Origin of the sequence: Kingella pumchi (genome assembly GCF_022288825.1) — a bacterium.
GTDB lineage: Bacteria > Pseudomonadota > Gammaproteobacteria > Burkholderiales > Neisseriaceae > Kingella_D > Kingella_D pumchi.
On record NZ_JAKOOW010000025.1, the window covers coordinates 13,690 to 102,142 of the forward strand.

89 protein-coding genes are annotated in these 88,453 nt (G+C 59.4%); 59 read left to right on the forward strand and 30 right to left on the reverse strand.

Annotation, left to right across the window (positions count from 1 at the left end; translation table 11 throughout):
- The first annotated feature begins 95 nt into the window (after positions 1-95).
- From MB824_RS07030 to MB824_RS07040, 3 genes are all read left to right on the forward strand, one after another.
- Complete coding sequence (locus MB824_RS07030; protein ID WP_238747550.1) at positions 96-788, forward strand: SAM-dependent methyltransferase; 693 nt, start codon at positions 96-98, stop codon at positions 786-788.
- The gene (locus MB824_RS07035) at positions 775-2,352 is read left to right on the forward strand and encodes an Eco57I restriction-modification methylase domain-containing protein (RefSeq protein ID WP_238747552.1); all 1,578 of its coding nucleotides are present in this window, start codon (positions 775-777) and stop codon (positions 2,350-2,352) included. The genes MB824_RS07030 and MB824_RS07035 overlap by 14 nt, the downstream gene beginning before the upstream one ends.
- Positions 2,353-2,443: 91 nt before the next feature.
- Positions 2,444-4,966: a GIY-YIG nuclease family protein gene (locus MB824_RS07040; protein WP_238747554.1), complete on the forward strand. Its 2,523-nt coding sequence runs from the start codon at positions 2,444-2,446 to the stop codon at positions 4,964-4,966.
- Positions 4,967-5,189: 223 nt separating this feature from the next.
- On the opposite strand, the gene miaB is transcribed toward MB824_RS07040, so the two are convergent.
- The gene (miaB, locus tag MB824_RS07045) at positions 5,190-6,512 is read right to left on the reverse strand and encodes a tRNA (N6-isopentenyl adenosine(37)-C2)-methylthiotransferase MiaB (protein ID WP_238747704.1); all 1,323 of its coding nucleotides are present in this window, start codon (positions 6,510-6,512) and stop codon (positions 5,190-5,192) included.
- 269 nt (positions 6,513-6,781) lie between these two features.
- On the opposite strand from miaB, the gene MB824_RS07050 reads away from it, so the two are divergent.
- The 27 genes from MB824_RS07050 to MB824_RS07180 all read left to right on the forward strand — a co-directional run bounded on the left by MB824_RS07050 (position 6,782) and on the right by MB824_RS07180 (position 32,974).
- Positions 6,782-7,270: a TlpA disulfide reductase family protein gene (locus MB824_RS07050; protein ID WP_238747556.1), complete on the forward strand. Its 489-nt coding sequence runs from the start codon at positions 6,782-6,784 to the stop codon at positions 7,268-7,270.
- A gap of 63 nt (positions 7,271-7,333) precedes the next feature.
- Positions 7,334-8,155 (forward strand): 2,3,4,5-tetrahydropyridine-2,6-dicarboxylate N-succinyltransferase, encoded by an 822-nt coding sequence (gene dapD, locus MB824_RS07055; RefSeq protein WP_238747558.1) that lies wholly within the window; start codon positions 7,334-7,336, stop codon positions 8,153-8,155.
- Between the two features lie 319 nt (positions 8,156-8,474).
- A complete protein-coding gene (locus tag MB824_RS07060) occupies positions 8,475-8,831 on the forward strand; it encodes an NADH-quinone oxidoreductase subunit A (RefSeq protein WP_238747560.1) in 357 nt (118 codons plus the stop codon).
- On the forward strand, positions 8,822-9,301 hold the full coding sequence (locus tag MB824_RS07065; RefSeq protein WP_009427104.1) for a NuoB/complex I 20 kDa subunit family protein: 480 nt from the start codon (positions 8,822-8,824) through the stop codon (positions 9,299-9,301). The genes MB824_RS07060 and MB824_RS07065 overlap by 10 nt, the downstream gene beginning before the upstream one ends.
- Before the next feature lie 9 nt (positions 9,302-9,310).
- Positions 9,311-9,901 (forward strand): NADH-quinone oxidoreductase subunit C, encoded by a 591-nt coding sequence (locus tag MB824_RS07070; RefSeq protein WP_238747562.1) that lies wholly within the window; start codon positions 9,311-9,313, stop codon positions 9,899-9,901.
- Complete coding sequence (gene nuoD / locus MB824_RS07075) at positions 9,891-11,147, forward strand: NADH dehydrogenase (quinone) subunit D (RefSeq protein WP_009427106.1); 1,257 nt, start codon at positions 9,891-9,893, stop codon at positions 11,145-11,147. The genes MB824_RS07070 and nuoD overlap by 11 nt, the downstream gene beginning before the upstream one ends.
- Positions 11,147-11,620, forward strand: a complete 474-nt coding sequence (gene nuoE, locus MB824_RS07080; RefSeq protein ID WP_238747564.1) for an NADH-quinone oxidoreductase subunit NuoE — start codon at positions 11,147-11,149, stop codon at positions 11,618-11,620. The genes nuoD and nuoE overlap by 1 nt, the downstream gene beginning before the upstream one ends.
- Before the next feature lie 337 nt (positions 11,621-11,957).
- Positions 11,958-13,253: an NADH-quinone oxidoreductase subunit NuoF gene (nuoF, locus tag MB824_RS07085; RefSeq protein ID WP_238747565.1), complete on the forward strand. Its 1,296-nt coding sequence runs from the start codon at positions 11,958-11,960 to the stop codon at positions 13,251-13,253.
- Between the two features lie 67 nt (positions 13,254-13,320).
- Positions 13,321-13,791: a hypothetical protein gene (locus tag MB824_RS07090; protein ID WP_238747567.1), complete on the forward strand. Its 471-nt coding sequence runs from the start codon at positions 13,321-13,323 to the stop codon at positions 13,789-13,791.
- A gap of 289 nt (positions 13,792-14,080) precedes the next feature.
- Entirely contained in the window at positions 14,081-16,339 is a 2,259-nt protein-coding gene (gene nuoG / locus MB824_RS07095) for an NADH-quinone oxidoreductase subunit NuoG (protein ID WP_238747569.1), read from the forward strand.
- Positions 16,340-16,342: 3 nt separating this feature from the next.
- The gene (gene nuoH, locus MB824_RS07100) at positions 16,343-17,413 is read left to right on the forward strand and encodes an NADH-quinone oxidoreductase subunit NuoH (protein WP_238747571.1); all 1,071 of its coding nucleotides are present in this window, start codon (positions 16,343-16,345) and stop codon (positions 17,411-17,413) included.
- A 56-nt stretch (positions 17,414-17,469) separates the two neighbouring features.
- Positions 17,470-17,865: a GNAT family N-acetyltransferase gene (locus MB824_RS07105; RefSeq protein ID WP_036496584.1), complete on the forward strand. Its 396-nt coding sequence runs from the start codon at positions 17,470-17,472 to the stop codon at positions 17,863-17,865.
- A gap of 104 nt (positions 17,866-17,969) precedes the next feature.
- Positions 17,970-18,449 (forward strand): NADH-quinone oxidoreductase subunit NuoI, encoded by a 480-nt coding sequence (nuoI, locus tag MB824_RS07110; protein WP_238747573.1) that lies wholly within the window; start codon positions 17,970-17,972, stop codon positions 18,447-18,449.
- A 426-nt stretch (positions 18,450-18,875) separates the two neighbouring features.
- Positions 18,876-19,541, forward strand: coding sequence for an NADH-quinone oxidoreductase subunit J (locus MB824_RS07115; RefSeq protein WP_238747575.1), 666 nt, complete (start codon positions 18,876-18,878; stop codon positions 19,539-19,541).
- Entirely contained in the window at positions 19,538-19,843 is a 306-nt protein-coding gene (gene nuoK / locus MB824_RS07120; protein WP_009427122.1) for an NADH-quinone oxidoreductase subunit NuoK, read from the forward strand. The genes MB824_RS07115 and nuoK overlap by 4 nt, the downstream gene beginning before the upstream one ends.
- 360 nt (positions 19,844-20,203) lie before the next feature.
- Entirely contained in the window at positions 20,204-20,620 is a 417-nt protein-coding gene (locus MB824_RS07125; protein WP_238747577.1) for a GFA family protein, read from the forward strand.
- A 32-nt stretch (positions 20,621-20,652) separates the two neighbouring features.
- Positions 20,653-21,180, forward strand: a complete 528-nt coding sequence (locus tag MB824_RS07130) for a DUF1697 domain-containing protein (protein ID WP_238747579.1) — start codon at positions 20,653-20,655, stop codon at positions 21,178-21,180.
- Between the two features lie 285 nt (positions 21,181-21,465).
- Positions 21,466-23,496, forward strand: coding sequence for an NADH-quinone oxidoreductase subunit L (gene nuoL, locus MB824_RS07135; protein WP_238747581.1), 2,031 nt, complete (start codon positions 21,466-21,468; stop codon positions 23,494-23,496).
- Between the two features lie 323 nt (positions 23,497-23,819).
- Positions 23,820-24,131, forward strand: a complete 312-nt coding sequence (locus MB824_RS07140) for a GIY-YIG nuclease family protein (RefSeq protein WP_238747583.1) — start codon at positions 23,820-23,822, stop codon at positions 24,129-24,131.
- 354 nt (positions 24,132-24,485) lie between these two features.
- Positions 24,486-25,985, forward strand: coding sequence for an NADH-quinone oxidoreductase subunit M (locus MB824_RS07145; RefSeq protein ID WP_238747585.1), 1,500 nt, complete (start codon positions 24,486-24,488; stop codon positions 25,983-25,985).
- A 10-nt stretch (positions 25,986-25,995) separates the two neighbouring features.
- Complete coding sequence (gene nuoN, locus MB824_RS07150) at positions 25,996-27,447, forward strand: NADH-quinone oxidoreductase subunit NuoN (protein ID WP_238747587.1); 1,452 nt, start codon at positions 25,996-25,998, stop codon at positions 27,445-27,447.
- Between the two features lie 254 nt (positions 27,448-27,701).
- Positions 27,702-28,001 carry a DUF2818 family protein gene (locus MB824_RS07155; RefSeq protein ID WP_238747589.1) on the forward strand — a complete coding sequence of 100 codons (300 nt, stop codon included), beginning with the start codon at positions 27,702-27,704 and terminating at the stop codon, positions 27,999-28,001.
- 34 nt (positions 28,002-28,035) lie between these two features.
- Positions 28,036-28,704, forward strand: coding sequence for a 7-cyano-7-deazaguanine synthase QueC (queC, locus tag MB824_RS07160; protein ID WP_238747591.1), 669 nt, complete (start codon positions 28,036-28,038; stop codon positions 28,702-28,704).
- A gap of 81 nt (positions 28,705-28,785) precedes the next feature.
- Positions 28,786-29,430 carry an endonuclease III gene (nth, locus tag MB824_RS07165; protein WP_238747593.1) on the forward strand — a complete coding sequence of 215 codons (645 nt, stop codon included), beginning with the start codon at positions 28,786-28,788 and terminating at the stop codon, positions 29,428-29,430.
- Between the two features lie 182 nt (positions 29,431-29,612).
- Positions 29,613-30,953 carry a phosphoglucosamine mutase gene (gene glmM / locus MB824_RS07170; protein ID WP_238747595.1) on the forward strand — a complete coding sequence of 447 codons (1,341 nt, stop codon included), beginning with the start codon at positions 29,613-29,615 and terminating at the stop codon, positions 30,951-30,953.
- 117 nt (positions 30,954-31,070) lie between these two features.
- Positions 31,071-31,742 (forward strand): DedA family protein, encoded by a 672-nt coding sequence (locus MB824_RS07175; protein WP_238747597.1) that lies wholly within the window; start codon positions 31,071-31,073, stop codon positions 31,740-31,742.
- Between the two features lie 101 nt (positions 31,743-31,843).
- Positions 31,844-32,974 (forward strand): anhydro-N-acetylmuramic acid kinase, encoded by a 1,131-nt coding sequence (locus tag MB824_RS07180; RefSeq protein WP_238747599.1) that lies wholly within the window; start codon positions 31,844-31,846, stop codon positions 32,972-32,974.
- A 439-nt stretch (positions 32,975-33,413) separates the two neighbouring features.
- Here MB824_RS07180 and rpmG read toward each other — a convergent pair whose 3' ends face one another.
- Positions 33,414-33,569, reverse strand: a complete 156-nt coding sequence (gene rpmG / locus MB824_RS07185; protein ID WP_009117634.1) for a 50S ribosomal protein L33 — start codon at positions 33,567-33,569, stop codon at positions 33,414-33,416.
- Between the two features lie 23 nt (positions 33,570-33,592).
- Positions 33,593-33,829: a 50S ribosomal protein L28 gene (gene rpmB / locus MB824_RS07190; protein WP_238747601.1), complete on the reverse strand. Its 237-nt coding sequence runs from the start codon at positions 33,827-33,829 to the stop codon at positions 33,593-33,595.
- A 263-nt stretch (positions 33,830-34,092) separates the two neighbouring features.
- On the opposite strand from rpmB, the gene MB824_RS07195 reads away from it, so the two are divergent.
- From MB824_RS07195 to MB824_RS07210, 4 genes are all read left to right on the forward strand, one after another.
- A complete protein-coding gene (locus tag MB824_RS07195) occupies positions 34,093-34,872 on the forward strand; it encodes a hypothetical protein (protein ID WP_238747603.1) in 780 nt (259 codons plus the stop codon).
- Between the two features lie 23 nt (positions 34,873-34,895).
- Positions 34,896-35,549 carry a vWA domain-containing protein gene (locus MB824_RS07200; protein ID WP_238747605.1) on the forward strand — a complete coding sequence of 218 codons (654 nt, stop codon included), beginning with the start codon at positions 34,896-34,898 and terminating at the stop codon, positions 35,547-35,549.
- Positions 35,550-35,615: 66 nt separating this feature from the next.
- Positions 35,616-36,791, forward strand: a complete 1,176-nt coding sequence (locus tag MB824_RS07205) for a TerD family protein (protein ID WP_238747607.1) — start codon at positions 35,616-35,618, stop codon at positions 36,789-36,791.
- Positions 36,792-36,947: 156 nt separating this feature from the next.
- Positions 36,948-37,601 (forward strand): TetR/AcrR family transcriptional regulator, encoded by a 654-nt coding sequence (locus MB824_RS07210; protein WP_238747609.1) that lies wholly within the window; start codon positions 36,948-36,950, stop codon positions 37,599-37,601.
- 290 nt (positions 37,602-37,891) lie between these two features.
- Here MB824_RS07210 and MB824_RS07215 read toward each other — a convergent pair whose 3' ends face one another.
- The 7 genes from MB824_RS07215 to MB824_RS07245 form a co-directional block, all read right to left on the reverse strand.
- Positions 37,892-38,644, reverse strand: a complete 753-nt coding sequence (locus tag MB824_RS07215) for a Nif3-like dinuclear metal center hexameric protein (protein ID WP_238747611.1) — start codon at positions 38,642-38,644, stop codon at positions 37,892-37,894.
- 31 nt (positions 38,645-38,675) lie between these two features.
- Positions 38,676-39,113: a TIGR01244 family sulfur transferase gene (locus MB824_RS07220; RefSeq protein ID WP_238747613.1), complete on the reverse strand. Its 438-nt coding sequence runs from the start codon at positions 39,111-39,113 to the stop codon at positions 38,676-38,678.
- A gap of 157 nt (positions 39,114-39,270) precedes the next feature.
- Complete coding sequence (locus MB824_RS07225; RefSeq protein ID WP_238747615.1) at positions 39,271-39,882, reverse strand: lytic transglycosylase domain-containing protein; 612 nt, start codon at positions 39,880-39,882, stop codon at positions 39,271-39,273.
- A complete protein-coding gene (tehB, locus tag MB824_RS07230; RefSeq protein WP_238747617.1) occupies positions 39,879-40,739 on the reverse strand; it encodes an SAM-dependent methyltransferase TehB in 861 nt (286 codons plus the stop codon). Before tehB ends, MB824_RS07225 begins: the two co-directional genes overlap by 4 nt.
- Positions 40,740-40,816: 77 nt before the next feature.
- Entirely contained in the window at positions 40,817-41,734 is a 918-nt protein-coding gene (gene rsgA, locus MB824_RS07235; protein ID WP_407659227.1) for a ribosome small subunit-dependent GTPase A, read from the reverse strand.
- The gene (gene lapB, locus MB824_RS07240; protein WP_238747621.1) at positions 41,735-42,910 is read right to left on the reverse strand and encodes a lipopolysaccharide assembly protein LapB; all 1,176 of its coding nucleotides are present in this window, start codon (positions 42,908-42,910) and stop codon (positions 41,735-41,737) included. It lies immediately after the preceding gene.
- Positions 42,911-42,922: 12 nt separating this feature from the next.
- Positions 42,923-43,234 carry a LapA family protein gene (locus MB824_RS07245; RefSeq protein ID WP_238747623.1) on the reverse strand — a complete coding sequence of 104 codons (312 nt, stop codon included), beginning with the start codon at positions 43,232-43,234 and terminating at the stop codon, positions 42,923-42,925.
- Between the two features lie 265 nt (positions 43,235-43,499).
- On the opposite strand from MB824_RS07245, the gene MB824_RS07250 reads away from it, so the two are divergent.
- The 3 genes from MB824_RS07250 to MB824_RS07260 all read left to right on the forward strand — a co-directional run bounded on the left by MB824_RS07250 (position 43,500) and on the right by MB824_RS07260 (position 46,989).
- Complete coding sequence (locus tag MB824_RS07250; protein ID WP_255778546.1) at positions 43,500-44,429, forward strand: branched-chain amino acid transaminase; 930 nt, start codon at positions 43,500-43,502, stop codon at positions 44,427-44,429.
- 210 nt (positions 44,430-44,639) lie between these two features.
- A complete protein-coding gene (locus MB824_RS07255; RefSeq protein ID WP_238747707.1) occupies positions 44,640-45,680 on the forward strand; it encodes a type IV pilus twitching motility protein PilT in 1,041 nt (346 codons plus the stop codon).
- A 142-nt stretch (positions 45,681-45,822) separates the two neighbouring features.
- Positions 45,823-46,989, forward strand: coding sequence for a PilT/PilU family type 4a pilus ATPase (locus tag MB824_RS07260; RefSeq protein ID WP_407659228.1), 1,167 nt, complete (start codon positions 45,823-45,825; stop codon positions 46,987-46,989).
- Positions 46,990-47,239: 250 nt separating this feature from the next.
- Here MB824_RS07260 and lpdA read toward each other — a convergent pair whose 3' ends face one another.
- On the reverse strand, positions 47,240-48,673 hold the full coding sequence (lpdA, locus tag MB824_RS07265) for a dihydrolipoyl dehydrogenase (RefSeq protein ID WP_238747627.1): 1,434 nt from the start codon (positions 48,671-48,673) through the stop codon (positions 47,240-47,242).
- Positions 48,674-48,940: 267 nt separating this feature from the next.
- Between lpdA and rraA the strand changes: the two genes are divergently transcribed.
- From rraA to MB824_RS07295, 6 genes are all read left to right on the forward strand, one after another.
- Positions 48,941-49,426 (forward strand): ribonuclease E activity regulator RraA, encoded by a 486-nt coding sequence (gene rraA / locus MB824_RS07270; protein ID WP_238747629.1) that lies wholly within the window; start codon positions 48,941-48,943, stop codon positions 49,424-49,426.
- Between the two features lie 47 nt (positions 49,427-49,473).
- A complete protein-coding gene (locus MB824_RS07275) occupies positions 49,474-49,902 on the forward strand; it encodes an OsmC family protein (RefSeq protein ID WP_238747709.1) in 429 nt (142 codons plus the stop codon).
- Positions 49,903-49,940: 38 nt separating this feature from the next.
- On the forward strand, positions 49,941-50,384 hold the full coding sequence (locus tag MB824_RS07280) for an NfeD family protein (RefSeq protein ID WP_238747631.1): 444 nt from the start codon (positions 49,941-49,943) through the stop codon (positions 50,382-50,384).
- A gap of 72 nt (positions 50,385-50,456) precedes the next feature.
- On the forward strand, positions 50,457-51,422 hold the full coding sequence (locus tag MB824_RS07285) for an SPFH domain-containing protein (protein ID WP_238747633.1): 966 nt from the start codon (positions 50,457-50,459) through the stop codon (positions 51,420-51,422).
- 45 nt (positions 51,423-51,467) lie between these two features.
- Positions 51,468-51,974, forward strand: coding sequence for a hypothetical protein (locus tag MB824_RS07290; RefSeq protein ID WP_238747635.1), 507 nt, complete (start codon positions 51,468-51,470; stop codon positions 51,972-51,974).
- An 82-nt stretch (positions 51,975-52,056) separates the two neighbouring features.
- Positions 52,057-52,569 carry a protein disulfide oxidoreductase gene (locus MB824_RS07295; RefSeq protein WP_238747637.1) on the forward strand — a complete coding sequence of 171 codons (513 nt, stop codon included), beginning with the start codon at positions 52,057-52,059 and terminating at the stop codon, positions 52,567-52,569.
- 156 nt (positions 52,570-52,725) lie between these two features.
- On the opposite strand, the gene MB824_RS07300 is transcribed toward MB824_RS07295, so the two are convergent.
- The 5 genes from MB824_RS07300 to MB824_RS07320 all read right to left on the reverse strand — a co-directional run bounded on the left by MB824_RS07300 (position 52,726) and on the right by MB824_RS07320 (position 56,189).
- Positions 52,726-53,871, reverse strand: a complete 1,146-nt coding sequence (locus MB824_RS07300; RefSeq protein WP_238747639.1) for a THUMP domain-containing class I SAM-dependent RNA methyltransferase — start codon at positions 53,869-53,871, stop codon at positions 52,726-52,728.
- A gap of 80 nt (positions 53,872-53,951) precedes the next feature.
- Positions 53,952-54,137 carry a methionine-binding protein gene (locus MB824_RS07305; RefSeq protein WP_238747711.1) on the reverse strand — a complete coding sequence of 62 codons (186 nt, stop codon included), beginning with the start codon at positions 54,135-54,137 and terminating at the stop codon, positions 53,952-53,954.
- A gap of 153 nt (positions 54,138-54,290) precedes the next feature.
- Positions 54,291-54,716 carry a VOC family protein gene (locus tag MB824_RS07310; RefSeq protein ID WP_238747641.1) on the reverse strand — a complete coding sequence of 142 codons (426 nt, stop codon included), beginning with the start codon at positions 54,714-54,716 and terminating at the stop codon, positions 54,291-54,293.
- A gap of 99 nt (positions 54,717-54,815) precedes the next feature.
- Positions 54,816-55,466, reverse strand: coding sequence for a protein-L-isoaspartate O-methyltransferase family protein (locus MB824_RS07315; RefSeq protein ID WP_238747643.1), 651 nt, complete (start codon positions 55,464-55,466; stop codon positions 54,816-54,818).
- A gap of 147 nt (positions 55,467-55,613) precedes the next feature.
- Positions 55,614-56,189 carry a TerD family protein gene (locus MB824_RS07320; protein WP_238747645.1) on the reverse strand — a complete coding sequence of 192 codons (576 nt, stop codon included), beginning with the start codon at positions 56,187-56,189 and terminating at the stop codon, positions 55,614-55,616.
- A gap of 274 nt (positions 56,190-56,463) precedes the next feature.
- On the opposite strand from MB824_RS07320, the gene dinG reads away from it, so the two are divergent.
- Positions 56,464-58,617, forward strand: a complete 2,154-nt coding sequence (dinG, locus tag MB824_RS07325; protein ID WP_238747647.1) for an ATP-dependent DNA helicase DinG — start codon at positions 56,464-56,466, stop codon at positions 58,615-58,617.
- 350 nt (positions 58,618-58,967) lie between these two features.
- Here the strand turns inward: dinG and rplI are convergent, their stop codons facing one another.
- From rplI to mutM, 5 genes are all read right to left on the reverse strand, one after another.
- Positions 58,968-59,420 carry a 50S ribosomal protein L9 gene (rplI, locus tag MB824_RS07330; protein WP_238747649.1) on the reverse strand — a complete coding sequence of 151 codons (453 nt, stop codon included), beginning with the start codon at positions 59,418-59,420 and terminating at the stop codon, positions 58,968-58,970.
- A 15-nt stretch (positions 59,421-59,435) separates the two neighbouring features.
- Positions 59,436-59,666 carry a 30S ribosomal protein S18 gene (gene rpsR, locus MB824_RS07335; RefSeq protein WP_238747650.1) on the reverse strand — a complete coding sequence of 77 codons (231 nt, stop codon included), beginning with the start codon at positions 59,664-59,666 and terminating at the stop codon, positions 59,436-59,438.
- A 5-nt stretch (positions 59,667-59,671) separates the two neighbouring features.
- Positions 59,672-59,968 (reverse strand): primosomal replication protein N, encoded by a 297-nt coding sequence (priB, locus tag MB824_RS07340; protein ID WP_238747652.1) that lies wholly within the window; start codon positions 59,966-59,968, stop codon positions 59,672-59,674.
- A gap of 1 nt (position 59,969) precedes the next feature.
- Positions 59,970-60,353 carry a 30S ribosomal protein S6 gene (gene rpsF, locus MB824_RS07345; protein WP_238747654.1) on the reverse strand — a complete coding sequence of 128 codons (384 nt, stop codon included), beginning with the start codon at positions 60,351-60,353 and terminating at the stop codon, positions 59,970-59,972.
- Between the two features lie 201 nt (positions 60,354-60,554).
- Positions 60,555-61,379 (reverse strand): bifunctional DNA-formamidopyrimidine glycosylase/DNA-(apurinic or apyrimidinic site) lyase, encoded by an 825-nt coding sequence (gene mutM / locus MB824_RS07350; protein ID WP_238747656.1) that lies wholly within the window; start codon positions 61,377-61,379, stop codon positions 60,555-60,557.
- A 299-nt stretch (positions 61,380-61,678) separates the two neighbouring features.
- On the opposite strand from mutM, the gene MB824_RS07355 reads away from it, so the two are divergent.
- Together MB824_RS07355 and MB824_RS07360 are read left to right on the forward strand one after the other, a co-directional pair.
- On the forward strand, positions 61,679-63,499 hold the full coding sequence (locus tag MB824_RS07355) for a tetratricopeptide repeat protein (RefSeq protein ID WP_238747658.1): 1,821 nt from the start codon (positions 61,679-61,681) through the stop codon (positions 63,497-63,499).
- Between the two features lie 169 nt (positions 63,500-63,668).
- Positions 63,669-64,118 (forward strand): hypothetical protein, encoded by a 450-nt coding sequence (locus MB824_RS07360; protein WP_238747660.1) that lies wholly within the window; start codon positions 63,669-63,671, stop codon positions 64,116-64,118.
- A gap of 557 nt (positions 64,119-64,675) precedes the next feature.
- Here the strand turns inward: MB824_RS07360 and MB824_RS07365 are convergent.
- From MB824_RS07365 to MB824_RS07375, 3 genes are all read right to left on the reverse strand, one after another.
- A complete protein-coding gene (locus MB824_RS07365; RefSeq protein ID WP_238747662.1) occupies positions 64,676-66,151 on the reverse strand; it encodes an aldehyde dehydrogenase family protein in 1,476 nt (491 codons plus the stop codon).
- Between the two features lie 239 nt (positions 66,152-66,390).
- Positions 66,391-67,572, reverse strand: coding sequence for an NnrS family protein (locus MB824_RS07370; RefSeq protein WP_238747664.1), 1,182 nt, complete (start codon positions 67,570-67,572; stop codon positions 66,391-66,393).
- 70 nt (positions 67,573-67,642) lie between these two features.
- A complete protein-coding gene (locus MB824_RS07375; protein ID WP_238747666.1) occupies positions 67,643-68,029 on the reverse strand; it encodes a hemerythrin domain-containing protein in 387 nt (128 codons plus the stop codon).
- Positions 68,030-68,112: 83 nt separating this feature from the next.
- Between MB824_RS07375 and MB824_RS07380 the strand changes: the two genes are divergently transcribed.
- The 6 genes from MB824_RS07380 to MB824_RS07405 all read left to right on the forward strand — a co-directional run bounded on the left by MB824_RS07380 (position 68,113) and on the right by MB824_RS07405 (position 73,486).
- Positions 68,113-68,565 (forward strand): RrF2 family transcriptional regulator, encoded by a 453-nt coding sequence (locus MB824_RS07380; RefSeq protein ID WP_238747668.1) that lies wholly within the window; start codon positions 68,113-68,115, stop codon positions 68,563-68,565.
- Between the two features lie 126 nt (positions 68,566-68,691).
- Complete coding sequence (gene hemC, locus MB824_RS07385; RefSeq protein WP_238747670.1) at positions 68,692-69,654, forward strand: hydroxymethylbilane synthase; 963 nt, start codon at positions 68,692-68,694, stop codon at positions 69,652-69,654.
- Complete coding sequence (locus tag MB824_RS07390; protein WP_238747672.1) at positions 69,651-70,034, forward strand: hypothetical protein; 384 nt, start codon at positions 69,651-69,653, stop codon at positions 70,032-70,034. Before hemC ends, MB824_RS07390 begins: the two co-directional genes overlap by 4 nt.
- A gap of 5 nt (positions 70,035-70,039) precedes the next feature.
- On the forward strand, positions 70,040-70,810 hold the full coding sequence (locus MB824_RS07395) for a uroporphyrinogen-III synthase (RefSeq protein WP_238747674.1): 771 nt from the start codon (positions 70,040-70,042) through the stop codon (positions 70,808-70,810).
- A gap of 124 nt (positions 70,811-70,934) precedes the next feature.
- On the forward strand, positions 70,935-72,296 hold the full coding sequence (locus MB824_RS07400) for a uroporphyrinogen-III C-methyltransferase (protein ID WP_238747676.1): 1,362 nt from the start codon (positions 70,935-70,937) through the stop codon (positions 72,294-72,296).
- The gene (locus MB824_RS07405; protein ID WP_238747678.1) at positions 72,293-73,486 is read left to right on the forward strand and encodes a heme biosynthesis HemY N-terminal domain-containing protein; all 1,194 of its coding nucleotides are present in this window, start codon (positions 72,293-72,295) and stop codon (positions 73,484-73,486) included. Before MB824_RS07400 ends, MB824_RS07405 begins: the two co-directional genes overlap by 4 nt.
- A 253-nt stretch (positions 73,487-73,739) precedes the next feature.
- On the opposite strand, the gene MB824_RS07410 is transcribed toward MB824_RS07405, so the two are convergent.
- From MB824_RS07410 to plsY, 6 genes are all read right to left on the reverse strand, one after another.
- Positions 73,740-74,966: an aspartate kinase gene (locus MB824_RS07410; RefSeq protein ID WP_238747680.1), complete on the reverse strand. Its 1,227-nt coding sequence runs from the start codon at positions 74,964-74,966 to the stop codon at positions 73,740-73,742.
- A 158-nt stretch (positions 74,967-75,124) separates the two neighbouring features.
- On the reverse strand, positions 75,125-76,657 hold the full coding sequence (gene purF, locus MB824_RS07415; protein ID WP_238747682.1) for an amidophosphoribosyltransferase: 1,533 nt from the start codon (positions 76,655-76,657) through the stop codon (positions 75,125-75,127).
- 7 nt (positions 76,658-76,664) lie between these two features.
- Complete coding sequence (locus tag MB824_RS07420) at positions 76,665-77,228, reverse strand: CvpA family protein (RefSeq protein WP_238747683.1); 564 nt, start codon at positions 77,226-77,228, stop codon at positions 76,665-76,667.
- Positions 77,229-77,306: 78 nt separating this feature from the next.
- Positions 77,307-78,563, reverse strand: a complete 1,257-nt coding sequence (locus tag MB824_RS07425; RefSeq protein WP_238747685.1) for an SPOR domain-containing protein — start codon at positions 78,561-78,563, stop codon at positions 77,307-77,309.
- Between the two features lie 64 nt (positions 78,564-78,627).
- Entirely contained in the window at positions 78,628-79,914 is a 1,287-nt protein-coding gene (folC, locus tag MB824_RS07430) for a bifunctional tetrahydrofolate synthase/dihydrofolate synthase (protein ID WP_238747687.1), read from the reverse strand.
- A gap of 88 nt (positions 79,915-80,002) precedes the next feature.
- Positions 80,003-80,668 (reverse strand): glycerol-3-phosphate 1-O-acyltransferase PlsY, encoded by a 666-nt coding sequence (plsY, locus tag MB824_RS07435; protein ID WP_407659229.1) that lies wholly within the window; start codon positions 80,666-80,668, stop codon positions 80,003-80,005.
- 64 nt (positions 80,669-80,732) lie between these two features.
- Here plsY and folB point away from each other — a divergent pair, with 64 nt between their 5' ends.
- The 7 genes from folB to glnD all read left to right on the forward strand — a co-directional run bounded on the left by folB (position 80,733) and on the right by glnD (position 88,377).
- Positions 80,733-81,086 carry a dihydroneopterin aldolase gene (gene folB / locus MB824_RS07440; protein WP_238747691.1) on the forward strand — a complete coding sequence of 118 codons (354 nt, stop codon included), beginning with the start codon at positions 80,733-80,735 and terminating at the stop codon, positions 81,084-81,086.
- 131 nt (positions 81,087-81,217) lie between these two features.
- Positions 81,218-82,258: a histone deacetylase family protein gene (locus tag MB824_RS07445; protein WP_238747693.1), complete on the forward strand. Its 1,041-nt coding sequence runs from the start codon at positions 81,218-81,220 to the stop codon at positions 82,256-82,258.
- 247 nt (positions 82,259-82,505) lie between these two features.
- Complete coding sequence (locus tag MB824_RS07450; RefSeq protein WP_238747695.1) at positions 82,506-83,882, forward strand: MFS transporter; 1,377 nt, start codon at positions 82,506-82,508, stop codon at positions 83,880-83,882.
- A gap of 1 nt (position 83,883) precedes the next feature.
- Positions 83,884-84,390 (forward strand): single-stranded DNA-binding protein, encoded by a 507-nt coding sequence (locus MB824_RS07455; protein WP_238747697.1) that lies wholly within the window; start codon positions 83,884-83,886, stop codon positions 84,388-84,390.
- Positions 84,391-84,456: 66 nt separating this feature from the next.
- The gene (locus tag MB824_RS07460) at positions 84,457-85,005 is read left to right on the forward strand and encodes a hypothetical protein (protein WP_238747698.1); all 549 of its coding nucleotides are present in this window, start codon (positions 84,457-84,459) and stop codon (positions 85,003-85,005) included.
- A 75-nt stretch (positions 85,006-85,080) separates the two neighbouring features.
- Positions 85,081-85,758 (forward strand): phosphoribosylanthranilate isomerase, encoded by a 678-nt coding sequence (locus tag MB824_RS07465; RefSeq protein ID WP_274070808.1) that lies wholly within the window; start codon positions 85,081-85,083, stop codon positions 85,756-85,758.
- Positions 85,759-85,851: 93 nt separating this feature from the next.
- On the forward strand, positions 85,852-88,377 hold the full coding sequence (glnD, locus tag MB824_RS07470; RefSeq protein WP_238747702.1) for a [protein-PII] uridylyltransferase: 2,526 nt from the start codon (positions 85,852-85,854) through the stop codon (positions 88,375-88,377).
- The last annotated feature ends 76 nt before the right edge of the window (positions 88,378-88,453 follow it).

Below are 88,453 nucleotides of genomic sequence, written 5' to 3' on the forward strand. Positions count from 1 at the left end.
TAGGCTGAATTTCGTCTGCGGTTTCCGCCGCCCCTCACTCCCGCGCATCTCTCCCCATTCCCGCGCCTTAGCCGCCTGCCGCATGGAGACCTTCCATGTCGGATAAACAGGTCAAATCCAAAGCGCGCGTCGCCAAACACGGCGAAGTCTTTACCAACCCCCGCGAAGTCAATGCCATGCTTGATTTGGTGCAAGACCAAATCACGCGCATCGATGCCACGTTTCTCGAACCCGCCTGCGGTTCGGGCAATTTCCTCGTGGAGATTCTGCGCCGCCGCATGGCGTATCTCAACCAAAAATACAAAACCAGCCTAATCCAATACCAGCCCGCCACGGTGCAAGCCGTGTGCGGGCTGTACGGCATCGAGCTTTTGAGCGACAACGCCGCCGAATGCCGCGAGCGGCTGTTGGCAACCTTCGCACAACACTATCTCCCCCCGTTTCAGGCTGCCGAAGACTATCCGCGCCTGCTTGATGCCGTGCGCCGCGTTTTGGCGAAAAACATTGTTTGCGGCGATGCGCTCAATTATCGCGATTCAGACGGCCTGCCGATTGTCTTTATCCAATGGCAGTTCAGCCCTAAGCCGGGCGGCATGATTCCGATTTTTGTGATGCCCAAGGCCTATGAATTTCAAGACACCGTGCAGACCAAAGGGGGCGAACACTCGGATGCCAACTTGTTTGCAGAACGGCAAACCGCCGACAACGGGCAGATTCCCCGCATCGTAAAACCATTAAAAACATTCCCTCGAACACACTACTTGGAGATAGGCAATGAAACCGTTTGACCACAATCCCGACGTACTGTCTTGCCTTGCCAATTTGAGCAACGACGAAGTCTTCACCCCGCCGCAAATCGCCCGCCAGATGCTTGATTTGTTGCCCGCAAGCCTGTGGCGCAACCCCGAAGCTAGATTTTTAGACCCCTGCACCAAATCCGGCGTATTCCTGCGCGAAATCGCCACCCGCCTGATAGACGGCTTGGCCGACTGGCAGCCCGATTTGCAAAAGCGCATCGACCATATCTTAGGCAAACAGCTTTACGGCATCGCCATTACCGAGCTGACCGCGCTCATTTCCCGACGCACGCTTTACTGCTGCAAAACCGCTGACAGCGAGCTTTCCATTGCCACCGTGTTTGACAACGCCGACGGCAATATCCGCTTCAACTGGCAATCGCAACACGAATGGGCAGGCGCGTGGAACGCCGAAAACCAAAAATGCCGCTACTGCGGCGCAAGCAAAAAACAATATGACAAAGGCGGCGAAGCGGAAAACCACGCCTACGAATTTATCCACACCGAACACCCCGAAAAGATTTGGAACAATATGAAATTTGACGTGATTATCGGCAACCCGCCGTATCAGATTGGCGACAAGAAAAATGACGAAACCGATGATGAGACAAATGAAGAAATTGGAAAGAAAAAACGTAAAAACAACGGAGGCAGCGCATCGCCGATTTACCATAAATTTATCCGACAAGCCCAAAAATTACAGCCGCATTATCTGGTGATGATTACTCCGAGCCGCTGGTTTGCAGGCGGCAAAGGCTTGGACGATTTTCGTGATGAAATGCTGGGCGACACACGCTTGCGCCAGATTCACGATTTCCCGAATGCAGCGGATTGTTTCCCCGGAATTGAGATTAAAGGCGGTGTCAATTATTTTCTTTGGGATAGAGATGATAGGGGCGATTGCCTGATACGGAACTACGAAGGCGGTGTATGTACATCGGAAAGTGTGCGCCCGCTCCGTGAAGACGGCATGAATACGCTGGTGCGTTACAACAATGCAATCAGTATTTTGAGGAAAGTAACCGCCAAAAAAGAAAAGAAATTTAGCGAATTGGTTAGTTCGCAAAAACCTTTTGGATTAAGAACTTTTGTAAAAGGGAAAAATAATCCGTTTCCTAACTCAATCAAACTATATCGGAATAATGGGGTTGGTTATATTGAACAGGATGATATCGCACAAGGATCTGAATGGTTAGATAAATATAAGGTACTGATTACGATGGCTTATGGCGCAGGTGAATCTTTCCCTCATCAGATTTTGAATACGCCTTTTATTGCTGAAAAAGGTGCTGCCTGCTCGGAAACTTATTTAGTTATTGCACCATCAACAAGTTTGTCCGAATGCCAAAACGTTATTTCTTATATTAAAACCAGATTTTTCCGTTTCTTAGTTTTATTAAATAAACCGACACAACACGCATCACAAAAAGTTTACCAATTCGTCCCCATCCAAGACTTCTCTCGCCCGTGGACAGACGCAGACCTGTACGCCAAATACGGTTTAACCGCAGACGAAATTGCCTTTATCGAAAAAATGGTGCGCCCGATGGATTAAGCCGTTCAGACGGCCTTTTCAACAAGCCTGAAAGGCCGTCTGAAACACTTTTCATCAGCACCGTTTCAAAAAATCATTACGGAGCAAGCTTATGGCCGATTTGAACATTCAACCGAAAAATATCCCTACCGTTTATGCTTATACCGACACGCGCTTTTCAGGCTGCCTGAAAATCGGCTACACCGAGCGCGATGCGGCGCAGCGTGTGGCGGAGCAATATCCCGTGAAGCTGCCGCAGCAGTCTTACGAAATTGTGTTCAACGAAACGGCGATGCGCGACAACGGCACATTTTTTGACGACCATGCCATCCACAAACGATTGGCAGCGCAGGGTTTTGTTCGCGAAAACGGCGAGTGGTTCCGATGCAGCCTGAAAGATGTTCAGGCTGCCTTTATCGCGGAAAAGCAGAGCAAACCGCTTTCAGACGGCCTTTCGCGCACGCACGATTTCCCGATGCGTCCCGAACAGCAGGCGGCGGTGGAGAAAACGGCGGCGTATTTCCGCGAGTTTCAGCGCGAAGAGGGCATCACGCCGCATTTTTTATGGAACGCGAAAATGCGCTTCGGTAAGACCTTTGCCGCGTATCAGTTGGCAAAAGAGATGGGCTGGAAGCGGGTGCTGGTGCTGACCTTCAAGCCCGCCGTGTTGTCGGCCTGGCGCGAGGATTTGCTGTCGCATACGGATTTTGCGGGTTGGCAGTTTGTGTCGAATTACGAAGAAGATTTGTCGTTTGATGCGGCGGACAAAACCCGCCCGCTGGTGTTTTTCGGTTCGTTTCAGGATTTGCTCGGCAAGGACAAAAGTGGCGGCATCAAGGCGAAAAACGAGCAGGTGCATACGGTTAATTGGGATTGCGTGATTTTCGACGAATACCACTACGGCGCGTGGCGCGAAAAATCCAAAGATTTGTTCGACAAGGAAGAGCAGGCGGCGATTAAAACCATCGAAGCCGAGCTGGCGGATATGGAGGCGGACAATCCCGATTATTTCGACGAAAAGCTGCTGCCGATTACCACGTCGCACTATCTCTATCTTTCCGGCACGCCGTTTCGCGCGATTTCGTCGGGCGAGTTTATCGAAGAGCAGATTTTTAACTGGACCTATCCCGACGAACAAAAAGCCAAACGCTCATGGCCATCTGAAAACGGCGCAAATCCGTATGCCGCGTTGCCGGGCATGAAGATGTTTACCTACACGCTGCCGGAAAGCATCCGCCACGTTGCGGAGCAGGGCGAGTTTGACGAGTTTGATTTGAACGCGTTTTTCGCTACCGAGGGCAGCGGCGAAGATGCACGTTTTAAAAACGAAGAATATGTGCAGAAATGGCTGGATTTGATACGCGGCAGCTACCGCGACACCATGGTTGACGATTTGAAGCTGGGCAAGGAAAAGCCACCGATGCCGTTTTCCGATGTGCGCCTGTTGGGCGTATTGCAGCATACGTTTTGGTTTCTGCCCAACATTGCCGCCTGCTTTGCGATGCGGAATTTAATCGCGCAAAAGCAAAACCGCTTCTACCACGATTACGAAATCATCGTTTGCGCGGGCATCGGCGCGGGCATCGGCGCGGAAGCCTTAAAGCCCGTTCAGGCTGCCATGAAAGGCGGGCTGGATACCAAAACCATCACGCTATCGTGCGGCAAGCTGACCACGGGCGTGTCGGTTGCGCCGTGGTCTGGCGTATTGATGCTGCGTAATCTTTCCAGCCCCGAAACTTATTTTCAGACGGCCTTCCGCGTGCAAACGCCGTGGGTGTTGAAAAACCCCGCCGCCGATGCCGCGCGGCGCGAAGAAATCGTCAAACACGAATGCTACATTTTCGATTTCGCCCCCAACCGCGCCTTGAAGCAGGTGCAGGAATACGCCTGTAAACTGGATAACGACCCGAATACCAGCCCCGAGCAGAAAGTGAAAGACTTCATCAGCGTACTGCCGATTTTTTCTTACGACGGCAGCGCGATGCGCGAAATCGACGCGGAAGGCGTGCTGGATTATGCGCTAAGCGGCACGACGGCAACGCTGCTTGCCAAACGCTGGGAAAGTGCGTTGCTCGTAAATGTGGACAACGTTACCCTGCAACGGCTGCTTAACAGCAAAGAGGCGATGGAAGCCTTAAGCCGCATTGAAAAATTCCGCTCGCTCAATCAGGATTTGGAAACCATCATCAATCAATCCGAAGCGGTAAAAAACGCCAAAAAACAGGCGGCCGAAGAGGGGCGCGAGTTGACCGCAAAAGAGAAAAAAGAGCTGAGCGACGCGGAAAAAGAATATAAAAGCAAACGCAAAGAAATTCAGGAAAAACTGATTGCTTTTGCCACGCGCGTACCTGTGTTTATGTATCTGAGCGACAAGCGCGAACATACCTTGCAGGATGTAATCACCCAGCTTGAACCCGAACTGTTCCGCAAGGTAACAGGGCTGTATGTGCGGGATTTCCATTTGCTGGAGCGGCTGAATATTTTCAACGGCGCGCTGATGAACGATGCGGTGTTCAAGTTCAAGCGGTATGAAGACAGTAGCCTAGACTATTCGGGGATTAACCGATACGACGGTGAACGGGTTGGTGGGTTCAATACCAGTCTGACGATAGGGGAGCATAGGCGGCATTATTAAGAGTTCTTGCCAGTAACGGCTGTATGGCGGTTATTTATGGAAGTTTACTTTATGTTTACAGAGAAACTGCACTGTTCAGTTTCGGCAAAATCCGTTTTGTCGCAGCTAAGTGCTGAGAGCCGCTCGCAGATACGGGCGAAGGTTTCCTGCATGGCGGGTTCCGGTTTGCCGAAGGCAGCCTGAAAGGGCTTTCAGGCTGCCTTCGGCTGTTTTTATCACACCATCACACCAGTTCGCCGCGCAGGCTGAAGGTGAAGGCTTCGGTGATTTTGAGATCGACCATTTGGTTGATCAGCGCGGCATCGCCGGTGAAGTTCACCACGCGGTTGTTGGCGGTGCGCGCTTGCAGCTGGTCGGGGTCTTTTTTGGAGATGCCTTCCACCAGGCAGCGTTGCACGGTGCCGAGCATGGTTTGGTTGATGCGGGCGGTTTCGGCTTCAATCACTTCGTTCAGCGCTTCCAGGCGGCGCACTTTTTCTTCGTGCGGCGTGTCGTCGGGCAGATTAGCGGCGGGGGTGCCGGGGCGCGGGCTGTAAATAAACACGAAGCTCAAATCAAAGGCGATGTCTTTCACCAGCTTTAAGGTTTGCTCAAATTCGTGCTCGGTTTCGCCGGGGAAGCCGACGATAAAGTCGCTGCTCAGGCACAAATCGGGGCGGATGGCGCGCAGTTTGCGGATAATGGATTTGTATTCCAGCGCGGTGTAGCCGCGTTTCATGGCAGACAATACGCGGTCGGAGCCGCTTTGGATAGGCAGGTGCAGGTGCGACACCAGCTTGGGCAGGTCGCGGTAGCATTCGATGATGGCGTCGGTGAATTCGCGCGGGTGGCTGGTGGTGAAGCGCAGGCGCTCGATGCCGGGGATTTCGTGGACGATGCGCAAAAGCGTAGCGAAGTCGCAGATGCCGCCGTCGTCCATTTCGCCGCGATAGGCGTTGACGTTTTGCCCCAACAGGTTGATTTCTTTTACGCCTTGTTGCGCCAAGCCGGCGATTTCGGTGAGCACGTCGTTCAGCGGGCGCGAGAACTCTTCGCCGCGTGTGTAGGGCACGACGCAGAAGGAGCAGTATTTGGAGCAGCCTTCCATAATGGAAATAAACGCGCTGCCGCCGTCCACGCGGGCGGGGGGCAGGTGGTCAAATTTTTCAATTTCGGGGAAGGAAATATCGACTTGCGCCATGCCGGTGGTTTCTTTATCCACAATCATTTTGGGCAGGCGGTGCAGGGTTTGCGGGCCGAATACCACGTCCACATAAGGCGCGCGTTTGACGATGTTTTCGCCTTCCTGCGATGCCACGCAGCCGGCCACGCCGATAATCACATTGGGGTTTTTCTCTTTGATGGGCTTGATGCGGCCGAGATCGGAAAACACTTTTTCCTGCGCTTTTTCACGCACCGAGCAGGTGTTAAAGAGAATGATGTCGGCGTTGTCGGGTTCGGCCACCTGCTCGATGCCGCCGTGTTCTTCTTCCAATACGGCGAGCATTTTTTCGCTGTCGTATTCGTTCATTTGGCAGCCGAAGGTGCGGATAAAGACTTTTTTCATGGTTTGGTGTTCTTTCAGGTTGCCCGTAATCGCGGGGCTGATGTTGGAAAATAAAGTTTCAGGCTGCCTGTTGTGATGTTTCGGATAGGCAGCCTGAAAACCTGTTGCGGACAAGGCGGCGGATTATACGGACAAGGGTAAGAGAATTAAAATCAACTGGCACAATCCCTTGCCGTGCAAGGCGCGCGCTTTCAGGCGGCCTGAAAACATCGGCGGTGGCATTCGCTATATAATGTCGCCGTCCCAATTCCAGCCCGAAGGAGGGTGCGATGAAAAAACTGTATCCTGCGCTGCTGGCCGCACTGCTGGCCGCTCCCCTGCACGCCGCCGACGAATTTACCGTTCACGGCAGCGGCGCCGCGCAGTCGCCGGAAAAACTCACCGCCGAAGTGCAGGTGCTGAATTTCTGGGCGACCTGGTGCAAGCCCTGCCGCAAGGAAATGCCGCAGATGAGCAAGTGGTACCGCGCCCAGCGCGCCCAAAAAGCATCGGTGGCGATGGTCGGCATCGCCGTGGACAGCGCGGACAACGTCGCCGCCTTTCTGAAAACCATGCCGGTTTCCTATCCGGTGTGGATTTATAACGGCAACAACAGCCGCGCGATGATGAAAGTCTATGGCAACCAAGTCGGCGGCCTGCCCTATACCGTGGTGCGGATGCCCAAATGCGGCCAGCAGCAGGCGCTGTTGGGCGAAGTGAACGGCGCCAAACTCGATCAGGCGGTTGCCGAGTTGCGCGGCCGCTGCAGCAAAAAATAAACGCTCTTTTCATCCCGCAGGCAGCCTGAAAACGCTGCCTGCCTGTTATTACAAGGAAAAACCATGTCTTTGCAAAACATCATCGAAACCGCCTTTGAAAACCGCGCCGACATCAGCCCCGCCAGCGTGTCTTCCGAAGTGAAGCAGGCCGTTGAAGAAACCCTGCGCCTGCTCGATTCGGGCGAGTTGCGCGTTGCCGAGCGCCTGGGTGTGGGCGAGTGGAAAGTGAACGAATGGGCGAAAAAAGCCGTGCTGCTCTCTTTCCGCATTGCCGACAACGAAGTGCTCAACGACGGCGTGAACAAGTATTTCGACAAAGTGCCGACCAAATTCGCCGATTGGAGCGAAGAAGAGTTCCGCGCCGCCGGTTTCCGTGCCGTGCCCGGCGCCGTTGCCCGCCGCGGCAGCTTCGTCGGTAAAAACGTGGTGCTGATGCCGTCTTATGTGAACATCGGCGCCTATGTCGATGAAGGCGCGATGGTCGATACCTGGGCAACCGTCGGCTCCTGCGCCCAAATCGGCAAAAATGTGCATTTGAGCGGCGGCGTCGGCATCGGCGGCGTGCTCGAACCCTTGCAGGCCAGCCCCACCATTATTGAAGACAACTGCTTTATCGGCGCGCGCAGCGAAATCGTTGAAGGTGTGATTGTTGAAGAAGGCAGCGTGATTTCGATGGGCGTGTTTATCGGCCAGTCCACTAAAATCTACGACCGCACCACCGGCGAAATCCACCAGGGCCGCGTGCCGGCCGGCTCGGTGGTGGTCTCCGGCTCGATGCCCGCCCAAGACGGCAGCCACAGCCTGTATTGCGCGGTGATTGTGAAGCGCGTCGATGCGCAAACCCGCGCCAAAACCAGTGTGAACGAGCTGCTGCGCGGGGTTTGAAGCAGCCTGAAAAGGCTTTGGCCGGCAAAAACGAAAAGGCAGCCTGAAAAATATTTTTCAGGCTGCCTTTGGCATGCGCCTAGATGGCTGGGACGGCGCCGGCTGCAAATGTTCAAAACCGTAAACTTTTTATCCGCCTGCCAAACGGCGAAACGCAATGCGGCAGGGTAGCTCTATTTTGATAATAGGAGTTATTATCAAAATCTCATTGAAAATATTGGACTTTCTTGGCTTTTTTGCGCATCAAAAACTTTCACGAGGCTATGAAATTGGGTAAAATGCCGCGTTACGAAAATTAACATTCAGTAAAGGTGGCACTATGCTGGCCAATTACTTTCCCGTTTTGGTTTTTATGCTGATCGGCCTGGCCGCCGGCATCCTGTTTCTGGCTTTGGGCACGCTGTTGGGGCCCAAGCGCCATTACGCCGAGAAAGACGCGCCTTTTGAGTGCGGCTTCGAGGCTTTTGAAAACGCAAGGATGAAGTTCGACGTGCGCTACTACCTGGTGGCGATACTCTTCATTCTCTTTGATTTGGAAGTGGCTTTTATGATCCCGTGGGCGGTGGTGTTTAAAGACTTGGGCATGGCCGGTTTCTGGCCGATGCTGGTGTTTATCGCCGTTTTGGGCATAGGCTTTGTTTACGAATGGAAAAAAGGTGCGCTGGAATGGGAATAGAAGGCGTTTTGAATAAAGGTTTCATCACCACCAGCGCGGATACCGTGCTCAACTATATGCGCACCGGCTCGCTGTGGCCGGTAACCTTCGGCCTGGCCTGCTGTGCGGTGGAGATGATGCACGCCGGTATGGCGCGCTACGACCTTGACCGCTTCGGCATTATCTTCCGCCCGTCGCCGCGCCAGTCCGACCTGATGATTGTTGCCGGTACGCTGTGCAACAAAATGGCGCCGGCGCTGCGCCGCGTGTACGACCAGATGGCCGAGCCGCGCTGGGTGCTGTCTATGGGTTCCTGCGCCAACGGCGGCGGCTACTACCATTATTCCTATTCCGTGGTGCGCGGTTGCGACCGCATCGTGCCGGTGGACGTGTACGTTCCCGGCTGCCCGCCCACCGCCGAAGCGCTGCTTTACGGCCTGATTCAGCTTCAGGGCAAAATCAAGCGCACCTACACCATCGCCCGCAACTAGGAGCACGCCATGCATGTAAACGATTTGCACGCCGCCGTGCAGCGGCTGTTGGGCGACAAGGCCAGCGCCGTGCTGCTGGCTTTCGGCGAAGTAACTGTTGAATGCCGCCCCGAGCACTACATCGACATTATGACTACCCTGCGCGACCACGAAGAGCTGCATTTCGAGCTGCTGGTGGATTTGTGCGGCGTCGATTACAGCACCTATAAAAACGAAGAATGGCAGGGCAAACGCTTTGCCGTCGTCAGCCAGTTGCTGTCGGTGAAAAATAACCAGCGCATCCGCGTGCGCGTATGGGCGGACAACGACGATTTCCCCGTCGTCCAAACCGTTACCCCGGTTTACAACAGCGCCGACTGGTACGAGCGCGAAGCCTTCGATCTCTACGGCATTATTTTCAATGACCACCCCGACCTGCGCCGCATCTTGACCGACTACGGCTTTGTCGGCCATCCTTTCCGCAAGGATTTCCCCATTTCCGGCTATGTGGAGATGCGTTACGACGAAAAAGAAAAACGCGTGATCTACCAGCCGGTTACCATCGAGCCGCGCGAGATTACCCCGCGCGTTGTCCGCGAGGAGAACTACGGTGGCCACTAAACTCAGAAACTACACCATCAACTTCGGCCCGCAGCACCCCGCCGCCCACGGCGTATTGCGCATGATTTTGGAATTGGACGGCGAAACCATCGTCCGCGCCGACCCCCATATCGGCCTGCTGCACCGCGGCACCGAAAAACTCGCCGAAACCCGCACCTTCCTGCAAACCCTGCCCTATATGGACCGCCTGGACTACGTTTCCATGATGGTCAACGAGCAGGCCTACTGCCTGGCGGTAGAAAAACTGCTTGGCATCGACATCCCCATCCGTGCCAAATACATCCGCACCATGTTTGCCGAGGTAACGCGCATCCTGAACCACCTGATGGGTGTCGGCTCGCACGCGCTCGACATCGGCGCCATGACCGCGATTCTCTACGCCTTCCGCGACCGCGAAGACCTGATGGACTTGTACGAAGCCGTCTCCGGCGCGCGCATGCACGCCGCCTATTTCCGTCCCGGCGGCGTTTATCGCGATTTGCCCGACTTTATGCCCAAATACGAGCCGAGCAAGTACCGCAGCGCCAAAGTATTGAAAGAACTCAACGCCTGGCGCGAAGGCAGCATGCTCGACTTTATCGATGCCTTCTGCGAGCGCTTTCCGTCGCGCATCGACGATTTGGAAACCCTGCTTACCGACAACCGCATCTGGAAGCAGCGTACCGTCGGCATCGGCGTGGTCTCGCCCGAGCGTGCCATGCAAAAAGGCTTTACCGGCGTGATGCTGCGCGGTTCCGGCGTCGAATGGGACGTACGCAAAACCCAGCCCTACGAAGTCTACGACCAAATGGACTTCGACATCCCCGTCGGCGTCAACGGCGACTGCTACGACCGCTACCTGTGCCGCATCAACGAAATGCGCCAGTCCACCCGCATCATCAAGCAATGCGCCGACTGGCTGCGCGTCAATCCCGGTCCGGTGATTACCGACGACCACAAAGTCGCCCCGCCCAAACGCACCGAAATGAAGCTCGGCATGGAAGATTTGATCCACCACTTCAAACTCTTCACCGAAGGTATGCACGTACCCGAGGGCGAAACCTATACCGCCGTCGAACATCCCAAAGGCGAATTCGGCATCTACCTGATTTCCGACGGCGCCAACAAACCCTACCGCCTGAAAATCCGCGCCCCCGGCTTCGCCCACCTGCAAGGCATGGACGAAATGGCCAAAGGCCACATGCTGGCCGACGTCGTGGCCATCATCGGCACCCAGGACATCGTATTCGGAGAGGTGGACAGATAATGTTATCCGCAGAATCCCTGAAACAAATTGACACCGAGCTGGCCAAATACCCCGCCGACCGCCGCCGATCCGCCATTATGGGCGCGCTGCGCATCGCCCAAACCGAAAAAGGCTGGCTCGCCCCCGAAACCATCGAGTTTGTCGCCGAATACGTCGGCATCAGCCCCGCGCAGGCCTACGAAGTCGCTACTTTCTACAATATGTACGACATCAAACCGGTGGGCAAATACAAACTCACCGTCTGCACCAACCTGCCCTGCGCCCTGCGCGGCGGCGTCGATGCCGGCGAGTACCTGAAGAAAAAACTCGGCATCGGCTACGGCGAAACCACCCCCGACGGCAAATTCACCTTGGTCGAAGGCGAATGCATGGGCGCCTGCGGCGACGCCCCGGTTATGCTGCTCAACAACCACAAAATGTGCAGCTTTATGACTGAAGAAGCCATCGAAGAAAAACTGGCCGAGCTGCAATAGGCAGCCTGAACACGCAGCCTGAAAACCCCAAAGGCCGTCTGAAACCCGCAGGTCGGATTCTCGAATCCGACAGCCGCCCCAAAGGCGGCATCAGGCAGCCTGAAAACCTAAACCACCCAACGGCCGTCATTCCCGCGCAGGCGGGAATCTTGGCAGCGCAACAGCAACAACTGTCAAACCCGCCTGCCGTCGAAACCCAAACAAGATTCCCGCCTACGCAGGAATGATTGAAGTAGGAAAACCTGTTTTCAGACGGCCTTAAAAGCAGCCTGAAAACCAAACAGGCCGTCTGAAAGGCTGTCCGAACCGAACAAACCAAACAAACCGAGCAAGCACCATGGCTATTTACCAAACAGGCGTGATTTTCGACAACGTGGACACCCGCGATCCCGAATGCTGGACGCTGGAAGCCTACCTCAAACGCGGCGGCTATCAGGCGCTGAAAAAAATCCTGTCCGAAAACCTGAGCCAAGACGACGTCATCGCCGAAGTCAAAGCCTCCGGCCTGCGCGGCCGCGGCGGCGCCGGCTTTCCCACCGGTCTCAAATGGAGCTTTATGCCCCGCTCCTTCCCCGGCACCAAATACGTCGTCTGCAATACCGACGAAGGCGAGCCCGGCACCTTCAAAGACCGCGACATCATCTTCTTCAACCCTCACGCCCTGATCGAAGGCATGATTATTGCCGGCTACGCCATGGGCGCGCCCGCCGGCTACAACTACATCCACGGCGAAATCTTCGAAGGCTACCAGCGCTTTGAAGCCGCGCTGGCGCAGGCGCGCGCGGCCGGCTATCTCGGCCAAAACATTCTCGGCAGCGAGTTCTCCTTTGAACTCTATGCCGCCCACGGCTACGGTGCCTATATCTGCGGCGAAGAAACCGCCCTGCTCGAATCGCTGGAAGGCAAAAAAGGCCAGCCGCGCTTCAAACCGCCGTTCCCCGCATCATTCGGCCTGTACGGCAAGCCCACCACCATCAACAACACCGAAACCTTTTCTTCTGTCCCCTTTATCATCCGCGACGGCGGTCAGACTTTTGCCGACAAAGGCATTGAAAACGCCGGCGGCACCAAGCTGTTTTCCATTTCCGGCCATATCGAGCGCCCGGGCAACTACGAAGTGCCGCTGGGTACCCCGTTCGCCAAAATCCTGGAAATGGCCGGCGGCATGAAAAACGGCAAAAAACTCAAAGCCGTGATCCCCGGCGGTTCGTCCGCGCCGGTGCTGCCCGCCGAAATTATGATGGGGCTGAATATGGATTACGACTCCATCGCCAAAGCCGGCTCCATGCTCGGCTCCGGCGCGATTATCGTGATGGACGAAGACGTGTGCATGGTCAAAGCGCTCGAGCGCCTGAGCTATTTCTACCACGAAGAATCCTGCGGCCAATGCACCCCCTGCCGCGAAGGCACCGGCTGGCTCTACCGCATCGTCCACCGCATCGCCAACGGCCAGGGTCGCATGGAAGACTTGGATCTGCTCGATTCCGTCGGCAACAATATGGCCGGACGCACCATCTGCGCCCTGGCCGACGCCGCCGTCTTCCCCGTGCGCAGCTTTACCAAGCACTTCCGCGACGAGTTCGTCCACTACATCGAACACGGCGGGCCGATAAAGCCCCATAAATGGTGTTAGCCATATAGTGCAGCCTGAAATTTTTGAGATGGCGCGAGTTATTTTTTGTTATAGCAAGGAAAGGCTGATGAAAAAAACAGCCGCATGGATTCTATTTACCGCATTTGCCGCATGGAACACGCCGCAGGCATTGGCTGGAAATCATGAAGATGCCCAAAAAATTGCAGTGGTCAAAGGATTTTTGGACTGCAACGCCAAAGGTGCGTGCCTTAATGAAAAAACCGCCGATACGGCGACCAAACGCTTCCTCAGCAGGACGGCAGTTGCGGTGCTGAATCAAGAGAAAGGGCGTTTTCAGGCGGATGATGATTGCAGCGCGGTGATTCCCAGATGTTACAGCGGCCTTTGGTCGGAACCCGGCAACGGCGGCTTTACGTGGCATACGCCCAAGTTTACGGTGCAGGGCAACACGGTATCCGCTGATTTCGGCAAGACGGACGGTGTAGCCCGTTTCAAGCTGGTCAGGGAAAACGGACAGTACAAAATAGACAATTCCATCCACGTGTTGCCTGCTTATTCAACACAATGGTGGCGGTAACACTGTGCAGGCTGCCTGAAACAGTAGTCAAGCAAGCGTAGGTTGGGTCTAGACCCAACAGAAACACAAAGGCAGCCTGAAACGTAAAAAAGCCACCCGAAACCCGTAGGTCGGATACCCGTATCCGACAAGCCGCTCCAAGCGGCTGTAAGGTAGCCTGAAAACCGGCAACGCAAGTTTCAGCGAAGTGAAAAAACACCCCGAGGCCGTCTGAACGCCGCAAACCGCGTTTTCAGGCCGCCGCAAACCATTACCCATTCAAATAAAACCCCGTAACTAGGAAACCACCATGTTACAAATCGAAATCGACGGTAAAGAAGTCTCGGTAGAGCAGGGTGCGACGGTGATCGAAGCCGCGCAGAAGCTCGGCACCTACATCCCGCACTTCTGCTACCACAAGAAACTTTCCATTGCTGCCAACTGCCGCATGTGCCTGGTGGAAGTGGAAAAAGCGCCCAAGCCGTTGCCCGCCTGCGCCACGCCGGTAACCGACGGCATGGTGGTGCGCACCCATTCCGAAAAAGCGCGTCAGGCGCAGGAAGGGGTGATGGAGTTTCTGCTGATCAACCACCCGCTCGATTGTCCGGTATGCGACAAGGGCGGCGAGTGCCAGTTGCAGGACTTGGCGATGGGCTACGGCAAAACCACCAGCCGCTACACCGAAGCCAAACGCGCCGTGGTCGGCAAAGACATGGGCCCCTTGATTTCCGCCGCCGAAATGAGCCGCTGCATCCACTGCACCCGCTGCGTGCGCTTTACCGAAGAAATCGCCGGCGAGCAGGAAATCGCCATGGCCTACCGCGGCGAGTTCTCCGAAATCATGCCCTTTGTCGGTAAAGTGGTGGAAACCGAATTGTCGGGCAACGTTATCGACCTGTGCCCCGTCGGCGCGCTCACCAGCAAACCCTTCCGCTTCAATGCCCGCACCTGGGAATTGAGCCGGCGCAAATCCGTTTCCGCCCACGACTCTTTGGGCAGCAACCTGATTGTGCAGGTGAAAGAACACACCGTGCGCCGCGTGCTGCCGCTGGAAAACGAAGCCATCAACGAATGCTGGCTGTCCGACCGCGACCGCTTCGCCTACGAAGGCCTGTACCACGACAGCCGCCTGAAAAACCCGAAAATCAAGCAGGGCGGTGAATGGATCGATGTTGATTGGAAAACCGCGCTCGAATATGTGCGCACTTCGCTGGACTGCGTCGGTAAAGACGGACAGCAGGATCAAATCGGCATCTGGGCCAACCCGATGAATACCGTCGAAGAGCTGTATCTGGCGAAAAAACTGGCGCAGGGTCTCGGCATCAAACATTTCGACACCCGCCTGCAAGCGCAGGATGCCCGTCTGCAAGGCAGCCTGAAAGGCGCGCAATGGCTCGGCCAGAGCATTGAAGACTTGGGCAATGCCGGTGCCATTCTGGTGCTCGGCGCCAACCTGCGCAAAGAGCAGCCGCTCCTGACCGCCCGCCTGCGCCGCGCCGCCAACAACGGCAGCCAGATCAGCGTGCTCGCCAGCAGCAAAGAAGCGCTGCATATGCCGCTTGCCGCGCAGCAAATCCTGCATCCGAACCAATGGGCAGGCTGCCTGAAAACCCTGGCGCAGGACTTGGAAAACGGTATCGGCGGCAGCCTGAAAGCCGCCGAGCAGGCCGCCATCGTGCTGGGCGCCGAAGCGCAGAACCATCCCGATTACGCCGCCATCTATGCCGCCGCGCAGGAGCTGGCCGATGCTACCGGCGCCAAGCTCGGCATCCTGCCGCAGGCGGCCAACAGCGTCGGCGCCGATGTGCTGGCGGTCAATAACGGACAGACCATCGCCGAAATGATCGCCCAGCCGAAAAAAGCCGTGCTGCTGTTGAACGTCGAACCCGAAATCGACGTGGCCAACGGCGGCCGTGCCGTGGCCGCGCTGCGCGAAGCGCAAACCGTGATGGCGTTCACCCCCTATGTCAGCGACACTCTGCTAGACGTGTGCGACCTACTGCTGCCGATCGCGCCCTTTACCGAAACTTCCGGCAGCCTGATCAATATGGAAGGCCGCTTGCAGTCCTTCCACGGCGTATCCAAAGGCTACGGCGACAGCCGCCCGCTGTGGAAAATCCTGCGCGTGCTGGGCAATATTTTTGAAGTGGACGGCTTTGAGTTCGACAGCAGCGAAGAAGTGCTGCAAGAAGCAATCGACAAAGACGCGCTGGCCGGCAAACTCGACAACCGCAGCAGCTGGCAGGGCGAAGCCGCGCCGGCCGGCAGCGGGCTGACCCGCGTCGGCGGCACCGGCATCTACCACACCGACGCCATCGTACGCCGCGCCGAATCGCTGCAGCAAACCGGCCACGCCCAAGTGCCCGCCGCCCGCGTCCACCCGCTGACGCTGGCCGCGCTCGGCCTGCTCGACGGCGACAGCGTGCGCGCCAAACACGGCGCCCACAGCGTTACCGTCAGCGTCTCGGCCGATAAAACGCTGCCGGAAAACATCGTCCACCTGCCGCTGCACAGCGCCAACGCCGAATTGGGCGGCATGATGAACGCCATCGAACTGGAAAGGGCTTAAGCAATGCAAGAATGGTTCCAAACCCTGTTTTCAGGCTGGCTCGGCCCCATCGGCAGCGACATCGGCCTGATTGTGGCGATCGTCGTCAAAATCGTCATCATCCTGATTCCGCTGATTCTCACCGTTGCCTACCTGACTTACTTCGAGCGCAAAGTCATCGGCTTTATGCAGCTGCGCGTCGGCCCCAACGTAACCGGCCCCTGGGGCTTGATCCAGCCCTTTGCCGACGTGTTCAAACTGCTGTTTAAAGAAGTTACCCGCCCCAAGCTGTCGAACAAGGCGCTGTTCTATATCGGCCCGATTATGTCGCTGGCGCCGTCGTTTGCCGCTTGGGCGGTGATTCCCTTTTCCGAAAAATGGCTGCTCACCAACATCAACGTCGGCCTGCTGTATATCCTGATGATTACTTCACTCTCGGTGTACGGCGTGATCATCGCCGGCTGGGCGTCCAACTCCAAATACTCATTTCTCGGCGCGATGCGCTCTTCCGCGCAAACCATTTCCTACGAAATCGCCATGGGCGCGGCCTTGCTGTGCGTGGTGATGGTTTCAGGCAGCCTGAATTTTTCCGAAATCGTTGCCGCCCAAGCGCAGGGTATCGCCGGCGGTTCGGTATTCTCGTGGAACTGGCTGCCGCTGTTTCCGGTGTTTATCATTTATCTGATTTCCGCCGTTGCCGAAACCAACCGCGCGCCCTTTGACGTGGCCGAGGGCGAGAGCGAAATCGTCGCCGGTTTCCATGTCGAATACTCCGGTTTCGCCTTTGCCCTGTTCTTTTTGGCCGAATACATTTTCATGATCCTGATTGCCGCGCTGACTTCGCTGATGTTTCTCGGCGGCTGGCTCTCGCCCTTCCCGCAAAGCTGGGGCGCTGTCGGCACGCCGTCGGCCTTCTGGATGTTTGTCAAAATGGCGATGGTGCTATACGGCTATCTGTGGATACGCGCCACCTTCCCGCGCTACCGCTACGACCAAATCATGCGCCTAGGCTGGAAGGTGCTGATCCCGATCAGCTTCGTGTTTATCGTCGTGCTGGCGCTGTGGATGGTCTCGCCGCTGAGCTTGTGGAAATAGGCCGTCTGAAAAGCAAAAGCAGCCTGAAAAGGCAGCCTGAAAAAAAGGACAAGCAAATGATCGAATACAGCAACAGCAAAACCATTACCGCCGAACAGTTTGCGGGCGTACTCGAGCGTTCCGGCATCCGCCGTCCCACTACCGACCTGCCGCGCCTGCAAACCATGCTCGATCAGGCCGACATCCTGTGGACGGCATGGGACGGTGCGAACCTTGTCGGCGTTGCCCGCTCGCTTACCGACTTCGCCTACGCCTGCTATCTGTCCGATCTTGCCGTCGATACCGCCTGCCAGCATCAGGGCATCGGCCGCGAACTCGTCCGCCGCACACAGGCGCAAATCGGCGAAAAAGTCGCCCTGATTCTGCTTTCCGCCCCCGCCGCGATGGACTACTACCCGAAAATCGGCTTTGAAAAAGCCGAAAACGCCTTTATCGTCAAACGTACCGCCTGACACGGCAAGGCAGCCTGAAAACGCACAACGCAAGTTTCGGCAAAGTTTAAAACCAAAACCAAAACCAAACACCAAAATCCCCTAAAACGGAGGATACGAACCCAATGGCAAACCTAGTCAAAACCTTCCTGCTCAGCGAGCTGGTCAAAGGCATGGGGCTGACCCTGAAAAACTTCTTCGCCCGCAAGGAAACCATCTACTTCCCCGAAGAAAAAACCCCGCAGTCCGTGCGCTTTCGCGGCCTGCACGCCCAACGCCGCTATCCCAACGGCGAAGAGCGCTGCATCGCCTGCAAACTGTGCGAGGCCGTCTGCCCCGCAATGGCGATCAACATCGAATCCGAAGAGCGCGAAGACGGCACCCGCCGCACCACCCGCTACGACATCGATTTGACCAAGTGCATCTTCTGCGGCTTCTGCGAAGAAGCCTGCCCCACCGACGCCATCGTCGAAACCCATATTTTTGAGTACCACGGCGAGAAGAAAGGCGATCTGCACTTCACCAAACCCATGCTGCTGGCCATCGGCGACAAATACGAAGAAGAAATCGCCAAACGCAAAGCCGCCGACGCGCCGTACCGCTAAGGCAGCCTGAAAACAGACAACACGGGTTTCGGCGCAGCTCAAACACCAACAGGCCGTCTGCAACCCGTAGGTCGGATTCTCGAATCCGACAGCCGCCCGCCAGGCGGCAGCAAGGCAGCCTGAAAGGCCGTCTGAAAAACAGAAACCTTAAACTGCCGTCATTCCCGCGCAGGCGGGAATCTTGGCAGTGCAACAGAAAACCCGATTTAAACCGCCATTGCCGAAGGGGAAACAAGATTCCCGCCTGCGCGGGAATAACGGGACAGAAAACCAACCGTAGGGTGTGTGGCGCAGCCACGCACGCGGAAAAGCCCCCCCCCCGAAGGCAGCCTGAAACGCCCAAGCCCGCAGCAAAGCAGCGCCAAAGGCCGTCTGAAACCCCAAACAAGCAGCCTGAAAGCATCAACCCCCACCGGAAAGACCTTTATGAGCTTCCAACTGATTATGTTCTACACCCTCGCCGCCATCATCCTGTTTGGCGCGCTCAAAACCGTCACCGCCAAAAACCCCGTGCATGCCGCGCTGTATCTGGTGCTCACCTTCTGCATGAGCGCGATGATGTGGATGCTGATGCAGGCCGAGTTTCTCGGCATCACGCTGGTGGTGGTGTACGTCGGCGCGGTGATGGTGCTGTTCCTGTTTGTGGTGATGATGCTCAACATCGACATCGAAGAAATGCGCAAAGGCTTCTGGCGCAACGCCCCCGCCGCGCTCACCGTCGGCGTGCTGATGGCCGTCGCCCTGATTCTGATACTGGTGTCGCCCAAAACCAACCTTGCCGCCTTCGGCCCGATGAACGACATCCCCGCCGATTACAGCAACGTGCGCGATCTCGGCAGCCAGATTTACACCACCTACCTGCTGCCCTTTGAGCTGGCCGCCGTGCTCTTGGTGCTCGGCATGGTCGCCGCCATCGCCCTAGTACACCGCAAATCTGCCAACCCCAAACGCATCGACCCCGCCGACCAGGTCAAAGTCGATGCCAAACAAGGCCGCCTGCGCATGGTGAAAATGGCCGCCGTGGTGCAGACCCCGTCCGCCCCCGCAAGCGGAGAAACCGACGATACCGCCGATTCGGAGAACAAAGCATGATTACGCTGACACACTATCTGGTACTCGCCGCCCTGCTGTTCGGCATCAGCGCCATGGGCATCTTTATGAACCGCAAAAACGTACTCGTTTTGCTGATGTCGATCGAGCTGATGCTGCTGGCCGTAAACTTCAACTTCATCGCCTTTTCGCAATATTTGGGCGACACCGCCGGCCAGATTTTCGTCTTTTTCGTCCTAACCGTAGCCGCCGCCGAATCCGCGATTGGTTTGGCGATTATGGTTTTGGTGTTCCGCAACCGCCAAAGCATCAACATCAGCGATTTGGACAGTTTGAAAGGGTAGGGTGGCGGTTTCAGGCTGCTTTGCAGGCCGTCTGAAAGCCGTATAGCAGAGTAGGTCGGGGTTGTAACCCCAACAAGCTGTCGAACGGAAAACCATGTTGGATCAAGGCTCAAGCTACAAGGCTGAAAACAGATTTTTCATTAAAGGAGAATGGAATGAGGTTTTTATTGCTGCTAACAATAGTATTTCTATCTGGTTGCAGTTTGTTTATGGATAAATGTTCTTCTTTATCAGGCTGGTGCGTCAGATAAAACTTTGGTCATTCCCTCTCCCGCTCGCGGGGGAAGGAGACAGAAGGAGCACTGTTTTCAGACGGCCTTAAAGGCAGCATGAAAATCGGACACAAAATAAGGAAAAGCCATGAAAGCCCAATGCCAGTGCGGCAGCGTAACGCTCGAAGTCAAGCATAATCACGAAGTTCACGCCTGCCATTGCAGCAAATGCCGCCAACGCACCGGAGGCGCATCGTTTACCCTGACCGCCGAAGGCGCACCGCAAATCAGCGGTGAAGAAAACATCGGCCGCTACCGTTCTTCCGACTGGGGCGAGCGCACTTTCTGCAAACAATGCGGCAACGATCTGTATTTCCACCTGCTGCCAGAAAGCGGCATGGATGAAGCGTGGTATGTCAATGCCGGACTGTTTGCCGACAACGCCGACTTTGCCTTGAAACTGCAAATTTTTACCGACTGCCAAGCACCGTATTACCACCTGTCGGATGACACCCCGAAAATGACCGAACAAGAATTTCTGGCGTGGGTCGGCGCGGCAGAATAGGCAGCCTGAAAACCCGTTTGAAAGACCAAACCATGAGCAGACAAACCCTAATCGCATTTTTACGCGGCGTGATGCCGAGCGGAAAAAACGCCGTCAAAATGGCAGATGTCCGTGCCGTATTGGGCGGTAACGGTTTCGACAATGTGCGGACATGGATACAGAGCGGCAATATTGCGCTGGAAAGCGGATTGGCTGCGGACGAAGCCGCCGTGCGGATACATGATTTGCTGCATACGCATCTGAATGTAGATTTGGCCGTTATTGTCAAAACGCCTGCCCAGTTGCGTGAAATATTGGACGGCAATCCGTTTGCCGATGAGGCATACGACCCCAAGCGCGTATTTTTTACGCTGTGCAACACACCGCTGGCCGATACCGCCGGTTTGGAGGTCCAGGACTTCGGCAGTGAAAAACTGCATATCCGCCCGTGCGCCGCGTATCTCTACATCCCGCAGGACGCTTCCCGCAGCAAGCTGGGCAATGCGTTTTTGGAAAAACAGCTCGGCCTGAGCCTGACCACGCGCAACGGCAATACCTTGCGTAAGATGGCGGATTTTTAAGGCAAGGCAGTAAACGTAGCAGGGTAGGTTGGGTTGCAAACCCAACAAAATGCTGAAAACGCAAACGTCGTTGTTGGGTCTCGACCCAACCTACAAGACTCTTGGCTGAAACCGCCGACAGTCAAAGCCAAAAAAAGATTCCCGCCTGCGCGGGAATGACGAAAATGAAAGAAACCGCCGTTTCAGACGGCCTGCAAAGCAGCCTGAAATCCAAAGGCCGTTTGAAACCCAAGCAAGCCGCGTTTTTTCCGAAAGATTAAAAGTTCAACCCCTAAGGTTCACAACATGACTGATATGACTTTATACCTCACCATCGCCCTTCTGCCGCTGGCGGGCTCGCTGCTGGCGGGGCTGTTCGGCAATAAAATCGGCCGCCCAGGGGCGCATTCGGTAACGATACTCGGCGTGGCGGTGTCGGCCGTGTTGTCAGGCTGGGTGTTGTGGGGCTTTATCGACGGCTCGCGCGCCAAGTTTGACGAAAACGTCTATACCTGGCTGACAATGGGCGGCATTGATTTCTCGGTCGGCTTTCTGGTCGATTCGATGACGGCGATGATGATGGCGGTGGTCACCGGCGTGTCGCTGATGGTGCATATCTACACCATCGGCTATATGCACGACGAAGCAGTCGGCTACCAGCGCTTTTTCAGCTATATCTCCTTGTTTACATTCAGCATGCTGATGCTGATTATGTCCAACAACTTCATCCAGCTTTTCTTCGGCTGGGAAGCGGTGGGCTTGGTGTCGTATCTGTTGATCGGTTTCTATTTCAAAAAACCGTCGGCCACCTTTGCCAATTTGAAAGCGTTTCTGGTCAACCGCGTCGGCGACTTCGGCTTTGTGCTAGGCATCGCGCTGGTGCTGGCCTATTTCGGCGGCAGCCTGCGCTATGCCGACGTGTTCGCCTATCTGCCGCAGGTGCAAAACGCCACCATCGAGCTGATTCCGGGCGTGCAGTGGTCGCTGATTACCGTAACCTGCCTGCTGCTGTTTGTCGGCGCAATGGGTAAATCCGCCCAATTCCCGCTGCACGTCTGGCTGCCCGACTCGATGGAAGGCCCGACGCCGATTTCCGCGCTGATTCACGCGGCAACCATGGTTACCGCCGGTTTGTTTATGGTGTCGCGCATGTCGCCGATTTACGAATTGAGCAGCACCGCCTTGAGCGTCATCATGGTCATCGGCGCGATTACCGCGCTGTTTATGGGCTTTCTCGGCACAATTCAAAACGACATCAAGCGCGTGGTGGCCTATTCCACCCTGTCGCAGCTCGGCTATATGACCGTGGCGCTGGGCGCGTCGGCCTACTCCGTGGCCATGTTCCATGTGATGACCCACGCCTTCTTTAAAGCCCTGCTGTTTCTCGCCGCCGGTAGCGCCATCATCGGCATGCACCACGACCAAGACATGCGCCACATGGGCAACCTGAAAAAATACATGCCGATCACTTGGCTCACCATGCTGCTGGGCAATCTGGCACTTATCGGCACGCCCTTCTTCTCCGGTTTCTATTCCAAAGATTCCATCATCGAAGCGGCCAAACTCAGCAACCTGCCCGGCAGCGGCTTTGCCTACTTCGCCGTACTCGCCAGCGTGTTTGTAACCGCGTTTTACGCGTTCCGCCAATACTTTATGGTGTTCCACGGCAAAGAAAAATGGCGTGAGCTGCCCGAGCACCACGACGACCATCATTCAGACGGCCATCATCACGGCCTGGGCAAACACGACAACCCGCACGAAAGCCCGTGGGTCGTCACCCTGCCGCTGGTATTGCTGGCGATTCCGTCCGTGATTATCGGCTACATCGCCATCGAACCCATGCTCTACGGCGACTTCTTCAAAGGCGTGATTTTCGTCAACCACGAAGCCCACCCCACCATGCACCTGATGAAAGAAGAATTCCACGGCGCACTGGCGATGGTGTCGCACAGCCTGCACTCGCCCGTGCTGTATCTCGCTATCGCAGGCGTGGTAAGCGCATGGTTCTTATACATCAAAGCCCCGAGCCTGCCCGCCAAAATCGCCGCCGCCTTCCGCCCCGTGTACGTATTGTTTGAAAACAAATACTACCTTGACGTGATTTACTACAACGTTTTCGCCAAAGGCAGCCGCGCATTGGGCACATTCTTCTGGAAAGCCATCGACACCGCCATCATCGACAACGGCCTCGTCAACGGCAGCACCAAACTCGTCGGCGCGGTATCCGCCCAAGTGCGCAAAATGCAAACCGGCTTTATCTACACCTACGCCGCCTTTATGGTAACCGGCGTACTGGTGCTGATCGTGGCGTTTTTCTGGGGGCTTTGGTTCGGATAATTGGTGTTTCAGACGGCCTTTGGGTTGCAGGGCAGCCTGAAAGCAAAAAGGCCGTCTGAAAAACAGAACACCGCGTGAAACCCTGCAAGCAGACGCCCACCCACTGACGTCATTCCCGCGCAGGCGGGAATCTTGGCGCAGATGCAGCAACCCCGTGTTTCAACTGCCAATCATTGAAGCCGAAAAAAGATTCCCGCCTGCGCGGGAATGACGAAACAGAAAGAAACAGCCGTTTTTAGACGGCCTTGAAAGCAGCCTGAAAAACGAAAGGCCGTCTGAAAGCGGGTTTGCAGGCTTCTGCAAAACCCAAAATAGGAAGCGATATGCACCGCCATCCCTTAGCCGGACAGCCTGCCGTGTATATTATGGCCAGCGGCAGAAACGGCGTGCTGTATATCGGCGTTACCATGAACCTGCCCGAGCGGGTATGGCAACATAAAAACAGCCTTGATTTCGACAGCTTTACCGCCCGTTACAATGTGCACGATCTGGTGTGGTACGAACTGTTCGAGCATATGCCCGCTGCCATCGCCAAAGAAAAAGCCCTGAAAAAATGGCGGCGAGAATGGAAAATCAGACTGATAGAAGAACAGAATCCCGAGTGGCTGGATTTGTTCGCCGGTCTGATACGTTAGAAGGACAAGGCAGCCTGAAAATAAACAGGCCGTCTGAAAAGCAAAAGGCCGTCTGAAATCCTGCAAACAGCCGCCCCACCACTGCCGTCATTCCCGCGCAGGCGGGAATCTCGGTGGAATTGAACGAATGCAGGTTCAAGCCGCCATTGTTGGAGCGGAAATAAGATTCCCGCCTGCGCGGGAATGACGGCAGTAGAAGCAACACCGTTTTCAGACGGTCTCAAACAGCAGCCTGAAATAACAGAGGCTGTCTGAAAGGCTACCTGAAAACCCGAAAGGCCGTCTGAAACCCCTTTACCCAACCCACCCACGCAACCCAAACCGAATTATTTTTACAAACCACAGGCAAACACTATGTTTTCAAACAACCTACTCAGCTTGGCAATCTGGGTGCCGATAGCAGCCGGTATTCTGGTCTTGGCGACCGGTTCCGACCGGCGGGCGCTGTTGGCGCGCATTCTTGCGCTGATTGGCGCGGCGGCCGGTTTCTTGGTAACGCTGCCGCTGTTTACCCGTTTCGACCGTTTGAGCGGCGGCTTCCAGTTTCAGGAATTCCACCAGTGGATTCCCACGCTCAATATCAACTACGCGCTGGGGGTGGACGGTATTTCGGTGCTGTTTGTCATTCTCAACGCCTTTATCACGCTGATGGTGGTGCTGGCGGGCTGGGAAGTGATACAGAAGCGGCCGGCGCAGTATATGGCGGCGTTCTTAATCATGAGCGGCCTGATCAACGGCGCGTTTGCGGCGCAGGATGCCCTGCTGTTTTACGTGTTCTTCGAGGGCATGCTGATTCCGCTGTATCTGATTATCGGCGTGTGGGGCGGCCCGCGCCGCGTGTATGCGTCGGTAAAACTGTTTCTCTATACGCTGATGGGTTCGCTCCTGATGCTGGTGGCGATGGTGTATCTGTCGTATCAGGCGGGCGGCAGCTTTGCGATTGCCGATTTCCAGAATCTGAAACAGATTCCGCTCGGCATCCAACAGATTTTGTTTGTCGCCTTTTTCCTGTCGTTTGCTGTGAAAGTGCCGATGTGGCCGGTGCACACCTGGCTGCCGGATGCGCACGTTGAAGCGCCGACCGGCGGCTCGATGGTGCTGGCAGCGATTACGCTGAAAGTGGGCGCGTATGGTTTCCTGCGCTTTATCCTGCCGATTCTGCCCGACGCGGCGCGCTATTTCGCGCCGGTGATTGTGGTGTTGAGCCTGATTGCGGTGATTTACATCGGCATGGTGGCGCTGGTGCAGACTGATATGAAAAAACTGGTGGCGTATTCTTCCATCAGCCATATGGGTTTCGTTACGCTGGGGATGTTCCTGTTTCTTGACGGTCGTCTGAACGACTGGGCGCTCAAAGGCGCGATTATGCAGATGATTTCGCACGGTTTTGTCTCCGCCGCCATGTTTATGTGCATCGGCGTGATGTACGACCGCCTGCACACGCGCAACATCGCCGATTACGGCGGCGTGGTGAACGTGATGCCCAAATTTGCCGCCTTTATGATGCTCTTTGGCATGGCCAACGCCGGTTTGCCTGCGACTTCGGGCTTTGTCGGCGAGTTTATGGTGATTATGGGTTCGGTCGAAGTGAATTTCTGGGTGGGTGCGCTGGCCGCGCTGACGCTGATTTACGGCGCGTCTTACACGCTGTGGATGTACAAACGCGTGATTTTCGGCGCGATTACCAATCCGCACGTGGCCGAAATGAAAGACATCAACGCCCGCGAGTTTCTGATTTTGGCGGTGTTGGCGGTAACGGTGCTGGGCATGGGTCTGTATCCGCTGCCCTTTATCGAAGTTGTCCACCAGGCTGCCGACCAACTGATTACCCAAGTGGCACAAAGCAAGATTTGAGGTTGAGAACATGGAGTTACTGAATTTGAATATTGGTCTTGCCGCGCCCGAAATCGTGCTGTTGTGCGGTCTGTTCAGCGTGCTGCTGGTGGATCTGTGGCTGAACGACGAGCAGCGCTACATCTCCCACTTTCTCAGCATCGGCGTGATGGTGGCCGCTGCCGTCGCCCAGTTTCTGACTTGGGGGCATGACTCTGCCGCCGCCTTCCACGGCATGTATCTGGCCGATGGCATCAGCAAGCTCGGCAAAACCGTGGTCTATCTCGGCACCGCGCTACTGTTTGTTTACGCCAAACCCTATAACCAGGCGCGCGGCATCTTTAAAGGCGAGTATTACACGCTGGCGATGTTCGCTGCCGTCGGCATGAGCGTGATGATCGGCGCCGGCCATTTTCTGGCGGCCTATGTCGGTTTGGAGTTGCTGTCGCTGTCTCTGTATGCGCTGATTGCGCTGCGCCGCGATTCCGCCCGCGCCGCCGAAGCCGCGCTGAAATACTTTGTGCTCGGTGCGTTGGCTTCCGGTTTGTTGCTGTACGGCATTTCGATGGTATACGGCGCCACCGGCAAGCTGGAATTTGCCGCCGTCTCCGAAGCGCTGTTAACCCAGTCGGCCAATCTGTGGCTGCTGAAACTCGGCCTGCTGATGATTGTGGCCGGCATTGCTTTCAAATTTGGCGCCGTGCCCTTTCATATGTGGGTGCCCGACGTTTATCAGGGCGCGCCCACTTCCGCCGCCGGCCTGATCGGTACCCTGCCGAAAATCGCCGCTACCGTGTTTGCCTTCCGCATTCTGGTTTACGGCCTGGCCGCGGTTAAGGCCGACTGGCAGCCGATGTTCGCCGGCTTGGCGGTGCTGTCGCTGCTATTGGGCAATCTGGTGGCGATTATGCAGACCAATATCAAGCGCATGCTTGCCTATTCGACTATCTCCCATATGGGCTTTATCCTGCTGTCTTTCGTGGCCGGCCAGATGGGGCTGTCAGCAGCGGTTTATTACGCAATTACCTATGTGCTGACCGGTTTGGCGGGCTTCGGCGTGCTGATGCTGCTGTCGCGTGAAGATGCCGAATGCGAAAACATCGCCGATTTGGCCGGTCTCAACCAGCGCAACGCCTGGTATGCTTTCATTATGCTGCTGGTGATGTTCAGCATGGCCGGCATCCCGCCGCTGATGGGCTTTTACGCCAAATTCGCGGTAATCAAAGCCCTGCTGGCCGCCCAATACGTTTGGGCGCTGCCGGTGGCGGTGTTTGCGGTGATGATGAACCTGATCGGCGCCTTCTACTACCTGCGCGTGGTGCGGGCGATGTATTTTGAAGAAAAAGCCAGCGACGCGCCGATTACCGGCGATGCCAGCGGCCGCGTGCTGCTGTCGGTAAACGGCCTGATGCTGTTGGTGTGGGGCGTATTCCCCGCGCATCTGATGGCGCTGGTGGCGCAAGCCATCGACACCGCGCTGTAAGATGCCGCCGTCCGTGCCGCCGCTGCGGCGCGGCTCGGGCAGGGCAGACGCGAAGGCAGCCTGAAAGCGGTTTACGGTTTCAGGCTGCCTTGCCCCGTATAAGGGCACCGCTTGCTTGGATGGCGGCAAACTGCCTGTTTTTTCGTTCCGCTGCCTTGTCGCCGCAAACCCAAACCCTTTCAGGCTGCCTGTGCGCTGTTTACTTTGTCTGCTTTCAGGCAGCCTGAAAACCCGAATCCAGAGAGAAACCCGCTGTGACCGCTGCAATGTACACCCTTTTGGCATTGGCGCTGATACTGGCCAACCTGCCGTTTCTCAGCCGCCGCCTGTTTGGCGTGCTGCCGCTCAAGCACAAGCATTTCGGCCACCACCTGCTCGAATTGGCCGCCGGCTTTCTGCTCACCGGCGTGCTGGCCTATGTGCTCGAACAGCGCTCCGGCCAGGTGCATCCGCAGGATTGGGAGTTTTACGCCACAACCGTGTGCCTGTATCTGGTATTCGCCTTTCCCGCCTTTGTCTGGCGCTATTTCTGGCACGGACGCAACAAAGAATAGGCAGCCTGAAAATCCCGCATAAGGAAGCCGCGATATGGCAGAAAACAAAGCCCTGGTAATTTTTTCCGGCGGACAGGATTCCACCACCTGCCTGCTGTTGGCGCTGGAAGAATACGGCGCCGGCAAAGTCGAAGCCCTGAGTTTCCGTTACGGCCAGCGCCACAGCATCGAACTGGAAAAGGCCGCCGCCATCGCCCGCGATTTGGGCGTGAAGCAAACCCTGCTCGATATGCCCCAGCTCTCGGCAGTTACCCGCAACGCGCTGATGGACGGCAGCGCCGCCATCGAAGCGCCCGCCGGCGAAGTGCCCAATACCTTTGTCGACGGCCGCAACGCCCTGTTTCTGCTTTATGCCGCCATCCACGCCAAAGCGCAGGGCATCCGCGACATCATCATCGGCGTGTGCGAAACCGACTTCTCCGGCTATCCCGACTGCCGCGACGTTTTCGTCAAATCAATGAACGTCAGCCTGAATCTGGCGATGGACTACAATTTCAACATCCGCACCCCGCTGATGTACCTCACCAAAAAAGAAACCTGGGCGCTGGCCGACAAACTCGGCGCGCTCGATTTCGTTCGCGAACGCACCCACACCTGCTATCTGGGCATCGACGGCGGCTGCGGCGAATGCCCCAGCTGCATCCTGCGCGAGCGCGGTCTGGCCGAATATCTGGCAGAACGCGCAGGCAGCCTGAAAAACTGAATCCCGCCTTTTCAGGCTGCCTGACACAAGGCAGCCTGAAACGCAAAAACCGCCCAAGCAGCCTGAAAAACACACACCGCCATGAACAAAACCATCCGCACCGAAATCTTTACCCGCCTGCGCGACGCCGATCCCCATCCCACCACCGAGCTCAACTTCTCCAGCCCGTTCGAATTGCTGATTGCCGTGCTGCTCTCGGCGCAGGCCACCGACAAAGGCGTAAACAAAGCCACCGCCAAGCTGTTTCCCGTGGCCAACACCCCGCAGGCCATGCTCGATTTGGGCTTGGAAGGCGTGATGGAATACACCCGCACCATCGGCCTGTACCAAACCAAGTCGCGCCACATCATCCAAACCTGCCGCCTGCTTTTGGACAAACACGGCGGCCAAGTGCCGCAAACGCGCGAAGAACTCGAAGCGCTGCCCGGCGTCGGCCGCAAAACCGCCAATGTGGTACTCAACACCGCTTTCGGCGTGCCGGTGATGGCGGTCGATACCCATATCTTCCGCGTCGCCAACCGTACCAAAATCGCCCCCGGCAAAAACGTGCGCGAAGTCGAAGACAAACTGATGCGCGTCGTCCCCAAAGAATTTCTGCTCAACGCCCACCACTGGCTGATTCTGCATGGCCGCTACACCTGCAAGGCGCAAAAGCCTCTGTGCCAGAGCTGTATCATTAATGATTTGTGCGAATACGGCGCCAAAACCACCTTTCAGGCAGCCTGAAAGCCCTGCCGGCAGCGCCGCCGATACCGCCGCCGCAGGCAGTTTTCAGGCTGCTTTGCCGCTGCCGAGATTAAAGCAGGTAAAAGCGGCGTAGCGTTATGGCATCACATGTCCTTTTTCTTTAAAATGCCGGCTTTTGTCCGGCCTGCGCGCCGGATTTACCGCGCCATCACGGGGGAAACATGAAAGAACGCAAATATTTCGGCACCGACGGCATCCGCGGCCGGGTCGGCCGTTATCCGATTACGCCCGATTTTGTGATGCGGCTCGGCTGCGCTTTCGGCAACGCGCTGATTAAGCACGACAGCCAGCACAAACCCACTGTGATTATCGGCAAAGACACGCGCATTTCCGGCTATATGCTCGAAACCGCGCTGGTGGCCGGCTTCACCGCCGCCGGCGTCAATGTTTTCCAAACCGGCCCGCTGCCCACCCCGGGCATTGCCTATCTCACCCGCGCCCTGCGCCTGGCCGGCGGCGTGATGATTTCCGCCTCGCATAATGAGTTTTCCGACAACGGCATCAAGTTTTTCGCCGAAGGCGGCGTGAAGCTGGACGACGCCACCGAGCTGGCCATCGAAGCCGAACTGGAAAAAGAGATGCTCACCAAGCCATCCGAGCAGCTCGGCCGCGCCCGCCGCATCGACGGCGCCGACGCCCGCTACATCGAATTTTGCAAATCCACTTTCCCCGGCACGCTCAATCTGCGCGATTTGAAACTGGTGGTCGATACCGCCAACGGCGCCGGCTACAACACCGCGCCCGAAGTCTTTCACGAGTTGGGCGCCGATGTGATCCGCATCGGCAATACCCCCAACGGTTTCAATATCAACGAGCGCATCGGCGCCACCCACGTCAAAACCCTGCAGGCTGCCGTGCTGCAGAACGAAGCCGACTACGGCATCGCGCTCGACGGCGACGGCGACCGCCTGATTATGGTCGATAAAGACGGCACGATTTACGACGGCGACAAGTTGGTTTATGTCATCGCTAAAGCCCGTGCCCGCGCCGGCGCCCCGCTGGGCGGCGTGGTCGGCACCGTGATGAGCAATCTGGCGATGGAAACCGCGCTCAAGCGCGAAGGCATCGAGTTCGCCCGCGCCAAAGTGGGCGACCGCTATGTGCTCGAGCAGCTTTACCAGCGCGGCTGGCAGGTGGGCGGCGAAGCCTCCGGCCACATCCTGTGCCTAGACAAACACAATACCGGCGACGGCACCATCGCCGCGCTGCAGGTGCTGGCGGCGCTACAGGAACTCGGCCAGCCGCTGTCGCGCGCCGTCGATTGGCAGCCCTATCCGCAGACGATGCTCAATGTTGCCCTTGCCGAAGGGCAGAACTGGCAGCAGGCTTCCGCCGCCGCGCTGGCCGAAGTCGAACAGCAGCTGGGCGATCGCGGCCGCGTGGTACTGCGCGCGTCCGGCACCGAACCGGTGGTGCGGGTGATGGTGGAGTCGGAAGACGCCGCGCAAAGCGAGCGCTGCGCCCGCCACATTGCCGACGCCATCCGCAACGGCCGCCAGTAAACCCCGCGCCGGCTTTTCAGGCTGCCTGAAAGCCTGTTCCGCCGGTGCCGCTAATTCTTTTTCCACCGCTTTCAGGCAGCCTGAAAACTGCCGCAACCTAAGATCCGAAGCCCCGTTATGTTGACCCTGTTAGAAGCCTTTTTCGTGCAGTTCGGCTACGCCGCCGTGTTTTTCGTGCTGATGCTGTGCGGTTTCGGCGTGCCGATTCCTGAAGACATCACCCTGGCGGCCGGCGGCGTGATTTCGGGTTTGGGCTATGCCAACGCGCATCTGATGGTGGTGGTGGGCATGATCGGCGTGCTGGCCGGCGACGGCGTGATGTTCGGACTCGGCCGCATCTACGGCGAAAAAATACTGCGCTTCAAGCTGGTGGCGCGGGTGATGAAGCCCAAACGTTACGCCCAAGTGCAGCAGAAATTCGACCAATACGGCAACCGCGTGCTGTTTGTCGCCCGCTTTCTGCCCGGCCTGCGCAGCCCGATTTTCTTAAGCGCCGGCATGAGCGGCAAAGTGTCGGTGTGGCGCTGGCTCTTGATGGACGGTCTGGCGGCGATGATTTCGGTGCCGCTGTGGGTTTATCTCGGCTATTACGGCGCCGAAAACCGCGACTGGCTGATGGCCAAAGTCCACCAGTTCCAGCACGGTATTTTCGCACTGCTGGGCGTGCTGGCGGTGTGGTTGGGCTGGTATTTCTGGCGCCGCCGCCGCAGCCTGCTGGCGCGCAAACGCGACCTGCTGGAAAAACGCCGCCTGCGCAACAGCCGCAAGCAGGACGGCGAAACGCACTGATCCCGCCGCCAAATTTTTCAGGCTGCCTGCGCCGCCCCATGTGGGGTGAAGGCAGGCAGCCTGAAAACCTTTTTCTCTCCCTTTTTCCGTTTCCCTTTCCCATGCAACACAGCCAACTCTATATCGGACTGATGTCCGGCACCAGCATGGACGGCATCGATGCCGTGCTGGTGCGCATGGACGGCAGCCGCTGGCAGGGCGCGCTGGCGCACAGCGCCGTCGATTATCCCGACGCGCTCAAGCAGCGCCTGCTCGAACTGCAGGACTGCGGCCACGACGAAATCCACCGCAGCCGCCTGCTGGCGCAGGAACTCAGCCGCCTGTACGCCCAAGCCGTCGCCCAGCTGCTCGCCGCGCAAGGGCTCAAACCGCAGGACATCGCCGCCATCGGCTGCCACGGCCAGACCGTGCGCCACGCCCCGCAGCACGGCTACAGCGTCCAGCTCGCCGATTTGGCGCTGCTGGCCGAATTGAGCGGCATTTTTACCGTCGGCGACTTCCGCAGCCGCGACTTGGCCGCCGGCGGCCAGGGCGCGCCGCTGGTGCCCGCCTTCCATCAGGCGCTGTTTGCCGACGAAACTTCCACCCGCGTGGTGCTCAATATCGGCGGCATCGCCAATATCAGCGTGCTGCCGCCGGCAAAGCAGCCTGAAAACCCGTCTGCCGCCCAAGCCTGGGGTTTCGATACCGGCGCCGGCAATATGCTGATGGACGCCTGGGCACGCCACATCTGGCAGGAACCCTACGACGCCGGCGGCCGCCGCGCCGCTGCCGGCCGCCTGCTGCCCGATTTGCTGGCCAAACTGTCGGCGCATCCCTATTTCAGGCTGCCTTATCCCAAAAGCACCGGCCGCGAACTGTTTTCGCTGTCATGGCTGCAAAGCCATCTCAATGGCGGCGAAGACCCGCACGACGTGCAGCAGACGCTGCTGCAGTTTACCGTCCTCACCATTGCCGATGCCGTGTTTCAGGCTGCCCCGCAGGCGCGCCGGCTTTATGTGTGCGGCGGCGGCACCCGCAACGGCGCGCTGATGGCCGCGCTGACCGAACGCCTGCAGGCCGGCGGCATCAGCGTTGCTGACACCGGCGCGCTGCAGCTTGATCCGCAATGGGTCGAAGCCGCCGCCTTCGCCTGGCTTGCCGCCTGCTGGTGTTTGGGCGTGCCGTCCAACCCCCACCGCGCCACCGGCGCCGGCAAAGCGCTGGTGCTGGGCGCCGGCTACCACGCCTAAGGCGGCAAAAGCCCCGCCATCATGTTTTCAGGCTGCCTGCGTCGCATTCGCGCAGGCAGCCTGAAAACTTATCGGAACCCTAATCCGGCGCAACGGCAGGGCAGGGCGGCAGCCTGAATGCCCGTATCCGGCAGCTTTTGCCGTTGTCGTTTCATATGTTTGCCAAGCGGTGCGGCATCCCGCCGTAGGTCGGATACTTGTATCCGACATTTTTTTCCGAACCGGATGCCGCCCCCCCTGCGGCCGGCTGTCGGATTCGAGAATCCGACCTGCGCGGCTTTGGTTTTCAGGCTGCCTTGTCCTGTCCGTCCCGTTCCGCCGCCAAAGCCGCCCCCGCCGTTTTCAGGCTGCCTGTGCTCTCCGTTTTGCCACGTTTTGGTGTTTGCGGCGCGCAAAACAAACCCCTGCACTTTGGCAGGGGTTGGGGAAAGCAAACGGATTATTTCAGTTTGGTTTCTTTGTACATAACGTGTTTGCGGGCAACCGGATCAAATTTTTTGATTTCCAGTTTGCCGGGCATGGTACGTTTGTTTTTGGTGGTGGTGTAGAAGTGGCCGGTGCCGGCGGACGATTCCAGTTTGATTTTATCGCGCATGATGGTTTTCCTTTATCTACGGATTAAACAGTTTCGCCGCGAGCACGCAGTTCGCTGATTACGGCTTCGATGCCGAGTTTGTCGATGGTGCGCAGGGCGGCGTTGGATACGCGCAGGCGAACCCAGCGGTTTTCGCTTTCCACCCAGAAGCGGCGGCTTTGCAGGTTGGGCAGGAAGCGGCGTTTGGTTTTGTTGTTGGCATGCGATACGTTGTTGCCGGACATCGGGCGTTTGCCGGTTACTTTGCAAACTCGAGCCATGATGGTCTCCAATACTGATTGTTTGAAAAATTGTTCGGGTTTCGTCCGCCGACCCGGCTAGTCGGGCGCATCTGCGGCGGCTGATACGGAAAAACGCGCGATTATACGGGTTTTCCCGCCGACGGGCAAAGGTTTTTTATCTGCGCCGCTACGGGCGCCGGCGCTTTGCACGGACGGGGTTTCGGGCGATAATTGCCGCTCCCGCGCCACGGTTTCAGGCTGCCGGCGCCTGTCTTTACATCCGTTTTCAGAAAGGAAAACCCATGCATCTTTCCCGATTTGCCGCTGCTCTGTTGCCCGTTTTGCTGGCCGCGCCGGTTTATGCGCAAAGTTGCGCCCAGGTTGATGGCAAGCTGGCCGCGCATTATCAGGAAATGATCGACAACGGCAGTTACGCCGGTAATGCTGCGGACGATGCTTCCGGGCGGCGCGACAAGGCCGCTGCCGCTTTTCAGGCTGCTTTGGGTGCTTATTTGAAAGATGCGTCGTCGTGGCAGTGCAAGTTTCCGCAAACGGTGGGTAAAAACGGCCTGAGAATCGTGGAGAGCAGCGATAGCAAACTGCGCACTTATTCGTGGGATGAACAGGACGGCGGTTCCATGCACAACCACACCACGCTGGCGCAATGGCGCGCCCCGTCCGGCGCCATCCGCGTAAAAACGCTGAGCACGGGCGAAGCGGCGCCGTTTGTAAGCGATCTGATTGCCGATAACTTCGGCCACTACGGTAAAGGCTATATCGTGATCGGCTACGGCATCGGCAGCAGCCGCGCGCATTCCCAAGATTTGACCATCTACCGCCTGGGCGAGCGCAATTTGCAGCCTTTGAACATTATCCGTACGGCCAAGCTGACCAACACGCTGGGCTATGGCTTTGATGTAAGTACCGTGCAAAAAAGCGGCCTTGCCGACATCGCTTACGATCGAAGCAGCAAAACCATCAGCCTGCCGGTGGTGGTGGACGACGGCGAAGGCTTCGGCACCGTTAAGAAAGCCCGCATCCGCTACCGTTTCAACGGCCGGTATTTCGTTAAAACCAAGTAAACCCGATATTTCAGGAGAACGCTATGTCCCGACGCCTGCTTACCTATATCTGCATCGACACTTCCGGCTCCATGCGCGGCGAGCCGATTGAAGCGGTAAACAACGGCCTGCAGTCGCTGCTCTCGTCGCTGCGGCAAAACCCCTACGCGCTCGAGAGCGTGTATCTGAACGTGGTAACCTTTGACAGCGGCATCAAAGAAGTGCTGCCGCTCACGCCGCTGGAGCAGGTGGTGATGCCTGAAATCGTCTGCCCCGACAGCGGTGCGACGCTGCTGGGCGAAGCGCTGGAGCATATCGCCGCATCGGTTGCACGCGACCGCGTGGTCGGCAGTGCCGAGCAAAAGGGCGACTGGCGGCCGATTCTGATTGTGCTTACCGACGGCAAACCCACCGACCTTCTGGCCTATAGCGAAGTGCTGCCGAAAATCAAGGCGCTGGGTTTCGGCAATATCGTTGCCTGCGCTGCCGGCCCCAAAGCCGATCCGGCTTATCTCAAGCAGCTCACCGATACCGTGGTGTCGCTGGATACCATGGACGCGGCGTCGTTTGCTAAGTTTTTCCAATGGGTGTCCGAAGCGGTTGCCACCAACAGCAGCAATGCCGGCCAGGCCGCGCAGTCTGCCGATCAGGGCGACACCCTGCCGCCCCCGCCGCCCGAAATCAATATCGTGCTGTAAACCGCCGCCGCCGGCTTTTCAGGCTGCCTGAAAAAGCCGGCGGCGAATCTGTATGGGAGAAACCAGATGAGCCAAATCCTTACACCCGGCGCCAATGCCGCTTTGGGTGCCGCCGATATTACCGTCCGCATCCGCTGCGCCCGTGAAATCGACGTTGCCGCCTACCGCCTGGCCGCCAACGGCAAAGTGCGCGGCGACGGCGATATGGTGTTTTACGGCCAAACCGCCAGTGACGACGGCAGCCTGAAATTTGCCGCCGGCAGCGGCGAGAGCAGTTTTCAGGCTGCTTTGGCGCGTCAGCCGGCGGCCATCGAGCGCATTGCCTTTGCCTTTTCCGCCGCCGTGCCCGCTTCGGCGCTGGGCAGTTTGAGCATCGAAGTGCTGGAAAACGGCGCCGTCAGCCTGAATTGTCCGGTCGAACTGGCCGGCCGCAGCGAAGCCGCGCTGATTTTGGGCGAATGCTACCGCCGCAACGGCGCGTGGAAATTCCGTTTCGTTGCCCAGGGATTTAACGGCGGGCTTAAGCCTTTGTCGGAGCATTTCGGCGTGGAAATTGCCGACGACGGCGCCGCGCCCGCCGGCGCGCCGAGTGCTCCGCCGGCACCTGAGCCGCCGAAAGTCAATCTGGGCAAAGTTACGCTGGATAAGGCACGGCCGCAGCTGAGTTTGGAAAAACGCGGTGCGGACTTCGGCGAAATCAAAATCAACCTGAACTGGAACCGCGGTGCCGCTCCCGCCCCCGCCGCGCGCGGTTTTCTTGCCGGCCTGTTCAACAAAGGGCAGGGCGGCGTCGATTTGGATTTGGGCGCCTTTGTCCGCCTGAAAAACGGCAGCACCGACGTGGTGCAGGCGCTGGGCGAGCGCTTTGGCAGCCTGAACCGCGCGCCCTATCTGCGTTTGCGCGGCGACGACCGCACCGGCGCCGTCAGCGAGGGCGAATGGCTGGACATCAACGGCTCGCAGTGGGCGCAAATCAGCGAAGTGCTGGTCTATGCCTTTATCTACGAGGGCGTGCCCAACTGGGACGCCACCGACGGCGTGGTTACATTGCACGTGCAGGGCCAGCAGGTCGAAACCCGCCTGACCGAGGGCGGCAGCCGCAACGGCATGTGCGCGGTGGCGCGGCTGATCAACGACAACGGCAGCATCCGCATCGAGCGTATCAACCGCTATTTCCCCGGCCATCAGGAAATGGACCGCGCCTTCGGTTGGGGCTTTTCCTGGACGCGCGGCAGCAAATAATGCCGCTTCAGGCAGCCTGAAAGCAGCGTTTGAGCAGTTTTGGCGGCGAAAACGCAGCATCTGCGCCGGCAGAATGTAATAAAATACGCAGCTTTTCAGCGCGGGCGGACAGGCATCCGCCCGCCTGTGCCAGTTATCGAAAAGGAGACAGCGCCAATGGCCAAAGAACCCAAGCAGCACCACACCTATGTGCGGATAGTCGAAGCCAGCCTGAAACTTTTCAACGAATCGGGCGAGCGCAACATCAGCACCAACCACATCGCCCAGTATCTCGACATCAGTCCCGGCAATCTCTACTACCACTTTGCTAACAAAGACGAAATCATCGTCCAGCTCTTTAAGCGCTACAGCCGCGATCTCTTGGGCTATCTGTCGCAAACGCCGCTGCCGCGCACCGTGGAAGACGCTGTCGGCTATATGCAGGGCGTGTACGACGTGATGTGGCAGTACCGTTTCCTGTTTAGCGACGTCAATACCCTGCTGCTGCGCAGCACCGAGCTTTTGGGCGAGCACAACGAATTTACCCGCGAACGCATCGCCCCGCTGCTGATCCGGCTTTTGGAGCAGATGCAGGACTTGGGCATGGTGAAAATCGACGCCATCGGCATGCGCGATTTGTCGGTCAATATGTGGCTGATTACCAAATACTGGCTCGATTTTGACCGCTCGGTGGAAGGCGTCGACGGCTCCGGCGAATACGGTGCCGCCGCCAAACAACGCGGCGTGCGCCGCACCCTGAGCCTGCTGCGCCCCTATCTGCAGGGCAGCCATCTGGCGCGTTTTGATGAACTGATGGCGCAGGGCGGCTGAATCCGCTGCTTCAGCTGCAGGCAAACCGCAGTAAAGCAGCCTGAAAACCGTATCGGTGGTTTTCAGGCTGTTTTTTGGTGCGCGGTGCGCACCCTACTGTGCGGGTCGGATACCCGTATCCGAGATTTTCATCTCTTGCCTGAATGCCGTCCTTGCGGCCGGCGGATTCAAGAATCCGACCTGCGCCACAGCTTAAAGCAGCCTGAAAACGGGAAATCCGTTTTCAGGCTGCTTTGGAGTTTGTTTACAGTTTGGTGCGCAGGGCGCACCCTACTGGTTTTCAGGCTGCTTTAGGCCGGATTGGCTTCGTCGAAAAAGCTGACTTCGATGCCGAAGGTGTCGGCGATGGCGTTCCCGAGGGCTTGGATGCCGTAGCGTTCGGTGGCGTGGTGGCCGGCGCTGATAAAGACGGTGCCGGTTTCGTTGGCCAGATGGTATTGGGCTTCGGAGATTTCGCCTGTGATGTAGGCGTCGGCGCCGTTGTCGATGGCAGCCTGAAAATAGCCCTGAGCGCCGCCGCTGCACCACACCAGTTTGTCGAGCACGCGCTCGGGGTCGCCGGCGACGGTGGGACGGCGGCCGAGGGCGGCGGCGATGTCGTCGGCAAGGCCGGTGAGGGTTTGGCCGCGTTTGCCGTTGCGCCCGGCGGCCAGCAGGTCTTGGTCGCCGAAGCGGTATTCGGGCAGCCAGCCGCAGCGCGCGGCCAGTTGGGCGTTGTTGCCCAGCTCGGGGTGGGCATCGAGCGGCAGGTGGTAGCCGGCCAGGTTGATGTCGTGGGCGAGCAGGGCGGCGATGCGCTGTTTTTTCCAGCCGGTAATGGTGGCCGGCTCGCTTTTCCAAAACATGCCGTGGTGCACCAGCAGCATATCGGCGCCGATGGCGGCGGCGTGGTCGATGGCGGCGCGGCTGGCGGTTACGGCGGTCAGGATGCGGCGGATGCCGGTGCGCCCTTCGACCTGCAGGCCGTTGGGGGCGTAGTCTTTGAAGCGTGCGGTATCGAGGGTGGCATCGCACCAGTCGAGCAGGGTTTGGCGGTCGGTCATAAGTTTTTCAGGCTGCCTGAGGCGGGGAGAATCAGCCTTTTTTCGGCCGTACGGCTTCGATGCGCTCGCGGGCGCCGGAAAGGTCGATGCCGACCAGTTCGGCGGCCTTGATCAGGCTGTTGGTTTCGACGCCGAGCTTGGCTTGGTTGAGCGCCCACATCAGGGTGGAGCGGGTGCCGCTGCGGCAGTAGGCGAGAATGGGGGCGGGTGATTTGGCGACGGTTTCGCGGAATTCTTCGAGCAGCTGGTCGTTGATGCTGTCCATGGTTACCGGCAGATAGACGACGTTTTCGATACCGGCAGCCTGCAGCCAGCCGCGCACGGTTTCAAAGTCGGGCTGGCCGGGCTCTTCGCCGTCGGGGCGGTTGCAGATGACGGTTTTGATTTCGTATTGGGCGGCCTGCTTGGCCAGACGTTCGTTGAGTTGTTTGCTCACGTAGAGATAGTCGGCAAGTTTTTCCAATGCCATTTTCGGTTTCCTTTCTGCCGCTGGCAGCGGCATATTGTGTGTTGTTTGAAACGGGCGCGATTTTAACGCTTTTTGCCGCAGCGTGTTAATCCGGCGCCGGCGGCGGTTTTTTCAGGCTGCCTGAACGAAAGGCAGCCTGAAAAGAGGTAGGGCGTTTTCAGGCCGCTTCGGACTGCCACTGCCAGCGCCGGCGCCAGGCGCCGAGTACGGCGTCGGGGTATTTGCTGCTGCCGAGGCTGCCGTTGTAGCGGGCAAGCGCGCGGGTGAGGTTGCCGTTTTCCAGATTGCTGTAGTGACGCAGGATGGTGCAGCCGTAGCGCAGATTGGTGCGGATGTCGAACAGATTGTGCTCTTCGGTGCCGATGTAGCGCTGCCAGAAAGGCATCACCTGCATCAGCCCTTTGGCGCCGACGGAACTGATGGCGTACTGGCGAAAGGCGCTTTCGACTTCGATCAGGCCGAGAATCACCTGGGTGTCCAGATCGGCGCGGGAGGATTCGTACTGGATCATCACCAGCAGGCGGCGGCGGGCGGCTTCGCTGTCGACGAAGCGGGCAAGGCGCACCGACATATCGTTGAGCCAGCGCTGGCCTTCGGCGGCGCGGGGAAACACCAGCCGCGGCGGGCTGGCGTTGGCAACCGATTGGCGCATCACGCTGGCGACGTCGTCGGACAGGGTTTCTTCGCGCTGGGCGCCGGCATACGCCCACGGCGCCGCCAGCAGCGAAGCGGCGCCGGCAATCAGGCGGCGGCGGACGGCATCGGTCATGGTTTGCGCGCCAGCATGGTGGCGAATTTGAGTTGGATGGGGTTGCCGTTGGCGTCGGTGGCGTGCATCGAGCCGATTTCTTCGCGGTAATCGATCATTTCCCAGCCGTCGTAATAGCGTGCCAGCTCGCCTTCTTTGAAGGTGAAGTTAAACGGCATCATGCAGGGAAAGTCGGCGGTGTCCATCGCCGAAACGATCAGATTGTAGCCGCCCGATTGGGTGTGCGCCTGCATATCGGCGATGATGGCGGGCACGCGCTGCGGGTCGAGAAACATAAACACCACGGTGGCGACGATAAAGCCGTAGTCTTCGCCGATGTCGGCCTGGTTGATGTCGTAGGCAAACGCCTGCAGCGGCAGGTTTTCCTGCGCCGCCGCTTCGGCCAGGCCGTGCAGGCCGCCGGGGTTGTAGTCGCAGGCATCGACATCAAAGCCGAGCAGGGCGAGCGTGAGCGCGTTGCGCCCCTGGCCGCAGCCTAAATCCAGCGTTTTGCACGGGGAAACGTGCGCGAGCGCTTCTTTGACCGCCGAATGGGTGGCGGTCATGCCGTATTTTTTGCGGAAATAGTCGGTTTTGTCGCACCAGAAGAAAAGCTGCAGCTGCAGATCGTCGCCCTGCGCTTCGATTTTGTGCCATTGCTGCGGCTGGATGACCCATTCGCCGCTCTCGGGTGTGAGCAGGTGTTCGGAAACGGTGCTGCCGTCTTCGTTCAGGCGGTAAAACTTCAGGCTGCCGGCCGAGACCTGCAGCCGCCCCCACGTGCCTTCCTGGGTGTTGTGCTGCGACAGCAGCGCGTTCGGAATATCGGCGGCGTGCCAAACGGGCATTTTTTTGTAGCAAATCAGATTGTCGTTCATGGTGTCGTCCTTTGTGTCGAGAGTGTGAACAGGTTTTCAGGCTGCCTGAAAACGGCAAAGCGCCCAATCTTGGCGTGTCAGTCCAATTCGTTGCTCAGTTTTTGCAAAAAGGCCAGCCGCTCGGCGCGGACGGCGCCGCTGTCGGCGGCGGCTTTGAGCGCGCAGCCGGGTTCGGCGCGGTGGCTGCAGTTGTGGAAGCGGCATTGTCCGGCCAGATGGCGCAGGTCGGGGAAATACTGCAGCAGCTCGGTGCGCTCCAGATGGTGCAGGCCAAATTCCTGCAGGCCGGGCGAGTCGATCAGCTTGCCGCCGTTGTCCAAATCGTAAAGACGGGCGTGGGTGGTGGTGTGGCGGCCGGAATCGAGCGCGGCGGAAATCTCGCCGGTGCGGGCGGCATCGAAACCGAGCAGGGCGTTGGCCAGCGTCGATTTGCCCATGCCGCTTTGGCCGAGCAGGATGGCGGTTTCGCCGGCCAGCAGCGGCTTGAGCGCATCGGCATCTTCCAGCGCGCATAAGGGCAGCAGCGGATAGCCAAAAGTTTGGTAGAAAGCCAGTTTTTCCAGCCAGGCGGCGCTTTGCGGCAGGTCGCTTTTATTGACGGCAATCAGCACGCGGATGTCGGCGGCTTCGGCGGCGAGCAGGGCGCGCTGCAGCAGCATTTCGCTGGGCGCGGGCACGGCGGCGGTTACGATGACCAGCAGGGTAACGTTGGCGGCAATCAGTTTCGAGCGGTAGGCGTCCTGCCGGTAGAGCAGGCTCTGGCGCGGCAGCAGCTCTTCGATAACCGCCTGCTCGCGGTTGAGCGGGGTAATGCGCACCCAATCGCCGCATGCGAAATCAACCCGTTTGCCGCGCGTGTTGGCTTCGTAAAGGCAGCCTGAAAGCGTGCGGACGCTGAAACGGCGGCCGTAGTTGGCAGTGATTTGGGCGGTGTTTTCGGTGTTAGACATGGGGGGGCGGGTTTCAGGCAGCCTGAAAGGGCGGGATGGCCGCATTCACACTTCGGTTTTGTTCGGCGTGAAGGTTTCCCATTTGTTGCAGGCGGGGCAGTGCCAGAAGAAGACCTGCGATTTGAAATTGCAGTTGCGGCAGCGGTACATCAGGCTTTTTTGGATTTGGCGGTCGATCACGTTGCGGATCATTTCGGCGTCTGCTTTCCACGACGGATGCAGCGAGGAGAGGCTCATGCTCAGCAGGCGGTAAACGCCGTTGAGATCAGGGCGGGCGCGCACCAGTTCGAGCACAGTTTGGTTGGCGCGCTCTTCGCCGTAGAGCAGCAGCGATTTTTCGTAGATCAGCTGGGTCAGATCGAGCTGGGGAAAGGTTTTCATGTAGCCGATCAGGATGTCCAGCCCTTCGGCGGCCTTGCCCTGGGCGTCGAAAGCGTCGTACAGGCGCTCGCCGACCATGCTCAGATAGGCGTAGTTTTGTTTTTCGATGGCGCGGTAGGCATCGGCGGCAGCCTGAAAATTGCCTGCTTTGTATTCGATGTCGCCCAAAATCATATTGGCGCGCGTGCATTTGGCATTGTATTCGAGCGCGATGGCAACATGGCGGCGGGCGGTGTCGGCATCGGAGGCAAACAGCGCGGCCTGCGCGGTTTCGCAATGGAACTGGGCGATTTCAAAGCGGTAGGTTTGTTCGTCGTGAGACAGCAAGAGCGCGGTTTCGGCGGCTTTTTCCCAATCGCGGTCCTGCTGGTAGATGTTGAGCAGCACTTCGCGCGCTTCTTTGGCCATGCGGGTGTTTTGCAGCGGCAGCACGGTTTCTTCGGCGCGATCGACCAGGCCGGCGTTTTGGAAGTCGAGCGCCAGCTCGTAGAGCACTCGGCTGCGCTGGTCGGCATCCACGTCGGGCGAATCGAGCAGGGATTTGTGCATCGAAATCGCCTTGTCGTTTTCGCCGCGCTGGCGGTAGAGCTTGCCGAGGGTCAGGTTGAGGCGGTAGGCGTCGGGGTGGCCGCCGGCGGCTTCTTCCAGATGCTGCGCGGCTTGGGCGCTGTTTCTGTCCACCAGCGCGTTCAGGCTGCGGTAGAAGCTGTCGGGCACCGATTTGGCCTGCTTGAGCACCGCTTTCATATCGACGCGGGCGGCAATCCAGCCCATGGTGAAGAAAATCGGCTGCAGCAAAATGGCGGCAACCAGCGCCCATATCCAAATATCGTTTTCCATAGGGCGCGGCGTTTATTTTTTGTCGGCGGGGGCGGAGGCAGCCTGAACGGGTGCGGCGATGTCTTCGCCGGAAAGGCGCGCGCTTTTATGCACTTCGGCGCGCAGGCGGCCGTTTTCCGCGCGCAGGCGCAGCAGGCGGCCGAACATGGCGAAAATGCCGAACAGCGCGCCGATAACGAAGCAAATGAACAGCACCACAATCATCGGCCATTCGATGTGCTCGCCTGGGACGTAATAAAACGGCACGCGCTGGACGTTGTTCAGCGCGATGATCAGGAAAAATACCAGAATAAGGATTTTGAGCAGGTTATAGACCAGTTTCATGTTCGGCTCCGTAGGCAGGGCGTCTTGCAGATGCGGGCGCGGCGGCGTCCGCGGTGTGATTGGCAACGGGCAGGCAGCCTGAAAACCGCTTTCAGGCTGCCTGCGGGCGCGTAAGTGTAAACGATTTGCGCTGTTTTTGATATGGCGCGCCGTTGTCTCTAACGGCGCGGAGTGTATAATCGCAGGCTTTTCCACACCGGCGCGCCGCCCGATTCGGCCGGCCGCGGCCGGATACACGAACCGACCAACAAGAAAGAACACAATCATGGCGCTGACTATGGACGATCGCGACGGCAAAATCTGGTACAACGGCAGCCTGGTGGATTGGCGCGAAGCCAAAACCCACGTGCTGACCCACACCCTGCACTACGGTATGGGCGTATTTGAAGGCGTACGCGCCTACGAAACGGCGCAGGGGCCGGCAATCTTCCGCCTGCAGGATCATACCGACCGTTTTTTCGATTCGGCCAAAATCGTCGGCATCAAACTGCCTTTCGATAAAGAAGCCATCAACCGCGCCCATCTGGAAGTGGTTAGAGCCAACGGCCTGAAGTCCTGCTATTTCCGCCCGATGGCGTTTTACGGCTCGGGCAAGCTCGGCATCGCCCCCAAAGCCGACGACGTGCAGGTTATCGTTGCCGCTTGGGCATGGGGCGCCTATCTGGGCGAAGATGCCATCAAACACGGCATCCGCTGCAAAATCAGCAGTTTCAGCCGTCATCATCCCAACATCACCATGATTAAGGCCAAAGCCAACGGCAACTACATGAATTCCATCATGGCCAACAGCGAAGCGCAGCAAAGCGGTTTTGACGAAGCGATTTTGCTCGACTCGCAAGGCTATGTCGCCGAAGGCGCCGGCGAAAACATCTTCACCGTCCACCGCGGCCGCCTGTTTACGCCGGCGCTGGATGTGGCGCTGGACGGCATCACCCGCCGCACGGTGATTGAAATCGCCCGCGACATGGGATTGGAAGTGGTGGAAAAACGCATCACCCGCGACGAACTCTACATTGCCGACGAAGTGTTCTTCACCGGCACCGCCGCCGAAATCACGCCGATACGCGAAATTGACAACCGGCCGGTGGGCAGCGGCAGCCGCGGCGAAATCACCGCCCGCCTGCAGCAGCGCTTCTTCGATATCGTTACCGGACGCGATGCCGAATACGCGCATCTGCTGACTTATGTTGTGTAAATCATACGACATCGCACAGCGCACCGCAGCTTTCAGGCAGCCTGAAAGCTGCGGTTTTTATTTGTATATCGGCGGTGCCGGTTTTTCAGGCTGCCTGAAAAGCGGGTGCCTGTTGGGCAAAGACGGCCGTTTTCCCTTATCAAACAGCATGATTTTCTTTACAATGCCCGCTTTATATTCAAGCTCTGTAAAGGTTGTTTTACCATGTCTATGCAAATTACCGACCTCTTGGCGTTCGGAGTCAAAAACAAAGCCTCCGACTTGCACATCTCGGCCGGCCTGCCGCCGATGATCCGTGTGAATGGCGACATCCGCCGCATCAATCTGCCGGAAATGAACGCGGAAGAAGTCGGCAATATGATCGCTTCGGTCATGAACGATTTGCAGCGCAAAAACTACCAGCAAAATTTGGAAACCGACTTTTCGTTCGAACTGCCCAATGTGGCGCGTTTCCGTGTGAACGCCTTTAATACCGAGCGCGGCCCGGCTGCGGTGTTCCGTACCATTCCGAGCAAAGTGCTGACGCTGGAAGAATTGAAGGCGCCGCGCATTTTCCAAAAAATTTCCGAATACCCGCGCGGTCTGGTACTGGTTACCGGCCCGACCGGTTCGGGTAAGTCCACTACGCTGGCGGCGATGATCGACTACATCAACGACCGCATGCCCGCCCACATCCTGACCATCGAAGACCCGATCGAGTTTGTGCACCAAAGCAAAAAAGCCCTGATCAACCAGCGCGAACTGCACGAACACACCCACAGCTTCGCCAACGCCCTGCGCTCCGCCCTGCGTGAAGACCCGGACGTAATTCTGGTGGGTGAGATGCGTGACCCCGAAACCATCGGCCTGGCGCTGACCGCTGCCGAAACCGGCCACTTGGTATTCGCCACCCTGCACACCACCAGCGCCGCCAAAACCATCGACCGTATCATCGACGTATTCCCTGCCGGCGAAAAAGAGATGGTGCGCTCCATGCTTTCCGAATCGCTGCGCGCGGTAATCGCCCAAACCCTGCTGAAAACCAAAGACGGCAAAGGCCGTGTGGCCGCGCACGAAATCATGGTCGCCACCCCTGCGGTGCGCAACCTGATCCGCGAAAACAAGATCGCCCAGATGAATTCGGTGCTGCAAACCGGTCAGAACCACGGTATGCAGACACTCGACCAGTGCCTGCAGGACTTGGTACGCCGCGGCATGGTGTCGCTGGCCGACGCCCGCGCCAAATCCGCCAACCCCGATATGATTTCCTGATTGAACCCGCAGCGAGGAGCAAGCTATGTCAGAAGCCAATCACGGCCAAGTCGCTTCCATGTTGGAAGGCTATGTGAACCAGATGAAAATCACCCCCGAGGCCGCCGGTTTGGGCAATACCTATGTTGCCCAGAAGGCCGCGATGGAAGAGGCGGGCGAAGGCCATTCCGCTTTCCGTCCGATTGAAAAACTGCACCCGCTGCTGGAAAAAATGGCCGCCGAGTGTGAAAAGCGCGGCGCTTCGGATATCTTTATCAGCACCGGTTTCCCGCCTTCTTTCAAAATCAACGGCGAGCTGATCCCGGTGCCGCTCAAAGCGCTCACCCATATCGACACGCAAATTCTGGTGTACTCCACCATGACGCCCGAGCAGCGCGCCCGTTTCGACCAAGAGCTGGAGCTGAACTACTCGGCCACTTCCAAAGACGGCGTGCGTTTCCGTGTCAACGCCTACCACGAGCAAGGCCGCATGGGCATGGTATGGCGCCGCATCACCACCAAAATCATGACCGTGGACGATTTGCAGCTGCCGCAAGGTTTGAAAGAACTCGCCATGCAGCCGCGCGGCCTGATTATTCTGGCCGGTGCCACCGGTTCCGGTAAATCCACATCGATGGCCGCCATGCTTGACTGGCGCAACAAACACTCCGCCGGCCACATCGTAACCATCGAAGACCCGGTCGAGTACATCCATTCGCCGATTAAAAGCATTTTCACCCAGCGCGAGCTCGGTATCGATACCAACAGCTGGGACATGGCCGTGCAGTCCGCGATGCGTCAGGCGCCGGACGTTGTCTGCGTGGGTGAGGTGCGTAACGAACACACCATGGAAAAAGCGATGCAGCTGGCGCAAACCGGCCACTTGGTATTCTTCACCATCCACGCCAACAACGCCGTGCAAGCCATCGAGCGTATTCTCGGCTTCTACCCCGAAGAACGCCACCAGCAGGTGTTGATGGACTTGGCGCTGAACGTGGTCAGCATCATCGGCCAGCGTCTTGCCCGCCTTAAAGCCGGCGGCCGTACCGCGATTGTCGATTTGATGATCAACACCCCCGCCATGCAGGACCACATTTTCAAAGGCGAGCTGATGGAATGTATGGCGCTGATGAACCGCGCCGAAACCGACGGCATGCAGACCTTCGACCAAGACCTGTTCAAGCTCTACACCGAAGGCCGTATCACCTTCGACGAAGCCTTGCGCCAAGCCGAATCCGTCAACGACCTGCGCCTGCGCATCACCCTGTGGGAAGAGGGCAACGAAGCCACCCACATCTTCGAGCGCGTCAGCGATCTGGAAGTGCTGTAAACCCGTTTTCAGGCTGCCTGAAACACCAAACCTGCAACTTTGTAACGAAGTTGCAGGTTTTTCTTTGGGCACGGCAAAACCGCTGCGATGTTGATCCGGCTACAGGCAGCCTGAAACGGTGGCCGATCGATTTTCAGGCTGCCTTTGTGCCGGATGGTGCGCAGGTTTGGGCATGCAGGGCAATGCGGGGCAAAAAAGCAGCCTGAAAACTTTTCAGGCTGCTTTTTTTGCTGCGAAACAGAATAAGCGTTTATCCGTGCAGGGCGCGTTTGTCGGCGGCCAGGCAGGCTTCGTGGACGACTTCGGAGAGCGTCGGGTGGGCGTGGATGATGCGGGCGATGTCTTCGCTGCTGGCGGAGAATTCGAGTCCGACCACGCCTTCGGCGATCAGTTCGCTCACCATCGGGCCGACCATGTGCACGCCGAGAATGCGGTCGGTTTCGGCGTCGGCCAGCACTTTGACGGTGCCTTTGGCTTTGCCCAGACCCAACGCGCGGCCGTTGGCGCCGAAGCCGGAAGTGCCTTTTTTGTATTTGACGCCCTCGGCTTTGAGCTGCTCTTCGGTTTTGCCGACCCAGGCGATTTCGGGGTCGGTGTAAATCACGAAGGGGACGTTATTGAAGTCGATGTGCGGTTTCTGGCCGGCGATGCGCTCGGCCACGGCCACGCCTTCGTCGCTGGCTTTGTGCGCCAGCATCGGGCCGCGCACCACGTCGCCGATCGCCCAGACCTTGGGCAGGTTGGTGCGGCAGTCGCCGTCCACTTTGATAAAGCCGCGCTCGTCTTTTTCCAAGCCGACGGCTTCGCCGTTCAGGCCGTTGGTGTTGGGGATGCGGCCGATGGAAACGATGAGTTTGTCGAAGGTTTCGCTTTTCTTCTCGCCGTTTGCCAGCTCGAATTCAACTGTAACGCCTTTGGCATCGGATTTAATCTCACCGATTTTCACGCCCAGTTCGATGGCCAAGCCCTGCTCTTTGGTGAAGTATTTGAAGGCTTCTTTGGCGATTTGCTGGTCGGCGGCGGCCAGGAAGGTGGGGGCGGCTTCAAGAATGGTTACCTGCGAGCCGACGCGTTTCCACACCGAACCCATTTCCAAACCGATCACGCCCGAGCCAATGATGCCGAGTTTTTTCGGCACGGCAGTCAGGTTCAGCGCGCCTTCGTTGTCCAGCACGTTTTTGTTGTCGATGGCAATCTGCGGCAGCGGGCGCGGCACGGAGCCGGTGGCGATAATCACGTTTTTGGCTTCGACGACGGTTTTTTCGCCCTTGTTGTCCACTTCGATTTGGTAGAGATCGCCGTTTTTGCCTTTAAACGAACCCTTGCCGTGCAGGCTGGTTACTTTGTTTTTTTGGAACAAAAAGGCGATGCCGCCGGTGAGTTTGGTCACAATCGCGTCTTTGCGCTCGATCATTTTGGCGGCATCGAATTTCACGTCGCCCACGCTGATGCCGTGTTCGGCAAAATCATGCTGCGCGGCGTGGAAGTGTTCGCTCGATTGCAGCAGGGCTTTGGACGGGATGCAGCCCACGTTCAGGCAGGTGCCGCCCAATGCGGGGGCATCGCCTTTTTTATTGACGCCCGCGTCGATGCAGGCGGTTTTGAAACCGAGTTGGGCGGCACGGATGGCGGCAACGTATCCGCCGGGGCCGGCGCCGATAACGACAACGTCGAATTGAGACATGGTGTTTTTCCTTTGCTTTGGTTGCTGGGTTGCGGGCAAAACCGCAGCTTTGCCCAAACCGCGCCATTTTAGCAGCCAAAGGCGCAAGCGTTAAGTTTTATCACTTGGAAAAAAGCGCCGGCGCAAACGCGCTGTTTCCCTGCCTTTCAGGCTGGCTTCGCGGCGGGGAAATTGTTAAGATTGGTCGGCCGCGCGGATGCAGGCAGCCTGAAAAACCGGCTGCGCCGCCGGCACAAAAAACCATCAGAAAAACACGGAGAAACAGACATGAAAAACTTTGCAACCGCCGATTTGATCGACATCGCCCCCGATACCCCGTCCTGCGAAACCGATTTCAAAAGCTACGGCCTGCGCACCCGCTTTTGCGGCCGCATCCGCACCGTGCAATGCCGCAGCGACAACGGCCTGGTCAAACAGCTGGCCAACACCGCTTCCGACGGCGAAGTTTTGGTGGTGGACGGCGGCGGCCTGCGCTACAGCGCGCTGATGGGCGACATGATTGCCGAAGCCGCCGCGCGCAACGGCTGGGCGGGCGCCGTGATTTACGGCGTCATCCGCGACAGCGATGCCATCGGCCGCATGGATTTCGGCGTGAAAGCGCTGGGCACCAACCCGCGCAAAAGCGCCAAAGACGGGCGCGGCGCCACCGATACCGCCGTTGCCTTCGGCGGCGTCGTCTTTACCCCGGGCGCCTGGCTCTATAGCGACGAAGACGGCATCCTGGTGGCCGAACAGCCCTTTCAGGCTGCCTGAAACCCCAAAACCTGTTCCGAAACCACACACGAAAGGAAAACCAAATGATGAAAATCAGCAGCCAGTGGCTCGAAGGCCGCTGTTTCGTTGCCAGTAACGGCAGCGGCCACAGCGTAGTTATGGACGGCAGCGGCGGCGAAGCAGGCAGCCTGAAACGCGGCGTCAGCCCGATGGAAATGTTGCTGATGGGTGTGGCCGGCTGCTCCAGCATCGACGTGGTCGAAATCCTGAAAAAGCAGCGCCAGGACGTGCGCGACTGCATTGCCACCGTCGAAGGCGTGCGCGCGCCCACCGTGCCGCGCGTGTTCACCGAAATCCGCATCCATTTCAAAATTGTCGGCGTCGGCGTCAAGCCCGAACAGGCCGAACGCGCGGTGCAGCTGTCCGCCGAAAAATACTGCTCGGCTTCCATCATGCTGGGCAAAGCCGCCAAAGTCAGCCACAGCTTCGAGATAGTCGAAGCCGAAAGCCAATAGCGAAGGCAGCCTGAAAACGCTTTTCAGGCTGCCTTCCGATGCCCAAACTTCCCGATAAGGAGCATACCGTGTCCCAATGGTCTTACTGGATGATTGCCGCCGCCGTTGTTTTTGTGCTCGAGCTGTTTGTCGGCACGGTGTATTTGCTGGTGCTGGCCGCCGCCTTGGCGGGCACTTCGCTCTCGGTGCTGCTGTTCGGCATTCCGCTTCCGGTTGCGCTGGTGGTGGCTGCCGCGCTGTCCGGCGCCGGCGTGTATGCGGTGCACCGCAACCGCAGCGCCCACAAGCCCGCCGACAGCAACGATTTGGACATCGGCCAGCCGGTCAGCGTGGAAGCCGCGCTGCCCAACGGCCATTGGCGGGTGTTTTACCGCGGCGCGCCGTGGGAAGCGAAAAACACCGGCAGCGCCGAACTGCAAGCCGGCGGCAGCGCTGAAATCTGCGGTAAAGAAGGCATCGTGCTGCTGGTTCGCAAGCGCTGAAATCCGTTTGGGCGCAAAGCAGCCTGAAAACCGCGTTTCCCCTTTTTTCACACTTCACACAGGAGCATGGATATGGAACTGTTACTCCCTTTGGTTATCTTGGGCGGCATCATCGTTCTCGGTTACAAAACGTTTAAAGTTGTGCCGCAGCAGGAAGCCTACGTTATCGAGCGGCTGGGCAAATTCCGCGCCGTACTTAATCCCGGGCTCAACACCCTGCTGCCCTTTCTTGACCGCGTGGCCTACCGCCACTCGCTCAAAGAAATCCCGCTGGACGTACCCAGCCAGGTGTGTATCACCCGCGACAACACCCAGCTTACCGTGGACGGCATCATCTATTTCCAAGTAACCGACCCCAAGCTCGCGTCCTACGGCTCAAGCAACTACATCATGGCCATCACCCAGCTGGCGCAAACCACATTGCGCTCAGTCATCGGCCGCATGGAGTTGGACAAAACCTTTGAAGAGCGCGACGAAATCAACCGCATCGTTGTCGCCGCGCTGGACGAAGCCGCCGTATCGTGGGGCGTGAAAGTGCTGCGCTACGAAATCAAAGACCTGGTGCCGCCGCAGGAAATCCTGCGCGCCATGCAGGCGCAGATCACCGCCGAGCGCGAAAAACGCGCCCGCATCGCCGAATCCGAAGGCCGCAAAATCGAGCAGATCAACCTGGCCAGCGGCGAGCGTGAAGCCGCCATCCAGCAGTCCGAAGGCGAAGCGCAGGCCGCCATCAACGCATCCAACGGCGAAAAAGTTGCCCGCATCAACCACGCGCAGGGTGAAGCCGAAGCGCTGCGGCTGGTGGCCGAAGCCAATGCCGACGCCATCCGCAAAATCGCCGAAGCGCTGCAGCAGCCCGGCGGCAGCGAAGCGGTCAATTTGAAAGTGGCCGAACAATACGTCGCCGCCTTCGGCAAGCTCGCCAAAGAAGGCAACACCCTGATTATGCCGGCCAACGTAGCCGAACTCGGCAGCCTGGTCGCCGCCGGCCTGTCTATCGTTAAAAAAGGCGCGCCGCAAAACGGCAGCGGCAGTTAAAGCCGAAGCGGCCGGAAAAATGCCAGGCAGCCTGAAAACCCGAATATGCAAAACAACAAAACCTACCGCCCCTATCTTGTCAGCCTTTTCTGCATCGGTCTGGCCGTTTGGTTTTTCACCATGAAGATGTTCGGCTTTATGCTGCTGATTTTCCTGCCGCTGCTGCTGATTACCCGTGCCGTGAAATGGTGGAAGGTACGGCGCGACCCGCAGGCGAAAAGGCTTGAGCGCTTCCGGCTGGCGGCGTGGACGGCCGCCGTCGTTTTCATTCTCGGCGTGAACTGGCAGTACCAGCGCGAAGCCCGCAGCGAGATGGCCGCCATTGCCGCCGCTATCGATCGCTACCACGCCCAGCACGGCAGCTATCCCCAAGCTCTGGCCGATGCCGGTTTTCATACACACAAAAGTTTTGAAATACGCTACGGCTATCAAAAAGATACCCAAAAACATTTTCTGCTGTACAAAGACCCGCTGCTGCCCTTTGAGTTTTACAGCTACGATTTCGAGCACCACCGCTGGCTGCAGGACAACGGCGAGCCGGTGCGCGATTAGGCGGTTCTGCCCGCTAAGTTCCCTGTTCGAACAGGATTCGCCGTTTCAGGCAGCCTGAAAAACGAAAACCACCAACACACACATGAACCGCAAAACCCTAGCCCTAAAAACCGGCAAAGCCCTGCTGTGGCTTGCCGTTTTCTTTGCCGCCAGCCTGATTGCCGACTGGTGGCGCAGCCCCAACCCGCCTGCCAATGCCGCCGACCTGCCGCTGCACACGCTTGCCGGCCGCGACACCACCCTGCGCCAAAGCAGCAGCGGCCAAACGCTGGTGCTGTATTTCTGGGGCTCGTGGTGCGGTATCTGCCGCCGCACGTCGCCCGCCATCGAGCAGCTGCGCGCCGACGGCGTGCCGGTTATCGGTGTTGCCATGCAATCGGGCAGCGATGCCGATATCGGCCGATATCTGGCCGAGCACGGCTGGCATTTCGACACGGTAAACGACAGCGGCACGCTGGCGCAGCAATGGCAGGTGCGCGCGGTACCGACCGTGGTCTTGGTGCGCAACGGCCGCATCGTCCACAGCACCAGCGGCATCGCCAGCTACTATGGTTTAAAAAGCCGCATCCGGCTGGCAGACTGGAAAGACGGCTGAAACGGCGGGTTTGGCGTTTTAGCTTCGCAACTCCGCTACACTACGCAGGCTGCCTGCGGATCAAGGCAGCCTGAAAACTATCCGCACTGTGCCCCCATAACAAAAGGCAGCCTGAGACTTTCAGGCTGCCTTTTGCTTGGCTTTCCGGTGCGGACTTTAGGCGCGGCGGTTCGAGCCTTGCACCATATCCAGCAGAAACAGGCGGCAGTCGAGCTTGCCGTTGTAGAGCGGAATTTTGCGCTTGGGCGACAGGCGCATCAGTTTGGGCATATCGCGGTCGCCGCTGAACATGCCGATTTGCCAGCCGGAGTAATGCTGTTTGAGCCAGCTTCCCAGCTGCGGATAAAGCGCGTGCAGCGCCTGGATTTCGGCCAGCCGCACGCCGTAGGGCGGGTTGGACAGCATCAAGCCGCCGTCGCCATTGGGGCGCTGGGCAAGGGCGTCGCCGCGGCGCACGGCGATGACGTCGGATAACTGCGCCGCTTCGATATTGGCCAGCGCATGGCGCACCGCCTGATGGTCGATATCGGAAGCGGCGATTGGCGCCGGCGCGGGGCGGACGGCATCCTGCGCTTCAGTCCGCAAACGCTGCCACAGCGCGGAATCGAAGCCGCGCAGCCGCTCGAAAGCGAAACGGCGCAGCAGGCCGGGGGCGTGGTTTTGGGCGATCCACGCCGCTTCGATGGCGATGGTGCCGCTGCCGCAAAACGGGTCTTGAAAGGGCTGCGAGCCGTCGTAGCCGGCCAGAAGCAGCAGGCCGGCCGCCAGGTTTTCGCGCAGCGGCGCAGCGCCGGTTTCGCGCCGGTAGCCGCGTTTGAACAGCGCTTCGCCGCTGGTATCGACAAACAGCAGAGCCTGCGCTTCGTCTAAAAACACATGCACGCGCACATCGGGCGCGCCTTTATCGACGCTGGGGCGGCTGCCCGTGGCGTCGCGAAAGCGGTCGCATAGCGCGTCTTTCACTTTCAGCGCGGTAAATTCCAGGCTTTTCACCCGCGGCCGCTTGCCTTCGATCTGCACTTTGAAGGTCTGGCCGCCGTCGAACCAGGCCGGCCAGTCGGTTTCGCGGGCGAGACGGTACACATCGTGCTCGCTGCGGTAGCCGCCGGCGGCCAGCTGCAGCAGCACGCGGCCGGCGGTGCGGGCGTGCAGGTTGATGCGGTACACGGTTTTCAGGCTGCCTTGGCAGCGCACGCCGCCGTCGAGCGCTGCGGTTTTTTCGGCGCCGAGCGCGGACAATTCCTGCGCCAGCACGGCTTCCAGGCCGCGCGGGCAGCTGATAAATAGGGGATAGCTGTTCATAAGGGTCTTTCAAAAGGCGGAAAAAGTTTTCAGGCTGCCCTGATGTTTCAGGCAGCCTGGAAAACTGTTGGTACGGGCACTCAATCCCAATAGCGGTAACGGCGGTGGCGTCGCGGCGGCGGCGGATAAACCACCGGCGGCGCTTCCTGGTAAATCACCGTTGTTCCCGGCGGGGCGTGGACGTGGACGGTTTTATTAACGGTGGTACGGCTTTCCACCGGCAGATCGAGCACCGCCACGCGGCCGTCGGGCGTTTCGGCGTACATGCAGCCGCCCAAAAGCAGCAGGGGCAGCAGCGCGGGAAGAATCACAAAGCGGCAGCGGCGCACGGCGGCATCCTTTGCATTTGTGCCGTGTAGGATATGCACGATCCGTACCGCATCGGACGCCGGACGCCTGACTTTCAACATGCGAACGCCTCACCGCGCTGCGGGTTGCGCGAACCCAAGCACGTACCCGTTGAGATCCTTAACGTAGAACTCTTTCATACCGTAGAAGGTATCGTGCAAGTCGCGTACAACTTCACATTGCGTCTTCAGTCGAGCAGCGAGCGTTTCCAAATCGTCGACCTCGAAATACAGCACGGCACTGCTGCTGATGTCGGCGGAATCCGCAAAGGCGGGGACGTTATCGCGCAGGCTCTTTTGCTCCTGCAGCATAAGCTCGATATCGCCGTTCTTGATCAGTGCGTAAACCAGAACCTTGTTGGGGTCATACTGGGAGAGAATTTCCTCGGATCCCATCGGAACACTCATCACATGCTGGAAGCCCAGCACGTCAGCATAAAATTCGATGGACTTGTTGACATCCGCAACCATCATGTTACACCACAGTTTTTTCAGCATGATTTGTTCCTTTTTTGAACATTGAAAAAATGCGCCGTCAGGTACGCGATGCAGCAAGGGTGGCGAGCGTTTTCAGGCTGCCGCGCCCTGCACTTAACCTTAAAAGGTAAATTTGCTTTTTTTCTTCGGCCGTTTTTCGTCGAGATAGGCGGTCATGGTGTCGAACAGCACTTTTTCGCTGAAGCTGTCGCCTTCGCGGCGGATCAGGCGACAGCGTTGGACGGGGGCGTGGCCGGTAACCACCACCATGCGGCCGGTTTTGCTCAGGCGCTCGCGCAGGCCTTCGGGCAGCTCGCGCAGGGCGCCGCCAACGTAGATGGCGTCGTAGCTTTCGCCGTTTTTCATCAGGCCGTCGCCGTGGCGCAGTTCGACGTTTTTATAACCCAGTTTTTCTAGCACGCGGCGGGCGGCATCCAGCTGGGTTTCGTCCATATCGTAGCTGTGGACGCGGCCGCCGAGCGTGGCGAGTAAGGCGGTGGCATAGCCGGAGCCGGTGCCGATTTCGAGCACGCGGTCGTCTTTGCCCAATTCCAGCCCCTGCACCATGCGGGCGACGATTTTCGGCTCCAGCATCATGCTGCCGTTGGGCAGGGTCAGGGCGGTGTCGGCATAGGCGTAGCCGCGCTGGTCGGGCTGGACGAACTCTTCGCGCGGGATGTTGTCCAGCGCGTCCAAAAGGTCGAAATCCAATACGTCCCACGGGCGGATCTGCTGTTCCACCATATTAAAACGGGCTTTGTCGAAATCCATATCCGGCTCACAGTATGAAAGAAAAAAACGGCGCGATTATAGCGGTTTTGCGCCGCCTTTAACAGTAATGAACGCGGCGGCGCACAGCGCGAAACAGGCAGCCTGAAAAGCGTTTCAGGCTGCCTGCGGGTTTGGCCGGCTCAAGGTTTATACGTTGACGCCGTAGTTTTTCGCCAAGGGGCCGAGACCACCTTTGAAACCCTGGCCGATGGCGCGGAATTTCCATTCGCCGTTGTGGCGGTACACTTCGCCGAAAATCATTGCGGTTTCCACCGAAGCATCTTCCGACAGGTCGAAACGCGCCACTTCGACATTGGTGTCGGCGTTTACGCAGCGGATAAAGGCGCTGGATACCTGGCCGAAGTTTTGGTTGCGCTGCTCGGCTTCGTGGATGGTTACGGTTACGGCGATTTTTTCCACGTCGGCAGGAACCTGGTCGAGATTGATGATGATGCTTTCGTCGTCGCCGTCGCCTTCGCCGGTGCGGTTGTCGCCGGTGTGTTCCACCGAACCGTCGGCCGATTTGGTCTGGTTGTAGAAGATGAAGTCGGCATCGGAACGGACTTTGCCCGAAGCGTTGAGCAGGAAGGCGCTGCCGTCCAAGTCAAACGCTGCGCCGTCGGTGGCACGCACGTCCCAACCCAAGCCGATCAGCATTTTTTTCATGCCCGGTGCTTCTTTGCTCAAGCTGACGTTGCCGCCTTTTTGCAAACTGATTGCCATAAATGTCTCCTGTCGGTTGTGAAAAAGCGCGAAGCCGCGCGCTGCGGATTATAAGGCCGAACGGCGCTTTTGCAACGGGAAAAACACGCCGGACGGCGTTTTTGCCACAGCAAAAGGCAGCCTGAAAGTTTCAGGCTGCCTGCGGGGCTTTCAGGCTGCCGGCAGGGCGGCCAAAAATCCCAGCATGCGGCGGGCGCTTGCACTAAAATACGCGCCCTGCCGCGGGGCGCGCGATGTCCGTGCCGCCGTTGCAGGCAGCCTGAAAAATTTTGCCATGCTCACCGAACTCGAAAAAAACGCCATCCGCGACCACTACCGTACCCTGGCCGACAACCTGCCCAATTTCCGCCCGCGCGCCGCCCAGCGCGAGATGATTGCGGCGGTGGCCAACGCTTTTTCGCGCACCCTGACCGCCGAGGGCGGGGCAGGGCAGCCTGAAAACGGCGAGGCGCCCCGTCGCGAGGGCGAGAGCATTGTGGTGGTGGAAGGGCCGACCGGCGTCGGCAAGTCGCTGGCCTATCTGTTGGCCGGCGGCATTATGGCGCAGACGCGCGGCAAGCGGCTGGTGGTCTCCAGCGCCACCGTTGCCCTGCAGGAGCAGCTGGTCGGCCGCGATTTGCCCTTTGTGGTGGCCAACAGCGGGCTGGAATTGACTTTTTCGCTGGCCAAAGGGCGCGGCCGCTATCTCTGCCCCTACCGGCTCTACCAGCTGACGCAGAACAACGCCCAGCAGAGCCTGGCCGGTTTTGAAGCGCCGGCGGTGCTGTGGGACAAAAAACCGAAGCCGGAAGATTTGGCGCTGCTGCACGAAATCGCCGATCGCTTTTCCCGCCGCGAATTTAACGGCGACCGCGACGAGTGGCCGGATAAAATCGACGATGCGTTGTGGCAGAAAGTGAGCAACGACAACCACGGCTGCCTGAAATCCGCCTGCCCAAACCGCGCCGAATGCCCGTTTTATCTGGCGCGCGACACGCTGGACAAGGCTGATGTGGTGGTGGCCAACCACGATTTGCTGATGGTGGACATCAATATGGGCGGCGGCGTGATTCTGCCGGCGCCGGAAAACAGCTTCTACTGCATCGACGAAGCCCACCACCTGCCGAAAAAGGCGCTCAACCAGTTTGCCGCCGAGCATTCGTGGCTGCAGGCGGTGTGGCTGGCGGAAAAACTGCCGCAGCAGAGCAGCAAAATTGCCGCGCTGTGCGACAAAGACGAATTGGCGATGCTGGCCGACGAAGCGGCGGAAGGTCTGCTCGAAGCGCTCAACGAATGGCAGTTCCACCTGACAGACGAGCCGGATTTGCAGGACAAGGGCGACGGCCGCGAAAGCGTGTGGCTGTGGGAAGACGGCGAGATTCCCGAACATGTGCAGACGCTGGTGTCCAACAGCCACATCTGCGCGCAGGCGCTGCTCAAGCACGTTTGCGGCCTGCGCGACGCCCTGGCCGCCGCCCGCCGTGACAAAGAACAAAACGCCGCCCAAATCGATCGCACCGCCAGCGAGTTCGGCGTTTTCGTCGCCCGCGCCGAGCAGGTGGCGGCGGTGTGGGAGTTGCTGGCCGCCACCCGCAGCGACGACAAAGAAGCGCCGCTGGCCAAGTGGATTGCCTGCCGCCGCGACGACAAGGCCGACTGGATATTTCACGCCAGCCCCATCAGCAGCGCGTCGGCGCTGGCAAACGGCCTGTGGCGGCGGGCGGCAGGCGCGCTGCTGACATCGGCCACTTTGCAGTCGCTGGGCAGCTTCGATCTGCTGCTGCGCCAAACCGGCTTAAGCTGGCTGCCGCAAACCACCACGCTGGCGCTGCAAAGCCCCTTCGATTTTGCCAAGCAGGGCGAACTGTATCTGCCGCCTTTGACTGCCAGCCCGAAAAACCCCGCCGCCCATACCGACGAAATCGTCGCCTGGCTGCCCAAGCTCGTCAGCGACAGCGAAGCGGTGGGCACGCTGGTGCTGTTTTCCTCGCGCAAGCAGATGCAGGAAGTGGCTTTCAGGCTGCCTGAAAGCTATCTGCCGCTGCTGTTGGTGCAGGGCGAGCAGTCGAAAGCCTCGCTGCTGGCGCAGCACCGCGAAGCGCTCTCTGCCGGCCGGCCGAGCATTATTTTCGGGCTCGACAGCTTTGCCGAAGGCCTGGATCTGCCGGGCGAAGCCTGCGTGCACGTGATTATCGCCAAGCTGCCCTTCGCCATGCCCGACAATCCCATCGAGAAAACCCAGAGCCGCTGGATCGAGCAGCGCGGCGGCCGGCCGTTTATCGAAATCACCGTGCCCGAAGCCAGCATCAAGCTGATTCAGGCCGTCGGCCGGCTGATTCGCACCGAACAGGACTACGGCCGCATCACCATACTCGACTCGCGCATCAAAACCCAGCAGTACGGCCGCCAGATGCTCGCCTGCCTGCCGCCGTTTAAGCGCATAGGCTAGGGCGGTGTTCTGCTTGTGCTAGGGCAGCCTGAAAAGCAGAATCTGCGAAAGGCAGCCTGAAAAAACGCTGTCATTAGCTTACGCAAGTCCGCTACGCCACCCCCCGCGCAGGCGGGAATCTTGCTTGGCTTGGCGTTTAATAATATCTGGAGAAACAAACCATTGCCGAAGTTCCGACAAGATTCCCGCCTGCGCGGGAATGACGTTATTTGGAGTAATTGGGTTTGGAGCCATTTGGGCTTCTGCCCAACTTTCAGGCTGCCTTGCCCGTGCCGGTTTCGCCCCATACAAAAGCAGCCTGAAAACCCTTTGACAGGTTTTCAGGCTGCTTTTTGAGTTTGCGCTGCAGATTAGGCGGCGGCGGGTACCACGGCAACGGTGATGTTGGCAACGGCATCGGCGTGCAGCGCCACTTCCACTTCGTATTCGCCGACTGCTTTGAGCGGGCCGTTCGGCAGGCGGACGTTGGCTTTAACGGCTTCTACGCCGGCGGCAACGATGGCGGCGGCGATGTCGGCATTGGTTACGGAACCGAACAGACGGCCGTCCACGCCGGCTTTCTGGGCGATGGTAATGGTTTGGCCGTCGAGTTTCTGCTGGCGTGCCTGGGCGTCGGCCAGAGCCGCTGCCTGTTTGGCTTCCAGTTCGGCGCGGCGCGCTTCAAACTCTTTCAGGTTGGCTTCGGTCGCGCGTTTGGCTTTGCCTTGCGGGATCAGAAAGTTGCGGGCATAACCGTTTTTCACGGTTACTACGTCGCCAAGGCTGCCCAAAGCTGCGACTCTTTCCAGAAGGATAATTTGCATGGTTCGGACTCCTGATTATTTGTGTTGGTCGGTGTAGGGCAGCAAGGCCAGGAAACGGGCGCGTTTCACGGCTACGGCCAGCTGGCGCTGGTAGTGGGCTTTGGTGCCGGTGATGCGGGCGGGGATGATTTTGCCGTTTTCGGTGATGAAGTCTTTCAGCAATTCAACCTGTTTGTAATCCACTTCTTGGATTTTTTCTGCCGTAAAGCGGCAGTATTTTCTGCGTTTGAATGTTTGACGAGCCATTGTCGTTAACCTTTATGTGTTTGAATATGTTGGATGCGCAACACGGGATAATGGGTTTTCAGGCTGCGTTGGGCGAGAAATCCCGCCACGTCCACCTGTTCGCCCTCGCGGTGCTGCCATGCTTGGGCGTCCGAGCCGATGATTTTGCCGGCCAGTTCGAATTTGGCCAGATAGGGCGAGCCGTTGTCCTGCTGCCAAGATTCGTGGCTGAGCACCACATCCAGCACCGGCACGCCGGCGGGGGTGTAGCGCAGGGCGCCAACTTTGTGCAAAACCGCGCTCAGACGGAAAGTATTTTCCAAATCAGGATTCTGCGCTTTCAGCAGAAGCGGGAGCTGTGGTTTCGCCGCTCAGCAGGTTTTTGGATTTTTCTTCTTTCATCATCGGAGAAGCCTCGGTAACGGCGGCTTTCTTCTGGATGGTCAGATGGCGCAGTACCGCGTCGTTGAAGCGGAAGGCGGTTTCCAGCTCTTCCAAAACGGCGGGGGTGGTTTCGATGTTCATCAGAACATAGTGCGCTTTGTGGATTTTGTTGATGGGGTAGGCCAGCTGGCGGCGGCCCCAGTCTTCCAAGCGGTGGATGTTGCCCTGGTTTTCGCTGATCAGGGTTTTGTAGCGTTCGATCATCGCAGGCACTTGCTCGCTCTGGTCAGGATGAACGATAAACACGATCTCATAATGACGCATGTTGTCTCCTTACGGTTTAAAAACAGCCTTCAGCCATGCGGGCGCGTGAAGGCAAGGTTGGCAAAGCCGCGCATTATAGTCCGTGCGTTTGTGGCGGGCAAGTTTTGCGTGGTTTTTCAGGCAGCCTGAAAGGGTTTCAGGCTGCTTTGGGCGTTTGCAAAGACGGCTGCGGCGCTTGCCGCTGCGTTTCAGGCTGCCCGTTTAATGCTGGCAGCCGGCGCAGAAAAAAGTGCCGCGCTGGCCGAGTACGGTTTTTTCGATATGGCCGCCGCAGCGCGGGCAGACTTGCCCCTGGCGGCCGTAAACGGCGTATTCCTGCTGGAAATAGCCGCTGTGGCCGCTGCTGTCGGTGAAGTCGCGCAGGGTGCTGCCGCCGGCGGCGATGGCGCGCTCGAGCACGGTTTTGATGCAGCTGGCCAGCATTTCGCATTCTTCGGCGCTTAAGGAATTGGCGGCGCGGTCGGGGCGGATGCCGGCGGCAAACAGGCTTTCGTTGGCGTAGATATTGCCGACGCCAACGACCACGGCGTTGTCCATCAGCGCGGTTTTGACCGGCCGTTTCAGGCTGCTTAGGCGCCGGTGCAGATAGCTGCCGTCAAATTCGTCCGTCAGCGGCTCCGGCCCCAGCGCGGCGAGCAACGGGTGGTGTTCGGCGGCGCCGGCAAACCACAGCACCAGGCCGAAACGGCGCGGGTCGCGGTAGCGCAGCACGGTGCCGTCGCTAAAGGCGATGTCCAGATGGTCGTGCTTTTGCGGCTCGGGGTGCGGCGCATCGGGCAGCAGGATTTTCAGGCTGCCCGACATGCCCAGATGGATCAGCAGCACGCCGGTGGCAAAACGGATCAGCAGGTATTTGGCGCGGCGACTGCATTCGAGCACCGTTTCGCCGGCCAGCGTGGCGCCGAGTGTTTCAGGAACAGGCTGGCGCAGCTTGGCCTGGCGCACGGTAACGGCGGCGACGGTGCGTCCTTCGATATGCGGCGCAACGCCGCGCAGCACGGTTTCGACTTCCGGCAGTTCGGGCATGGTTTTCTTTCTGAATAAATGGCGCGGGCAAAAGCAAAAACGGTTTTCAGGCTGCTTTCGGATTTGCATCGATACGGACGGTACAGGCAGCCTGAAAGCCAAAAAACGCGCGAAACAAAGTTTCAGGCTGCCTGCCGTGCTCTTATTGTAACAAGCGCGGCGGGCGGGGAAGAAACCGCGGTGCGCTTGGCGGCGGGGTGGAAAGACTTTTCAGGCTGCTTTTGCCGGCGATGGTGGCGACGGCTGCGGCTTATGTTAAAGTAGCGCCTTTTTCGCCGAGCCCTTGTGAGGATATGCCCATGCCTGCTTCCCGCCGATATTTGAAACCTGCCTGCCTGATGCTGCTGCTGGCGTTTTCAGGCAGCCTGAAAGCCCAAACTGCCGATAGCGGCGAGAAGGTTTACCGGCCGTCGGTAAAAATCCGCTATTCCGAAGAGGAAAAGGCGGCGGAAGTGGCGCGGCGCGGTGCGATTGTCGATCACACCCAATATCTGTTTGCGCTGCTGTCGGCCGAAATCGCGCTGAACAAAGGCGACATTACCAGCGCCATCGGCACCTATCTGCATGTGCTGCGCGAAACACACGACCCGCAGGTGGCCGAACGGGCGATGGAATTGTCGATTTCCGTGCGCGCCTATCCGGTGGCCGACGCGGTGTACAAAAAATGGCTGGAAACCAAGCCGGAAGCCACGCCGGAGCACCGCCGTCTGACTTGGATCCACGCGCTCTCGCAAGGCGAGTGGGACGCCGTGCTGGCCGGCATGCCGCAGGTGATGGAAGAGGCCGGTGAAGAGCGGCGGCCGAAACTTTTTGTACTGTTGACGCAGATGGGCGCCGCTAATCCCGACCTGTTGGCCAAAGGCGGCGATGCCGTTGCCAAAACCGTGAGCCGTTACGACACCCTGCCCGAGGCGCTGATTGCCGATCTGCTGTTTCACAGCGATGCCAAAGGCAAAGAGCAGGCGGCGGCGGATTTGAAAAAGCTGTCCGCGCTTGACGTGCCGCCGGCGCTGTTTGCCGTGATCGATGCCGTGGCGCGCATCAACGGCGAGCCGTTCAAAAAGTTTTTCGACGGCGCGGAAAAGCAGGAACTGAAACGCGAATGGCGTCTGCTGGAAGTGGACGTGCTGACCCGCAGCGGCGATTACGCCAAAGCCAACCGCCGCCTGCAAAAGCTGCTGGGCGACGCGCCCAGCGCCCAGCTTTATCTTCAGGCTGCCGGTTTGGCCAAAGAGCGCAAAAGCCCGATGAACACCGTGCTGGGCTATATCGAAAAAGCCTACCAGAGCGGCACCGACGAAGAAAAATCCCGTGCTGCGCTGCTGGCTTCGACCATGCTGTGGGGCGAAGACCGCTATGTTGAGGCGGAAAAATGGGCGAAAAAAATCACCAACCGCGAATACCGTTTCGACCGCGCCGTGCTGCTGGCCAATCTGGCCGGCTCGCAAAAACAGTGGCCGCGCGTCAAACTGCTGGTGCAGCAGGCCAAGAAAATGCCCGAAAAGAGCGGCCGTTTCTTTGAAGCCAAAGACTTGGACGGTGCCTATATCTCCGCCGTCAGCGAATCGCAGCCGCCGGCGCAGGCCGTGCAGACGCTGGGCGCCCTGATTGCCCAGGCCGAGCGCAGCCGCCCAGGCACCGAGCGCAACCGCTATCTGGGCATGCTGCTGCTGCAGCGCGGCCTGATTTACAGCGACAAGCTCAAGCAAAACGCCAAAGCCATCGCCGATTTCCGCCGCAATCTCGAACTCAACCCCGGCAGCGCCGAAGCGCAAAACTCGCTCGGTTACACCCTGCTCGAAAGTGGCACGGGCAATGTGGACGAAGCCTTCAAGCTGATCCAGAGCGCCTACCGCCAGCGTCCCGACAGCGTGGAAATCAACGACAGTATGGGCTGGGCTTACTTCAAAAAAGGCGATGCCGAAAACGCGCTGCCCTATCTGGAATACGCCTACCGCAACAAAAAAGACCCCGAAGTTGCCGCCCATTTGGGCGAGGCTTATTGGGCGCTGGAGCAAAAAGAGCGCGCCCGCGAAGTATGGCGCGAAGGCTGGCAGAAAGACCCCAAACACGCCGTGTTGGCCGCCGTGCTGAAAAAATACGGCATCGTTTTCAAATAAACCGTCCCCGCCCGCGCCCGTCGTCTGCCGAGCCGGCGGGCGTTTTCCCGCCTTCTTTGGCGGCTGATTAACCGTTTTCCCGCATTTTGTTTTTTCCAAACCTGTTTGCCGTCTCGCGTGCAAGGTTCGCCGTGCCAAAGACGGCAGACAGGTTTTCAGGCTGCCTGAAATGTCCTTTATCCTTTCCAAACAAGCCATTGCGGTGGCCGTGCTGCTGCTGGCCTTTGCCGGCGTGAAAACCGCCGCCGTGCTGTGGTGGCAGAACAGCCGCAGCGCCGAAGCTGCCGCCCAGCCGGTGGCCGCCTGCCGCGTCGAAGCCGGCGGCTGCCCCTTTCTCGGCAGCGCCCGTTTTCGTCTTGAAGGCGTGGGCGACGGCAAAGCGCCGTTTGCCATCCGCGCCGAGGGCGTGCCCGACAACATCGGCAGCGTCAGCGCGTCTTTCCGCATGGACGGCATGGACATGGGGTTCAACCGCTTTGATTTGGTGCGCAACGGCAGCGGCCGCTGGCAGCTCGACAACGCCCGCCTGCCCTTCTGCGTTGCCGGCCGCCATGACTGGATCGTCGAATGGGATGCCGACGGCCGCCGTTTTCAGGCTGCTTTTAGTACCCAGCCTTAGGGTGTGTTGACACTCAGCGTTGCGGTGGTGTTTTGGGCAAAAAATACTCGCCTGCCGCGTCAAAAATGCTCGCAAGGTGCCCAACCTTGCTGTGCTTTTTTCCTTGCATTCGGGCATTTTTTACTCAAAAAACCACTTCGCAAGCCGAATGTCAACACACCCTAGCGTCGCATATGTTTTTTAAAACTGCCCAAAAGCAGCCTGAAAACCGCCAACATGGTTTTCAGGCTGCTTTTTTGGATTTGCCCGAAGTTGCGTTTCAGGCTGCCTGTGATGCCGTCTGAAAAGCAGCCTGAAAACGGCAGGGCAGCCTTGTTCCCGCTTGTGGGGAAAGGCTAGGGCAGGGGCTTGTGCCGCTAAAGCAGTTCTGCGAACTGCCACCCCTACCCCGGCTCCCCCCGCGCTTGAGGCGCAGGGAAGGGGAGAAACGCTGTTTCAGACAACCTTACAGGCAGCCTGAAAGCCGGATAGTGCGGCAAAACGGCAAAAAAGCAGCCTGAAAATGGTTTTCAGGCTGCTTTGGTGTCGGCAACGGCGCTTAAATCGCGCTCAGGCGGTCAATACATGCCTTCGCGCTCTTCGCGGGTGCTGATGTAGATGTTTTTCACCTGGGTGTAGGCGCCGAGCATCATTTTGTGGGTTTCGCGGCCGATGCCGGAAGTTTTGTAGCCGCCAAAGGGCGCGCCGGCGGGCAGACGGTTGTAGCAATTGATCCACACGCGGCCGGTTTCCAGCGCGCGGGAAACGCGCAGGCAGCGGTTGATGTCGCGGCTCCACACCGCACCGCCCAGGCCGTAGTCGCTGTCGTTGGCCATGGCGATAACTTCTTCTTCGGTTTTGAATTTGATTACGGTGGCCACCGGGCCGAAGATTTCTTCCTGCGCCACGCGGGCGGTGTTGTCTTTGGCTTCGATTAGGGTGGGTTCGATAAATTCGCCTTTACCCAATTCGCCTTCAACCTTTTTGCCGCCGGTGATGATGCGGCAGCCTTCCTGTTCGCCGATTTTGATGTATTTCAAAATGGTGTCGAGCTGGCCGGCACTCACTTGGGCGCCCATCTGGGTGTCGTCTTCCCACGGCAGGCCGACTTTGACTTTTTTGAACTCTTCGGCCAGCGCGGCAACGAATTTATCGTAAATGCCTTCCTGCACGAAGATGCGCGAGCCGGCGCAGCACACCTGGCCTTGGTTGAACAGAATGCCTTTTTGCGCGCCTTCGAGGGCTTTGTCAAAGGGCATGTCGTCAAAGAAGATATTGGCCGATTTGCCGCCCAGTTCCAGCGTGGCGGGAATCAGCATCTCGGCGGCGGCGATGCCGATGTGGCGGCCGACTTCGGTGGAGCCGGTAAAGGCGAGCTTGCTGAAGCCTTTGTGGCGCAGCATGTATTCGCCGGACTTGCTGCCGCGGCCGGTGATGATGTTGAGTACGCCTTTGGGCAGCAGGTGGTTCACTTTCTGGGCGAAAGAGAGCAGGCTCAGCGAGGTGCTGGACGAGGGGTGGATGACGATGGTGCAGCCGGCGGCCAGCGCGGGGGCGATTTTCCAGGCGGCCATCAGGAAGGGGAAGTTCCACGGAATGATTTGGCCGACCACGCCGATGGGTTCGCGCAGCACGATGGACAGGTCTTCCTGGTCAAGCTGGTTGGCGGTGCCTTCTTCGCCGCGGATGACGCCGGCGAAATAGCGGAAATGGTCGGCAGACAGGGCGATGTCGGCGGCGCGGGTTTCGCGGATGGGTTTGCCGTTGTCCAGCGTTTCCTGCAGGGCGAAGAGTTCGAGGTTTTCTTCGATGACTTCGGCGATTTTAATCAGCAGCGCGGCGCGCTCGGCGGCGGTGCTGTTTTTCCAGCTTTTAAAGGCTTCCTGCGCGGCTTTGACGGCGGCATCGACGTCGGCTTCGCTGGCATCGGTAAATTTGGCCAGCACTTCGCCGGTGGCGGGGTTGTAGGATTCCAGCAGATTGGCCGGTTTGGTCCATTCGCCGTTGATCAGCAAGCCGTATTCTTTGTCGAACACATTCAGATTTTTAGCCATGATGTTTCTCCTGTGGGTTGGGCGGCTGCCGCCGCAAACTGCCGGCAGAGAAATTCTGCCTGCCGCTTCAGGGTATTGCGTTTTGCTGCGCGTTGCAAGTACTTCCGCGTTTGCGTTTTGCATTGCTGATGGCGGCGATTATTGCGGCAGGCAGCCTGAAAGGCCGATTGGCACGGAAAAAACGGCAAAAAGGCAGCCTGAAAAGTTTTCAGGCTGCCTTGGGGATGGCGAAAAGGGGCTTAGCCGGGTTTGCCGTCCAAACGCGGACGCAGCAGCCAGGGCAGGTAGCGGAAGAAGAAAATCAGCATGGACGCCGCAAACAGCACCGCCGAGCAGCGGTAGCTGTGCAGGTAGGCGGTGGGATGCACATACAGCATCACCGCCGCCAGCGCGCGCATCAGGCTGGCGGCCACCATCAGCCAGAACGCCAGCCCCAGCCCTTTGGGCACCGGATAGAGCGGGCGGGCGGTGTGGCCGAGCGCGGTGCGGGTCATCATGCCGATGGTCAGCAGGCCGATGCCGCCCACCGCCAGCAGGTGCACGCCGAGGCTCTGTGTTTGGCTGTAGAAGCGGCCGATGCCCATAAACAGCAGCCCCAGCGCGGTAAAGGCGTAGCCGATATGCAGCACCCACAGCATCGGTTCGCGCAGCACGCCTTTGTCGAACCAGCGCACCGACTGGATGATATTGATGATGCCCAGCGCGATGGCGAGCACGCCGACCACCGGTTTCAAAAACGGCCAGGCAGCCTGAAGAAACAGCAGCGGGGCGATCAGCATCGGCAGCACCAGCGTCGAGAGCATCAGCCACATCGGGCTTTGCACCTGCTCTACGTTCAGGCGGCGCGAAGTGAAGAACGAAATGATGCGGTTGCCGACCAGGCCGATAAAGCCGGCCACCATAATCAGGCCGGAAATCAGCCCGTTGTGCAGCACGGCGCCGTCGATCGGGTGAAGGAACAGGTGGAACAGGCCGTGGGTGGCGCCGAGCATAAACAGCGCGGCCACGGCGATGTAGTTGCGGGTGCTGCGGCTTTTCCATACCGCATCGCCCATGCCGTAGGCCGAGAGCCAGTAAAACAGCGTGCCGCACACGCCGGAAGCGGCCAGCGCCCAATGGCGCGGCACAAAGGCCAGCACCCGCGCCGCCAGCCACAGCGCGGTCAGCACAATCAGAAAACGCCCGTGCACCGGCGGCTGCTTGGTCCAGGTGGCGACGGCGGTCAGCAAAAAGGCGACCACCACCGCACCGGCATAACCCCAGATCATTTCATGGGCGTGCCAGTAAAAACTCGGTAAAACGGAAGTGCCCTGGTAGCCGAAGCCCCACAGCAAAACGGAAACCGCGGCATAAAGCGCGGAAAGCAGATAAAACGGCCGAAAGGCCATCGCCCACACCGGGCGTTCGGAAAAAGCGGTCATTGTTGTCGTGTCCTTGGCAGGGTAGTGTTGTTTTTCGGTTTGTTTTTTTTCAGGCAGCCTGAAAGGGTTTTTACGCCGGATCGGGCGGCGGCAGCGCGTGTTTGGTTACCGCTTCAAACAGCTCGCGCTCTTCAAAACGAGCATGGCTGCGCAGCAGGGTGGCGAAGGCCTTGTTCCATTCGGCATCGTCAAAACGCGGCTCGCGGATCATCTGCCGCAGCTGGGCGTGTTCGGCTTCGAAACGCTCGCGCAGCGCGGCATCGGGCAGCTTGTGCCATAAGGGGCCAAACAGGGTTTCTTCTTCGAGAAAATGGTGTTCGAGATCGACGAAATGTTCGGTGATGTCGGCGCGGTGGTTTTTTTCCGGCTCGCGCATAATCCGCAGGCACAGCGCCAGCGTATGGTGGTGCTCCATCGACAGTTGGGTGAGCGCCGGATGGCGTTTGAGCGGTTTCATGATGTGGTGTTCCTTGTTATTTGTTATTTGAGCGTATAAGATGCCCATATTATGAAACTTTAACTTTTTTGCCGCAACAAACAATGTATCTGACGCAACAAACCGACTACGCCATGCGCGTATTGATCTACGCCGCTGTAAACGATGGGGTTCTGGTCAATATCGGCACCATCGCCGAGGCCTACAAAATCTCCAAAAGCCATTTGATGAAAGTTGTTACCGCCTTGGTCAAAGGCGGCTTTTTGATTAGCGTGCGCGGCAAGGGCGGCGGTTTGCGGCTGGCCAAAAGCGCCGAAGAAATCCGCGTCGGCGACGTGGTGCGGCTGATCGAGCCGATGCAGATTGCCGAATGCTTCGGCAGCAACAACCAATGCGTCATCACCCCGCACTGCCGCCTGGCCGACGTGCTGCACGGCGGCCTGCGGATTTTCCTGCAACACCTGGACGGCTTTACGCTGGCCGATTTAATCAACCGCCCCACCAGCCAGATGCTGCAGGAAACCCACATCGCCATCAACGCCGCTGGCAAACACTAAACCCCGCTTTCAGGCTGCCTGTATGCAACAGGCAGCCTGAAAACCCTTTTTAAGCCTTGAATAAAGGCAGCCTGAAAAGCGGCCTGTGTTAGAATTGCCGCCTTTTTCCCACCCCCGTTTTGCGCCATGAATATTCCCCAAACGCTTGTGATTGCCAGCCGCGAGAGCCGTCTGGCGATGTGGCAGGCCGAATACGTCCGCGACCGCCTGCAGGCGCTTTATCCGCAATGCCGCGTCAGCATTCTGGGCATGACCACCCAGGGCGACCAGATTCTCGACAAAACCCTGTCCAAAATCGGCGGCAAGGGTCTGTTTATCAAAGAGCTGGAGCAGGCGCTGCAGGACGGGCGCGCCGATTTGGCCGTCCATTCGATTAAAGACGTGCCGATGGATCTGCCCGCCGGTTTCGCGCTGGCCGCCATCAGCGAGCGCGCCAATCCTTTCGACGCTTTCGTTTCCAACCGTTACGACAGCCTGCAGGCGCTGCCCGCCGGCGCAGTGGTCGGCACTTCCAGCCTGCGCCGCGAAGCCCAGCTGCGCGCCCGTTTCCCGCAGTTGGAAGTGCGTCCGCTGCGCGGCAACGTCCAAACCCGGCTCGCCAAACTCGACCAGGGCGATTACGACGCGATTATTCTCGCCGCCGCCGGACTGGAGCGGCTGGGGCTGCACGAGCGTATCCGCGCCATCCTGCCGCCGCAGGAAAGCCTGCCCGCCGCAGGGCAGGGCGCTTTAGGCATCGAAATCGCCGCCGAGCGCCAAGACCTGCTCGAAGTGCTTGCCCCGCTCAACCACGCGCAAACCGCCGCCTGCGTAACCGCCGAACGGGCGCTGGCGCGGGCTTTGGGCGGCAGCTGCCAAGTGCCGCTGGCCGCCTACTGCACCGAAGATCAGGGTTTGCTGAGCCTGTACGGACTGGTCGGCCATCCCGACGGCTCGCACACGCTGCACGCATCCGCACAGGCGCCCGCCGCCTATGCCGACGCACTCGGCCGCGCCGTTGCTAAAAAACTGGCCGACGACGGCGCAGCCGAACTGATCGCCGCCATTCTCAACGAAACTTCCGCCGCTGCGGAAAAGGAAATCCGATGATTGCACAAGCTATACTCGCCGCTGCCTTAGGCATGGACTTCAACAGCGCGTTGGCGCAGGCGCAGCAGCAGCAGGCCGCGCTGCCCGCCGCCCAGGCCGAACTGCTCGACCAGCAGCGCGGTGAAGCCGTCAGCCTGGCGTTTGATGCCTGCGGCTACGGCGAAGAAACGCCCGAAGGCGAAGTGGTTGCCGACGAAAACGAAGCCGCGCCGCCCTTTACCGTAGTGGCCGCCATCGACCGCTCCGGCCGCGTGATGCAGACCTGGCGCCAGGGCGGCGACGAGCGTTTCGCTTCCTGCGCCGAAGCGCAAATCCGCCAGAATATGCGGTTTGCCGCGCCGCAAGAGCCTTTCTTTGCTTCTTTTGAATTCCGCTTTTAAGCATTATGGCCGCCGCCGAAAGGCAGCCTGAAAACGCCGCTCCGCGGATGCTGTTGCTGCGCCCGCGCCAGCGGCTGGCCGCCGATGTGGAGAGCTGCCGTGCCGCCGGCTGGCAGGGCGTGCCGTTTGCGCCTTTGGAAGCGCAGCCGCTGCCTGATGCGCTGGCGGCGCTGCCGCAGCAGCTGGCGCAGTCGGCCGCTGCGTTTTGGGTCAGCCCCACTGCGGTGGAAATTGCCGCGCCGGCGGCGTTTTCAGGCAGCCTGAAAGCCCTGCCGCATGTGGCGGTGGGTGCGGCAACGGCGGCGGCGCTGCACGCGGCCGGCGCGCAAAACGTGGTGTTCGACCCCGCCGGCAAAGACAGCGAAAGCGCGGCGCGGCTGCCGATATGGCGCACGCTGCCCGCCGGTGCGCAGGTGCTGGTGGTGCGCGGCGAAAGCGGCCGCGGCCATCTGGCTGCCGAGCTGGCCGCTGTCGGTCTGCGCCCGCATTTTGCGCCGGTGTACCGCTTGGCGCCGCTGGCGCTCGACTGGCAGCTTTTTCGCAACCCGCCGCCGCAGGCGGTATGGCTGACCGCGCTGCAGTGCGCCGATGCCATGCTCGCGCAGCTGCCCGCCGAATTGGCGCAGAGCGCGCAATCCTTGTTATACTTTACCCACCACGAGCGCATCCGCCGCGGCCTGTTAGAGCGCGGAATGGCGCGCGTTTTTTGTGTCGCAGACCTGCCGGCGGCGTTTGCCGCTTATGGCAGCCTGAAAGCCCGGTTCGGGGCAGCCTGAAACGGTTTTCAGGCTGCTTCGGGCAGTTTGGCAGGCTTCAGGCAGCCTGAAAAGTTTGGCGGCCGTTTTAACCGTTTTATCCTTATTTTCCCGCCGCGTCGCGGCATCAGACGGAGTGTCCATTATGAGCGAATCCACCCAACAACCCGTTCCGGAGCAGAAGCAGACCCAGCCCGAACCGGCTGCGGCACCGGCCGCAACGGCTGACGGCGGCGCGGCGGCACAGCCGATCGTGATCCAGCAGAAGGGCGGCGGCAAAGGTTTGGCCGCCGGCGCGCTGGTGTTGTCGCTGATTGCGCTGGGTGTGGGCGGCTTTTTGTTTGTCGAAGGACAGAACGTGCTGCGCAACCAGGAAACGCGCGTCAGCCACGAGCTGGACAAGGCGGCGCTGGGCGAGAGCCAAAACGGCGTGCTGCTGCAGGAATCGCTGCGCGAACAGCAGGCGCTGAAAGCGAAAATCCAAGAGCTCGAAGCGCAGCAGGCGCAGGGCGGCCGGCAGCTGGCCAATGTCGATCGCGCCTATACCGAGCTGCTCAAAGGCCGCGTCAACTGGCTGGTGGACGAAGTGGAAGTTACCCTGAATCTGGCGTCGCAGCAGCTGGTGCTCTCGGGCAACGTGCCGGTGGCGGTGAACGTGCTGGAGAGTCTGGAGCAGCGTCTGAGCCGTTTCGAGCAGCCTGAATTGCTGCCGATCAAGCAAGCGATCAGCCAGGATTTGGCGGCGCTGAAAAACCGCCCTTATCTGAACGTAGCTGGCACCGCGCTGCGGCTTGACCGCTTGGAAAACGGCGCCGCCGGCCTGCCGCTGCTGTTGGACAGCACGCTGAAAACGCAAAACGCGCCCGCCGCGCAAGTACATTCCGGCGGTTTTTGGTCGCGCACTTGGGAAAACAGCGTCAATATGCTCAAAGGCATGGTCGAAGTGCGCCATCTCGACAGCAACGATGCCATGCTGCTGGCGCCCGAGCAGGTGTATTTCGTGCGCGAAAACCTGCGCCTGAACCTGCTGGATGCGCGTTTGGCGCTGCTGCAGCACAACGGCGAGGTTTACCAGAACGATTTGAATAAAGTCGAAACCACCGTCAAACAGTATTTCGACGTGCAGTCGCCCACCACCCAGGCGTGGCTGAAGGAATTGGACGAACTCAAAGCGCTGGAAGTGCGGATGGTTTCGGACGATGCCCTGAAAGCCAGCCAGGCCGCGGTGCGCAATTACCAAAACAGCGTGCGTACCGCCATGCCGGTGGTGCTGCCTGAAAACGCACCGCTGCCGCCGGCTTCCGCGCCCGCGTCTGCCGACAGCGTTCAGGCTGCTTCGCAAACCACCGCTTCCGCCGCGCCGGCCGCTTCCGCGGTGAAGGCTTCCGATCCGGCCGCCTCATCGAAGCCGGCCGCGAAAGACGAAAGCAAAGGCGGGCAGCCTGAAAAACCGCAGGCCAAGCCCGAAACCAAACCCGACGCCAAAGCCAAAGGAGCGCAGGCATGAAACAGCTGATTTGGATTATCGTCCTGTTTGCCGTCGGCATCGGGCTGGCGCTGTTGTCCAATATTTATACCGGCAATGTGTTCATCCAGGTGAACACCCTGCTGGTGCGGGTGAATCTCAACCTGTTTATCGTCGGCCTGCTGCTGGGCGTGCTGCTGCTGTATATTCTGGTGGGCGTGTTCGCCGCGCTGCTCGGCGCCCCCGGCCGTTTGAGCCGTTTCGGCACCAGCCGCAAGAGCCGCAAGGCCGCGCAGGCGCTTAATGCCGCCGGTTTGGCGTATTTTGAAGGCAAGTACCGTCAGGCCGAACAGCAGGCCGCCAAAGTGCTGGCCAACAAAGAAGCCGGCGACAACCGTGTGCTGGCGCTGCTCTTGGCCGCCCACGCTGCCGACCAAAGCGGCGACCGCGAAGCCAGCCTGCGCTATCTGGCCGACATCGCCAAACTACCGGAAAAACAGCAACTCTCCCGCCACTTGCTGCTGGCCGAAAGCGCGCTCAGCTCGCAAGACTATGTGTCTGCCGACAACCACCTGAAAGCCGCCGCCCAAACCAACCCGCGCCTGACCCGCCTGGTACGCCTGCAGCTGCGTTTGGCGCAGGATCAGGGCGACGCGCTGGAGATTCTCGACAAAACCGACAAACTGGTGCGCGCCGGCGCCGTCAGCGACACCGCCGCCCGCCAATACAGCCTGCAGGCCTACCGCAAGCTGCTGCAGAGCGCCGACGATGCCGCCGGTATGAAGGCCTGTCTCAAACGCATTCCCGATGCGCTGAAAGAAGACGAGCTGTGCCAGACGGTTGCCGAGCGCTATGCCGAGCTGGGGCTGTACCGCCAGGCCGTTTCCTGGGTAGGCAAATACTATCCGCTCAACCATCAGGCCGGCCTGCTGCCGCCCCTGATCGAAAGCGTGCGCTATCTGAGCGACAAAGAGCAGCGCAAAATCATCGACACCGCCGATGCCTGGCTGCCGCACAACCCCAACGATGCCCGTCTGCTGATGTATCTGGGCGAACTGGCCTACAACAAACAGCTATGGGGCAAGGCTCAGGGCTATCTCGAAGCCAGCATCGGCATCGCCCCCAGCCCGTCCGCCCGTCTGATTCTGGCCAAAGTGCTCGACGAATCCGGCCAGAGTGCCGAAGCGGAAAACCAGCGCCGTCTGGCATTGGAGCAGATGGGCGACGAATAAAGCCCGTTGCGCGGTGTACCGTATTTTTCAGGCTGCCTTTACCCAAAGGCAGCCTGAAAAGCATTCAAGCGGCTTTCAGGCTGCCCCGATGCCGCGCCGCATTTCGGCTTGGCGGGACGTTCGGGGTAGCCTAAAAAAACGCGGTCGTAAAAAAACGGGGCGGGAAGACTGTTCTTCCTGCCCCGTTTTCAGGCTGCCCGATTCTGCAAAGCAGCCTGAAAGCATTGCCGGCGGTTTTCAGGCTGCCTGCCGTTTATTTGGCGGCGTCCAGGCCGAATTCTTTGTGCAGCACGCGGGTGGCCAGTTCCATATATTTCTCGTCGATCAGCACCGACACTTTGATTTCGGAAGTGGAAATCATCTGAATGTTGATGCTGTCGGCGGCCAGCGCGCGGAACATTTTGGAGGCGACGCCCACGTGCGAGCGCATGCCCAGGCCGACGATCGACACTTTGCATACGGTGTCGTCGCCGCTGACTTCCTGCGCGCCGATGGTGTGTTGCAGCGCCTGCAGCACTTCCAGCGCTTTTTTGTAGTCGTTGCGCGGCACGGTGAAGGAGAAGTCGGTGGTGCCTTCGGTGCCGACGTTCTGGATGATCATATCGACTTCGATGTTGGCATCGGCAACGGTGCCGAGAATCTGGTAGGCGATGCCCGGTTTGTCGGGCACGCCGCGCACGTTGATGCGCGCCTGGTTTTTGTCGAATGCGATGCCGGATACGATGGCTCTTTCCATGTTGGGGTCTTCCTCAAAAGTAATTAACGTTCCGTCCCCGCCTTCGGTGAGACTGCTGAGTACGCGCAGGCGGACTTTGTATTTGCCGGCGAATTCCACCGAGCGGATTTGCAGCACTTTCGAGCCGAGGCTGGCCAGTTCCAGCATTTCGTCGAAAGTAACGGTTTCCATGCGGCGGGCTTCGGGTACCACGCGCGGGTCGGTGGTGTAAACGCCGTCCACATCGGTGTAGATTTGGCATTCGTCGGCTTTGAGCGCGGCGGCAAGCGCCACGGCCGAGGTGTCCGAACCGCCGCGGCCGAGGGTGGTGATGTCTCCGTTGCCGCTCACGCCTTGGAAGCCGGCAACGATAACCACTTTGCCGTCCTGCAGGTCGGCGCGCATTTTGGCGTCGTCGATGTCTTCGATGCGGGCTTTGGTGTGGGCGTTGTCGGTTTTCAGCGCCACCTGCCAGCCGGTGTAGCTTTTGGCTTCGACGCCGATGCTTTTGAGCGCCATCGCCAACAGGCCGATGGTGACCTGCTCGCCGGTGGAGAGGATGACGTCGAATTCGCGCGGATCGGGAATTTCCTGAATTTCCTGCGCCAGGGCAACCAGGCGGTTGGTTTCGCCGCTCATCGCGGACACCACCACCACCACGTCGTGCCCTTCGGCGCGGGCTTTGGCCACCCGTTTGGCAACGTTTTTAATCCGTTCGACGGAACCGACCGAGGTGCCGCCGTATTTTTGAACAATCAAAGCCATAATGCTGCTTTCTGTGAATCCGGTTGGGGTTTGGGAACCTTGCCGCCGCTGCGTTGCAGCCGGCATGCAGTGGAATAAAAGGGCGCGATTATACACGCTTCTTTTGCCGTTTGAGGCAGCCTGAAAAGGTTTTCAGGCTGCCTCAAATCCGGTTTGGTTTAATCGTCGCCGCCGCCGACGCGCAGGCCGGCATCGGCGGTCATCGGCGCGCTGGAGCCGGTGCTTTGGGCGGGCTGGGCGAGTTTGGCCAGATAGGCTTCATCGACATCGCCGGTAATGTAGCGGCCGCTGAAACAGGAGTCGTCAAAACCTTCGATGGCCGGGTTTAGGCGGCGGACAAGGTTTTTGAGTTCGTCCAAATCTTGGAAGATGCAGGCGTCGGCGCCGATTTCGCGGGCGATTTCTGCGGCATTGCGGCCGTGGGCGATCAGTTCGCTGCTGGTGGGCATATCGATGCCGTACACATTGGGGTAGCGCACTTCGGGGGCGGCGGAGGCGAAAAAGATTTTTTTGGCGCCGGCTTCGCGCACCATTTCGACGATTTCGCGGCTGGTGGTGCCGCGCACGATGGAATCGTCCACCAGCAGCACGTTTTTGCCGGCGAACTCGCTGGCGATGGCGCTGAGTTTCTGGCGCACCGATTTTTTGCGCGTCGCCTGGCCGGGCATGATGAAGGTGCGGCCGATGTAGCGGTTTTTGATCAGGCCTTCGCGGTAGGGTTTGCCCAGATGCTGCGCCAGAGTCATGGCGCTGGGGCGGCTGGTGTCGGGAATCGGCATCACCACGTCGATTTCGTCGGGATTCAGGCTGCGTTTGACCGTTTCGGCCAGCGCCACGCCCATATCGCAGCGCGCCTGATACACCGAAACGCCGTCGATTACCGAATCGGGGCGGGCGAAATAAACGTATTCAAACAGGCAGGGGGACAGTTTGGCGGCGCTGTGGCAGAGGCGGCTGGAGAGGGTGCCGTCAAAGCCGACGAATACCGCCTCGCCGGGCCGGACATCGCGCTCCAGACGGTAGCCGAGACTGCCGAACACCACGTTTTCCGAGGCCAGCGCGTAGTCGGTGCGGCCGGTTTCGTCGGTGCGGCTGCCCAGTACCAGCGGGCGGATGCCGTAGGGGTCGCGGAAAGCGAGCAGGCCGTAGCCGGCAATCAGGGCGACAACGGCGTAGGCGCCGCGGATCTGGCGCTGGACTTCGGCAACGGCGTTGAAAATCTGTCCGACTTCGAGCCGCTGCGGATTGTCGCTGCGGCCGACCTGCACCCGCAGCTCGTGGGCGAGTACGTTGAGCAGCACTTCGGAATCGGACTGGGTGTTGATGTGGCGCAGGTGGCGGCGGCAGACGCTTTCGCCCAGTTCGGCGGTATTGGTCAGGTTGCCGTTGTGCGCCAGCACGATGCCGAAAGGCGAGCTGACGTAAAACGGCTGCGCTTCGGCGCTGCTGCCGGCATTGCCGGCGGTGGGATAGCGCACGTGGGCGATGCCGGCGTGGCCGGTGAGATCGCGCATATGGCGGGTGCGGAATACGTCGCGCACCATGCCGACGTTTTTGTGCATGTGGAAAGAATCGTGCTCAACGGTAACGATGCCGGCGGCGTCCTGGCCGCGGTGCTGCAGCATCTGCAGGCCGTCATAAAGCAGCTGGTTGACCGGTTCGTGTGCCACTAATCCTAAAATGCCGCACATGTGGGGTTTACTCCAAGGGGATAGGTTGGTCGGGTTTGGTGTTCGGGGCGCGCTGGGGCGCGTTCGGATCGCGGTTGGGAAACTCCGAATATTGGGCGAGAAAATCGGGCAGGTAGGGCAGCGCCATCTGCGCCAGGTCTTCAAAAACGGGGGCGGTGGGCGCGTCGCGCCATTCGGGCATGCGGGGGGCGGAAGTGAAGGACAGCAGCATCACGCCCAGGGTAACGACGATGGTGCCTTTAAGCGCGCCCACCGCCGCGCCGAGCAGGCGGTTGGTGGCGTTGAGCGGGCTTTTTTCGATGGCGCCGGTCAGCAGTTTGCCCAGCAAGGCGTGGCCGAAGCGGCAGGCAACGAACACGCCGATAAAGCCGACCACCACCGCCATCGCATGCGGGCGCATCGACGAGAGCAGGGTTTCGGCCACGCTCACCGCCAGCAGCCGCGCCAGCACCAGTGAAACCACCCAGCCGGCGAGGTTCAGAACTTCAACGGCAAAGCCGCGCCATGCCGAAAACAGCACAAACGCGGCGATGGTGGCGAGTACCGACCAGTCAAAAACCGTCATTTCCATAATGTCAGCCTGTATTGCGGGCAGCCTGAAAACGGCAGCCTGAAAAGCGTTCGGCAGCCTTTTCAGGCTGCCTGAAACTTATTTTTTGTGTTCGAGCACGCGGCCGGCAATGCCGCGGCTCTGGATTTTGTCCAGCGCTTTGCCGGCGGCTTCCTTATTGGGGAAAGTGCCGGTTTTGACGCGGTAAACCGTGCCTTTGTCGGTTTTGACTTCTTCCAGATGGGCGTCGTAGTTCATGCCCTTAAGCTGCTGCTGGACTTTGCGTGCCTGCTCTTTGTCGCGGTAGGCGCCGGCCTGTACCACGGCGCGGACGGGCGCGTCTTTTTTCGCTTCGGGTTTTGCTTCGGCGCGTTTTTCAGGCTGCCGTTTGGCGGCTTCGCGCTCCTGCTGGCGTTTGCGTTCGGCATCGCGCTCGGCGGTGCGTTTTTTCTCGGCATCGCGCTCGCGTTCGGCAGCACGTTTTTTCGCGTCGGCATCACGCTCGGCGGCGCGCTTGCGTTCCGCTTCGCGGCTGCGCTCGGCGGCCTGCTCTTTGGCGCGGTGTTCTTTTTCGATATGTTCTTTTTCGGCGCGGCGCTCCTGCTCTTCGCGGCGCTTGGCCAGTCTTTCACGCTCGGCGCGGCGGTTTTGCTCGGCTTCGCTCTGCGCCTGGCGGGCTTTCTCGGCAATCGCACGCTGTTTGGCGGCGCGCTCGGCTTCCTGCTGGTCGATGATGGCCTGCGCTTTGCGGCGGCGGGCGGCATCGGCGATTTCCTGTTCGCGCTGTTTTTCAGCCTGCTGTCTGGCTTCTTCCTCTCTGGCCAGACGTTCTTCGGCTTTTTTGCGTTCGGCCTCTTCGCGACGTTTTTTACGCTCTTCGGCTTTGATGCGCTGCTGTTCGCGCTCGCGTGCCAGCATCAGGTCGCGCTCTTCGGCTTGCTCGGCACGTGCTTTTTCGCGCGCTTCATGGCGCTGCCGATCGTCGATGCTCGGTTTCTCGGGGGGCAGCTCGTTGCCCTGTGCCAGGGTCGGTACCGGTTTGACGGCGCCGTTTTCGTCCGGGAAAGCGGCTGCGGTGCGGCTGCGGCCGTTGGCGTTTTCAGGCTGCTCTGCCGAGGCGGTTTGGGTATTGGCGGGTTGCGGGCTGCCGGGCGGGGTGAGGACGTCGGGTTTTTTGGCTTTGGCAGGGGCTTCGGCCATCACCGGCGCTTTTTCTTCCTGTGAAGAGTTGCTGATGGCGGAGGCGATCAGGGCGCCGGCCACCAAAGCCAGCGCGCCGCCGCCGATCAGCCGGCGGCGGTTTTGCGATTTGACTTCTTCGTATTCATTGATGGGGTCTTGTTCTTGCTGGCTCATGGCAGAATCCTTGCTTGGGGATGGGTGCTGCGGGGGCGTTTTCGGGTTTTCAGGCTGCCTGCGTTCAGCGGCAGACGGTGCCGGCTTCGGCTACGGTGTGGAATGAGCCGAAGACGGTGATTCTATCATTTTCGCTGGCGCGGGATAAGGCGCTGCGGCAGGCGGCTTCAACGCTGTCGTATTCCTGCACCGCGCTGATGCCGTGCGCGCGCAGTTTGGCGGCAACAGCGGCGGCGCTCATGCCGCGCGGCACGTTCAGCGGGGCGGCGAACCATTCGTCGAACTGGTCTTTGACGGTTTCGATAACGGTGTCGATGTCTTTGTCGGCCAGCATGCTGAACACGGCGGTGCGGTTTTGGGCGAAGGGCAGCGCCATCAGGCTTTGGCGCAGGGCGCGGGCGGCGTGCGGGTTGTGGCCGACGTCCAGCACCACCAGCGGCCGGCCGGGCAGCACTTGGAAACGGCCGGGGTTTTCCACCAGGAGCAGGCCGCGTTTGATGGCGCCGATGTCGGCGGGCAGCCGTTCAAACAGGCATTCGACTACCGCCAGCGCGCAGGCGGCGTTGCCGAGCTGGTAGCCGCCGCGCAGGGCGGGAATCGGCAGCGAATTGCGGTTGCGCGGCGCGGCTTTCAGGCTGCTTTCAGTCGGATGGAAGCGGAAAGACCATTGCTGCTGTTCGAGTTTGGCAAAATCGAAATCGCGCTTGGGCAGCAGCAGCGGTGCGCCGATGTTTTCAGCGCAGGAAACCAGCGCCGGCGGCGGGGTTTGGCCGCAAACGGCGGGTACGTTCGGGCGCAGGATGCCGGCTTTTTCGCGGGCGATGCTGTCGATGCTGTCGCCCAGATAGGCCTGGTGGTCGAGATCGACGGAAGTGATGACGGTGCAGTCACCGTCGAATACGTTTACCGCGTCCAAGCGCCCGCCCAGGCCGACTTCCAGAATCATCACATCGACGTTTTCGCGCAGAAAGATATCGACGGCGGCCAGGGTGTTGAATTCGAAATAAGTGAGCGAAGTTTCGCCGCGCGCGCTTTCGATGCGCTCGAAGGCGGCGGTGATGGCATCGTCGGCCACCGGTTCGCAGTTGACGGTAATCCGTTCGTTGAAGCGGTGCAGGTGCGGGCTGGTCAGGGTGCCGGTTTTGAAGCCGGCTTCGGTGTAGATGCGTGACAAAAAGGCGCACACCGAACCTTTGCCGTTGGTGCCGCCGACAATAATCACCGGACAGCGCGGCTGAAGCCGCATGGCGTCTTTCACGCGGCCGACGCGCTCGAGCCCCATGTCGATGGTACCGGCGGCATGGGCGGTTTCCAGATGTTGCAGCCACTGCTGCAGGGTGCGTGTGCTCATGGTTTGCGAAACTTGGTTTTCAGGCTGCCTTTAAGGCGGGAAAGACAGTTCAGGCAGCCTGAAAAAGGCTGCCTGAACGGGAAAGGGTTTAACGGCCGCCTTCGGAGTTTTCAGGCTGCTTTGCGGTTTGGACTTGGCCGCTTTGCTGCGGCTGCGCTTTTTCGCCGATGGCCGGCTCTTTGCCGCTGCTTAAGCGGGAGATGTTGCTGCGGTGGCGGTAGAGCACCAGCACCGCAATCAGGCAGCTTGCCCAGCCCCAAGAGGGGTGATCCATCAAGATAAAGCCGGCAAACGGCGAGATGGCGGCGGCTGTCAGCGCGGCCAGTGAGGATTTTTTGAATTTGAAGGCAATTACCGCCCACACCAGCAGGCACCAGAAAGCGACCCACGGCTCCAGCGCCAGCAGCACACCCAATGCGGTGGCCACGCCCTTGCCGCCTTTGAAGCCGAAAAACACCGGCCACATATGGCCGATCACCACCGCGATTGCCGCCCAGGCAACGGTACCCGGACCCCAGTCCAGCCAGCCGGCAAAAGCGCGGGCGATGATTACCGCCGCAAATCCTTTGAATGCGTCGCCCAGCAGGGTAAGGGCGGCGGCGTCTTTGCGGCCGCTGCGCAGCATATTGCTGGCGCCGGGGTTGCCCGAGCCGTAGGTACGCGGGTCTGACATATTGAGTTTGCCGGACACAATAATGGCCGCCGACAGCGAGCCGATCAGGTAGGCGGCCAAGACAATCAGAAGTTGCAGCAGGAACATATCGGGCGCTTCCGTTTTTCGTTTACAATGGCCGCGCATTTTAACGGAACTTAATCAGATGGACAAAATTTTCCTGCACGGAATGAGGGTAGAAACGCTGATCGGCGTTTACGCCTGGGAGCGCCAGCAGACGCAGGCGCTGACGGTGGATTTGGACATCGGCATGCCCGAGCGGGCAACACTGGCCGACGACATCGCCGATACCGTCCATTACGGCGAAGTGTGCGAGACCGTGCGCCGCGAATTGGCGGGGCGCGACTTTCTGCTTTTGGAAACGCTGGCCGAGTATCTGGCACAGCTGGTGCTGGACGATTTTGGCGCGCAATGGGTGCGGGTGCGCATCGTCAAGCCCGGCATTTTGCCGGCGGTGCGCGAAACCGGCGTTGAAATCGAACGCCGCCGCAGCGCTTGAGCATGGGCGCCGCAAGATTCGTTTCAGGCTGCCTGCCGCGGCGGGCGGCCGTTTTTCTTTTTCGTTTAACCTTATTTTTAGAGTGCAACCGCCGTTTTCAGGCAGCCTGAAAACGGCAGGCGAACGACTGGATGTCTTCCAAATCTGTCAAAACCCCGCTGTTTGTCAGCCGCATGCTGCGCTATCTGCGTTTCTGGCGCGCGCGGCTGTGGCGGCTGTTGGGATTCAAGGGGCGCACCGCCTGGGTGTACGCCCCCGAGTGCGGCGCGCATTTTGCCGCCGCCGGCCATCCCGAAAGTCCCGACCGCATCCGCGTAATCGAGCAGGCGCTGAAAAAGGCGCGGCTGTGGCCGCTGCTGCAAAAGGTGCGCGCGCCGGAAGTGGCTGACGTGCAGCTGGCGCGGGTGCACAGCCGCAATTATCTGTTTTTCCTTGAGAGTAAGGTGCCGACTTCCGGCAGCGTCAAAATCAGCGAAGACACCTATCTGTGCGCCGACACCCTGCCCGCCGCCCGTTTTGCCGCCGGTGCCGCGGTTAAGGCGGTCGATATGGTGATGCGCAAGCAGGCGAAAAACGCGTTTTGCGCGGTGCGCCCGCCCGGCCATCACGCCCATGCCGACAAGGCCAGCGGTTTTTGCTTTCTCAACAACGCCGCGATTGCCGCGATGCACGCCATCGCCGCTTACCGTCTGCAGCGGGTGGCGATTCTCGATTTCGACCTGCACCACGGCGACGGCACCGAAGACATTTTCCGCGACGATCCGCGGGTGATGCTGCTGTCGTCTTTCGAATCGCCGCTGTACCCTTTCAGCGGTACCGATTTTGACGGCAGCAATCCCAATGTGGTCAATACTCCGCTGAAAGCGGGTGACGGCAGCAATGAGTTCCGCGACGCCGTGCGCGCCCACTGGCTGCCGCGGCTGGCGGGTTTCAAGCCGCAGTTTATTTTGCTGTCCGCCGGTTTCGACGCCCACCGCGACGATGCGCTCGGCCATCTGAATCTGGTGGAAGAAGACTACGAGTGGCTGACCAAAAAAATCATGCTGATTGCCAACCGCCACGCCAAAGGCCGCATCGTCTCGCTGCTGGAGGGCGGCTACAACCTGCCCTCGCTCGCTGCCTGCGCCAAAACCCATATCGCCTGCCTGGTCAAAGCCAGCCCGTTTTTCTAAAAATCTTTAATCGGCGTTTTGGGGTGCGTTCAGGCAGCCTGAAAACGTCCAATCCGCTTTTCAGGCTGCTTTTTCGGACGGCAAGGCAGCCTGAAAGACCGGCCGGCGCCGGTTTTGCCGGATGTTTTCAGGCCGTCCGCCGCCGCCTTGCGGTTTGCTATATAATCCGCCGCGTCTGCCGGTTTGCCGTTTCAGGCTGCCTGAAAGGCGGCGGCTGTCCGAACACACCAACCATCAAGCAAAAACCATGTCGAAAAGAAAGCACAACAAAATCCCCCTGCTGGCGCACGAATGGCGCGCCAGCATTTCGCTGGCCGGCGTTTACGCGTTGCGGATGCTGGGCATGTTTCTGGTGCTGCCGGTGCTCTCGCCCTACGCGGCGGGGCTGGGCGGCACTGCGGCGGCCGGCGGGCTGGCCATCGGCGTTTACGGTTTTACCCAGGCGCTGCTGCAGCTGCCGCTGGGCATCGCGTCCGACCGCTTCGGCCGCAAAAAAGTGATTTATCTCGGGCTGGCGGTGTTTGCGCTGGGCAGTTTCCTGTCGGCGATGGCCGACAACGTTACCCTGCTGATTATCGGCCGCGCGGTGCAGGGCGCGGGGGCGGTAAGCGCTGCGGTTACCGCGCTGCTGGCGGATCTGACCCGCGAAGAAGTCCGCACCCGCGCCATGGCGTCGGTGGGGCTGACCATTGGCCTGGCCTTTGCCGCCAGCATGGTGCTGGGGCCTGTGCTGACCCGTTTTGTCGGCGTGCCCGGCCTGTTTGCGCTGACCGGTTTTCTGTGCCTGGCCGCGGTGGCGGTGGTGGCGCTGGTTACGCCCAATCCGACCGTGAGCAAGCTGCGCCAGGACGCCGATACCCAGCCTTCGCGCATCAGCGAAGTGCTGAAAAACCGCCTGCTGATGCAGCTGAACTTCGGCATTTTCGCCCTGCAGGCGGTGATGATGGCGATTTTCGCCAGCCTGCCGACGGTGGCCGAAGGGCTGGGTCTGGCGCGCACTTCGCACGGCATGCTGTATCTGCCGGCGGTGCTGCTGGGGCTGGTGCTGATGGTGCCGGCCATCATCCTTGCCGAAACGCGCAACAAAATGAAGGCGGTGTTTGTGGCGGGCATCCTGCTGATTGCCGCCGGACTGGCGGGCATGTATTTTGGCATCGCTTCGCTCTTGGCCATCGGTGCGGCGCTGGCGGTGTATTTCGTCGGCTTCAATATTCTTGAAGCCAGCCTGCCGTCGATAGTGTCGAAAGTGGCGCCGGTCGATCTGAAAGGCACGGCGATGGGCGTGTACAACACCGCCCAGTCGGTCGGCGTGTTTGTCGGCGGCTCGGTGGGTGGAGTGCTGTTCCGCCATTTCGGCTTTGGCGGCGTGTTTCTCTTTTCGCTGGCGCTGACCCTGCTGTGGCTGGCCGTCGCCCTTGCCGCGCCGGCGCCCAAGCCGGTACGCAACCTGATGCTGGCGCTGCCGCCCGAGCGTCGCGGCGACTTGGGCAGCCTGAAAAGCCGTGTGGCCGCTTTGGCCGGCGTGGAAGCAGTCAGCTTCAGCGAAGATGGCGAAACCCTGTTTGTCAAAGTGCTACAGCATTTTGACGAAGAACCCCTGCAAAAAATCTTAACCGGAGCTTGATATGTCTTTAAACAAAGTCATCCTGATCGGCAATCTCGGCCGTGATCCCGAAGTGCGCTACATGCCCAACGGCGAAGCGGTGTGCAATTTTTCCATCGCCACTTCCGAAACCTGGAACGACCGCCAGAGCGGCCAGCGCCAGGAGCGCACCGAGTGGCACAACATCACCATGTACCGTCGTCTGGCCGAAATCGCCGGCCAGTATCTGAAAAAGGGCAGCCAGGTCTATATCGAAGGCCGCATCCAAAGCCGCAAATACACCGGCAAAGACGGCATCGAGCGCACCGCCTACGATATCGTTGCCAACGAAATGAAAATGCTCGGCAGCCGCAACGCTTCCGGCGGCAGCGGCAATTACGACGACCAGGGTGGCTACCAGCAGCCTGCCCAGCAGTACGCCCCGCCGCAGCAGAACTACAGCAGCGAGCCACCGCCCGCACCGCGCCGCCAGGCCGCGCCCGCGCCTGCCGCGCCGGTGGAAGACATCGACGACGACATTCCCTTCTGATGCCGCGTTTCGCACCTTCAGGCAGCCTGAAAGCACGCAAGCCGGTATTCGCAACAGGAAACCGCCATGCCTAGCCCGCAACTTCACGATCATCCCCACCTGCCGCCGCAGGACTGCGAGCCGCCGCTCAAGGCCGGCTACCACCGTCTCGGCCGCAGCGGCAAGCTGAGCCTGTGGTTCGGCATTGCGCAAACGGTAATGATTTTCGCTGTGATGCTGCTGGCGCTGTGGCAGCCGGTGCCGCTGCCGGTGCTGGCGCAAAATCTGGCGGCCGGCGTGGTGTTTGCCGTTGTGCTGTGGCACTGCGCCCATGCCCGCAGCAAGGCCTTTTTGCTGCTGGCGCTGCTGTATCTGCTCTTTGCCTTCGGTTTTTCCGTTACGACAAACAGCGGCTGGAAGCTGAGTTTTGATCTGAACCTGCCGCTGCGGCTGTCTGTCGCTTTCGGCGGCCAGTTTGACGGTTTTGCGCTGAGCCTTGCCTTTGACCTGCTGGCGCTGCTGGCATGCGGTTTGAGTGTGAACGTGTGGCGGCGGTTGCGCCGTCTGCCGCCGCTGCCGAAGCAGCCTTGCTCTGAAGAGCGCGGCTACGACAGCGAATTCGACGAAGAACTGTAATTCCGGCTGCCGCCGCTGGGCGGGCGGTTGCTCCCAAGCCAAGCGGCGGTGCGTGTACGGCACCGCCGCTGTTTTATTGGCGACAATTTTTTCAGGCAGCCTGAAAGCCGCTGCCGCAAGGAATCGAATATGAATCGGGTAAGAATCAAAATCTGCGGCATCACGCGGGTGGAAGACGCGCTTGCCGCCGCGGCCGCCGGCGCCGACGCGGTGGGGCTGGTGTTTTTTGCCGGCAGCAAGCGTTGCGTCGATGCCGCGCGGGCACGGGAAATCGTGGCCGCGCTGCCGCCGTTTGTGTCGGCGGTGGGCTTGTTTGTCAATGCCGGCGCCGACGAAGTCCGCCGCGTGCTCGACAGCGTGCCGCTCGATCTGCTGCAGTTTCACGGCGATGAAGACGCTGCTTACTGTCGCCGTTTCGGCCGTCCTTATCTGAAAGCGGTGCGCGTGCGCTCGGCCGACGACATCTGCCGCGCCCAAGCCGCCTATCCCGATGCCCGCGCGCTGTTGCTCGATGCTTATGTTGAAGGCGAGTACGGCGGCACCGGCCGCAGTTTCGACTGGTCGCTGCTGCCGCAAGATTTGGGACAAAACTGGGTGTTGGCCGGCGGGCTGACGCCGCAAAACGTTGCCGCCGCGCTTGCCGCCAGCCGTGCGCCGGCGGTGGACGTTTCCGGCGGGGTGGAAGCGGCGGCGGGCATTAAAGACGCGGCAAAAATCGCCGCATTCGCCGCGGCCGTCCGCAAAGCAGCCTGAAAGCGGCAGGCAGCCTGAAAACGCCCAAACCGCTTTTCAGGCTGCCTTGAATGACCGGCAGCGTAAAAGACAAGGAACGATAGGGAGCACAAGATGCGGCAGGAACTGATGCGCGAAAAAGAAGCGGCGCTGGCGCAATACCGCGGCAACGGCGACCCGCAGGCGTTTTTCCGCCGTTACGGCGCGGCTTTGGAAGCGCTGCTGGCCAAGCTGTGGCAGCAGTATTTTTCAGGCTGTCCTTACTGCCTGCTGGCGGTGGGCGGTTTCGGCCGCGGCGAAGTCTATCCGCATTCCGATTTGGATTTGGCGCTGGTGGCGCCCGCAGAATTGTCGGCAGAAGACGAAAACCGGATTGCCGGCTTCGTGCAGGCTTTGTGGGATATGGGTTTGGCGCCGGCTTTGAAGTCAGGCAGCCTGAAACAGCTGTGCGCCGCCGCTGCACAGGATGTTTCCGCCGACACCGCTTTTCTCGAAGCACGACTGCTGTGCGGCGAAGAAGCGCTGGCGCAGCGTTTGCGCCAACAGCTGGACGCGCAGCGCGACACCGCGGCTTTTGTCGAAGCCAAGCTGGTAGAAATGCAGCGCCGCCACGCCCGCCGGCCGGCGCTGGTTTTGGAGCCGGACGTGAAAAACGGCAGCGGCGGTCTGCGCGATTTACACACCATGATGTGGCTGGCGCAGGTGCAGGGGCTGCAAACCGGTTTTTACGCGCTGATGCACCGGCGCATCATCACCCGCATCGAAGCCGGCCTGCTGCGCAGCTGCCACCGCGAGTTGGCGCGGCTGCGTATTGATCTACATCTGGCTGCCGGCCGTGCCGAAGAGCGGCTGGTATTCGATTTGCAGGCTGAAATCGGCTGCCGCCGTTATCCCGATTTGGAACGGCAGGCGGCGGTGGAAAAGCTGATGCACGGCTTTTACCGCACGGTGAAAACCGTTATCCAGCTCAACGGCATTCTGATTCCGATGCTGCGCGGTCGGGTGTATTCGGCGCTGCCGCGGGTGGTGGGCGAAATCGACGCCGACTATTATTTGCTGGGTAAGCAGATTGCCGTGCGCGATTTGAAGTTGTTTGAGAAACGGCCGCAGGAGATTTTCGGCGTGGTGTCGCGCTGGCAGCGCAACGGCGCGGTGGAAGGCATGGCGCCGAAAACACTGCGGGCGTGGTGGGCGGCGGTGCAGTCGCTGGACGAGGGTTTTTACGCCGATCCCGCCAACCGCGCCCGTTTTTTGGATTTTTTCCAAACCGGTGCCAATCTGAGCAAAATCATGCGCTTTCTCAATCTATACGGCGTGCTGGCGCGCTATCTACCGGGTTGGAAAGCGATTGTCGGGCTGCTGCAGCACGATTTGTTTCATGTTTATCCGGTTGACGACCATATTCTGACGGTGCTGGCCAAGCTGCGGCGGCTGGCATTGGAGGAATACAGCCACGAGATGCCGTTTGCCAGCGCCCTGATGCACGCGTTTGAACCCAAATGGCTGCTGTATCTGGCGGCGCTGTTTCACGATATCGCCAAAGGCCGCAACGGCGATCACGCAAAACTGGGCATGGAAGATGCCCGACGTTTCGCCGCCGACCATGGCTTGAGCGCTGATGAGTGCGAACTGCTGGTGTGGCTGGTGGAGGATCATCTGCTGATGTCGTCGGTGGCGCAAAAAGAGGACATCCAAGATCCGGAAACAGTCGAGCGCTTCTGCCGCCGCGTGCGTACGCCACAGCGTTTGCGCGCGCTGTATCTGCTGACGGTGGCGGATATTTGCGGAACCAACCCGAAAATCTGGAATTCGTGGAAAGACCAACTGCTCAAACAGCTTTTTCAGGCTGCTTTGCGCCGGTTGTCCGGCGAGTCCGGCAGCCGCGAAAGCATGGGCAGCCGCCGTCGCGCAATGGCATTGGCGGCATTGGCCGAGCAGGGGAAAAGCGAGCGCGAAATCCGTTCCGTCTGCCGCACGCTGGGCGATGCTTATTTTGTGCGCCATGAGCCGGAAGAAATTTTGTGGCATCTGCAAGTGCTGCCGCAAAAGGGCATGGACAATGCGGTAGCGGGCATCCGCAGTCTGGATACGGCAACGCTGCAGATTGTGGTGTTTATGCCCAATGCTGATGGTTTGTTTGCTCGTCTGTGTCGTCTGTTCAGCCGCAACGATTTGGACATCGCCGCCGCGCGGGCGTTTGTTACCGAGCACGATTTTATTCTCGATACTTTCGTTGTTAGGCTGCCTGAATATCTGGCCGGTAGCGACAGCAGCAGTTTTCAGGCTGCTTTGCAGCGACAGTTGGACGATTTTCTCGCCGGCCGTTTTGCCGAAAAGAAAGACAAACGCCAAGCAAGCCGCCGCGCCCGCAGTCTGCCAATCGCCCCGCATATCGAGCTGAATGCCGACCCGAGCCAGGCCGATTGGTATGTGCTGGAGCTGGTAGCAGTCAACCGCCCCTATCTGCTGGCCGATATCAGCGAAGTGTTCGCCCGCCGTCGCATCAGCGTGCGCCACGCCAAAATCAGCACGCTTGCCGATAGGGCCGAAGACAGCTTCCTGCTGTACAGCGCAGCATTGGCCGATCCTGCCGAAGAAGTGGCTTTGAAACGCGACTTGCTGGCGGTGTTAAGCACGTAGGCCTGGCAGTTTTTCAGGCTGCCTTATAAAAACATTTCCTTTTTCGATATGGATTTGTGCTTTGGCGGGTAGTTTT

What these genes read in the sequence shown, in the direction of transcription:
- MB824_RS07060 (WP_238747560.1), top strand. Translation starts at nt 8,475, where the DNA reads ATGCTGGCCAATTACTTTCCCGTTTTGGTTTTTATGCTGATCGGCCTG.
- MB824_RS07295 (WP_238747637.1), top strand. Translation starts at nt 52,057, where the DNA reads ATGAACCGCAAAACCCTAGCCCTAAAAACCGGCAAAGCCCTGCTGTGG.
- MB824_RS07040 (WP_238747554.1), top strand. Translation starts at nt 2,444, where the DNA reads ATGGCCGATTTGAACATTCAACCGAAAAATATCCCTACCGTTTATGCT.
- MB824_RS07245 (WP_238747623.1), bottom strand. Translation starts at nt 43,234, where the DNA reads ATGAAACTGGTCTATAACCTGCTCAAAATCCTTATTCTGGTATTTTTC.
- MB824_RS07280 (WP_238747631.1), top strand. Translation starts at nt 49,941, where the DNA reads ATGCCCAAACTTCCCGATAAGGAGCATACCGTGTCCCAATGGTCTTAC.
- MB824_RS07030 (WP_238747550.1), top strand. Translation starts at nt 96, where the DNA reads ATGTCGGATAAACAGGTCAAATCCAAAGCGCGCGTCGCCAAACACGGC.
- MB824_RS07300 (WP_238747639.1), bottom strand. Translation starts at nt 53,871, where the DNA reads ATGAACAGCTATCCCCTATTTATCAGCTGCCCGCGCGGCCTGGAAGCC.
- miaB (WP_238747704.1), bottom strand. Translation starts at nt 6,512, where the DNA reads ATGAAAAAAGTCTTTATCCGCACCTTCGGCTGCCAAATGAACGAATAC.
- rpmB (WP_238747601.1), bottom strand. Translation starts at nt 33,829, where the DNA reads ATGGCTCGAGTTTGCAAAGTAACCGGCAAACGCCCGATGTCCGGCAAC.
- nuoF (WP_238747565.1), top strand. Translation starts at nt 11,958, where the DNA reads ATGGCTATTTACCAAACAGGCGTGATTTTCGACAACGTGGACACCCGC.
- MB824_RS07115 (WP_238747575.1), top strand. Translation starts at nt 18,876, where the DNA reads ATGAGCTTCCAACTGATTATGTTCTACACCCTCGCCGCCATCATCCTG.
- rpsF (WP_238747654.1), bottom strand. Translation starts at nt 60,353, where the DNA reads ATGCGTCATTATGAGATCGTGTTTATCGTTCATCCTGACCAGAGCGAG.
- MB824_RS07050 (WP_238747556.1), top strand. Translation starts at nt 6,782, where the DNA reads ATGAAAAAACTGTATCCTGCGCTGCTGGCCGCACTGCTGGCCGCTCCC.
- folB (WP_238747691.1), top strand. Translation starts at nt 80,733, where the DNA reads ATGGACAAAATTTTCCTGCACGGAATGAGGGTAGAAACGCTGATCGGC.
- mutM (WP_238747656.1), bottom strand. Translation starts at nt 61,379, where the DNA reads ATGCCCGAACTGCCGGAAGTCGAAACCGTGCTGCGCGGCGTTGCGCCG.
- nuoN (WP_238747587.1), top strand. Translation starts at nt 25,996, where the DNA reads ATGGAGTTACTGAATTTGAATATTGGTCTTGCCGCGCCCGAAATCGTG.
- nuoK (WP_009427122.1), top strand. Translation starts at nt 19,538, where the DNA reads ATGATTACGCTGACACACTATCTGGTACTCGCCGCCCTGCTGTTCGGC.
- lapB (WP_238747621.1), bottom strand. Translation starts at nt 42,910, where the DNA reads ATGGAAAACGATATTTGGATATGGGCGCTGGTTGCCGCCATTTTGCTG.
- hemC (WP_238747670.1), top strand. Translation starts at nt 68,692, where the DNA reads ATGAATATTCCCCAAACGCTTGTGATTGCCAGCCGCGAGAGCCGTCTG.
- MB824_RS07175 (WP_238747597.1), top strand. Translation starts at nt 31,071, where the DNA reads ATGTTGACCCTGTTAGAAGCCTTTTTCGTGCAGTTCGGCTACGCCGCC.
- tehB (WP_238747617.1), bottom strand. Translation starts at nt 40,739, where the DNA reads ATGAACGACAATCTGATTTGCTACAAAAAAATGCCCGTTTGGCACGCC.
- rsgA (WP_407659227.1), bottom strand. Translation starts at nt 41,734, where the DNA reads ATGCGGCCATCCCGCCCTTTCAGGCTGCCTGAAACCCGCCCCCCCATG.
- MB824_RS07220 (WP_238747613.1), bottom strand. Translation starts at nt 39,113, where the DNA reads ATGGCATTGGAAAAACTTGCCGACTATCTCTACGTGAGCAAACAACTC.
- MB824_RS07130 (WP_238747579.1), top strand. Translation starts at nt 20,653, where the DNA reads ATGAGCAGACAAACCCTAATCGCATTTTTACGCGGCGTGATGCCGAGC.
- rpmG (WP_009117634.1), bottom strand. Translation starts at nt 33,569, where the DNA reads ATGCGCGATAAAATCAAACTGGAATCGTCCGCCGGCACCGGCCACTTC.
- MB824_RS07215 (WP_238747611.1), bottom strand. Translation starts at nt 38,644, where the DNA reads ATGACCGACCGCCAAACCCTGCTCGACTGGTGCGATGCCACCCTCGAT.
- MB824_RS07290 (WP_238747635.1), top strand. Translation starts at nt 51,468, where the DNA reads ATGCAAAACAACAAAACCTACCGCCCCTATCTTGTCAGCCTTTTCTGC.
- MB824_RS07395 (WP_238747674.1), top strand. Translation starts at nt 70,040, where the DNA reads ATGGCCGCCGCCGAAAGGCAGCCTGAAAACGCCGCTCCGCGGATGCTG.
- MB824_RS07370 (WP_238747664.1), bottom strand. Translation starts at nt 67,572, where the DNA reads ATGACCGCTTTTTCCGAACGCCCGGTGTGGGCGATGGCCTTTCGGCCG.
- MB824_RS07425 (WP_238747685.1), bottom strand. Translation starts at nt 78,563, where the DNA reads ATGAGCCAGCAAGAACAAGACCCCATCAATGAATACGAAGAAGTCAAA.
- MB824_RS07200 (WP_238747605.1), top strand. Translation starts at nt 34,896, where the DNA reads ATGTCCCGACGCCTGCTTACCTATATCTGCATCGACACTTCCGGCTCC.
- queC (WP_238747591.1), top strand. Translation starts at nt 28,036, where the DNA reads ATGGCAGAAAACAAAGCCCTGGTAATTTTTTCCGGCGGACAGGATTCC.
- dapD (WP_238747558.1), top strand. Translation starts at nt 7,334, where the DNA reads ATGTCTTTGCAAAACATCATCGAAACCGCCTTTGAAAACCGCGCCGAC.
- MB824_RS07140 (WP_238747583.1), top strand. Translation starts at nt 23,820, where the DNA reads ATGCACCGCCATCCCTTAGCCGGACAGCCTGCCGTGTATATTATGGCC.
- dinG (WP_238747647.1), top strand. Translation starts at nt 56,464, where the DNA reads ATGCTCACCGAACTCGAAAAAAACGCCATCCGCGACCACTACCGTACC.
- MB824_RS07260 (WP_407659228.1), top strand. Translation starts at nt 45,823, where the DNA reads ATGGAAGAGGCGGGCGAAGGCCATTCCGCTTTCCGTCCGATTGAAAAA.
- rpsR (WP_238747650.1), bottom strand. Translation starts at nt 59,666, where the DNA reads ATGGCTCGTCAAACATTCAAACGCAGAAAATACTGCCGCTTTACGGCA.
- glmM (WP_238747595.1), top strand. Translation starts at nt 29,613, where the DNA reads ATGAAAGAACGCAAATATTTCGGCACCGACGGCATCCGCGGCCGGGTC.
- MB824_RS07145 (WP_238747585.1), top strand. Translation starts at nt 24,486, where the DNA reads ATGTTTTCAAACAACCTACTCAGCTTGGCAATCTGGGTGCCGATAGCA.
- glnD (WP_238747702.1), top strand. Translation starts at nt 85,852, where the DNA reads ATGCGGCAGGAACTGATGCGCGAAAAAGAAGCGGCGCTGGCGCAATAC.
- MB824_RS07070 (WP_238747562.1), top strand. Translation starts at nt 9,311, where the DNA reads ATGCATGTAAACGATTTGCACGCCGCCGTGCAGCGGCTGTTGGGCGAC.
- nuoG (WP_238747569.1), top strand. Translation starts at nt 14,081, where the DNA reads ATGTTACAAATCGAAATCGACGGTAAAGAAGTCTCGGTAGAGCAGGGT.
- MB824_RS07455 (WP_238747697.1), top strand. Translation starts at nt 83,884, where the DNA reads ATGTCTTTAAACAAAGTCATCCTGATCGGCAATCTCGGCCGTGATCCC.
- MB824_RS07225 (WP_238747615.1), bottom strand. Translation starts at nt 39,882, where the DNA reads ATGACCGATGCCGTCCGCCGCCGCCTGATTGCCGGCGCCGCTTCGCTG.
- MB824_RS07375 (WP_238747666.1), bottom strand. Translation starts at nt 68,029, where the DNA reads ATGAAACCGCTCAAACGCCATCCGGCGCTCACCCAACTGTCGATGGAG.
- MB824_RS07105 (WP_036496584.1), top strand. Translation starts at nt 17,470, where the DNA reads ATGATCGAATACAGCAACAGCAAAACCATTACCGCCGAACAGTTTGCG.
- MB824_RS07035 (WP_238747552.1), top strand. Translation starts at nt 775, where the DNA reads ATGAAACCGTTTGACCACAATCCCGACGTACTGTCTTGCCTTGCCAAT.
- MB824_RS07180 (WP_238747599.1), top strand. Translation starts at nt 31,844, where the DNA reads ATGCAACACAGCCAACTCTATATCGGACTGATGTCCGGCACCAGCATG.
- MB824_RS07285 (WP_238747633.1), top strand. Translation starts at nt 50,457, where the DNA reads ATGGAACTGTTACTCCCTTTGGTTATCTTGGGCGGCATCATCGTTCTC.
- MB824_RS07380 (WP_238747668.1), top strand. Translation starts at nt 68,113, where the DNA reads ATGTATCTGACGCAACAAACCGACTACGCCATGCGCGTATTGATCTAC.
- MB824_RS07460 (WP_238747698.1), top strand. Translation starts at nt 84,457, where the DNA reads ATGCCTAGCCCGCAACTTCACGATCATCCCCACCTGCCGCCGCAGGAC.
- MB824_RS07355 (WP_238747658.1), top strand. Translation starts at nt 61,679, where the DNA reads ATGCCTGCTTCCCGCCGATATTTGAAACCTGCCTGCCTGATGCTGCTG.
- MB824_RS07250 (WP_255778546.1), top strand. Translation starts at nt 43,500, where the DNA reads ATGGCGCTGACTATGGACGATCGCGACGGCAAAATCTGGTACAACGGC.
- MB824_RS07275 (WP_238747709.1), top strand. Translation starts at nt 49,474, where the DNA reads ATGAAAATCAGCAGCCAGTGGCTCGAAGGCCGCTGTTTCGTTGCCAGT.
- MB824_RS07365 (WP_238747662.1), bottom strand. Translation starts at nt 66,151, where the DNA reads ATGGCTAAAAATCTGAATGTGTTCGACAAAGAATACGGCTTGCTGATC.
- MB824_RS07420 (WP_238747683.1), bottom strand. Translation starts at nt 77,228, where the DNA reads ATGGAAATGACGGTTTTTGACTGGTCGGTACTCGCCACCATCGCCGCG.
- nuoL (WP_238747581.1), top strand. Translation starts at nt 21,466, where the DNA reads ATGACTGATATGACTTTATACCTCACCATCGCCCTTCTGCCGCTGGCG.
- nuoE (WP_238747564.1), top strand. Translation starts at nt 11,147, where the DNA reads ATGTTATCCGCAGAATCCCTGAAACAAATTGACACCGAGCTGGCCAAA.
- nuoI (WP_238747573.1), top strand. Translation starts at nt 17,970, where the DNA reads ATGGCAAACCTAGTCAAAACCTTCCTGCTCAGCGAGCTGGTCAAAGGC.
- purF (WP_238747682.1), bottom strand. Translation starts at nt 76,657, where the DNA reads ATGTGCGGCATTTTAGGATTAGTGGCACACGAACCGGTCAACCAGCTG.
- MB824_RS07305 (WP_238747711.1), bottom strand. Translation starts at nt 54,137, where the DNA reads ATGTACGCCGAAACGCCCGACGGCCGCGTGGCGGTGCTCGATCTGCCG.
- MB824_RS07310 (WP_238747641.1), bottom strand. Translation starts at nt 54,716, where the DNA reads ATGCTGAAAAAACTGTGGTGTAACATGATGGTTGCGGATGTCAACAAG.
- MB824_RS07450 (WP_238747695.1), top strand. Translation starts at nt 82,506, where the DNA reads ATGTCGAAAAGAAAGCACAACAAAATCCCCCTGCTGGCGCACGAATGG.
- MB824_RS07205 (WP_238747607.1), top strand. Translation starts at nt 35,616, where the DNA reads ATGAGCCAAATCCTTACACCCGGCGCCAATGCCGCTTTGGGTGCCGCC.
- MB824_RS07405 (WP_238747678.1), top strand. Translation starts at nt 72,293, where the DNA reads ATGAAACAGCTGATTTGGATTATCGTCCTGTTTGCCGTCGGCATCGGG.
- MB824_RS07125 (WP_238747577.1), top strand. Translation starts at nt 20,204, where the DNA reads ATGAAAGCCCAATGCCAGTGCGGCAGCGTAACGCTCGAAGTCAAGCAT.
- MB824_RS07360 (WP_238747660.1), top strand. Translation starts at nt 63,669, where the DNA reads ATGTCCTTTATCCTTTCCAAACAAGCCATTGCGGTGGCCGTGCTGCTG.
- MB824_RS07410 (WP_238747680.1), bottom strand. Translation starts at nt 74,966, where the DNA reads ATGGCTTTGATTGTTCAAAAATACGGCGGCACCTCGGTCGGTTCCGTC.
- MB824_RS07210 (WP_238747609.1), top strand. Translation starts at nt 36,948, where the DNA reads ATGGCCAAAGAACCCAAGCAGCACCACACCTATGTGCGGATAGTCGAA.
- MB824_RS07390 (WP_238747672.1), top strand. Translation starts at nt 69,651, where the DNA reads ATGATTGCACAAGCTATACTCGCCGCTGCCTTAGGCATGGACTTCAAC.
- folC (WP_238747687.1), bottom strand. Translation starts at nt 79,914, where the DNA reads ATGAGCACACGCACCCTGCAGCAGTGGCTGCAACATCTGGAAACCGCC.
- lpdA (WP_238747627.1), bottom strand. Translation starts at nt 48,673, where the DNA reads ATGTCTCAATTCGACGTTGTCGTTATCGGCGCCGGCCCCGGCGGATAC.
- MB824_RS07065 (WP_009427104.1), top strand. Translation starts at nt 8,822, where the DNA reads ATGGGAATAGAAGGCGTTTTGAATAAAGGTTTCATCACCACCAGCGCG.
- MB824_RS07320 (WP_238747645.1), bottom strand. Translation starts at nt 56,189, where the DNA reads ATGGCAATCAGTTTGCAAAAAGGCGGCAACGTCAGCTTGAGCAAAGAA.
- MB824_RS07195 (WP_238747603.1), top strand. Translation starts at nt 34,093, where the DNA reads ATGCATCTTTCCCGATTTGCCGCTGCTCTGTTGCCCGTTTTGCTGGCC.
- MB824_RS07090 (WP_238747567.1), top strand. Translation starts at nt 13,321, where the DNA reads ATGAAAAAAACAGCCGCATGGATTCTATTTACCGCATTTGCCGCATGG.
- MB824_RS07400 (WP_238747676.1), top strand. Translation starts at nt 70,935, where the DNA reads ATGAGCGAATCCACCCAACAACCCGTTCCGGAGCAGAAGCAGACCCAG.
- nuoH (WP_238747571.1), top strand. Translation starts at nt 16,343, where the DNA reads ATGCAAGAATGGTTCCAAACCCTGTTTTCAGGCTGGCTCGGCCCCATC.
- rraA (WP_238747629.1), top strand. Translation starts at nt 48,941, where the DNA reads ATGAAAAACTTTGCAACCGCCGATTTGATCGACATCGCCCCCGATACC.
- MB824_RS07445 (WP_238747693.1), top strand. Translation starts at nt 81,218, where the DNA reads ATGTCTTCCAAATCTGTCAAAACCCCGCTGTTTGTCAGCCGCATGCTG.
- rplI (WP_238747649.1), bottom strand. Translation starts at nt 59,420, where the DNA reads ATGCAAATTATCCTTCTGGAAAGAGTCGCAGCTTTGGGCAGCCTTGGC.
- nth (WP_238747593.1), top strand. Translation starts at nt 28,786, where the DNA reads ATGAACAAAACCATCCGCACCGAAATCTTTACCCGCCTGCGCGACGCC.
- MB824_RS07255 (WP_238747707.1), top strand. Translation starts at nt 44,640, where the DNA reads ATGCAAATTACCGACCTCTTGGCGTTCGGAGTCAAAAACAAAGCCTCC.
- MB824_RS07315 (WP_238747643.1), bottom strand. Translation starts at nt 55,466, where the DNA reads ATGGATTTCGACAAAGCCCGTTTTAATATGGTGGAACAGCAGATCCGC.